General features: G+C 71.1%; 98 protein-coding genes, 1 rRNA gene and 4 pseudogenes. 46 read left to right on the forward strand and 57 right to left on the reverse strand.

All coding sequences use genetic code 11. The features are described 5' to 3' along the window. Nucleotides 1–257: 257 nt before the first annotated feature. A complete protein-coding gene (locus ACFY2B_RS13030) occupies nt 258–992 on the forward strand; it encodes an NDP-sugar synthase (RefSeq protein WP_390763192.1) in 735 nt (244 codons plus the stop codon). Between the two features lie 382 nt (nt 993–1,374). Here ACFY2B_RS13030 and ACFY2B_RS13035 read toward each other — a convergent pair whose 3' ends face one another. From ACFY2B_RS13035 to ACFY2B_RS13065, 7 genes are all read right to left on the reverse strand, one after another. Further along, the gene (locus ACFY2B_RS13035) at nt 1,375–3,102 is read right to left on the reverse strand and encodes a DoxX family membrane protein (protein WP_390763193.1); all 1,728 of its coding nucleotides are present in this window, start codon (nt 3,100–3,102) and stop codon (nt 1,375–1,377) included. A gap of 128 nt (nt 3,103–3,230) precedes the next feature. Continuing rightward, on the reverse strand, nt 3,231–4,172 hold the full coding sequence (gene rlmB, locus ACFY2B_RS13040; protein ID WP_390763194.1) for a 23S rRNA (guanosine(2251)-2'-O)-methyltransferase RlmB: 942 nt from the start codon (nt 4,170–4,172) through the stop codon (nt 3,231–3,233). Between the two features lie 148 nt (nt 4,173–4,320). Further along, nucleotides 4,321–5,724 (reverse strand): cysteine--tRNA ligase, encoded by a 1,404-nt coding sequence (gene cysS, locus ACFY2B_RS13045; RefSeq protein WP_390763195.1) that lies wholly within the window; start codon nt 5,722–5,724, stop codon nt 4,321–4,323. Nucleotides 5,725–5,938: 214 nt separating this feature from the next. Beyond that, the gene (locus ACFY2B_RS13050; RefSeq protein ID WP_390763196.1) at nt 5,939–6,340 is read right to left on the reverse strand and encodes a PPOX class F420-dependent oxidoreductase; all 402 of its coding nucleotides are present in this window, start codon (nt 6,338–6,340) and stop codon (nt 5,939–5,941) included. A 52-nt stretch (nt 6,341–6,392) separates the two neighbouring features. Then, on the reverse strand, nt 6,393–6,911 hold the full coding sequence (gene ispF / locus ACFY2B_RS13055; protein ID WP_390763197.1) for a 2-C-methyl-D-erythritol 2,4-cyclodiphosphate synthase: 519 nt from the start codon (nt 6,909–6,911) through the stop codon (nt 6,393–6,395). After that, entirely contained in the window at nt 6,901–7,680 is a 780-nt protein-coding gene (ispD, locus tag ACFY2B_RS13060; protein WP_390763198.1) for a 2-C-methyl-D-erythritol 4-phosphate cytidylyltransferase, read from the reverse strand. The genes ispF and ispD overlap by 11 nt, the downstream gene beginning before the upstream one ends. A 370-nt stretch (nt 7,681–8,050) precedes the next feature. Then, on the reverse strand, nt 8,051–8,533 hold the full coding sequence (locus ACFY2B_RS13065) for a CarD family transcriptional regulator (RefSeq protein WP_010472787.1): 483 nt from the start codon (nt 8,531–8,533) through the stop codon (nt 8,051–8,053). Between the two features lie 597 nt (nt 8,534–9,130). Here ACFY2B_RS13065 and ACFY2B_RS13070 point away from each other — a divergent pair. Then, entirely contained in the window at nt 9,131–9,817 is a 687-nt protein-coding gene (locus tag ACFY2B_RS13070; RefSeq protein ID WP_390763199.1) for a DUF461 domain-containing protein, read from the forward strand. A 178-nt stretch (nt 9,818–9,995) separates the two neighbouring features. On the opposite strand, the gene ACFY2B_RS13075 is transcribed toward ACFY2B_RS13070, so the two are convergent. Then, nucleotides 9,996–10,676, reverse strand: a complete 681-nt coding sequence (locus ACFY2B_RS13075) for a response regulator transcription factor (RefSeq protein ID WP_010358452.1) — start codon at nt 10,674–10,676, stop codon at nt 9,996–9,998. Continuing rightward, nucleotides 10,673–11,932, reverse strand: coding sequence for a sensor histidine kinase (locus tag ACFY2B_RS13080; RefSeq protein ID WP_390763200.1), 1,260 nt, complete (start codon nt 11,930–11,932; stop codon nt 10,673–10,675). The genes ACFY2B_RS13075 and ACFY2B_RS13080 overlap by 4 nt, the downstream gene beginning before the upstream one ends. Before the next feature lie 257 nt (nt 11,933–12,189). On the opposite strand from ACFY2B_RS13080, the gene phoU reads away from it, so the two are divergent. The 3 genes from phoU (at nt 12,190) to ACFY2B_RS13095 (ending at nt 14,280) form a co-directional block, all read left to right on the forward strand. Next, nucleotides 12,190–12,879: a phosphate signaling complex protein PhoU gene (gene phoU, locus ACFY2B_RS13085; protein ID WP_390763201.1), complete on the forward strand. Its 690-nt coding sequence runs from the start codon at nt 12,190–12,192 to the stop codon at nt 12,877–12,879. Nucleotides 12,880–13,031: 152 nt separating this feature from the next. Beyond that, entirely contained in the window at nt 13,032–13,187 is a 156-nt protein-coding gene (locus ACFY2B_RS13090) for a hypothetical protein (RefSeq protein WP_376533562.1), read from the forward strand. A gap of 481 nt (nt 13,188–13,668) precedes the next feature. Then, complete coding sequence (locus tag ACFY2B_RS13095) at nt 13,669–14,280, forward strand: hypothetical protein (RefSeq protein WP_390763202.1); 612 nt, start codon at nt 13,669–13,671, stop codon at nt 14,278–14,280. 184 nt (nt 14,281–14,464) lie between these two features. On the opposite strand, the gene ACFY2B_RS13100 is transcribed toward ACFY2B_RS13095, so the two are convergent. Continuing rightward, nucleotides 14,465–15,142, reverse strand: coding sequence for a TetR/AcrR family transcriptional regulator (locus tag ACFY2B_RS13100; RefSeq protein WP_390763203.1), 678 nt, complete (start codon nt 15,140–15,142; stop codon nt 14,465–14,467). Between the two features lie 134 nt (nt 15,143–15,276). Between ACFY2B_RS13100 and ACFY2B_RS13105 the strand changes: the two genes are divergently transcribed. Continuing rightward, entirely contained in the window at nt 15,277–15,795 is a 519-nt protein-coding gene (locus ACFY2B_RS13105; RefSeq protein ID WP_390763204.1) for a hypothetical protein, read from the forward strand. A gap of 296 nt (nt 15,796–16,091) precedes the next feature. Here the strand turns inward: ACFY2B_RS13105 and ACFY2B_RS13110 are convergent, their stop codons facing one another. Further along, entirely contained in the window at nt 16,092–16,853 is a 762-nt protein-coding gene (locus ACFY2B_RS13110; protein ID WP_376533560.1) for a phosphoglyceromutase, read from the reverse strand. A 164-nt stretch (nt 16,854–17,017) separates the two neighbouring features. Between ACFY2B_RS13110 and ACFY2B_RS13115 the strand changes: the two genes are divergently transcribed. Beyond that, nucleotides 17,018–18,292, forward strand: a complete 1,275-nt coding sequence (locus ACFY2B_RS13115) for an MDR family MFS transporter (RefSeq protein WP_390763205.1) — start codon at nt 17,018–17,020, stop codon at nt 18,290–18,292. A 32-nt stretch (nt 18,293–18,324) separates the two neighbouring features. On the opposite strand, the gene ACFY2B_RS13120 is transcribed toward ACFY2B_RS13115, so the two are convergent. Next, nucleotides 18,325–18,831, reverse strand: coding sequence for a DUF2000 family protein (locus ACFY2B_RS13120; RefSeq protein WP_390763206.1), 507 nt, complete (start codon nt 18,829–18,831; stop codon nt 18,325–18,327). Between the two features lie 49 nt (nt 18,832–18,880). On the opposite strand from ACFY2B_RS13120, the gene ACFY2B_RS13125 reads away from it, so the two are divergent. Further along, the gene (locus ACFY2B_RS13125; protein WP_390763207.1) at nt 18,881–19,687 is read left to right on the forward strand and encodes an AraC family transcriptional regulator; all 807 of its coding nucleotides are present in this window, start codon (nt 18,881–18,883) and stop codon (nt 19,685–19,687) included. Nucleotides 19,688–19,779: 92 nt separating this feature from the next. Here ACFY2B_RS13125 and ACFY2B_RS13130 read toward each other — a convergent pair whose 3' ends face one another. Next, nucleotides 19,780–20,292: a YbjN domain-containing protein gene (locus ACFY2B_RS13130; protein ID WP_390763208.1), complete on the reverse strand. Its 513-nt coding sequence runs from the start codon at nt 20,290–20,292 to the stop codon at nt 19,780–19,782. Continuing rightward, nucleotides 20,285–21,622: a D-inositol-3-phosphate glycosyltransferase gene (gene mshA / locus ACFY2B_RS13135; RefSeq protein WP_390763209.1), complete on the reverse strand. Its 1,338-nt coding sequence runs from the start codon at nt 21,620–21,622 to the stop codon at nt 20,285–20,287. The genes ACFY2B_RS13130 and mshA overlap by 8 nt, the downstream gene beginning before the upstream one ends. 356 nt (nt 21,623–21,978) lie before the next feature. Between mshA and ACFY2B_RS13140 the strand changes: the two genes are divergently transcribed. The 3 genes from ACFY2B_RS13140 to ACFY2B_RS13150 all read left to right on the forward strand — a co-directional run bounded on the left by ACFY2B_RS13140 (nt 21,979) and on the right by ACFY2B_RS13150 (nt 25,952). Then, nucleotides 21,979–22,827 carry a class I SAM-dependent methyltransferase gene (locus tag ACFY2B_RS13140; RefSeq protein ID WP_390763210.1) on the forward strand — a complete coding sequence of 283 codons (849 nt, stop codon included), beginning with the start codon at nt 21,979–21,981 and terminating at the stop codon, nt 22,825–22,827. A 199-nt stretch (nt 22,828–23,026) separates the two neighbouring features. Next, on the forward strand, nt 23,027–24,112 hold the full coding sequence (locus tag ACFY2B_RS13145; protein WP_390763211.1) for an NlpC/P60 family protein: 1,086 nt from the start codon (nt 23,027–23,029) through the stop codon (nt 24,110–24,112). A 514-nt stretch (nt 24,113–24,626) separates the two neighbouring features. Continuing rightward, nucleotides 24,627–25,952: a PP2C family protein-serine/threonine phosphatase gene (locus tag ACFY2B_RS13150; RefSeq protein WP_390763212.1), complete on the forward strand. Its 1,326-nt coding sequence runs from the start codon at nt 24,627–24,629 to the stop codon at nt 25,950–25,952. 424 nt (nt 25,953–26,376) lie between these two features. Here ACFY2B_RS13150 and ACFY2B_RS13155 read toward each other — a convergent pair whose 3' ends face one another. The 4 genes from ACFY2B_RS13155 to ACFY2B_RS13170 all read right to left on the reverse strand — a co-directional run bounded on the left by ACFY2B_RS13155 (nt 26,377) and on the right by ACFY2B_RS13170 (nt 29,241). Then, nucleotides 26,377–26,727, reverse strand: a complete 351-nt coding sequence (locus tag ACFY2B_RS13155; RefSeq protein ID WP_390763213.1) for a DUF2516 family protein — start codon at nt 26,725–26,727, stop codon at nt 26,377–26,379. 99 nt (nt 26,728–26,826) lie between these two features. Further along, a complete protein-coding gene (locus ACFY2B_RS13160) occupies nt 26,827–27,690 on the reverse strand; it encodes a hypothetical protein (RefSeq protein WP_390763214.1) in 864 nt (287 codons plus the stop codon). Between the two features lie 78 nt (nt 27,691–27,768). Further along, complete coding sequence (locus ACFY2B_RS13165; RefSeq protein ID WP_390763215.1) at nt 27,769–28,287, reverse strand: helix-turn-helix domain-containing protein; 519 nt, start codon at nt 28,285–28,287, stop codon at nt 27,769–27,771. Between the two features lie 84 nt (nt 28,288–28,371). Next, nucleotides 28,372–29,241, reverse strand: a complete 870-nt coding sequence (locus tag ACFY2B_RS13170; RefSeq protein ID WP_390763216.1) for a putative RNA methyltransferase — start codon at nt 29,239–29,241, stop codon at nt 28,372–28,374. Nucleotides 29,242–29,661: 420 nt separating this feature from the next. Here ACFY2B_RS13170 and ACFY2B_RS13175 point away from each other — a divergent pair, with 420 nt between their 5' ends. Beyond that, nucleotides 29,662–30,183 carry an ATP-binding protein gene (locus ACFY2B_RS13175; protein WP_390763217.1) on the forward strand — a complete coding sequence of 174 codons (522 nt, stop codon included), beginning with the start codon at nt 29,662–29,664 and terminating at the stop codon, nt 30,181–30,183. 160 nt (nt 30,184–30,343) lie between these two features. Here the strand turns inward: ACFY2B_RS13175 and ACFY2B_RS13180 are convergent, their stop codons facing one another. Both ACFY2B_RS13180 and ACFY2B_RS13185 read right to left on the reverse strand, forming a co-directional pair. Beyond that, nucleotides 30,344–31,378, reverse strand: coding sequence for a class I SAM-dependent methyltransferase (locus ACFY2B_RS13180; RefSeq protein WP_390763218.1), 1,035 nt, complete (start codon nt 31,376–31,378; stop codon nt 30,344–30,346). 504 nt (nt 31,379–31,882) lie between these two features. After that, nucleotides 31,883–32,413, reverse strand: coding sequence for a hypothetical protein (locus ACFY2B_RS13185; RefSeq protein WP_390763219.1), 531 nt, complete (start codon nt 32,411–32,413; stop codon nt 31,883–31,885). Nucleotides 32,414–32,781: 368 nt separating this feature from the next. On the opposite strand from ACFY2B_RS13185, the gene ACFY2B_RS13190 reads away from it, so the two are divergent. Continuing rightward, a complete protein-coding gene (locus ACFY2B_RS13190; protein ID WP_390763220.1) occupies nt 32,782–33,651 on the forward strand; it encodes a nitroreductase/quinone reductase family protein in 870 nt (289 codons plus the stop codon). Between the two features lie 48 nt (nt 33,652–33,699). Here ACFY2B_RS13190 and ACFY2B_RS13195 read toward each other — a convergent pair whose 3' ends face one another. The 4 genes and pseudogenes from ACFY2B_RS13195 to ACFY2B_RS13210 all read right to left on the reverse strand — a co-directional run bounded on the left by ACFY2B_RS13195 (nt 33,700) and on the right by ACFY2B_RS13210 (nt 36,711). Continuing rightward, nucleotides 33,700–33,918, reverse strand: a complete 219-nt coding sequence (locus ACFY2B_RS13195; RefSeq protein WP_390763221.1) for a hypothetical protein — start codon at nt 33,916–33,918, stop codon at nt 33,700–33,702. A 91-nt stretch (nt 33,919–34,009) separates the two neighbouring features. Then, nucleotides 34,010–34,822 (reverse strand): annotated as a pseudogene (locus ACFY2B_RS13200) (phosphotransferase family protein); the annotation flags it as partial. Between the two features lie 237 nt (nt 34,823–35,059). After that, complete coding sequence (locus ACFY2B_RS13205; protein ID WP_390763222.1) at nt 35,060–35,884, reverse strand: HAD family hydrolase; 825 nt, start codon at nt 35,882–35,884, stop codon at nt 35,060–35,062. Next, nucleotides 35,833–36,711: a GntR family transcriptional regulator gene (locus ACFY2B_RS13210; RefSeq protein ID WP_390763223.1), complete on the reverse strand. Its 879-nt coding sequence runs from the start codon at nt 36,709–36,711 to the stop codon at nt 35,833–35,835. Before ACFY2B_RS13210 ends, ACFY2B_RS13205 begins: the two co-directional genes overlap by 52 nt. Nucleotides 36,712–36,859: 148 nt before the next feature. Here ACFY2B_RS13210 and ACFY2B_RS13215 point away from each other — a divergent pair, with 148 nt between their 5' ends. Further along, complete coding sequence (locus ACFY2B_RS13215; RefSeq protein WP_390763224.1) at nt 36,860–37,048, forward strand: hypothetical protein; 189 nt, start codon at nt 36,860–36,862, stop codon at nt 37,046–37,048. On the opposite strand, the gene ACFY2B_RS13220 is transcribed toward ACFY2B_RS13215, so the two are convergent. The 3 genes from ACFY2B_RS13220 to ACFY2B_RS13230 all read right to left on the reverse strand — a co-directional run bounded on the left by ACFY2B_RS13220 (nt 37,043) and on the right by ACFY2B_RS13230 (nt 40,349). Beyond that, entirely contained in the window at nt 37,043–37,951 is a 909-nt protein-coding gene (locus ACFY2B_RS13220) for a winged helix-turn-helix domain-containing protein (RefSeq protein ID WP_390763225.1), read from the reverse strand. The two genes, ACFY2B_RS13215 and ACFY2B_RS13220, sit on opposite strands and share 6 nt — an antisense overlap. Before the next feature lie 416 nt (nt 37,952–38,367). Next, nucleotides 38,368–39,603 carry a GNAT family N-acetyltransferase gene (locus ACFY2B_RS13225; RefSeq protein ID WP_390763226.1) on the reverse strand — a complete coding sequence of 412 codons (1,236 nt, stop codon included), beginning with the start codon at nt 39,601–39,603 and terminating at the stop codon, nt 38,368–38,370. 128 nt (nt 39,604–39,731) lie between these two features. Then, the gene (locus tag ACFY2B_RS13230; RefSeq protein WP_390763227.1) at nt 39,732–40,349 is read right to left on the reverse strand and encodes an aerial mycelium formation protein; all 618 of its coding nucleotides are present in this window, start codon (nt 40,347–40,349) and stop codon (nt 39,732–39,734) included. A 181-nt stretch (nt 40,350–40,530) separates the two neighbouring features. On the opposite strand from ACFY2B_RS13230, the gene dtd reads away from it, so the two are divergent. Beyond that, nucleotides 40,531–40,956, forward strand: a complete 426-nt coding sequence (dtd, locus tag ACFY2B_RS13235) for a D-aminoacyl-tRNA deacylase (RefSeq protein ID WP_390763228.1) — start codon at nt 40,531–40,533, stop codon at nt 40,954–40,956. A 191-nt stretch (nt 40,957–41,147) separates the two neighbouring features. On the opposite strand, the gene ACFY2B_RS13240 is transcribed toward dtd, so the two are convergent. Both ACFY2B_RS13240 and ACFY2B_RS13245 read right to left on the reverse strand, forming a co-directional pair. Next, nucleotides 41,148–42,113, reverse strand: a complete 966-nt coding sequence (locus ACFY2B_RS13240) for a YgfZ/GcvT domain-containing protein (RefSeq protein WP_390763229.1) — start codon at nt 42,111–42,113, stop codon at nt 41,148–41,150. Nucleotides 42,114–42,123: 10 nt separating this feature from the next. Further along, nucleotides 42,124–42,561: a Fur family transcriptional regulator gene (locus ACFY2B_RS13245; RefSeq protein ID WP_376533535.1), complete on the reverse strand. Its 438-nt coding sequence runs from the start codon at nt 42,559–42,561 to the stop codon at nt 42,124–42,126. Between the two features lie 155 nt (nt 42,562–42,716). Here ACFY2B_RS13245 and ACFY2B_RS13250 point away from each other — a divergent pair, with 155 nt between their 5' ends. Next, entirely contained in the window at nt 42,717–43,067 is a 351-nt protein-coding gene (locus ACFY2B_RS13250) for a DUF6247 family protein (RefSeq protein WP_390763230.1), read from the forward strand. A 43-nt stretch (nt 43,068–43,110) separates the two neighbouring features. On the opposite strand, the gene ACFY2B_RS13255 is transcribed toward ACFY2B_RS13250, so the two are convergent. The 6 genes and pseudogenes from ACFY2B_RS13255 to ACFY2B_RS13280 all read right to left on the reverse strand — a co-directional run bounded on the left by ACFY2B_RS13255 (nt 43,111) and on the right by ACFY2B_RS13280 (nt 47,800). Further along, nucleotides 43,111–43,686 (reverse strand): FABP family protein, encoded by a 576-nt coding sequence (locus tag ACFY2B_RS13255; RefSeq protein WP_376533533.1) that lies wholly within the window; start codon nt 43,684–43,686, stop codon nt 43,111–43,113. Between the two features lie 184 nt (nt 43,687–43,870). After that, the gene (locus tag ACFY2B_RS13260) at nt 43,871–44,065 is read right to left on the reverse strand and encodes a DUF397 domain-containing protein (protein ID WP_390763231.1); all 195 of its coding nucleotides are present in this window, start codon (nt 44,063–44,065) and stop codon (nt 43,871–43,873) included. Then, nucleotides 44,047–44,888 (reverse strand): annotated as a pseudogene (locus ACFY2B_RS13265) (helix-turn-helix domain-containing protein). The gene ACFY2B_RS13260 and the pseudogene ACFY2B_RS13265 overlap by 19 nt, the downstream one beginning before the upstream one ends. A 94-nt stretch (nt 44,889–44,982) precedes the next feature. Further along, nucleotides 44,983–45,957, reverse strand: a complete 975-nt coding sequence (locus tag ACFY2B_RS13270) for a hypothetical protein (protein WP_390763232.1) — start codon at nt 45,955–45,957, stop codon at nt 44,983–44,985. Further along, nucleotides 45,954–46,904, reverse strand: a complete 951-nt coding sequence (locus ACFY2B_RS13275) for a hypothetical protein (RefSeq protein ID WP_390763233.1) — start codon at nt 46,902–46,904, stop codon at nt 45,954–45,956. The genes ACFY2B_RS13270 and ACFY2B_RS13275 overlap by 4 nt, the downstream gene beginning before the upstream one ends. Continuing rightward, complete coding sequence (locus tag ACFY2B_RS13280) at nt 46,901–47,800, reverse strand: hypothetical protein (RefSeq protein WP_390763234.1); 900 nt, start codon at nt 47,798–47,800, stop codon at nt 46,901–46,903. The genes ACFY2B_RS13275 and ACFY2B_RS13280 overlap by 4 nt, the downstream gene beginning before the upstream one ends. A 100-nt stretch (nt 47,801–47,900) precedes the next feature. On the opposite strand from ACFY2B_RS13280, the gene ACFY2B_RS13285 reads away from it, so the two are divergent. Then, entirely contained in the window at nt 47,901–48,263 is a 363-nt protein-coding gene (locus tag ACFY2B_RS13285; RefSeq protein ID WP_390763235.1) for a DsrE family protein, read from the forward strand. Between the two features lie 47 nt (nt 48,264–48,310). On the opposite strand, the gene ACFY2B_RS13290 is transcribed toward ACFY2B_RS13285, so the two are convergent. The 8 genes from ACFY2B_RS13290 to ACFY2B_RS13325 all read right to left on the reverse strand — a co-directional run bounded on the left by ACFY2B_RS13290 (nt 48,311) and on the right by ACFY2B_RS13325 (nt 53,672). Next, nucleotides 48,311–48,568, reverse strand: coding sequence for a DUF3099 domain-containing protein (locus tag ACFY2B_RS13290; protein ID WP_390763236.1), 258 nt, complete (start codon nt 48,566–48,568; stop codon nt 48,311–48,313). Nucleotides 48,569–48,690: 122 nt separating this feature from the next. Next, nucleotides 48,691–48,978 (reverse strand): DUF1416 domain-containing protein, encoded by a 288-nt coding sequence (locus ACFY2B_RS13295; RefSeq protein WP_010351646.1) that lies wholly within the window; start codon nt 48,976–48,978, stop codon nt 48,691–48,693. A gap of 45 nt (nt 48,979–49,023) precedes the next feature. Beyond that, nucleotides 49,024–49,869 (reverse strand): sulfurtransferase, encoded by an 846-nt coding sequence (locus ACFY2B_RS13300; protein ID WP_376533524.1) that lies wholly within the window; start codon nt 49,867–49,869, stop codon nt 49,024–49,026. A gap of 122 nt (nt 49,870–49,991) precedes the next feature. Further along, nucleotides 49,992–50,099 carry a putative leader peptide gene (locus ACFY2B_RS13305; RefSeq protein WP_376533523.1) on the reverse strand — a complete coding sequence of 36 codons (108 nt, stop codon included), beginning with the start codon at nt 50,097–50,099 and terminating at the stop codon, nt 49,992–49,994. 226 nt (nt 50,100–50,325) lie between these two features. After that, nucleotides 50,326–51,063, reverse strand: a complete 738-nt coding sequence (locus ACFY2B_RS13310) for a DUF2993 domain-containing protein (protein ID WP_390763237.1) — start codon at nt 51,061–51,063, stop codon at nt 50,326–50,328. A 111-nt stretch (nt 51,064–51,174) separates the two neighbouring features. Then, nucleotides 51,175–52,506 carry a hypothetical protein gene (locus ACFY2B_RS13315; RefSeq protein WP_390763238.1) on the reverse strand — a complete coding sequence of 444 codons (1,332 nt, stop codon included), beginning with the start codon at nt 52,504–52,506 and terminating at the stop codon, nt 51,175–51,177. A 3-nt stretch (nt 52,507–52,509) separates the two neighbouring features. After that, nucleotides 52,510–52,764 (reverse strand): MoaD/ThiS family protein, encoded by a 255-nt coding sequence (locus ACFY2B_RS13320; RefSeq protein WP_390763239.1) that lies wholly within the window; start codon nt 52,762–52,764, stop codon nt 52,510–52,512. A 71-nt stretch (nt 52,765–52,835) separates the two neighbouring features. Continuing rightward, nucleotides 52,836–53,672 carry an alpha/beta hydrolase gene (locus tag ACFY2B_RS13325; RefSeq protein ID WP_390763240.1) on the reverse strand — a complete coding sequence of 279 codons (837 nt, stop codon included), beginning with the start codon at nt 53,670–53,672 and terminating at the stop codon, nt 52,836–52,838. Nucleotides 53,673–53,841: 169 nt separating this feature from the next. Between ACFY2B_RS13325 and ACFY2B_RS13330 the strand changes: the two genes are divergently transcribed. From ACFY2B_RS13330 to ACFY2B_RS13355, 6 genes are all read left to right on the forward strand, one after another. Beyond that, nucleotides 53,842–54,621: a winged-helix domain-containing protein gene (locus ACFY2B_RS13330; RefSeq protein WP_390763241.1), complete on the forward strand. Its 780-nt coding sequence runs from the start codon at nt 53,842–53,844 to the stop codon at nt 54,619–54,621. A gap of 85 nt (nt 54,622–54,706) precedes the next feature. Next, a complete protein-coding gene (locus ACFY2B_RS13335; protein ID WP_390763242.1) occupies nt 54,707–55,729 on the forward strand; it encodes a LacI family DNA-binding transcriptional regulator in 1,023 nt (340 codons plus the stop codon). Between the two features lie 142 nt (nt 55,730–55,871). Then, a complete protein-coding gene (locus ACFY2B_RS13340; protein WP_390763243.1) occupies nt 55,872–57,092 on the forward strand; it encodes a S1C family serine protease in 1,221 nt (406 codons plus the stop codon). Nucleotides 57,093–57,237: 145 nt separating this feature from the next. Beyond that, entirely contained in the window at nt 57,238–57,456 is a 219-nt protein-coding gene (locus tag ACFY2B_RS13345; protein WP_376533515.1) for a hypothetical protein, read from the forward strand. Nucleotides 57,457–57,557: 101 nt separating this feature from the next. Then, the gene (locus ACFY2B_RS13350; RefSeq protein ID WP_390763244.1) at nt 57,558–58,292 is read left to right on the forward strand and encodes a response regulator transcription factor; all 735 of its coding nucleotides are present in this window, start codon (nt 57,558–57,560) and stop codon (nt 58,290–58,292) included. Then, on the forward strand, nt 58,289–59,737 hold the full coding sequence (locus ACFY2B_RS13355) for a sensor histidine kinase (protein WP_390763245.1): 1,449 nt from the start codon (nt 58,289–58,291) through the stop codon (nt 59,735–59,737). Before ACFY2B_RS13350 ends, ACFY2B_RS13355 begins: the two co-directional genes overlap by 4 nt. A gap of 97 nt (nt 59,738–59,834) precedes the next feature. On the opposite strand, the gene ACFY2B_RS13360 is transcribed toward ACFY2B_RS13355, so the two are convergent. After that, the gene (locus tag ACFY2B_RS13360; RefSeq protein ID WP_390763246.1) at nt 59,835–61,637 is read right to left on the reverse strand and encodes an ABC transporter ATP-binding protein; all 1,803 of its coding nucleotides are present in this window, start codon (nt 61,635–61,637) and stop codon (nt 59,835–59,837) included. 760 nt (nt 61,638–62,397) lie between these two features. Continuing rightward, nucleotides 62,398–64,209 (reverse strand): bifunctional metallophosphatase/5'-nucleotidase, encoded by a 1,812-nt coding sequence (locus ACFY2B_RS13365; RefSeq protein WP_390763247.1) that lies wholly within the window; start codon nt 64,207–64,209, stop codon nt 62,398–62,400. 190 nt (nt 64,210–64,399) lie between these two features. On the opposite strand from ACFY2B_RS13365, the gene mshD reads away from it, so the two are divergent. Both mshD and ACFY2B_RS13375 read left to right on the forward strand, forming a co-directional pair. Then, nucleotides 64,400–65,326 (forward strand): mycothiol synthase, encoded by a 927-nt coding sequence (gene mshD, locus ACFY2B_RS13370; RefSeq protein WP_390763248.1) that lies wholly within the window; start codon nt 64,400–64,402, stop codon nt 65,324–65,326. A gap of 1,256 nt (nt 65,327–66,582) precedes the next feature. Next, nucleotides 66,583–66,794, forward strand: a pseudogene (locus ACFY2B_RS13375) (IS5/IS1182 family transposase); the annotation flags it as partial. A 7-nt stretch (nt 66,795–66,801) separates the two neighbouring features. Here the strand turns inward: ACFY2B_RS13375 and ACFY2B_RS13380 are convergent. Continuing rightward, nucleotides 66,802–67,611, reverse strand: a complete 810-nt coding sequence (locus ACFY2B_RS13380; protein WP_390763249.1) for a TetR/AcrR family transcriptional regulator — start codon at nt 67,609–67,611, stop codon at nt 66,802–66,804. A 104-nt stretch (nt 67,612–67,715) separates the two neighbouring features. On the opposite strand from ACFY2B_RS13380, the gene ACFY2B_RS13385 reads away from it, so the two are divergent. The 10 genes and pseudogenes from ACFY2B_RS13385 (at nt 67,716) to ACFY2B_RS13430 (ending at nt 77,707) form a co-directional block, all read left to right on the forward strand. Continuing rightward, complete coding sequence (locus ACFY2B_RS13385; RefSeq protein ID WP_390763250.1) at nt 67,716–68,579, forward strand: NmrA family NAD(P)-binding protein; 864 nt, start codon at nt 67,716–67,718, stop codon at nt 68,577–68,579. Nucleotides 68,580–68,776: 197 nt separating this feature from the next. Continuing rightward, nucleotides 68,777–69,145, forward strand: a pseudogene (locus ACFY2B_RS13390) (GntR family transcriptional regulator); the annotation flags it as partial. 206 nt (nt 69,146–69,351) lie between these two features. Continuing rightward, complete coding sequence (locus tag ACFY2B_RS13395; protein ID WP_390763251.1) at nt 69,352–70,275, forward strand: ABC transporter ATP-binding protein; 924 nt, start codon at nt 69,352–69,354, stop codon at nt 70,273–70,275. Further along, the gene (locus ACFY2B_RS13400; RefSeq protein ID WP_390763252.1) at nt 70,272–71,297 is read left to right on the forward strand and encodes an ABC transporter permease; all 1,026 of its coding nucleotides are present in this window, start codon (nt 70,272–70,274) and stop codon (nt 71,295–71,297) included. The genes ACFY2B_RS13395 and ACFY2B_RS13400 overlap by 4 nt, the downstream gene beginning before the upstream one ends. Then, nucleotides 71,294–72,232, forward strand: coding sequence for a hypothetical protein (locus ACFY2B_RS13405; RefSeq protein WP_390763253.1), 939 nt, complete (start codon nt 71,294–71,296; stop codon nt 72,230–72,232). Before ACFY2B_RS13400 ends, ACFY2B_RS13405 begins: the two co-directional genes overlap by 4 nt. Before the next feature lie 432 nt (nt 72,233–72,664). Continuing rightward, on the forward strand, nt 72,665–74,896 hold the full coding sequence (locus tag ACFY2B_RS13410) for an RNA degradosome polyphosphate kinase (RefSeq protein ID WP_390763254.1): 2,232 nt from the start codon (nt 72,665–72,667) through the stop codon (nt 74,894–74,896). Beyond that, on the forward strand, nt 74,877–75,938 hold the full coding sequence (locus ACFY2B_RS13415; protein WP_390763255.1) for a CHAD domain-containing protein: 1,062 nt from the start codon (nt 74,877–74,879) through the stop codon (nt 75,936–75,938). The genes ACFY2B_RS13410 and ACFY2B_RS13415 overlap by 20 nt, the downstream gene beginning before the upstream one ends. Before the next feature lie 69 nt (nt 75,939–76,007). Beyond that, nucleotides 76,008–76,442, forward strand: a complete 435-nt coding sequence (locus ACFY2B_RS13420; protein WP_390763256.1) for an NUDIX hydrolase — start codon at nt 76,008–76,010, stop codon at nt 76,440–76,442. Between the two features lie 130 nt (nt 76,443–76,572). Then, nucleotides 76,573–77,439 carry a hypothetical protein gene (locus ACFY2B_RS13425; protein WP_390763257.1) on the forward strand — a complete coding sequence of 289 codons (867 nt, stop codon included), beginning with the start codon at nt 76,573–76,575 and terminating at the stop codon, nt 77,437–77,439. A 91-nt stretch (nt 77,440–77,530) separates the two neighbouring features. Beyond that, nucleotides 77,531–77,707 (forward strand): hypothetical protein, encoded by a 177-nt coding sequence (locus ACFY2B_RS13430; RefSeq protein WP_390763258.1) that lies wholly within the window; start codon nt 77,531–77,533, stop codon nt 77,705–77,707. A 38-nt stretch (nt 77,708–77,745) separates the two neighbouring features. Here the strand turns inward: ACFY2B_RS13430 and ACFY2B_RS13435 are convergent, their stop codons facing one another. Then, nucleotides 77,746–78,099, reverse strand: a complete 354-nt coding sequence (locus ACFY2B_RS13435) for a metal-sensitive transcriptional regulator (RefSeq protein ID WP_390763259.1) — start codon at nt 78,097–78,099, stop codon at nt 77,746–77,748. A gap of 185 nt (nt 78,100–78,284) precedes the next feature. On the opposite strand from ACFY2B_RS13435, the gene ACFY2B_RS13440 reads away from it, so the two are divergent. Beyond that, a complete protein-coding gene (locus tag ACFY2B_RS13440; protein WP_390763260.1) occupies nt 78,285–78,905 on the forward strand; it encodes a DUF47 domain-containing protein in 621 nt (206 codons plus the stop codon). Between the two features lie 7 nt (nt 78,906–78,912). Then, on the forward strand, nt 78,913–79,911 hold the full coding sequence (locus ACFY2B_RS13445) for an anion permease (protein ID WP_390763261.1): 999 nt from the start codon (nt 78,913–78,915) through the stop codon (nt 79,909–79,911). A gap of 237 nt (nt 79,912–80,148) precedes the next feature. Here the strand turns inward: ACFY2B_RS13445 and pstB are convergent, their stop codons facing one another. From pstB to pstS, 4 genes are all read right to left on the reverse strand, one after another. Next, the gene (gene pstB, locus ACFY2B_RS13450; RefSeq protein WP_390763262.1) at nt 80,149–80,925 is read right to left on the reverse strand and encodes a phosphate ABC transporter ATP-binding protein PstB; all 777 of its coding nucleotides are present in this window, start codon (nt 80,923–80,925) and stop codon (nt 80,149–80,151) included. Between the two features lie 73 nt (nt 80,926–80,998). After that, nucleotides 80,999–82,063, reverse strand: coding sequence for a phosphate ABC transporter permease PstA (gene pstA, locus ACFY2B_RS13455; protein ID WP_390763263.1), 1,065 nt, complete (start codon nt 82,061–82,063; stop codon nt 80,999–81,001). Next, a complete protein-coding gene (pstC, locus tag ACFY2B_RS13460) occupies nt 82,060–83,070 on the reverse strand; it encodes a phosphate ABC transporter permease subunit PstC (protein WP_390763264.1) in 1,011 nt (336 codons plus the stop codon). Before pstC ends, pstA begins: the two co-directional genes overlap by 4 nt. A gap of 137 nt (nt 83,071–83,207) precedes the next feature. After that, on the reverse strand, nt 83,208–84,344 hold the full coding sequence (pstS, locus tag ACFY2B_RS13465) for a phosphate ABC transporter substrate-binding protein PstS (RefSeq protein WP_390763265.1): 1,137 nt from the start codon (nt 84,342–84,344) through the stop codon (nt 83,208–83,210). Between the two features lie 353 nt (nt 84,345–84,697). On the opposite strand from pstS, the gene ACFY2B_RS13470 reads away from it, so the two are divergent. Then, on the forward strand, nt 84,698–86,278 hold the full coding sequence (locus ACFY2B_RS13470) for an FAD-binding oxidoreductase (protein ID WP_390763266.1): 1,581 nt from the start codon (nt 84,698–84,700) through the stop codon (nt 86,276–86,278). 152 nt (nt 86,279–86,430) lie between these two features. Here the strand turns inward: ACFY2B_RS13470 and ACFY2B_RS13475 are convergent, their stop codons facing one another. The 4 genes from ACFY2B_RS13475 to ACFY2B_RS13490 all read right to left on the reverse strand — a co-directional run bounded on the left by ACFY2B_RS13475 (nt 86,431) and on the right by ACFY2B_RS13490 (nt 90,795). Continuing rightward, a complete protein-coding gene (locus ACFY2B_RS13475) occupies nt 86,431–87,141 on the reverse strand; it encodes a phosphatase PAP2 family protein (protein WP_390763267.1) in 711 nt (236 codons plus the stop codon). A 219-nt stretch (nt 87,142–87,360) separates the two neighbouring features. Further along, a complete protein-coding gene (locus ACFY2B_RS13480) occupies nt 87,361–88,305 on the reverse strand; it encodes an NlpC/P60 family protein (RefSeq protein ID WP_390763288.1) in 945 nt (314 codons plus the stop codon). A 357-nt stretch (nt 88,306–88,662) separates the two neighbouring features. Then, nucleotides 88,663–89,556 carry a trypsin-like serine peptidase gene (locus ACFY2B_RS13485; protein ID WP_390763268.1) on the reverse strand — a complete coding sequence of 298 codons (894 nt, stop codon included), beginning with the start codon at nt 89,554–89,556 and terminating at the stop codon, nt 88,663–88,665. 318 nt (nt 89,557–89,874) lie between these two features. Beyond that, nucleotides 89,875–90,795: an oxidoreductase gene (locus ACFY2B_RS13490; RefSeq protein ID WP_390763269.1), complete on the reverse strand. Its 921-nt coding sequence runs from the start codon at nt 90,793–90,795 to the stop codon at nt 89,875–89,877. Between the two features lie 89 nt (nt 90,796–90,884). On the opposite strand from ACFY2B_RS13490, the gene ACFY2B_RS13495 reads away from it, so the two are divergent. The 8 genes from ACFY2B_RS13495 to ACFY2B_RS13530 all read left to right on the forward strand — a co-directional run bounded on the left by ACFY2B_RS13495 (nt 90,885) and on the right by ACFY2B_RS13530 (nt 100,644). Continuing rightward, nucleotides 90,885–91,487 (forward strand): TetR/AcrR family transcriptional regulator, encoded by a 603-nt coding sequence (locus ACFY2B_RS13495; protein ID WP_390763270.1) that lies wholly within the window; start codon nt 90,885–90,887, stop codon nt 91,485–91,487. 275 nt (nt 91,488–91,762) lie between these two features. Next, nucleotides 91,763–93,085 (forward strand): peptidase S8, encoded by a 1,323-nt coding sequence (locus ACFY2B_RS13500; RefSeq protein WP_390763271.1) that lies wholly within the window; start codon nt 91,763–91,765, stop codon nt 93,083–93,085. Nucleotides 93,086–93,458: 373 nt separating this feature from the next. Next, nucleotides 93,459–93,767 carry a hypothetical protein gene (locus ACFY2B_RS13505; RefSeq protein WP_376533573.1) on the forward strand — a complete coding sequence of 103 codons (309 nt, stop codon included), beginning with the start codon at nt 93,459–93,461 and terminating at the stop codon, nt 93,765–93,767. Between the two features lie 211 nt (nt 93,768–93,978). Further along, nucleotides 93,979–94,806 (forward strand): hypothetical protein, encoded by an 828-nt coding sequence (locus ACFY2B_RS13510; protein WP_390763272.1) that lies wholly within the window; start codon nt 93,979–93,981, stop codon nt 94,804–94,806. Continuing rightward, complete coding sequence (locus ACFY2B_RS13515; protein WP_390763273.1) at nt 94,796–96,136, forward strand: hypothetical protein; 1,341 nt, start codon at nt 94,796–94,798, stop codon at nt 96,134–96,136. The genes ACFY2B_RS13510 and ACFY2B_RS13515 overlap by 11 nt, the downstream gene beginning before the upstream one ends. After that, on the forward strand, nt 96,133–97,692 hold the full coding sequence (locus tag ACFY2B_RS13520) for an SCO6880 family protein (RefSeq protein WP_390763274.1): 1,560 nt from the start codon (nt 96,133–96,135) through the stop codon (nt 97,690–97,692). The genes ACFY2B_RS13515 and ACFY2B_RS13520 overlap by 4 nt, the downstream gene beginning before the upstream one ends. Nucleotides 97,693–97,706: 14 nt before the next feature. Then, nucleotides 97,707–99,134: an ATP-binding protein gene (locus ACFY2B_RS13525; RefSeq protein ID WP_390763275.1), complete on the forward strand. Its 1,428-nt coding sequence runs from the start codon at nt 97,707–97,709 to the stop codon at nt 99,132–99,134. A gap of 13 nt (nt 99,135–99,147) precedes the next feature. Beyond that, nucleotides 99,148–100,644 carry a type IV secretory system conjugative DNA transfer family protein gene (locus ACFY2B_RS13530; protein WP_390763276.1) on the forward strand — a complete coding sequence of 499 codons (1,497 nt, stop codon included), beginning with the start codon at nt 99,148–99,150 and terminating at the stop codon, nt 100,642–100,644. Nucleotides 100,645–100,654: 10 nt separating this feature from the next. Here ACFY2B_RS13530 and ACFY2B_RS13535 read toward each other — a convergent pair whose 3' ends face one another. Together ACFY2B_RS13535 and rrf are read right to left on the reverse strand one after the other, a co-directional pair. Then, nucleotides 100,655–101,233, reverse strand: coding sequence for a GNAT family N-acetyltransferase (locus ACFY2B_RS13535; RefSeq protein WP_390763277.1), 579 nt, complete (start codon nt 101,231–101,233; stop codon nt 100,655–100,657). 128 nt (nt 101,234–101,361) lie between these two features. After that, a 5S ribosomal RNA gene (rrf, locus tag ACFY2B_RS13540) occupies nt 101,362–101,453 on the reverse strand; the annotation flags it as partial.

Genomic DNA, 101,453 nt, shown 5'->3' on the forward strand with positions numbered 1-101,453 from the left:
CGCGCCGCCGTCCGCCCCCCCCGCCGCCCACCCCCCCCCCCCCGGGGGGGGGGCCCCCCCCCCCGCCGCCCCCGCGCCCCGGGCGGGCGGGGGGGCCCCCCCCGCCCCCCCACGGCCATGGCCGGATGGCCGTGGCAGGTCGCTCAGGACCGGCCGGCCGCCACCGGGCAAGCGGTCGTTGGGAAGTCGGTAACGGCCGTTCAAGAAGCCCGTTGCGACCGGCCGTCCCGGCGGGGCGTGCGACGTACAGTTCGGGCATGACCGATCCGAACGCCGCGTCGCGCCCCACTCAAGCCGTCATCCTCGCCGGTGGCCAGGGCTCCCGGCTGCGCCCGTACACCGATGACCGGCCCAAGCCCATGGTCGAGATCCCCGGCACGGGCACCCCGATCATCGGCCACCAGCTCTCCTGGCTCGCCGAGGAGGGCGTCACCGACGTGGTGGTCTCCTGCGGCCACCTCGCCGAGGTCCTGGAGAAGTGGCTGGACACGGCCGACCTGCCGGTGCGGGTCAACACCGTCGTGGAGCCCGAACCACTCGGTCGCGGCGGCGGCCTGAAGTACGCGGCGGCCCGTCTCCCCCACCCGGACCGGCCCTGGTACGCCACCAACGGCGACATCTGGACCCGTTTCTCGCTGCGCGAGATGGCGGACTTCCACACCGAGCGCGATGCCGTCGCCACCTTGGCCCTGGCCCGGCCACGCATCCCCTGGGGCGCCGTCCAGACGGACGGCTTCGGCCATGTCACCGACTTCATCGAGGCCCCGCCGTCGACCTTCGAGATCAACGCGGGTGTCTACGTCTTCTCGGCGGAGTTCGCCGGACTGCTGCCCGAGCGCGGCGACCACGAGCGCACCACGTTCCCGCATCTGGCCCGCGAGCGCCGCCTGGCCGGCTTCCCGATCCCGCACGGCGCGTACTGGCGCGCCATCGACACCGCGAAGGATCTGACGGAGGCGGCGAAAGAACTGGCGGCGCTGGGCCGCCGCTGACGGGGCGCGCGGCCCATCCACCGGACGCCCCGCCCACACCAGGCGGCACCCGACGGCCACTGACGGCCGCCCACGGCCGAGACGGGATCTCCACCGGGATCTCCCCCGGACGGTCCCGGATGAACATCCCGGCGACGGTTCGACGAGCGGACCCGGCCGGGTCGCCGTCCGTCATTCATCGCCCATCGGTCGCCGTCCGCCGGTCGTCCGGCGGGTCGTCCTGCCGCCGGAGCCCGCACGGTACGCCGAAGGGGTCCAGCACCGCTGAAGGCGCCGGACCCCTGTCGTACGTTCCTGTCGTACGTTCCTGTCGTACGTTCCTCTCGTACGCCCCTGTCCCGCGCCCGTGGCGGGCGCGGTGGGCGGTGGGCGGTGGGCGGTGTCAGCCGAGCAGGCCGCCGACCAGATGTCCGCCGCCGCCGGACTGGCCCGAGCCGGACGAGCCGGAGCCGCCGCCGTCCGAGCTGCCCGAGCCGGCCGTGCTGCCCGCACCGCCACCCGAGCCACCGGTCGAACCGCCCGAGCCACCGGTCTGCGTGCCGCCGGCGGTGGGGCCCGCGGTGGTGGTGGGGGCCTGGTCGACCGGGGAGTTCCGCTGTGCCGGTGGCCGGCCCACGGTGCCCTGGGTCTGGCTCGGCGCACCGCCCACGGCGGCGCCGGAGGAGGGGGCCGCGCCCGGGGTCGTCGCCGCGCCGGACGGTCCGGCACCGGCCGTGGCGCCGCCGCTCGGCGCACTGGACGCCGACGGGCTGGTCGACTGCCGCAGGCCGGGCTCGTCGTCGGGCAGTGGCGCACCGGGCACGTTGTTGCGCGGCGCCTCGCCGGGGCCTGGCACGACCACCCGGCTGGAGTCGCGCACGGCACCGCCCAGCACGGAGCCGACGAGCAGGGTGAGCCCCACGGTGACGACGGTGACGAGGGCGCCCCGGCGCAGCACGTAGCGGCGCAGCTCCCAGATGTCGGAGCGGGGCCCCAGGGTGCGCCAGGCCCGGCCGGCCAGCCTTCCGTCCACCGAGTAGACGGGCGCACCGGCGATGACCAGCGGCGACCAGGCGGCCAGATAGATGATGTCGGGCGCGTCGTAGGCGGGTACGGTCTTCCAGCTGACGGTGACGATGAGCGCGGCCGAGAGCCCGGCGCCGACCAATGCGGCGACCCGCTGCCAGCAGCCCAGGACCGTGAGGACGCCCACGACGACCTGGAGGAAGGCGATGACGAGACCGGAGCCGACCGGGTGCTGGAGGGCGAACTGGCGCAGCGGCTCGGCCACGTCCCAGGGGTGCAGGGTGTTGAGCCACTTCACCATCGAGCCGCGCTTGCCGCCGTCGAAGTAGACGGGGTCGCAGAGCTTGCCCATGCCGGCGTAGACGGAGATGAAGCCGAGGAAGACGCGCAGCGGGAGCAGCACGACGCCGAGGTTCATCCGGCGGCCCGGGTAGTAGGCGTGCCTCGCCGGGTCGTCGCCGTAGCGCTTGCCCGCGGCCTCGCCGTCGGCGCCGGCCGACTCGTCGAAGTCCTCGAACTCGTCGAACTCCGCGTCGGCGTAGCCGGGTTCGTCGTACGCGCTGCCGACCGTCCGCATGTGCGGCAGGAGTCTGGTCTCGCCGGTGCCGGGCGGCGTGCGCTGGGGGCCGACGACGGGCGTCTCGGCGGTCCGCGTCCGGTCGAAGCCCGCGTAGCCGTCGTAGCCGTCGTAGCCGTCGTATCCGGTGTGGTCGGGGTAGCCGGTGTCGATGCGCGGGATGACCTGGGTGGCCGCTCCGGCGTCGAAGGACGGCTCGTCGGCGTGCCGGACGCCGCCCCGCACCGCCTGGAGCAGCCGGTGGCCGCCGGTGTCGTCGGGGGCCAGCCGGCCGCTCCAGACGACAGGGCGGCGCCGCGGCGCGGCCGGGCCGCGGGCGGGATCCTGGGCGGCGCCCAACTGCCCCGCCACACGCGGGGATTGGCTACGCCGTGTCGATGCGCCCAGCTGCACGCGGAAGCTCGCGTGATTGACGATGACCTGCGCCGGATCGCTCGGCACCTTCACCATGCTCAGCGCGGGAGCGTCGTCGTATCCCGACGAACGGTCCCCCGTGGGTGTGCGGGGTGTTCTGGTGTCCACACTCATCTAACCGAGTGACATGGGGTTTGGACACTGTCCTGCCCCGTCGGATCTGTCCGGACCGCGTCAAGCTTGTCCAGGACGACGGAATGCCACCGGAATTAACCCGTGTGAGTGGACTGACGCACGTGCGTTCAGGCCCGGCGGCGTGCCGTCTCGTACAGCACGATGCCGGCCGCCACACCCGCGTTCAGCGACTCGGCGCCGCCCGGCATCGGGATCCGGACCCGGAAGTCACAGGTCTCGCCGACCAGCCGGGACAGGCCCTTGCCCTCGCTGCCGACGACGATCACGACCGGGCTCTCCAGGGCCGCCAGGTCGCCCAGCTCGACGTCCCCGTCGGCGGCGAGGCCGACGATGACCATCCCGGCCTTCTTGTACGCCTCCAGGGCGCGCGTCAGGTTGGTGGCGCGGGCGACGGGCGTACGGGCGGCCGCACCGGCGGACGTCTTCCAGGCGCCCGCGGTCATGCCGGCCGCGCGGCGCTCGGGGACCACGACACCGTGCCCGCCGAAGGCGGAGACGGACCGGACGACGGCGCCGAGGTTGCGCGGGTCGGTCACCCCGTCGAGGGCGACGATCAGCGGGTCCTCGCCCGCGTCGTACGCGGCCTCGGCCAGGTCCTCCGGGTGGGCGTACTCGTACGGCGGGACCTGGAGCACCAGCCCCTGGTGGTTGAGGCCGTTCGTCATCCGGTCCAGCTCGGGCCGCGGGGCCTCCATGAGGTTGATGCCACCGCGCTCGGCGGCGAGTTGCAGCGCCTCGCGGACCCGCTCGTCGTTGTCGATGAACTGCTGGACGTAGAGGGTGGAGGCGGGCACGCCCTCGCGCAGCGCCTCGACGACCGGGTTGCGGCCGACGACCAGTTCCGACGTGGACCTGCCGCCGCCGCGGCGCTGCTGCGGACGGCCCTGCGCGCGGCGGGACTTCGCCGTGGCGGCGCGCTGCTTGGCGTGCCCCTTGCGCATCTCGGCGGGCGGGGTCGGCCCCTTGCCCTCCAGGCCCCGGCGCCGCTGGCCGCCACTGCCGACCTGCGCGCCCTTCTTGCCGGACATGCGGCGGTTGTTCGCGGCCATGACCCTCTACCCGTCTGTTGAAGCGTCGTACGTGTGAAGCGTCGCACGAATGTGTGTATGTCTGTCTGGTGCAGTGTGCCCGCCCGCGGACGGGCGGGCACCGGTCGGCCCCCGGGACGGCTTCACCGGTCCCGGGCGCCGGGCGGACTCAGCGCGGAGCGAGGCTCCAGCGCGGGCCCTGCGGGCTGTCCTCGATGACCAGGCCGGTCTGGTTCAGCTGGTCGCGGATGGCGTCCGCGGTGCCCCAGTCCTTGCGGGCGCGGGCGGACTCGCGCTGGTCGAGGACGAGTCGTACGAGGCTGTCGACCACGCCGTGCAGATCCTCGCCGCGGTCGCCGGCCTCGCCGACCCAGTGCGCGTCCAGCGGGTCGAGGCCGAGGACGCCGAGCATGGCCCGCACCTCGGCGAGCCGGGCCACGGCGGCCTCCTTGTCGTCGGCGGCGAGGGCGGAGTTGCCCTGCCGGACGGTGGTGTGCACGACCGCGAGTGCCTGCGGGACGCCGAAGTCGTCGTCCATCGCCTCGGCGAAGGCGGGCGGCACCTCGGCCGCGGGTTCGACGACTCCCCCGGCCTTCTCCACCACCCGCTGCACGAAGCCCTCGATCCGCGCGAACGCCGACTCGGCCTCGCGCAGCGACTCCTCGCTGTACTCGATCATCGAGCGGTAGTGCGGGGTGCCGAGGTAGTAGCGCAGCACGATCGGCCGCCACTGCCTGACCATCTCGGAGACGAGCACCGAGTTGCCGAGTGACTTGGCCATCTTCTCGCCGGCCATGGTCACCCAGGCGTTGTGCACCCAGTACTGCGCGAAGTCGTCGCCGTACGCCTTGGCCTGGGCGATCTCGTTCTCGTGGTGCGGGAAGATCAGGTCGAGCCCGCCGCCGTGGATGTCGAAGGCGCTGCCCAGGTACTTGTGCGCCATGGCGGAGCACTCCAGGTGCCAGCCCGGACGCCCGCGTCCCCACGGCGTCGGCCAGGTCGGCTCGCCGGGCTTGGCGGCCTTCCACATGGCGAAGTCCCGCGCGTCCCGCTTGCCGGTCTCGCCCGCGCCGGCCGGCTGCTGGAGGTTGTCCAGCTCCTGCCGGGACAGCTCCAGGTACTGCGGGAAGGACCGTACGTCGAAGTAGACGTTGCCGTCCGCCGCGTAGGCGTGCCCGCGCTCGATGAGGCGCTGCATCATCTCGGCCATCTCGGGCACGTGGCCGGTGGCGCGCGGTTCGTAGGTCGGCGGGAGGCACCCGAGGGCGTCGTAGCCGTCGTTGAAGGCGCGTTCGTTCTCGTACCCGATCGCCCACCAGGGCCGGCCCTGCTCGTGCGCCTTGGCGATGATCTTGTCGTCGATGTCGGTGACGTTCCTGATGAACGTCACCTGGTAGCCGCGGTACCGGAACCAGCGGCGCATGATGTCGAAGTTGAGGTACGAGCGGATGTGCCCGATGTGGGGTGCGGCCTGCACGGTGGCGCCGCACAGGTAGATCGAGACACAACCCGGCTTGAGCGGGGTGAAGTCACGGATCTGCCGAGCGCTGGTGTCGTACAGGCGAATGGTCACCACTCCAGGGTAGTGGGCGCGGGCGAGTGCCTCGCGCCCGTTCCGCCCAAAGGGCATGCATTCGTGACCTCGTCCCGGGCCGGGCGGCGGGGAGCGGACGAGCGCCGTCGCACCGCCCGCGCGGAGCCGGCCGCGCGGCCCTGAGCCCGCCGGTGCGGGGCCGCCTGCCGGGGTGCGGTCACCTGCCGGCGGGCGGACGCCCACGGGTGCGCGGTCACATGCCGACGACCCGGCGCGGGGTGACCCGCACCACCACCCGCTCGGCGTCCCGCACCGAGTCCGGGGCGAACTCGGCGTACTTCTTGCCCGTGTACTTCAGGCTGAGTTCGTCGATGAGTTCCTGGCCGCCCTCGGTGGTCAGCTCCGCGCTGCCGCGGATCTCGGCGTACTCGTAGGGCGAGTCGGGGTCCTGCACGACGATGCTCACCCGGGGGTCCCGGTCGAGGTTCAGCTTCTTGCGGCGGTCGACCGTGGTGGAGACCAGGATCTGGTCGCCCTCCCGCTTCACCCACACCGGGGACAGCTGCGGGCTGCCGTCGGGCTGGACGGTGCCGAGCACGATGAAGACGGGGCTGTCCAGCAGGGCCTTGAGCTGGTCGGGCAGGGCGACGGACATGACGGGGGTACCTCCTGGTCGGCGACGACTCTGCCCGTACCCTCGCACGCCCTCAGTCCACGCGCGCGACCAGGGCCGTGGCGATGGCCATCAGCCCCTCGTCCCGGCCCGGGAAGCCCAGGCCGTCGGTGGTCGCGCCGGAGACCGTGACCGGGGCCCCGGCGGCGTCCGAGAGGATCTTCTGGGCCTCGTCGCGGCGCTTGCCGATCTTGGGGCGGGCCCCGACGACCTGCACCGCGACATTGCCGATACGGAAACCGGCGGCGCGCACGATACGGGCCGCCTCGGTCAGCAGGGTGACCCCGGAGGCGCCGGACCATTCGGGGCGCCCGGTGCCGAAGTGCTGCCCCAGGTCACCGAGGCCGGCGGCGGAGAACAGCGCGTTGCACGCGGCGTGCGCGACGACGTCCGCGTCGGAGTGGCCGGCCAGCCCCGGGCCCTCGCCCTCCCACTTCAGGCCCGCGCACCACAGCTCGCGGCCCTCCTCGAAGGCGTGGATGTCGGTGCCGATGCCGACCTGGGGCAGCGGCACCGCCGGCCCGGAAACCGTCGGGTGCTGGTCAGAAGCCATCGTTGAGCCTCCTGCGGGCCAGGACCGCCTCCGCGAGGACCAGGTCCAACGGGCGGGTGACCTTGAACGCCTCCTCGTGGCCGGGGACCACCACGACCTGCTCGCCGAGCTGCTCCACCATGCTCGCGTCGTCGGTCACGTCGCCGGTGACGGTCTCGTGGGCCCGCACCAGCGTCCGTCGGTCGAAACCCTGGGGCGTCTGCACCGCCCGCAGCCGGGCCCGCGCGGGCGTGGCCACCACCGGCTCCGCAGCGCCCGGCTCGGCGGCGGGCTCGACCTCCTTGACGGTGTCGGCGAGGGGCAGCGCGGGCACGACGGCGCGGGCTCCGTCCCGTACCGCCTCGATCACCGCGTCCACGGTGTCCACCGGCACCAGCGGGCGGGCCGCGTCGTGCACGAGGACCACGCCGTACTCGGGCGGCAGGGCGTCGAGCCCGAGCCGTACGGACTCCTGGCGGGAGTCCCCGCCGGGGACGACCAGGAAGTCCGTCCTGCCGCCGCTGCCGCTGGGGATGCCGCCCCCGGGCAGGCCGTGCGCGTCGAGGAGCGACTTGACCTCGGCGGCGCCGTCCGGCGGGGCCACCACGACCACGAGGGAGACGGCGCGGGACGCGGCGAGCGCGCGGGCCGCGTGGATGAGCATGGGGGTGCCGTTCAGCGCGCGGAGCGCCTTGGGCGCGCCCGGACCGAGGCGTACGCCTTTGCCGGCGGCCGGAATCACGGCGGCGACCAGGGGCGGCGCGGGGGAAGGACGCGAAACGTCAGACATCGGTTCCTGTCAGGTTTGTGTGCTCGGCCTACGTGGGTATGGCCTGGACGAGTGCCGGGCGCGACGCCTTGACCGGACCCTTCCGTGACACCGGTCGAGCCAGCTGCCCGGGCCCGGCACATCAAGTATCCGGGGTTCCCGGTGGTGTGTGTCGGGGCTTTTCCCGAGGTGGTCGAGGGGATTTCCGATCGGGGGGTTCCGAGTCGTACGACGGGTCCGCGACAGCCAGGCACATTCCGGGACGTACGGTCCGCGCCGGGGGAATTCCGCGCCCGGGGATGGACATGCCGCAGCGCCCGGCGACGGGGAACCGTCATCGGGCACCGCGGCATTCACTGTGCTGAGCTGAGCGGGCGTCGCCTGCCTGGGGTCAGGACGCGAGGACCTCGTCGAGCAGGGTTTCGGCCTTGTCCTCGTTGGTGTTCTCCGCGAGGGCGAGTTCGCTCACCAGGATCTGGCGGGCCTTGGCGAGCATGCGCTTCTCACCGGCGGACAGTCCGCGCTCGCGCTCGCGACGCCACAGGTCGCGCACGACTTCCGCAACCTTGATGACATCGCCGGAGGCGAGCTTCTCCAGATTTGCCTTGTATCGACGCGACCAGTTCGTGGGCTCCTCGGCATACGGCGCGCGCAGCACCTCGAAGACCCGGTCCAGCCCGTCCTGACCGACCACATCACGCACGCCCACGAACTCAGCATTGTCCGCTGGCACACGCACCGTCAGGTCACCCTGGGCGACCTTCAGCACCAAGTAGGTCTTGTCCACGCCTTTGATCTGACGAGTTTCGATAGCCTCGATCAGCGCGGCCCCGTGATGGGGATAGACCACGGTGTCGCCAACCTTGAACGTCATGTGACAGGTACCCCTTCCGTGGCTATCCAGGGTAACACGGATACGGCGTCTTCTGAATGGCGTTTTCGCAGGTCAGGGCATATCTCGGGGCTTGACAACTGCGACAGGGACGTGCTTCACAAGGCCGGCGGAAGCAGGTATTCGCAGGTCGGAGCACCTCTGCGGGCAATGCGAAACGCGTACGTCACACACCTCAGGAGGCCCCTCCGAGTGGATGAACATCCCCATTTGTCCGGTTCCAGGCGTGCGACTTCCGCTACTCCGTTCGGCCCCTCCAGCCCGGTACGAGACGAATCCAGAATTGATCACAGGCGCCCCGAGGAGCGGTGCGTGATCTATATCCGGAGGGCCCCTGCATTCCTTCACGGAAATTTTGCGCACCCTGTTATGTGAATGCCGGACGAGTACCGAGTGAAAGTGACTCACGGGTCACTTGTGCGGCGCTGGGACACCCCCTGCGGGAGGGACGCGGGACCGCTTGGGGAGGGTCGGGTGCGGGCGTGACGGAACGGCTCGGTAACCTAAGCGCGCTGACAGATACTTAGGGCGGCTTTATCAGGGAGTCGCCCTCCCTGCGTTCAAGGAGTTGCCGCCGCCGTGAGCAGCAGCCTTCGACGCGGCGCCCTCGCCGCCTCCGCCATCGTGTTCCCGATCGCCCTGCTCGCCGCCTGCGGCGCCGGCAACAACTCGCAGACCCTGGAGATCAAGCCGGACAACGCGGGGGTGAAGGTCGGCGACATCAAGGTGCAGAACGCGATCGTCGTGACCCAGCCCGACCTCCAGTCCACGGGCCCGGCGGTGGTCGCCGCGACCATCTTCAACAACGGCAGCACCGACCAGACCCTCCAGTCGATCACCGTCGCCGGCCTCAACAAGAGCGCCCAGCTCACCCCGGCCAAGGGCCGGTCGCTGACCATTCCGGCCCACGGCTCGCTGATCCTCGGCGGGAAGAACAACGCCTCCGCCGTGCTGCCCAGCAGCCGCGAGGCGATCCAGGACGGCAACGCCCAGAAGGTCACCTTCACCCTCAGCGAGACCGGTGACGTGAGCCTGCGCGCCTTCGTGGTGCCCGCCGAGCGCTACTTCGCCTCGTGGGGCCCGAGCACGATCCCGTCGCCCTCGGCCACGATGTCGCCCGCCGCGGGTGCCACCGCGAGCGGCAGCGGCAAGCCGTCGAACGACAAGCCCTCCACCGACCCGTCGGCGACGACCGGGGAGACCGCGCCCGGCCACACCACCCCGACGAACTCGGCCTCCGAGTCGGTCACGCCGCCCGGCAACTGAGCGGACGCGGCGCGGCGAAATGCCGCACGGCGAAGGGCGGCGCCACTCGGGGCGCCGCCCTTCGCCGCGTGTGCGTCAGGTGCAACAGGAACAGCGTCAGGTGCGACAGATACGGCTCACGGCTCGGCGCGGTTCACCACGCACGGTCCGACGCGGCTCGCGCTCCACGCCTCGCGGTCTACGGCTCGAACTTGTAGCCCAGGCCGCGGACCGTCACCAGGTAGCGCGGCGCGCCCGGGTCGGGCTCGATCTTGGCGCGCAGCCGCTTGACGTGGACGTCCAGGGTCTTGGTGTCGCCCACGTAATCGGCGCCCCAGACCCGGTCGATGAGCTGCATCCGGGTCAGCACCCGCCCGGCGTTGCGCAGCAGCATCTCCAGCAGGTCGAACTCCTTGAGCGGCAGGTCGACCTTGGAGCCCGAGACGGTGACCACATGGCGGTCGACGTCCATCCGGACCGGGCCGGCCTCCAGGGCCGCCGGAGTGACCTCCTCCGGCTCACCGCGGCGGCGCAGCACGGCCCGGATCCGGGCGACCAGCTCGCGCGAGGAGAACGGCTTGGTGACGTAGTCATCGGCTCCTATTTCCAGGCCGACCACCTTGTCGATCTCGCTGTCCTTGGCGGTGACCATGATCACCGGGACGTTGGAGCGGCCGCGCAGCTGGCGGCATACCTCCGTACCGGGCAGGCCCGGCAGCATCAGGTCGAGGAGGACGAGGTCGGCGCCGTTGCGCTCGAACTCGTCGAGTCCGTCGGGGCCGGTGGCCGCGACGGCGACCTCGAAGCCCTCCTTGCGGAGCATGTACGACAGGGCGTCGGAGAAGGACTCCTCGTCCTCGACGACGAGCACTCGGGTCACGGAAGGACCTCCGGGGCGGAAAGCGTTTCGTACGCGGTCGGGTCGGGGGTTGGTGACTGCCCGTCCTCTTCTTCGAGGTCGGGGTGGAGCTGAGCACGGTCGCGGGCCACGCCCGCCTCCGGCAGCCGCAGGGTGAACGTGGAGCCCTGGCCTTCGGCGCTCCACACCGTGACCTCCCCGCCGTGCGAGGCGACCACGTGCTTGACGATCGCGAGACCCAGGCCGGTGCCACCGGTGGCCCGGGAACGGGCCGGGTCGACGCGGTAGAAGCGCTCGAAGATGCGCTCCTTGTCCTTGTCGGAGATGCCGATGCCCTGGTCGGTCACGGCGAGTTCGATCATGTCGCCGCCCGATCCGCTGATCCGGCGGGCGGCTATGCCCACGCGGGTGCGGGCCGGGGAGTAGTTCACGGCGTTCTCGACGAGGTTGCCGAGGGCGGCGGCGAGCTGCCCGCGGTTTCCCCAGACGTGCAGATCCGCGGTGCCTCCCGCGGCCATGGTGATCTGCTTGGTACCGGCCTGGTGGCGGCAGCGGTCGATGGCCTCGGCGACCAGTTCGTCGACCCGGACCGGTTCGGCGTCCTCCAGCGGGTCGTCGTTCTGCACCCGGGACAGGTCGATCAGCTCCTGGACCAGGTTGGTCAGCCGCGTCGCCTCGATCTGCATGCGGCCGGCGAAGCGCTGCACGGCCTCCGGGTCGTCCGAGGCGTCCATGACGGCCTCCGACAGCAGGGAGAGCGCGCCGACCGGGGTCTTCAGCTCATGGCTGACGTTGGCGACGAAATCGCGGCGTACCGCTTCGATACGGCGGGCCTCGGTGAGGTCCTCGACGAGCAGCAGCACCAGCCGGGACCCGAGCGGCGCCACCCGCGCGGAGACGGCCAGGGCCTCGCCCCGCCCGCTGCCGCGCCGCGGAAGATCCAGTTCGACCTGGCGTATCTCCCCGTCGCGCCGGGTGTCCCGGGCCATCTGGAGCATGGGTTCGATGGCCAGCTTGCCGCCGCGCACCAGGCCCAGGGCGTACGCGGCCGAGCTGGCCTTGACGACGGCGTCCGCCTCGTCGAGGACGACGGCGGAGGAGCGGAGCACGGACAGGACGGTGTCCACGCCCGGCGGCAGCACCGGGTCCGTGTGCAGCGAGGTCCGTGTCGGGCGCTTCTGCTCCCGCTCGCTCCAGCGGAACGCCAGCATGGCGATCACGCCGGTGAGCACCCCGGCGATCGCTGCCGCTGCGGCGACCGCCGCGTTCACGTCCATGCACCCAGGTTAGGCATGGGGTACGACATGCCCACAGCCGTCGGAGTGCGACCTCCGACACTCGTCGCTCAGAGTTCACCTTGGAGCCAGTATTGGTTCATTTGGGGTGGAAGAAAGCGACGGGTACGAGCCGGAACGTGGGAGCGTGGGGTTCGGCACCGCTGGTTTCGTGACCGGTTTCCTGACCGGTTCCGTGACCGGATTCACGACGGGCCCCGGCCCGGACCCCGAAGGACACGTAGGAGAGGGAGCCCCTGATGCGGGACGCGTACCACGAGGAACTTGACTCGATCGTAGACGGACTGGTCGAGATGGCCCGGCTCGTCGGGTCGGCGATCGGGCGCGCCACGACGGCGATCCTCGACTCCGACCTGAAGCTGGCCGAGAACGTGATCGAGGCCGACCAGAAGGTCGACGAGCTCCAGCACGACCTCGAAGCCCGGGCGATAGCGCTGCTGGCGCGGCAGCAGCCGGTGGCCACCGACCTCCGGGTCGTCGTCACCTCGCTGCGCATGTCGGCCGACCTGGAGCGCTCCGGCGACCTGGCCCAGCACGTGGCCAAGCTCACCCGGCTGCGCTTCCCGGCGCGCGCGATCCCGGTGGACCTGCACGCCACGATCCTGGAGATGGGCCAGCTCGCGCAGCGGCTGATGGCGAAGGCGGCCGAGGTCATCGTCACCAAGGACATCGACCTGGCGCTCCAGCTGGAGCAGGACGACGACGAGATGGACCTCCTGCACCGCACCCTCTTCCAGCACCTGATGGACGACCGCTGGAAGCACGGCATAGAGACCGCCGTGGACGTCACCCTGCTGGGCCGCTACTACGAGCGGTACGCCGACCACGCGGTGGCCGTCGCCAAGCGCGTGGTGTTCCTCGTGACGGGCGAGCACGCGGACGAACTGCAGGCGGAGATCCAGCCGGTGACGGGGGTCGAGGGCCCCTGACCCCCGGGGCCGGGCCCGTGCCCGGCGGGGCGCTCGAACGTTTCTGCCCAGGGCACGTGGGCGCCTCCGTGCGCCGTTGATGCGCCCGAGGAAACGGGCATGGAATGGGCAAAGGCACCACGCTCCAGCCGCCAGGCCCCCAGGAGGTACCCATGGCCGAATCGCCCAGCACCACGCCCGACCCCACTCAGGAGCGCGAGACCGACCAGCCCGCCGAGATCCGGAACCTCCCGCTTTTCGGCGCGTGCGGGTGCGGCTCGGGCTGCGGCTGCGGCTGCCAGTCGGGCAGCCCCTGCCAGTGCGGCTGACGACTCCCGCCGCCGCGCCCGGCCGGCCGTACTGGCCGCGCTCCGGTCGTCGTCGGCACGAAGGGCCCCGGTGAGACACCTCACCGGGGCCCTTCCGCGACACTTCCCCGGGCCCTTCCGCACGGCGGAACCCGCCCGCCGCCGCCCGCTTCCCGCTTCCCGCTCTGCCTTCCGCACGGCGAGGTCCCGCACGGCGAGGTCCCGCCCGGCGAGGTCCCGCCCGGCGGGCTTCCGCCCGGCGGGCTTCCTGTTCGCAGCGGTGCCGATTCCCCGCTTCGCAGTGGTGCCGATCCTCCGCGACCTCCGCTGACCCGGTGACGTGCGCGATGTCCGCACCGCGCGACATGATCCGTCGGTGCTGTAACAGGTGTAACGGGAGTGTCTTAACGCTCCTCGCTTCCAAACTCGCCCGACCATCGCGGCATCAGAACGGTCAGCAAGCCCGGTACCCGGGAGCAGGAAGCCTTCAGAGGAGATAACCATGCGTGGTCGGAAGATCTCGGTGCTCGCCCTTGCCGCCGTCGCCGCCAGCCTGTCGCTCACGGCATGCAACGGCAGCGGTGTCAACGCCTCGTCGTCCACCACCGGTTCGTCCGTCTCCACGAGCACCGCGCAGCCCGGTACGTCCGGCGACAAGACCGGGCAGGGCTCCACCACCAAGTCGTCGGGCGCTTCCGACGAGTCCGGGAAGAAGTGCACGGACCAGATCAACTACGCGGGCGACTCCCGGTCCAACGCCGAAATCAACTCCCTCGGCGAGCAGACCGGCACCTGCCCGGCACCGGAGACCGACAGCACGCCGTCGACGGACAGCACGCCGGAAACGAACGGCGCACCGGAGGGCGAGCCCGCGAAGTGCACCAACCAGCTCGACTACGCCGATGACCCCAGGTCCAACGCCGAGATCAACTCCATCGGCTACGACACCGGCACCTGCCCGGCACCGGAATCGGCGGACGGCACGCCGACCGGCAGCCCCCAGCCCCAGAAGTGCACCAACCAGATCGACTACGCGGGAGACCCCCGGTCCAACGCCGAGATCAACTCCATCGGCTACGACACCGGCACCTGCCCGCCGGTTCAGAAGGGCTGAACGGACCGTTCCCGGTTCGCTCCCGGCCCGGTACGAACGACGGGCCCAGCACGACCTGAAGCCCCCTTCCGGCGGAGCATCCGCATCCGCAGGCGGGGGGCTTGGTCGTGCTCGGGGCCACTTCTACGGTGTCGCCCCGCTCCCCCAGCCGGCGCCCGCCTCTGGCGGTGGGCCGGCTGCGCCGTCACCGGGTACCGCTGCCCGGCTCCAGACCGTCGAGCAGGGCCCGGAGGCCGAACTCGAAGGTCTTGTCGGGGGCGGCGGCGTATTCGGTCGCCGCCCGGGTTTCCAGCCGGGCGCGCAGGCGCGGGTACCGCACGGCGATCTCCCGCGCCTTGGTCATGGCCTCTTGGACCTGCTCATCGGCGGTGGCGCGGTCCTCGGTGTGTTTCCGGGTGAGTGAGGCGGTCGCGGCGATGCCGGCCGCGTTGCCCAGGACGTAAGTGAAGACGGAGGCCGCAGCCTGGTCGGCCTGGGCGCCGGTGAAACCGGCGGCCTCGTAGACGGCCAGGCTGTGGTCGTCGTGGCGGGCCTTGCCGTCGCCGTAGACGACGTGCGCGGCGAAGACCTGTACCAGCCAGGGGTGCCGGACGAACATCCCGTACAGGTCCGTGGCCATGGCGGCGGCCGCGGTGCGCCAGTCGACCGCGTCCAGATCGGGCAGCTTCAGCTCGCCCCACACCTGGTCGGTGGCGAGCAGCACGAGATTGTCCTTGTTCTTCACATGCCAGTACACGGCCGTGGCGGCGGAGTCGAGCCGTTTGCCCAGGGCGCGCATGTTCAGCCCTTCGAGGCCGTCGGCGTCCAGAAGCTCGACGGCGGTATGGACGATCTGGTCACGGGTGAGCGTGTCGCGCGGCATGACCTCACGGTACGCAGCGCCTTGCACAAAGTTCAAGCAAGGACTTGAACGACGTTCAAGTAACGGCGTACGGTCTTCCTCGACAGTCGATTGAACTTAGTGCAAGTCGGAAGCACAAGTCGGAGGAGAGCCCCATGAACACCCTCGCCGCCCTCATGCAGTTGCTCGTCGCCGCCGCCTTCGTCAGCATCCCGGTGGTCCGCCACCGCTTCGGTCCCGCCGCGAAGGCCGCCGCCGTGACCGAACTCCGCCGCCAGAACGTCCGCCCGGAGGTGCTCGATGAGAACGGGCTCCGGTTCGACGCCGGCGGCCACGAGACCGCGGCTCCGGCGACCGTCGCCGCGGTGATGACCGCCACCGCCGCCCTGAACCTCGCCGACACCGACCTGGCACAGCCGCTGACCTGGATCTTCTCCTCATTGGTCCTGGTGATGAACGCGGCGATCGTGTACAGCAACCGCACCGCGGTGAAGTCCGTGGAGACCGCCTTCCGCCGCAAGGGCGACCCGGAACTCGCCCGCGTCGAGGTCGCGCCCTTCCTCCAGGCCGCCGAGGCCGCCTTCCCCCGCTGGGTGCGCACCCAGACCTACCTGCGCAATACGGTCGTCTTCGCCGGCTCCACCGTCGCCCTGATCGCCGTCTCCCTCGTCTGAGCAACGCAGCTGTCAGAGCCTTCTGACCGGCGGCTCTCATGAGAACCAGCCGTCGGTTGCCGTACCAGGCGTGGCGCGGTCCTGTGAGGGCTTACCGGGCGGCGCTGAAGGTGGACGCGCTCCTGATGCCGAGCAGCAGTCATGACCGGGCCCGGAAGCTCTCGGGCGAGCCCTCCGCCCCAGGACCCCACGGACTGAGGTTCCGAAGAGGTCGAAGAGGTTCCGGAGAGCGTGCAGTGCATGAAAATGCCTCCCATCCGCGCCGTATGCGCAGGTGGGAGGCATGCTCAGGAAACTTACTTCTTCTTCCCCTGGTTCTTGACCGCCTCGATGGCCGCTGCCGCCGCGTCCGGGTCGAGGTACGTGCCGCCCGGGGTCAGGGGCTTGAAGTCGGCGTCGAGTTCGTAGGCCAGGGGGATGCCCGTGGGGATGTTCAGGCCCGCGATGTCGGCGTCCGAGATGCCGTCGAGGTGCTTGACCAGGGCGCGCAGGCTGTTGCCGTGGGCGGCGACCAGGACCGTGCGGCCGGCCAGCAGGTCGGGGACGATGCCGTCGTACCAGTAGGGGAGCATGCGGACGACGACGTCCTTCAGGCACTCCGTGCGCGGGCGCAGCTCCGGCGGGATGGAGGCGTAGCGGGGGTCGTCCGACTGGGAGAACTCGGTGCCGTCCGCCAGCGGGGGCGGCGGGGTGTCGTACGAGCGGCGCCACAGCATGAACTGCTCCTCGCCGAACTCGGCGAGGGTGGCGGCCTTGTCCTTGCCCTGGAGGGCGCCGTAGTGGCGCTCGTTCAGGCGCCAGGAGCGGTGGACCGGGATCCAGTGGCGGTCGGCGGCCTCCAGCGCGAGCTGCGCGGTGCGGATCGCGCGCTTCTGGAGGGAGGTGTGGACCACGTCGGGCAGGAGGTCGGCGTCCTTCAGCAGTTCACCACCGCGGACCGCCTCCTTCTCGCCCTTCTCGTTCAGGTTGACGTCCACCCAGCCGGTGAACAGGTTCTTCGCGTTCCACTCGCTCTCGCCGTGACGGAGCAGGATCAGCTTGTACGGTGCGTCGGCCATGCCCCAGAGCGTAATCGACGCGTTCGAACGGCCGCTGAAGCGCCCGGAGGCCGGACGGTTGACGGCATCTGTTAATCGAGTGGCCGTCGCCGGATGCCACCTCGTAAGTTGTGCGCAGCACTTGGGGTACTTACATGAGGTACCGGCATCCGGGGGGTCCGTCCATGTCCGTCGCTTCCTTCAGACGTGCCGCCCGGGAGTCCGTCTCCGGGCTGCCCCCCGCCTTCTGGTGGCTGTGGACCAGCACCCTCGTCAACCGGCTCGGCAGCTTCGTCGCCACGTACATGGCGCTCTACCTGACCGTGAACCAGGGGTACAGCGCGGCCTACGCGGGACTCGTCGCCTCGCTGCACGGGCTGGGCGGGGTCGTCTCCGCGCTCGGCGGGGGCGTGCTGGCCGACCGGCTGGGGCGGCGGCCGACGCTGCTGATCGCCCAGTCGGCCACCGCCGCCTCGGTGGCGCTGCTCGGGTTCATGCACCATCCCGTCGCCATCGCCGCCGTCGCGTTCCTCGTCGGCATGGCCGCCACCGCCTCGCGGCCCGCGGTGCAGGCGATGATGGCCGACATCGTCCGGCCCGAGGACCGGGTGCGCGCGTTCTCGCTGAACTACTGGGCGATCAACCTCGGCTTCGCCGTCTCCTCCATGGCGGCGGGCTTCATCGCCGAGGTCAGCTATCTGGCCGGCTTCCTGATCGAGGCCGGGATGACGGCGGTCTGCGCGGTCGTCATCTTCGTCAAGCTGCCCGAGTCGCGGCCGGAGCGGGCCGCGGTCGGCAAGGACGCCGCGCCGGCCGCCGGGGACGGCGCGAGTCTGCGGAGCGTGCTGCGCGACGGGCGGTTCATGGCCGTGGTCGGGCTGTCCTTCCTCGTCGCGGTCGTCTTCCAGCAGGGCTCGGTCGGGCTGCCGGTGGCGATGGGCTCCGCCGGGTTCTCGCCCGTCGACTACGGCATGGCGATCGCCGTCAACGGTGTGCTGATCGTCGCCCTGCAGATCCCCGTGACCCGGTTCATCGAGCACCGGGACCCGCGCCGGCTCCTCCTGGTCTCCTCGCTGGTGGCCGGGTACGGCTTCGGGCTCACCGCGTTCGCCGGTTCGGTCGGCGTGTTCGCGCTCACCGTGTGCGTGTGGACGCTCGCCGAGATCGTGAACGCGCCCACCCAGACGGGGCTGGTGGTGCGGCTCTCGCCGGTGCACGGGCGCGGGCGCTACCAGGGCATGTACACCCTGTCCTGGTCCGTCGCCGCACTGGTCGCCCCCTTGATGTCCGGTCTGGTCATCGACCGCTTCGGCGCCCGGTGGCTGTGGGCGATGTGCGCCGTCGTGGGCACGGTGGCGGCGCTCGGGTACTGGCTGCTGATGCGGCGGCTGCCCGCCGAGCGGTCCGCGCCGCCCGCGCCCGCGCCCGCCGGCCAGGAGCCCGGGGTCCGCGCGGCCTGACCGAGGCGGCGACCGGACCGGCACGGCACGGCTCACGGGTGCATGTGCGCGCCCTTGAGGGTCTTGTCCACGGCGGCCCGCGGGCCGTACACGGCGAGGCCCACGAGGTCCAGTTCCGCCGTGGGCACCGCCCGGACGGCCGCCCGGTTGTCGCGGTCGTTGCCCGTGGTGAACAGGTCGGAAGTGAACACGGACCGGGGCAGCGCCCTGGTCAGGGCCCGGGTGTGGGCGGTGGTCAGGGTCTCCTTGGTGGCCTCGAAGACCAGGACCGGCTGGCGGAACATCGGCAGATAGGGGACGCCGTCCGCGTCCGCGTAGGGCTCCCCGATCACCTCGGGCAGCTGCGTGCCCAGGCCGCTGACCAGGAACGCCGTGACGTTCAGCCGCTGCCAGGGCGCCAGGTCCGCGCGGAGCAGTACGGCGATCTTCGTGTCGAAGCGGACGGGTTCCCGGCTCGGTGCGACCGGTGCGATCGGTGAGTTCTGCGTGTTCTGCGTGTTCTGCGTGTTCTGCGTGCTCGGGGTGCTCGGCGTGCTCATGCACCGAGACTGCCGGGCGCCCCCTGACACCGTCTTGTACGTTCTTTGCATGGCCGCGCGCGAGGAGGTCCCGGACATCTCCGCCTGGCGCCCGCGGGTCCCGGGCGTCGTGGAGGTCTTCCACGCCCGTTTCACCGAGTACGCGTATCCGATGCACGTCCACCAGGCGTGGACGCTGCTGATCGTCGACGACGGGGCGGTCCGCTACGACCTGGACCGGCACGAGCACGGCACCCCGCACGACACGGTCTCGCTGCTGCCGCCGCACGTCCCGCACAACGGCTCCCCCGCCACCCCGCACGGCTTCCGCAAGCGCGTCCTCTACCTCGACGCCTCCCGGCTCGGCGACGATCTGATCGGCCCCGCGGTCGACGGCCCCGATCTGCGCGATCCGCTGCTGCGGCGGCGCGTCGGACAGGTGCACGGCGCGCTCGCGCACCCGGGCGACGAGTTGGAGGCGGAGAGCAGGCTGACGTTCGTCGAGGAACGGCTGCGGACGCATCTCAGGCCCCGGGCCGGGGCCGCGCCGGCCCGGCGCGATCCCGCGCTGGCCCGGTCCCTGCGGGAACTGCTCGACGAACGGATCGCGCACGGCATCGGCCTCGACGAAGCGGCACGGCTGCTGTACGCCCATCCCGCCCATCTGGTGCGGGCGTTCAGCGCCGCCTACGGCATCGCGCCGCACCAGTACCTGATGTCCCGCCGCGTCGAGCGCGCCCGCCGCCTGCTGCTGGACGGGCGGGCGGCGGGCGACGTGGCGGCGGCGACCGGCTTCTACGACCAGGCCCATCTCACCCGGCACTTCAAGCGGCTGGTCGGCGTGACCCCGGGGCGCTACCGGCTGAGCGCGCGCTGAGCGTCGTACGGAAGGGCTTCATGGAGGTGAATGACGTTCATGAAGGCGTTGACGGGGTGCTGGAGCCCCCGGGCGGGGCGAGGGCGGTGAGGTCAGTCCGTCGGGCGCTGGGTCAGATGGGTGAACGCGTCCAGGTTCCGGGTCGATTCGCCGCGCGACACCCGCCAGGCGTACTCCTTGCGGATCGCCGAGGCGAAACCGAGTTCCAGGAGGGTGTTGAAACCGCCGTCCGCGGCCTCCAGGACCTGGCCGAGCAGACGGTCCGTCTCCTCGGCGGTGACGGAGGGCAGCGGCAGCCGGGCGGTGACGTAGATGTCGCCGAGCGGGTCGACGGCGTAACTCACGCCGTACAGCTTGAGGTTGCGCTCCAGGAGCCAGCGGTGGACGGCCGCCTCGTTCTCGTCGGGGTGGCGGATCACGAACGCGTTGAGCGAGAGGGAGTGGCGGCCCACGATCAGGGAAACCGTCGTCGAGAGCTTGCGGGTCCCGGGCAACCGGACCACGTAACCGCCGGGCTCCGGGCTCTCCCACTCCAGGCCCGCGTCCTTGAGCGCACCCTCGATGACCTGCGCCGCGTGCTGCTGCCGCTGTGAAGCCTCACCCATGGGGGGAGCGTACGCGACGGCGGTGGGCCTGGGTCGCGGCCGTGTACACGTCGGCGGTGGCGGCGGCGGCCGTGTCCCAGCCGAAGGACTGCGCGTGCCGGGCCGCGGCCGCGCCCATCCGGGCCGACAGCTCCGGGTTCTCGGCGAAGCGGCGCAGCACGCGCGCGTAGTCGGCCGGGTCGTGGCCGGAGACCAGGAAGCCGGTCTCGCCGTCGCGCACCGCCACCGGGAGCCCGCCGACCGCGGCCGCGAGCACGGGCGTACCGGCCGCCTGCGCCTCTATCGCCACCAGGCCGAAGGACTCGCTGTAGGACGGCATGACCAGCACGGAGGCGGCCCGGAACCAGTCCGCCAGCCGGTCCTGACCCACCGGCGGGCGGAACCGTACGACATCGGCGACACCGAGCCGCGCGGCCAGCTTCTGCAACCCCTCGGGCTTGGCGAGGCCGCTGCCGCTGGGGCCGCCGACCACCGGTACGACGATCCGCGAGCGCAGCCGGGGACACTCGTCGAGCAGGACGGCCACCGCGCGCAGCAGCACGTCGGGCGCCTTCAGCGGCTGTATGCGGCCCGCGAACAGCGGGACCAGGGCGTCCTGCGGCAGGCCCAGCCGGGCGCGGGCGGCGGCCCGGCCGTCGGCCGGCAGGAAACGCTCCAGGTTCACGCCCGGATGGACCACCGCGACCTTCGCCGGATCGGCGGTGTAGTGCCGCACCAGTTCGCCCGCCTCCTCGGCGGTGTTGGCGATCAGCCGGTCGGCGGCGGCCACGATCTGGGTCTCGCCGATGACGCGGGCGGCGGGTTCGGGGGTGTCGCCCGCGGCCAGGCTGGCGTTCTTGACCTTGGCCATGGTGTGCATGGCGTGCACGAGGGGCACGCCCCAGCGCTGGGCGGCCAGCCAGCCGACCTGGCCGGAGAGCCAGTAGTGCGAGTGGACCAGGTCGTAGAACCCGGGCCGGTGGCCCGCCCACGCCTGCATCACCCCGTGCGTGAAGGCGCACAGCTGGGCCGGCAGGTCCTCCTTGGCCAGCCCCTCGTAGGGGCCCGCGTCGATGTGCCGGACGAGCACGCCCGGGGCGAACTGGACCGTCGGCGGCAGGCCGCCCGCGGTGGCCCGGGTGAATATCTCGACCTCGATGTTGATCGCGGCGAGGCGCTGGGCCAGCTCCACGATGTAGACGTTCATGCCGCCCGCGTCGCCGGTGCCCGGCTGGTGGAGCGGGGAGGTGTGCACGGAGAGCATGGCGACCCGACGGGGCCTGCGGTGCAGCCTCAGGAGCGGGGACGCGGCCGGTGAGCGCCGCCCGAGCCTGCCGACGTACTGGCTCACGTGGCGATCCTCCTCGTGGCGGGCATGCGCATCGGAGGGCCCGGTCCGCCCTCCAAGCGAGTCCAACAGCCGAGGGGGCGGCTCCATTTCCCGATCATGCCGCTTTACCGAATCATTACCGATGATCGCTCAACCGTTCGATAGCGGAGTGCGTGGGGCGCGGGGCGGCACGAAGGTGCACCGGGCCCGCCCGCATGAGGCGACACCGAGATGCACCGGGCCCGCCCGCATGAGGCGACACCGAGATGCACCGGGCCCGCCCGCATGAGGCGGCACGGAGATGCACCGGCCCCGCCCGCACGCGGGGCTCCACCAGCGTGCCGGGGGCCCGCGCCGGCGCGCATACCCTCGTACGCATGACGACCCGCGCAGCCACCCTCCCCCACTCTCGGCTTCGCCCGGGCGGGGGCACCCCCATCGTGGGAACGGTGACGCGCGGGACCACCAACCCCAACCGGCTGCGCCGCATGGACCGCTGGATCGCCGCCACGCACGGCGCCGAACTGCGGCGCGCGGCCGACCCGGTGGCCGTCGACCTCGGCTACGGGGCCGCGCCCTGGACCGCCGTCGAACTGCTCGGCCGGCTGCGCACCGTCGCGCCCGGCGCGCACGTGGTCGGCGTCGAGATCGAACCGGCCCGGGTCGCCGCGGCCAAGCCGTACGAGCGGGACGGGCTGCGGTTCCGGCACGGCGGCTTCGAGGTCCCCGTGCCCCGGCGCCCGCACCTCATCCGCGCCGCCAACGTGCTGCGCCAGTACGACGAGGCCGAGGTCGCCGAGGTCTGGACGCGGCTGTGCGCACGGCTCGCCCCGGCGGACGGCGGCTCCCGCGGCGGGCTGCTCGTCGAGGGCACCTGCGACGAGATCGGGCGCCGCCACGTGTGGGTGGCGCTCGGTCCCGAGGGCCCGCGGACGGTCACCTTCGCGACCCGGCTCGGCTCCCTGCACCGCCCGTCCGACCTCGCCGAACGCCTCCCGAAGGCGCTCATCCACCGCAATGTGCCCGGCGAACCGGTGCACGCCTTCCTGCGCGACTTCGACCGCGCCTGGGCCGCCGCCGCGCCCTACGCCTCCTACGGCGCCCGGCAGCGCTGGATCCGAGCGGTACGGGACCTGACGGCCGACTGGCCGGTGACGGACTCGGCGGCGCGCTGGCGGCAGGGGGAAGTGACGGTGGCGTGGCGGGCGTTGGCGCCGCGACGCTGAGCGTCGCTCCGTCCCGTCCGTCGGCCACGAGGAACGATCTACGCGAGTCGTTCGTCACAAAGATGGGGAGATCGTTGCGACCGGGTGGGAAAGAGGGGGAGGGCCCGCCAAGTACCACCTCTGTCGCTTTACGCCACACCATGGCACGATCCCCCGAGCGCACACGTTACTGACGGTGAATCAGTTTGGGGGACGGGGTATGAGAACAGGCAAGCGCGGCCTGGTCACAGCGGCAGTGACCGTCGTCTGCGCGGTGACCGTGCTGGCAGCGCCCGGGACGGCGTTCGCGAGCCCCGCGCCGACGCCACCCACCACGACACCCCCTCCGACATCCCCTGCCCCGCCGCCCGGCAAGGACCTGGAAGCCGTCCGCAAGGAACTCGACAAGCTCTACCACGACGCGGCCGTCGCCACCGACGCCTACAACGCGGCGGAGGAGAAGGCGAAGCAGCAGTCCGCCGAGATCGTCGAGTTGGCCCGGAAGATCGTCCAGGGGCAGCGCGAACTGGACGACTTGAAGAACCGCGCGGGCGCCGCGGCCCGCGAGCAGTACCGCACCGGAGGGCTGCCGCCCGCGGCCCAACTGATGCTGAGCGACGACCCGGGGCAGTTCCTGACCGGCGCGGGACAGGTGCTCCAGGGCCAGCGCGCGACCAAGAACCTGATGGGTGAAATGACCCGCACCCAGCAGGACTTGGAGCAGTACGCGCGCGACGCGTCCGCCCAGTGGCAGAAGTTGGAGGACGGCCGCAAGGCGAAGGCCGCCGCGCAGAAGAAGATCAAGCAGCGGATCGCGGCCGCCGAGAAGCTGGAGTCACAGCTGGCGAAGAAGGAGAAGGAGCGGCTGGCCAAGCTGGAGCAGGAGGCGGCGTACAAGGCGCAGACCGCCTGGCTCGACTCCGGGATCCTCAAGGAGACCGGCGGCAAGGCGTCCACCAAGGGCAAGGAGGCCGTCGCGTTCGCCACGGCCCAGATCGGCAAGCCGTACGTGTGGGGCGCGGAGGGCCCGGACACGTTCGACTGCTCGGGCCTGACCTCCCAGGCGTGGGCGACGGCCGGCCGGCCCATCCCGCGCACCTCGCAGGAGCAGTGGAAACAGCTCAAGCACGTGGACGCCGAGGACATGCGCCCCGGCGACCTGATCATCTACTTCGACGACGCAAGCCACGTCGGGATATACGCGGGCGACGGCGCGATCATCCACGCCCCCCGCCCCGGCCGAACGGTGACGATCGCGGGGGCGGGCTCGATGCCGATCCTCGGCGTGGTGCGGCCGGACGCGTGAGCGTGAGCGTGACCGCAAGCGTGAGTACGAGTGCGAACGTAAACACGAGCATGTGTGCAAGTGCGAGTGCGAGTGCGAACGTAAACACGAGCATGTGTGCGAGTGCGAGTGCGAGTGCGAGTGCGACGGGGAACGCGTGTGTGAGCACTGGGACATCCCGAATACCTGACTGCACCAATCGGGATATTACGCACCTCATTTCACAAGTCACTCCGAAGAACCATAGGAAGTGACACACGACATGAAACAGGTCATGGCACAGGTCACGTGATTCAGGGCACGCCCGGCTCGGCCAAACTCCGATGGGACGTGAGTTTCGTCATTCCGGCCGTTCCGGCCGTACCGCCGTTGATCCCAACTGCGGTACGGCAAGCGGCATATGACAGTGGCCTGAGGCGAAGCGACGTGGCTCACACCATTCCGTTGTGGCGGCCGGTACCGCTATGGTCCCCGTCGGGTGGGTCGAGGTCCCTCGCCCCGCGATGCCCTCGGGGGGAGGGAAGGAACCCACACGATGCCCGTACCCGTACCGCGGCAGCGAGCCATACCGGCCGTGGAGAGTGGTCAGGCGCAGGCCGCGCCGGCAGTCGGCGGCCACCTCACGGAAGAAGCCAAACAAACGGAAGCGGCCACTCCGAAGGAAACCGGCACCCAGGCCACGGCCGGCCCCTCTCTCACCCTGCTGCTGATCGAGGACGATCCGGTCGGCTCACCGATCGTGCCCGAACTGCTGGACCCGGCGGGCAAGCCGATCCGCGTCCGCACCGCCCGCAACCTCACCGAGGCCGGACGGCTGCTCACCGACGACGTCCAGTGCATCCTGCTGGACCTCGCGCTTCCGGCCCCCGGCCGGTCCAGCGACGGCGACGACGAGCTGGCCGTGCTCAAGCACGTCCTCGAACTGGCCCCCCGGCACGCCGTCCTCGCGCTGACCGCGTCCGGCGACGCCGAGCGCGGCGCCGAAGCGGTGCGCGTGGGCGCGCAGGACTACCTCTTCCGGGACGAACTGGACGGGCGTCTGCTGAGCCGGGCCATCCGGTACGCGGTGGAGCGCAAGCGCTCCGAGTCGGCCGAGCGGCGGCTGGCCGAGGGCCGCGTACGCGCCCAGGAGAACCGCCGTCTGGAGCGCGGCCTGCTGCCGACGCCCCTGCTGGAGGGTTCGTCGCTGCGTTTCGCCGCCCGTTACCGGCCCGGTCGCTCGCGCGCGCTGCTCGGCGGTGACTTCTACGACACCGTGCGCACGCCCGACGGCACCGTGCACGCCATGATCGGCGACGTCTGCGGGCACGGCCCCGACGAGGCCGCGCTCGGCGTGGAGCTGCGGATCGCGTGGCGGGCGCTGACGCTGGCGGGCCTGTGCGGCGACGAGCTGCTCGGCACGCTCCAGGAGGTGCTGGAGCACGAACGCGCGGACGAGGAGATCTTCGCGACCCTCTGCACGGTGGACATCTCCCCCGACGGCCACTGGGCGGGCCTGTGCCTGGCCGGTCACCCGGCCCCGCTGCTCGCCCGCCCGGACTGCCCGGCCCAGCTGCTCCCGTACGACGAGAACGGCCCGGCGCTCGGGCTGCTCCCCGGGGCCCGCTGGCCGCGGATGCAGGTGGAGCTGGGCACCGAGTGGAGCCTGATGCTCTACACCGACGGCCTGATCGAGGGCCGTGTCGGCCAGGGCGGGGAGCGTCTGGGCGAGGACGGGATGGTGAAGATGGTCCGCCGCCAGTTCGACGAGGGGCTGCGCGGCGAGGGACTGCTGCGGGCCGCGGTCCACGAGGTCCGCAAACTCAACGGAGGGGAACTGACGGACGACGTCGCGGTGGTCCTGCTGGACCGGGTTCCGTAAGCGCGATCTGCCTGGGCGTCGCCGGACGCCCACGGGATCAGCTTCCCGTCACCCGCGAAACCCTCGCGGTCCTCCGGCCCTCTGGCCGCCTGCCCTCGGCGCTCCACCAGCTACGGCAACCCCTCGCCGCCTCGGCCCTCAGTGCTCCGCACCCGCGCCCCCCCGGCGGCTCCCGGCCGCCTGCGGCTCTCCGTCGGCCGCGAGAAGCCCGCATCCCGCGCCGCCGTACCAAGCCCGGCCGCCGCGCCCCGCGCGCCCCAGCGGCACGGCAGAACCCACCGGCCCGGACACAGCCCAACGACGCCGCCCGACCCACCGGCCCTGTCCGGCTCACCGGCCTTGACCGGCCTGCCGACCTTGGCTGACCGGCCCAGCGACCTTGACCGGCCCAGCAGCCTGGTCCGGCCCAGCGGCCTCGTCCGGCTCAGCGGCCGCCGTTGTACGGCCCGTACGGCCCGTCGCTGCTGCTTCCGCCGCGGCGGCGGCCCCAGCCGCCGCCTCCGCCCGAGACCTGCTTGAGCGCGGGACGCACGTCCACGATGTAAACGATGCTCGCGACCACGCCCACGATCGGCAGGATCGAGAGGATCGAGAACAGATAACTCACCACCAGCGCGATGGCCAGGATGATCAGCCAGAACACCTTGTTCTGCTTGTCGGCCGCGCGGAAGGCGTCCTCGCGGCGGAACGCCGCATCGAACAGCCCGAACGCGGCGAGGGCCATCAGGACGATCTTCAGCAGTCCCAGCAACCCCGCGAAGCCCAGCATCAGCATGTCGCCACCGCCCGTCCTCTCCCGTCTGCTACGCGGCAACCGTACCCGTACAACGGGCCGGACACCCCAAGGGTGCCCGGCCCGAGCGGGGAACGCCCCTTACTTGGCCGGGGGCGTCGACTTCTTGACGGCAGTCTTACGGGCGGCCGGTGCCTTCTTCGGCGCCGCGGGCTTCTTGGCCGGGGCGGGCACGGTCCGGGCCTCGTTCGGCTTCGGCTCCGTCCTGACCAGCTTCGGCTCGGTCCCGACCGGCTTCGGCTCCGTCCCGACCGGCTTCGGCTCCGTCCCGACCGGCTTCGGCTCCGTCCTGACCGACTTCGGCTCGGTCCGCAGCGGCTTCGGCTCGGTGCGCACCGGCTTCGGCTCCGTCCTGACCGGCTTCGGCTGCGCCTTGACCACGACCGGCTGCGCCTTCGGCTCGACGGCGACGGCCAGGTCCTCGATCTCCTCGGCGGCCTCGCCGCGCCAGGTCCGCACGGCCTGCTCACCGTGCTCGGCGACCTTCTCGTAGGTCTCCCGGGCCTTGACGGCGTACTCGGCGGCGACACCGACACCGCGCAGGGCCAGGTCCTGGGCGGACTCACCGAGCTTCTTCAGGTCGGAGTCGATCGTGCTGCCGAGCTTCTTCAGGTCGCCGTCGAGGGCGTCGAAGAAGTCGTTGACCTTGGTCTGGAAGCTCTCCTGTGCCTCCTTGGCCTTGGTCTGGAAGCTCTCCTGTGCCTCCTTGGCCTTGGTCTGCAGGGTCTCCTGCGCCTCCTTGGCCCGCGCGGCGGCCCTCTCCTGCACGGCCTTCGGGTCGGTGTTGCGCACGGCGTCGAAACGGGCCGGAGCCTCCGCGCGCAGCTGGTCCACCAGACCGGGCACCTTCTTGGCCTGCTGAAGGGCCAGGTCAGCGGTTCCGGCGGCGAAGTAGAGCGGGGTCGGGTCACTGAGGGTCTTGCGCAGATCGTCGGTGATGGCCATGGTGAGGGTTCTCCCGGATTCACATTCGGCTGAGTGTTGTGTTGTCCCGCGGCGGGGCGGCCGGTGCCCTGGTCCGGCTCAACCGGCCGTCCGCCGCGGGTCGGCGTCACTGCCGTCGTCCGTACGGGGGTCACGCACGGCCTTGTCGTCCTGCTCGTGCCGTCCGTCGCGCCCGGCGGCGTCCGCCCGCGCGTCCACCGCACCCTGACCTGCGTCCTCGCCGTCATCGGCTCCGCCGCCGTCGCCCCGGAATCCGTTCTCCTTGCGGAAGGACTCGTAGATCTGCAGCAGCACCTGCTTCTGCCGTTCGTCGAGGGTGGGATCGGCGAGGATGACGGCCCGCGTCTCGACCTCGTCCCGGTCCCGTTCGGCGTCGAGGATTCCGGCGCGGACGTACAGCGTCTCCGCGGAGATCCGCAGGGCCTTGGCGACCTGCTGCAACACCTCCGCGCTCGGCTTGCGCAGCCCGCGCTCGATCTGACTCAGGTACGGATTGGACACGCCGGCGGCATCGGCGAGCTGCCTGAGCGAGAGCCGCGCGTTACGGCGCTGCTCGCGCAGGTACTCACCGAGATTGCCGACGTTGAGCGATGCCATGCCTCCACCTTGCCCCACCCCCGCTAACAATTGCAAGCACCCGCTTGCAAAAGTGTGTCAGCCGGCGTGTCCGCCCGCTCGTGGTCACCGAGGCCGGTAGGAGGTGGCCAGCACGGAGACGGTGACCTGGTCGGGCAGGGAGCCGTGACCGCTCAGGTCCGCCTGGGTCAGGTGGCGGGCGCTCGGTGTCATCCCCACCAGGTCGATGGCTTCTTGCCTGTTCAGGGGCGCGGTGTAGGCGACGCGCCGGGTACCGGCGGCCTCGAAGTAGGGGTCCAGCGCCTGGTGCAGGCGCTGTTCCTTGTCCGGGTCGACCGTGACCATCGCGGGAACCCGGCCCCGCAGCTCGGCCAGGTGCCGCTCGACGGGGCGCACCACGATCAACCGGCCGGTCGGACGGAGCACTCGGTGGAACTCGGCCGGGTTGCGCGGGGCGAACACGTCCAGCAGGACGTCGACTCCCCGGTCGACCAGGGGAAAGGAGCGGAAGACGTCCCAGCTCGCCGCGGCGGCTCGCGGATGGGCTCGGGCCGCCAGGCGCAGGGCGCGCGCCGACGTGTCCAGCCCCAGGCCGCGGGCGCCGGGCAGTTGATCGAGTACGCCGGCCAGGTAGTGGCCGGTGCCGCACCCGATGTCCACGACCGTCGTCCCTCGAACCCAACCTCGATCTCGACCAGGTATGGCATCGGCTGTCAGGCGGATCAGGGCCTGGCGGACGGGGGTGTACCTGCCGGTGGACAGGAAGCGGTTGCGGGCCTGCACCATGGCCGCGTCGTCGCCGCTGGTGGCGCGGATGCCCGTCAGAAGGCTGACGTAGCCCTGACGTGCGATGTCGAAGGTGTGGCCCGCCGGGCAGCGCAGTGAGCCACGGCCGGGTCGGAGACGGGCGCGGCACACCGGGCAGCACAGCAGGTCGAGAAACGGTGCGAGGGCAGGGGGAAGCAACACGGGCACGAGGCACTCCTGGCAACGGTGAGGGAAGAGACCGTGCCCGTACGCGCTCGCGGATGCCGCCGTCCCCAGAAGAAGCGGCCCGGCATCGCGCCGCCTCGGTGCGGGCGGCGCAAGGAAGACGGATCACGTAGCAGGCACACCGAGGAGGGCGACGCCCTACGGCATCGCCCTCAACGCCTCGTGATCACAGAGCCTGGATGTGCTGGGTCCACATGCCTCCACCTTACGAGCCTTGCCGAACGCCCCTCGCCTCGCCTCGGCGGTGGAGAGACACGGCCGAGCGACGGGGGATCACGCCGGACTGCGCGCCGTCGACGACCGGTGGGCACGTGGGATTCGAGTCCCGGCCGGACGCCGAAGCCGTACCGGATTTCCGCCGCGCCCGTCCCGACGGCCCGCACAGCGGTAGCGTCGGGTCCCATGATCGTATGGCTCAACGGCACGCACGGAGCGGGCAAGACCACGACCAGTCCGCTCGTGCAGCAGCTGATCCCGGACTCCCGGGTGTTCGACGCCGAGAAGGTCGGCGAGACGCTCATGGACATCAAGCCGGGGTTGCCCTGGACGGGCAACTTCCAGGACTGGCCGCCGTGGCGGCCACTCGTGGTCGAGACCGCCCGGCACATCCTCGACTACACCGGCGGCACTCTGGTGGTGCCCATGACCGTCCTGGTCGAGCAGTACTGGCGCGAGATCAGCGCGGGCCTGGCCGACCACGCCATCCCGGTCCGGCACTTCGTCCTCCACGCCGACCAGGACACCCTGCGCGGGCGCATCGACGGGGACACCGTTATCGGCCCCTCCGCGTTCCGTCACCAATACCTTGAGCCCTACGCCGAGGCGGCCCGCACATGGCTGCACGACGAGGCCGAGGTCGTCGACACCACGCACCTCACACCCGCCCAGGCCGCCCAGCAGATCGCGGAGGCCGTGAAGGGCTGACCGAGGTCCACCCGCGCACGCGAAGCGGGCGCGGGCCGCAGACCGCAGACCGCAGACCGCAGACCGCAGACCGCAGCGGAGAACGGCTGAGCGCGTGCGCGGGTGGCTTGGCGGCCCGGATGCCGCCCACGCGTTCCGCCGGGCGCCGGGGCGTCCGGGCCTAACGCCGGACGTCGTAGACGCGGTTGGTGAGGGTCTCGACGGCGAGCCTCCAGCTGTGCAGGCCGGCCTCGGCGGCGATCGCCGCGAGAGCGGCCTGACCAGGATGGTTACCGAGCGCGTGCGGGCCGTTCTGCGCCATGGCCGCCGGCAGGCAGAGCACGGCCGAGGTGGAGGCGAAGGAGCGGCCGATCGGGTTGATGTTCTCCCCGGGCTCGGCCGACGCGTTCGGCTCGACGACCAGGCAGCCTCCGTCATCCGCGAGGGCCTTCTCCGCGCGCCGGAGTGCCGCGCCGGGATCCCCGAGATCATGGAGGCAGTCGAAGAACGTGACGAGGTCGTAGCCGCCACCGGGAAAGTCGTGCGCGGCGGCGACCTCGAACGTCACACGATCACCGACACCCGCCTCCTCGGCCAGCTTCCGGGCCGCTTCGACGGAGGGCCCGTGGAAATCGAAGCCATGGAAGCGGGACTGCGGAAACGCCTTGGCCATGAGCACCGTCGAGTGGCCGAAGCCGCACCCCACGTCGGCGACCGAAGCGCCTCGCCGCAACTTGGTCTCGACGCCTTCCATGGCGGGCAGCCACTCCGGGACGAGAACTGCCTCATATCCGGGCTTGAAGAATGCGGCAACGCCCTCCGCCAGTTCCGGTCCGTAATCCTGCCAGCTCACTCCGGCACCGCTCCGGTAAGCGCCCGCCAGCGCCTCTTCGGCGCCGTAGAGGGCCCCCAGCATGGTGAAGCCGCCACCGACGTACGTCGGCAGAGAGGAATCGGCCAGTACGGCCGCGTGCTCGTCCGGCAGGAGGTACGTGTTCGTCTCGGGGTCGTGGAGTACGTAGGCACCCGCGACCTGCGCGGCCAGCCATTCCCGGACGTACCGCTCGACGAGTCCCGTCTTCTCGGCCAGTTCGTCCGAGGTGAGCGCCCCGGCCCCGGACATCGCCTCGTACAGGCCGAGACGGACGCCCAGAGACGTCGAAACTCCCGCGAAGGCAGCCGCATTGTCAGCGACCACTCGCTCAAGGAATTCCATCACGCGATTCTCATCCGACATGTGCTCAATCTTTCACCTATGAATTCTCCTGCCACGGATTGCCAGGAGACGAAATGACTGACAGACCAGCCCCTCAGTCCGTGGTCCACGATCGGTAGTCAGCGGCTCGTAGTCAGCGGCCCTTAGTCGGCGGGCCGTAGTCCACGTCCGTAGTCGATCGTCCGCAGAGTGACGCGCCCGGAATACGAAAGTCGGGATGCCTGGAATCGCGCTCCTGCCCTTTCCGCGGTCTCCGCCATGGAGCCTTCCGCGTGGGACACCGCGCAGCAGCCGACCTTGCTGAGGTCAGGTGGTGATGAGGCAGAACCTCTCATCTTTGCAACGAGTGGGAGTCCCCTCCAGGTTCACACGGCCCGCCAGGTCACGCCCACCGCACCCGACCACGAGCGCCACGGTGGGGACTTTCGGGGACTTCTCCCAGCGGCCGGACGCACCCGGCGGGAAGGAGCCGGTGACGGACGGAAACCAGGTGACTACGGGTGATCACGTCACGGCCCCAGGTCCCACCGTGCTCAGCCACTCCCGCAGGACGGCGAAGTCCGCGTCCGTGATCCCGTACCGGTGCTCCACACGGTGCAGGAGAGCCGGTACGGGGTGCCGGGTGGCGACCCAGGCCCGGTCGGCCTCGGTGATCTCGTCGTCGACCCAGACGAAGGGACGGCCGGCCGCCCAGTCGAACAGGGGCCGGGTCTTCCAGTGCAGCAGGGCGGACGGCTCGTCCTCGTCCGGCCACTCGACGACCGGCAGCGGGGGCAGCCCGAGCCACGGCGAGACGACGGTGTTCGCGTCGTCCATCCACGTGGTGGCCCACACCAGCGCACAGCCGAGGGACACCAGCCGGGGGCCAAGACCGGGATCGATACGGGTCAGGAGCGGGTGGCCGGCGGCGGGCCCCGGCGGGGCGGCGACCGCGGCGGCGGGCCCCGGGGCGGCGGGCGGCGGCACGTACTCGGGATACGGGTCGGCCGAACCGAAGGGGAGCAGTGTCCCGTCGATGTCGAGGAAGAGAAGCATCGCTTTCAGGATCGGCCATGGAGCCGGGTGCCGCCTCGGAGCCGGCGGTGCGCGACGGAGCCGACGGTGCGCCGCGGAGCCGGCGGCCCGTCCGGACTGGCAGTGCGTCCGGACGAACGGTGCGTCCGGACGGTCGGTGCGTCCGGACGGTCGGGAAAGGCGGTGGCATCGAACGGTACGGGCACGGTAGCGTCCCGGGCATGACTGCCGGGTCGGCCATGGGCCGTGAGCGAGTTGGGTGCCCGGCCTCTGAGTGAGGCCGCAGGTCCCTCTGGCCGACGGGGCTCGGGGGAGGGCGAGGGGCCCGCCCGCTTCTTTCTCTGCAACCACAGTGTTCGATCGCGGAGAAGGAAGAGAGAGAAAACGACGTGCCCCTGGACTTCAACCAACAGATCATCGATGAGTTCCGTGCCCGCCACGGTCGCCTGAGCGGCCCTTTCGAAGGCGCCCGGCTGCTCCTGCTGACCACCACGGGCGCCCGTACCGGCGCCCGCCACACCACTCCCGTCGGCTACCTCCCGGACGGCGACGGCCGGGTCCTGGTCATCGCCTCGGCGGGCGGCTCGCCACGCCATCCGGACTGGTACCGCAACCTCCTCGCGCACCCCCGGGTGACCGTCGAGAGCGGTGTGTTCACGTACGAGGCGGAGGCGGTCGTCCTCCGGGACGCGGAGCGCGACGAGGCGTTCGCGCGGGCGGTGGAGGCGGACCAGGGCTGGGCGGCGTACCAGGCGAAGACGGACCGGGTGATTCCGGTCGTCGCGCTGCACGAGATCGCCACGGCGGGCCCGCCCGAGGTGAACGCCGCCTCGCCCGGCGAGGCGATCCGGCTGATCCACGACGTCTTCCGGCGTGAACTCGCCCTGATCCGGGCGGAACTCGACGACGGGAACGGGTCCGCGCTGGGCGCGCAGCTGCGGATCAACTGTCTGACTCTCTGCCAGGGCCTGCACAACCACCACCAGGGCGAGGACAGCGCCCTGTTCCCGCACGTCGCCGCCCGGCATCCGGGATTCGCGGCGGCGTGGGAGCGGCTGGGCCGCGAGCACGAGCGGATCGCCGAGACGGTGGAGGCGTTGCGCCGGGCGCTCTCGACCTCGGACCCCGCCACCGCACGGACCGAGGTGATACGGCTGACGGAGGAACTGGAAGCCCACCTGTCCTACGAGGAGGAGCAGTTGCTCCCCCTCCTCGACGCCCCGGCCGACGGCACCTCACAACGCCACTCGGACTCATAACGCCGCTTCGGCCCACAACACCGCTCCGGTCCACCACACCGCTCCGGCTCAAAGCGACGCCTCCGGGGCCAGGGTCCCGTACCCCTGGCACCAGCGCATGAGCGCCGCCGCGATCCGCAGCGTTCCCGGGACCGAGACCAGGCCCAACGGCACGGCGGCGTCCGCCAGGATCCTGCGCAGGCGCAGTGCCGCAGGCACGAGGCGCCGCCAGTCGGCGTCCGGGCCGGTGTCCAGGGACAGCGCCGTACGGATCACGTCGGTGAACACGGACTGGGCCCTCTTGTAGTCGACGAGGAGGCCCAGGTCGTGCCGCCAGCCGTTCGAGCTGCCGGGCCGGGTAGCGCATCAGGTGCAGATGGGTGGCCAGGTCGTAGAGCGGATCCCCGACCATCGCCAGTTCCCAGTCGATCGTCCACAGCCGCTGTTCGGCGTCGACGATGAAATTCTCCCGATGCAGATCGGCATGGAGCAGACAGAAAGGGCGCGGGCGCAGCCCGGACACGTGCTTCCTGAGGTACTGGAACGATTCCGCTGTCACCCCCAGATCCCCGAAAAGACGCTCGAACCGCTCCAGATTGCGCCGGTACACGGACTGTTCGGTGAAGTGGACGAGCCGCTCCAGAAAGCCGTCGGTGTCTCCGTCCTCCGGCCGGTCGGCCGGTCTGCACCGGCGCTCGGCCGTGACGTTCTCCGGAGCCGTGCCGACCAACTGCCGGAACAGGGTGACGATCTGCCGGAAGAAGACATCGGGAACGCGGGTGCCGGAGGTGCAGACGGCCCCGAGGGTCCGTCCTTCGATGAACCGCTGGAGGCCCACACCGCTGACCTCGATGATGTCCGGAACACCGGTGATCCGGCCGTCCAGGGCCGTCAGCAGTTGTTCCTCCGAGACGAAGCAGCGCCGGTCGAACCAGAGAAGACCGGCACGCGGCTCCCGGCACTTCCACCGCCCCGACCGCTCGCTCCCCTGTGCACCGGGCAGCGGAAAAACATAGGTTTCGTGGTGATATCCGTGGAGCGGGCCCTCGACCACGCTCTCGTCACCGCTCGCCTCGGCCGCATGCAGCCGGGCAGGGGAAGCTGAATCGGGTGACATTGCCTGTTTCTCTCGCCCAGGACCCTTCCGCAGGGTACAGAAGTGGGAGCACGCTACTCCCCCGCCGGCAAGCATCGTGGCAGACGCCGTCCCGTCGTCGACTCGGATCCCACTGGACGGCTACGGAACGCACGCTTGTGCCACGGCGTCTCCACCCGCGCCCCATTCGGCCCCGCGGCCCGCGGCGCGGCCTGCCCGTTTCGGCCCCGCGGCCTGCGGTGCGGCCTGCCCGCTTCAGCCCCTCGGCCCGCGGCGCGGTCCGCCCGGGCCGGTCACCGTCGCGGTCGTCGTGGCCGTCGTACCGCCGACGGCTCAGGTCTGCGCGCGGACCAGGTCCAGGACCGTCGACAGCGAGTCCACGACGGCCGTGGCACCGGCGGCGCGCAGCAGCTTCTCCTTGCGGTAGTTACGCGCGTAACCCAGGAACGGGACTCCGGCGCGGTTCGCGGCGAACAGGTCCGTGGGGGTGTCGCCGATCATCAGGGACGACGACGGCGCCGCGCCCATCGCGTTCAGGGCGCGGTTGAGGCAGTGCGGGTCCGGCTTCAGGTGCTGGAGGTCCTGGGTACGGCCGTAGATGTGCGGGGTGAAGCAGGAGGCGAGGCCGCGGCCGTGCAGGTACTCGCGCACCACCCGGGGGGAGTTGTTGGTGGCGACGGCGAGCCGGGAGCCGACGGCCGTCCAGGTGCGGATCAGCGGGTCGGCGTACGCGGTGGGCATCGCCGTGGCCGTGGCCCGCAGTTCCTCCTGGGTCAGCCGCTCCTCCAGTTCGGCGACCAGGTCGCTGCCGGGGTGCCTGCGGTCCACGGCGCGCAGCACGACCTGCGGGTCCGGGGACTGCCGTTCGGGCTCCGTGAGCAGGCCGCGCAGTCCCCGCCCGGCCAGCCACTCCACGACGTCCACCGCCACGTGCTCCGCCGTGTGCCCCGCGAACAGACGGCAGATCGGTCCGTCGAAGTCCCAGAGCACGACGCGGGCGCGCGCGATCAGCGCCCGGAGCGTCTCGGTCTCGTCCCGGGTGTCGCCCGGGTGGTCGTTTTCGGTCTCGGCTGTCACCGGTTCAGTCTGCGCCGTATCAGAAGTCACTAAGAGAGTGTCAGGTCCGATGTGATGGTTTCCCAGAGTGCGTCGAACCACTTCTGCGATTGCTCCACGAACGCGGCGTCCCGCTGCCCGGCCCGCTTCTCGAAGGAGAAGAGGAGGGACTGGGAGCCCAGGGTGTCGTACATCTCCAGGGTGCCGCCGTCCGTGGACTCCTCGCGGCGGGTGACCATGTAGTAACCGATCAGCGCCTCCGCCCCGTTGAGCAGGTACAGCTTCACCGGCGGCGTGAACGGCAACGCCCGGAACGTGACGCGCACGTCGACGTCGTGCGTGGCGCGCAGCGCCTGGAGGTTGTACTTCAGCACCTGGCCCTGGGCGTTACGCATCGCCAGCCAGCGCTCGTGGACCGGGTCGTCCGCGCCGCGGCCCTCGACCGGGACCGGGAAGGCGAGGTTGATGTCCCGGGACGGCAGCAGGATGCGCACGTCGAGGGTCTCCGGGCGGATGCGGCCCTCGTGGATCTGGCGCAGCGGGTCGCTCATCGCCAGCATCAGGGTCTCGGCGGTGAGGCAGACCGCGTCCACGCGGACCCGGGGTGCCGAGAACGCCTCCGCCAGCCGGGGGCTCAGGCCGACCATGGTCGGCTGGGGCTCGTCGACCGCGGGCGCCGGTTCGGCGATGCGCGGCGGGCTGCCCTTACTGACGCCGGTGAGCAGGCCGTCCTCCTGGAGCACGCGCAGCGCCTGGCGCACGGTGCCGCGTTCCACGCCGAACTCCTCGGCCAGTTCGGCCTGCGTGGGCAGGCGGTCCCCCGCTCTGAGGTCTCCGGCACGGATCCGCTCCCGCAGGGCGTCGGCGATCTCCTGCGGTGTGAGCCTCTTGCTGCCGTTCACTGCCACGCTCTCCTGGGTCACGACCAAACGCTACAACTTCGATCCATCTAGGGGGAGTTACCGAGAAGTTGTTTATAGATAGTAGCCAAGTGGGGACAACATAAGCATAGTTGGTTGCCAACTTCTCCAAGTTGGCGGATGTTTTGCTTCCTGGCAGCCTGAAGGGGGAATCACCGTGCCTGCCCTCGCCCTCATATCCGCCGTCTTCGTCGTCGGCTTCGAACAGTTCGTGCAGTGGAAGTACGGGGTCGTCGGCCTGGTCGGCCTGCTGCTGCTCACCATAGGGGTCAAGGCCGACAACCCGGCGGTCAGCTCGGCCGGGGCGGTGCTGCTCGCTGTGCTGGTGGCCGGTCCGGCCCTATGACATCAGCTGCAACTCCGAACTGATCGTCTCCCACAGCGCGTTGAACCACAGGTGCGACTGCTCGACGAAGGTCGTGTCGCGCGCCCCGGCCCCCTGCCCGAAGCCGAACAGCACCGAGCGGGTGCCGTCGGAGTCGTACATCTGAAGGTGCTCGTGCTCGATCTCCCGCTCCCGCCGGGAGAGCGTGTAGTAGGCGAACAGCGCCTCGGCGCCGTTGAGCAGGTACAGCTTCACCGGCGGGGTGAACGGCACCGCCCGGAACGAGACATGCACGTCGATGCCGTGCGTGGCGCGCAGCGCCAGCAGGTTGTGCTGGAGCACCTGGCCCTGCGCATTGCGCTGGGCCAGCCAGCGGCGGTGCAGCAGGCCCGCGTCCGACGCCTCCACCGGGGCCGGGAAGGCCAGGTCGATGTCGCGGCTGGGCAGCAGGACCCGGACGTCGACCTTGGCCGGTTTCAGTCGGTCGGCATGGATCTGCCGCAACGGTTCGCCGATCGCCAGCGTGAGCGAAACCGAGGTGAGGCACAGAGCGTCTATCTCGACATGCGGAGCCGCGAAGGCGGCGGCCACCCGGGACGCGAGGGCCACCATGGTGGGCTGCGGAGGGGCCGCCGGACCGGCCGGGGCCGGAAAGAGGCCCGCGCCGGGGGCGACAGTGGCGGGCGAACCCTTGGAGACGTTGGTGAGCAGATGTTCCGATTGCAGGATGCGCAGCGCCTGGCGCACGGCACCGCGCTCCACGCCGAACTCCTCGGCGAGGCTGGCCTGCGTGGGCATGCGCTCACCGGGGCGGAGCACGCCGGACCTGATCCGGGCGCGCAGTTCGTCGGCCACTTCGTGATGTGACTTCTGTGGCCGCTGTGACCTCTTCCGCCCAGTGGCGGGGGCGTGTTCCGGGTCCACACAGAAACACTACAACTTCCCGCCATCTTTCGGCAGTTCATGGGAAGGTGGTTATTAGCCGCTCCCAAGCGGAGATAAGTACAGTGAAGTTGGTAGCCAACTTAATCAACATGGTCAAACTTCTTGGCGGTTGGCCGACCGGGTTCCCTTCCGGAGGGGAGCCGGGAGCCTGGCCGGTCCGGCTCGACCGTGTGTCGAACCGCCGCCGCCGGAGCACAGCCACAACTGAACATCGACAACCGAACAGCGACAACCGAACAGCGACAACCGAACAGCGACAACCGAACAGCACGGCCGCACAGCCACAACTGAACAAGCTCGCTACGGATGATCCACCAGTTCAGCAGTTCAGCAGTTCAGCAGTTCACGATCCGGCGATCCGGCGGTTCCACACGGCCGGCCGGGAGGAAGGAGCGTCAGAAGACGTCCGGGCACCACGGTCGCCTGGGCGTGTGCAGCAGGGCGTCGGCCACACGGGCGGCGCCCTCTCGTACGTCCTCGACCCGGCCCAGCGCCGCGAGCCGCGTGGCCGACTCGTCCCCGAGCCACAGGGTGGCCAGTTCGGCGATGTCCAGCACGAGTTCCGCGCTCTCGTCGGTCGGTGTGCAGCTCGCGCCCGCCGGCGAGGCGTCCAGCCGGAACCGGCCACCGGCCAGGCCCTGCCGGTCGACGACCTCCAGCACCAGCGTGCCGGTGGTGTCGTACGTCCGCGCCTCCAGCGCCCGTACGACGTCCAGGATCCGCACCCACAGCCAGTCCGCCTGGGTGGTGATCCGGGCGGCGCGGGGGTCCGGCAGCAGGAGCGGGAGCAGGTCGTCCGGCCCGCGCCAGTCGCTCTTGACCTTGACGATCCAGTCGATCGAGCACAGGTAGTGCCACAGCGCGCGCTCGGCCGCCGGGGTCGCGGCGAGCAGCCAGCTCACGTCGGCGGTGTTCTGCGGCTGCTTGGCCTCCCAGGTGTCGTCCGCCCGGTAGGAGACCAGGCCCTCCAGTTCCCCGGAGGCGGAGCGGTAGGCGGCGAAGAACGGCTCGGTCCACTCCTTCCCGAAGCGCACGGCACCGGTGCTCGACTGCCACCACAGGTCGGCGCGGCTGACCGCGCCGGGCTGGCCGCGACGCACCCGGTCGTGCAGTTCCGGGCCCGTCTTGCGGACCTCCGCCCCGTCCACCAGGTCGATCCGGCCGCCGTCCGCCGGGCCCGACCAGCGGGGGTCGAGACCGGCCCGGGGTACGTCGACGGTCCACTCGGTGGCCCAGGTGGCGGGGCCGAAGCCGTAGCGGCCGTAGATCGGGTACTCGGCGGCGATGAGCGTGGCGACGACATCCCCGCGGTCCTTCGCCGCCGCGAGGTCGTGGCTCATCATGCGGGTCAGCAGGCCGCGGCGGCGGTGCGTGGGGGAGACCGTCACGTTGGAGATGCCGTCCGCGGGCAGGACGGCCCCGCCCACCGCGGTGATCTCCTGGGCGAAGGAACGGTACGTCGCCACACAGCGGTCGCCGTCGAAGGCGCCGAGCAGGCGGCCGGGGACGAACTGGGGGCGGCGGACCTCCAGCTGTTCCGGTGTCGGGGTGGGCGGGCGGAGGAAGCCGGTGTTCAGGGCGCGGTGCCAGTCGGGCAGCTCGGACTCGGTGACAGGGCGGACGTCGGTCATGGGCTCACGGTAGGTGCGGAGCGTTGTCATGTCGCGGGAATTTGCCCGCCCGCCTCGCCCGTCCCCCACCTCGGCTGTCCGGCCCCGCCGGTCCGACCGGCGGGCGGCCGGGCCACCGGGACCGTCCGTCACAGCAGGAGGTCGTCCACCTGGGCCTCGCCCTCGCGGTAGCGGCGGGCGATCTCCGCGCTGCAATCGTCCGCCGTGTGCTGGAGGTGGTGGCGGCGGCGGCTGACCTGCCGCTCGCAGCGGACGAGGCGGCACAGCGCCGACTTGAGTTCCTGGTCCGTGCGGGCCTGAAGGTCGGACAGCTCGACCTCGGCGAGCATGTCGGCAGCCGCCCGCCGGTACTCCTCGCCGTGCGGCGTCCCCACCGTGACGTGGCGGGCCGACGAGCGGTGCCGCGCCGGGGCGTCGGTGAGGATCTCCGGCAGCCGGTCGACCACGGAGGCGTCCTCGGCGTCCACCACGGACGCCGTGCCGCGCCGGGCCAGCTCAGCACGGAGGATGTCGATCCGTCCCTGGAGCAGCCGCCGTACGTAACTGAGGTCCGCCTCGTCGCGCTGCGCGTCCCGGCGCAGGGTGCGCAGCTCCGGCAGGCTCTGCCGGATCAGGTCGTCTCCCGGTGGGCCGGCGGGCAGCGTCGGGCTGTCGCAGCGCTGCACGGGCGGCCGGTGCGTCTCCTGCCCGCCCGCGAGGGCGGCCGTGATCGCACCGGACGGCTGTCCGATACTCGATGTGTTCATGTGTCTCTACCCGTGTCCTCGACCGGCGTACGGGAGCATCGTGCCACCCCAAGTGGCAGCTATGCGGCCGAGTGCCCCCGAACAGCCCCAGATGGGGGGGTAAGGAGCAAAAATCGGCCCTCTCGCAGGCCCTTTCGGACCTGCTGCGAACCGGTTCCGGGCACCCGGCATCATGGTCGGCATGCGTGCAGTGGTGCAGAGGGTGGACGGCGCGAGCGTCGCCGTGGACGGGGAGACGGTCGGGGCGATCGACGGCGAGGGGCTGTGCGTCCTGGTCGGGGTCACCCACGAGGACACCAAGGAGAAGGCGGCCCAGCTCGCCCGCAAGCTCTGGACCCTGCGCATGCTCCAGGACGAGCGGTCGTGCAGTGACGTCGATGCCCCGCTGCTGGTCATCAGCCAGTTCACGCTGTACGGCGACGCGCGCAAGGGGCGCCGGCCCACCTGGAACGCCGCCGCGCCCGGCGATGTCGCCGAACCGCTGGTCGACGAGGTGGTCGCCCGGCTGCGCGCCCTGGGCGCGACGGTGGCGACGGGCCGGTTCGGCGCGCAGATGCGGGTGTCGCTGACGAACGACGGCCCGTTCACCGTCCTGCTGGAGGTGTGAACGAGTCGCTGGCGCTCCGCCGAAGTGCCGCCGGGAGTGCCGCGTTCGTCTGCGGCGCCGTCGTGGCTGGTCGCTCCCCCAAGTTCTCGGCTTCGCTCGAACAGGGGGGACCCCCAGTTCCCCGCGCCCCTTGAAAAAGGGGCGCGGCCTAACCGCTGCGGATTTCACATGGGCCTGGGACCGGGGTGGGGCTACGGCTCGACCACGGTCTCCTGGGCCGCCGCCGTGTCCCCGGCCATCAGCCGCGCGTCCGCCGGCACGTTCCGCTTGACCAGGGCGAGGGCGACCGGGCCCAGTTCGTGGTGGCGGGCCGACGTCGTGATGAAGCCGATCTTGCGGCCGTCGGGGTCCTCGTCCGCGAGGCGGATCTCGGTCCCGGGCGGCGGCAGGTGCACCTCGCTGCCGTCGAGGTGCAGGAAGACCAGGCGGCGCGGGGGCTTGCCCAGGTTCTGCACGCGGGCGACGGTTTCCTGGCCGCGGTAGCAGCCCTTCTGGAGGTGGACCGCGGAACCGATCCAGCCCAGTTCGTGCGGGATGGTGCGGTGGTCGGTCTCGAAGCCGAGGCGGGGACGGTGCCGCTCGACCCGCAGCGCCTCGTGGGCGAGGATCCCGGCGGGCGGCCCGGCCTTCTCGGCGTACGCCTCCAGGTCGGCGCGGGGCAGGAAGAGATCACGGCCGTACGCCGTCTCGCGCACGACGACGCCGTCGGGGACCTCGGTGATCGAGCCCGCGGGCAGGTGGACCACGGCGAAGTCGGCGGTCCGGTCGGCGACCTCGACCTGGTAGAAGAACTTCATCGACTCCAGGTACGCGATCAGCGCCTCCTGGGTGCCCGGTTCCACGTGGGCCCAGACGGTGCTGCCGTCGTCCACCAGGTACAGGGCGTGTTCGATGTGGCCGTGCGCGGACAGGACCAGCGCCTCGGTGGCCTCGCCCACCGGCAGCTCGCTGACGTGCTGGGTGAGCAGGAGGTGCAGCCAGCTCAGCCGGTCCGGACCGGAGACGGTCACCACACCGCGGTGCGAGAGGTCGACGAATCCGGTGCCGTCGGCGAGGGCGCGCTGTTCGCGGAACAGGTCGCCGTAGTGGGCGGCGACACCTTCGTCCGCACCCTCGGCGGGGACGGCGCCGGGCAGGGACAGCAAGGGACTCTTCATACGGACAAGCCTACGACTCGGTGGTCGAGCACTTGAGGGAGCAGTCGCGGCAACGGCCGTAGATCGCGAAGTGCTTCATGTCCGTGTCGAAGCCGAAGTTCGCGCGCAGCTTGGCGGTGAACTCGGCGGCGACCGACACGTCCGCCTCGATGACGTTCTGGCAGTCCCGGCACACCAGGTGTATGTGGTGGTGCCGGTCGGCGAGGTGGTAGGTGGGGGCGCCGTGGCCGAGGTGGGCGTGCGAGACGAGGCCCAGTTCCTCCAGCAGTTCCAGCGTGCGGTAGACGGTGGAGATGTTGACTCCGGACGCCGTCTTGCGTACTTCCACCAGGATGTCGTCGGGCGTCGCGTGTTCCAGGGTGTCCACGGCTTCGAGCACGAGTTGCCGCTGCGGCGTCAGCCGGTAGCCACGCTGCCTGAGGTCGCTCTTCCAGTCGGTGCTCACCACAGGTCCAGTCTAGGGCGGCCCGGACCGGTCATGCCCCGGACGACAGGACAACGTCCCCGCGGGGCGCCGGTGAGGACGCCGCGGTACCAGGACGCGCGAACATCCCGATCGGTACTGCCGACCCCAGCACCGGCCTTCGATGCGGAGGAAGTCCCATGACCGCTCAGTATCCGCAATCGCGCCTTGAGCCACTGATCCCGATGCCCGCCCTCACCCCCGAGGCGCTGCGCACCGCGGTGGAGAGGCTGACACCGAGCCGCGTGCCCGCGTTCGTGCAGGACCTCGTCGAGGCGACGACCAACGCCCAGCAGGCCCAGTCCCTCGCCCCCCTGCGTACCTTCGTCCATACCTGGGGTGTCTTCGTCGCCGTCCAGCGCCACCCTTCCCGCGCAGCGCGATTGCGTCACCTGGAGGAGGTGATCAGCGCTGGCGCGGAGGACCCGACGGAAGCCATCGCGGAGATCCGGTCCATCCAGGCCGCGGCGGAGGCGGAGGCAGGTCTGTGACCGCCTGGAAGTGGGACTACAACCCGAGTGAGGAGGACCTGACCTACTTGAAGAAGGCGATGCCGTCGTCCGGCATGTCGTCGGGCAGGGCCTTCGCCCAGCGTTCGACCTCCTCCGGGGTGACGACCTTCTTCAGGTGGGCGGACATGTAGGGGCGCAGCTCGACCTCCGGGGTCTGCTTCTCGCCGACCCACATGAGGTCGCTGTTCACATAGCCGTACAGGCGCTTGCCGCCGGTGTACGGGCGGGCGCCGGCGGACTGGAGGACCGCGTCGGTGGCCAGGTCGATCTGCGGCTTGCGGTCGGCCAGCTCGCCGTACCAGACCTCGACGACGCCGTCGTCGCGGACCAGCGTGACCTTGACCCTGCGGTCGGGGTCGATCCGCCAGAAGCCGGACTCCGACTCCAGCGGGCGGACCTTGTTGCCGTCCTTGTCCAGCACCCAGGTGTGGGAGTGGTACTCCAGGAAGTCCCGGCCGTCGTGGCCGAAGGTGACCTCCTGGCCGAAGTTGCACTTCTCCGAGCCGGGGAAGTCGTGAACGCCCGCCCCGGCCCAGCTGCCGAGCAGGAAGGCCAGGGGGACGAGGTCCTTGTGCAGGTCCGACGGAATCTCGATCATGAGCAGTGGTTCCTGGATCGGTTCTGGTACGAGCTCAGCGCTGGCCCTGGTACAGCTTCTTCACGGCCAGCCCGGCGAAGGCGAGAACGCCGACACAGACCAGGACCAGCAAGGTTTCGAAGAAGATCTCCACGGGTGCTCCTCGAGCGGAAGTGGACGTACAGAGCCGGGGCCCCAGCTTACGTCAGCCCTTCTTGACACCTTCCACGAAGGCCGCCCATACGGCTGTCGCGAAGACGAGGGTTCCCCGGGAGGGGTCCTTGCTGTCCCGGACGGGGACCAGGGGGAGGTGGTCGGCGACCTCTACGCAGTTGCCGCCGTCCGAGTTGCTGTGACTGCTCTTGCGCCACCGAGCGCCGCTCAGGTTGATGGCTCGCACGGAACTTCCTCCAACATTCGCAAGATGAACGTCCGCGACTCAGCAGAGTTCAGCGCCAGGTCACGTACAGCATCATAGGTACGGTGCAGACGCTCAACCCTGCTTGTTTCTTCGACTAGTTCACCTCGAACGTCGTTCTCCGCGTAGGCCACCGTCCGCCCGTCGAGCAGGCGCAGGAACATCACGTCGGTACTGTCCAGGCCATGGAGTCCGGCGCCGAAGGGCAGCACGTGCAGGGTGATACGCGGGCGAGCCGCTGCCTCTGCCAGAAACTCCAATTGTTCCCGCCACTCCTGGGCATCGCGCAATGAGTTGCGCAGCACGGCTTCCGAAAGCAGGATCCGGAACGGCGGAGCGTCGTCTCCTTCCAGCACCCGTCGCCGTCCGATACGTGCAGCGACCTGCTGATCAAGTTCCTCGCCGGTGAGACCGCCCACCGCAAGTGCTTCGCGCGCATACCCCGCGGTCTGGAGTAGTCCCGGTGGCCTGCTCACCGAGTACTGCCACAGGCTGATGGCCTCGGCCTCCAGCCCCATGTACCGCCGATACTGCTCCTTGAACTGCGTAGGATCCCCCACCGCCAGTTCCCACAGTGCCAGCAGCAGCCCCGGTGGCCGTAGTGCTGATCCAGCGCCTCCGCCACCTCGGGGCTGCCCAGGGTCGCTCCGCTCTCCAGTTTTCCGAACAGGGACGGATCCCAGCCGACCACCTTGCCCAGGTCCCGCAGGCTCTCCCCGCTGGCCGTGCGGAGCGACCGCACCTCCTCCGCGAACCGCTTCCTCGGTTCCTGGCTGCGCCCCGTGATCACTCGCCTCGTTGGCATCGCGTCCCCCGGATGTCGTCCGGATACGGAGAGTAGTCCAACGGTCGCACGCTGCGCAGAAGTTCACCGAAAGGGGCCGCCGGGGCGGAATGCCTCAGCCCAGGAGCTGGCTCTGGAGCGCCACCGTCTGCTGGAAGGGAACGGCCGCGGCGCGGCCCGGACGGGACTGCACCACCACACCGACGACGTCACCCGCGCCCAGGTACGCCTGCCTGACCTGCGCCGCGCCGTACGGCTTCACCTCGTCGTAGGCGAGGCGCGTGACCCCGGTGACGTCGGCGTCGGACGGAAACCCCTCGTCGTACAGGGTCTCGGCGGCGCCCCGGGCGGCGTACACGGGAGAGTCGAACTCGGTGATGTCCCCGAGCACTTCCTCGGCCGCCGTCCCCGTGTCGAACTGGAGCAGGTAGATGCCGGTGCGGGTGCCGTCCTCGGTGGTCCAGCCGCGGGCCGCGATGTGCCGCAGCCCGTAGTCGGTGAGCAGTTGCCCGACCTTGGTCCGGTCCCCGTGTGTCCCGTAGAGCGCCAGGAAGTCCCTCGTCGCCAGCCAGCCGTCCGTACCGCGCAGCGCCTTGTCGGCCTCCGCTCCCCCGGGCGCGGGCAGCACCAGCTTGCGCAGGTCCGCGTAGTGGCTGCCGGTCATGTTGGTGGGGGCGAGCGGCCCCGGCTTGCCGGGCGGCAGCGGGGCCGCGCTGATCTCCGGGTACGGCCAGCGCCCGTCCTGCTCGGTGGCGAGGCCGGGTACGTCCGTGCGCTCCATCCGGGTGATCCCGTACGCCGTTCCCGCCCCCACCGCCGCGAAGACCACGACGGCGGCGGTCCAGCGCAGGACGGCACGCAGGACGCGGCGGTCCTTGGGCGGAGCAGCAGGAGCGTCCGGTATGGAGGCGGCCTGACCGGGGGCGGTGCCGACGGCTTCGTCCGGTACGGGGGCGGCCTGCGCGGGGGCGGTGCCGACCGGGAGATCCTGTGCGGGGACGGTCCCGGCGGGGTCGGGCCGGTCCGCCGGGGGCTGGTCGAGGGCGAGGGGTGTCTGTGCGGCGTCCGTCGGCTGCGGCTGCTCGGTCATACGGCCATTCCCGGATCGTCGATGCGGTCGAGTTGCTCGGTGAAGAACTGCGTGGGGAGGCCCGCGTCGATCGGTTCCGGTCCGTCCGCGGTCACGGTGACCAGCACGTCTCCCACGTACCCGGCACAGAACGCCGTGCCCAGCTCGTCGCTCTTGCCCTTGGGCGTCAGATAGCAGCGGGTGCCCTTGTGCCCCTTGATCTCCGGGCCCTTGCGGAGGAGGTCCGCGCTGTCGATGAACGTGTTGAGGCTCGTCGACATCCGCCGTACGGCGGAACTGTTCTTCAGCCGCAGCAGCGTGACGGAGAGCGTGACGGAGTTGTCGTTGGAGAAGGTCCCCGCGGGGATGAGGTAGCTGCGCATCGCCATGCCCTGGATGTGCTGCTCGTCGACCAGCTTCTCCATCTCCCGGCGCGAGGAGCTGGGCAGCCCCTTCAGGGACTGCTTGCGCAGGTCGGTGGCCTGCGCGCCGTTGAACTCGGCGTCCACGCCGAATTTCCCGAGGTCCGGGCCCTCGGTGTAGCCGTAGGAGCTGAACGGCACGAACATGCCGCTCAGCCCGGACGCGGACTTCTTGGCCTCGCGGTCCTTCTGCTGGTCCCCCTTCGCGTCATCGCCCGTCGGCGGGAACGTCCACGTGGGCTTGCCGGCGTCGCGGTCCGCGTCCTGCACGGTCACGGCGGTGTAGCCGACACCGCCGAGCACGGCGCAGACCAGCAGCGCGGATGCGGCGATGGCGGCGATACGGCGGGGACGGATCCGGCGGGCGGGCTTCTCGGGGGTCGCGAGGGTCTCGGTGGCCGCCGGGGTCTCGGGGGTCGCGGCGGCACCCTTGGCACCCTCGCTGACCTCGCTGACCTCAGGGACCTCAGGGGCCTCGCGGGCCTCACGGGCCTCAGAGCCCTCGGAGACCTCGGAGACCTCAGAAGTCTCGGGCTTCTCGCTCACAGCTTCCCCATCTGCCGCTCGGCCAGGTCCAGGATCTTCTCCTTGGGGACCGGCTTGGTGTCGTGGATGAAGATCTCCACGGAGATGTCGCCGCGCCAGGCGTGCGCCTCGGCCGAGTACACCGGGACGTAGCCCGACTCCCGGTAGGGCTTGTCGTGCACGTACGCCTGCCCGGAGCCGGTTCCGGGCACGGGCCAGCTCCGGGTGCCGTCCTGGCTCTCGGCCCAGTAGCGGTCGCCCCCGGTCGCCTCGGACGCCGCCAGGTCCAGTTCCTGGCGGTACTGCGCGAGGACGACCTCGACCTCGTACGTGTCCCCCACCCGCCACGACGTGCCGACCGCGCGGCGGAACTGCTTGTCGGTGAGATTTTCGAACTGGTCGGCCGGGTGCTCGTACCAGTTCGAGTACGCGGCCTGGTCCAGCCAGCCGTCGTCGACCCCCTCCAGGAACCCGTCGCGGGTCCCCGCAGGCCGCGCGAGCAGCAGTTTGCGCAGGTCGCCGTCGGTCTTGACGCGGCGGTCCTGCGCCGCCGACAGCGGCTCGACCTCGCCCTTGGCCTGCTTGACCACGGGCTGGGAGAGCGAGGGCAGCTCGGTGGGCTCGCGGTCCGCCTGGATGAGATAGCCGGTGCAGGTGCCGGCGACGACGCCGAGCACGGCGGCGACCGCGACCAACGCGGCCGTACGGCCGCGCCGCCGCGGGCGGGCCGGGCCGGACGAACCGGCGGGACCGACCGGACCGACGGGACCGACGGGACCGACGGGACCGACGGGGCTGACAGGACCGACAGGGTCGGCCGGGTCGGGCAGCCCGGGTGCCCCGGGCAGGCTGGGTGCGGTCGGCTCGACCGCTTCGGCGGCCGGTGCCGCCTCGTCCGGTCTTTCCGGACCTTCCATGACATCCCCCAACAGAATTGGAACGCGTCTTCCACATCGCGCGCACAGATGACCCACCGGAAACACGCATCGTTGTAGGGAAGTTGATTACGATTCGGCCATGGCGAAGAAGCTCGTGATCAAGGTGACGGCAGGGGCCGATGCCCCCGAGCGCTGCTCACAGGCGTTCACGGTCGCGGCGGTGGCCGTGGCCAGCGGGGTCGAGGTCTCCCTGTGGCTGACGGGCGAGTCCTCGTGGTTCGCGCTGCCGGGCCGGGCAGCGGAGTTCGAGCTGCCGCACGCGGCCCCGCTGCCGGATCTGCTGGAGTCGGTGCTGGCGGCCGGCCGGGTGACCCTGTGCACCCAGTGCGCCGCCCGGCGCGAGATCTCGGAGAAGGACGTCATCGAGGGCGTACGGATCGCGGGCGCGCAGGTCTTCGTCCAGGAGGCGCTGGGCGACGAGACCCAGGCTCTCGTCTACTGAGGTACCGAGGAGACCCGGCCGGCGGAGCCGGTGCCCCTGCCGGGGCACTAGTGCCGCTTCTTGCCGTCCAGCTCGTCCCACCACTCGTCGGACTGCGCGTCGCCCGAGGGATCGTCCCACCAGCGGTCCCCGGGACCCCGCCGGTTGGCGACCATCGCCGCGACCGGCGGGATGACCATGGCCACCAGGCACATGGCGACGGCCGCGGGCACCGACCAGATGCGCACGACCGCCCAGGCCAGAACGAAAAGCGCGATGCAGACGCCCATCATGGCGAAGTACAGGTGACGCCGCCGTGCGTACATAAGACCAGAGTAGGTCCGCAACGGCCTCAGGGCCCGCGTCCGGTCCGCACCGGCCAAAGGGCCGCGCCCCAGGCGTCCGACCGTGGGGCGCGGCCCTCCGGCCGCCGAGTGGTGCTGCTCGCTCAGACCGCGATCGCGACCTCCGCGAGACCGCCCTGCTGGGCGACCACCGTGCGGTCGGCGGTGGCTCCGGGCACGAGGGCGCGGACGGTCCAGGTGCCCTCGGCCGCGTAGAAGCGGAACTGCCCGGTGGCGGAGGTCGGGACCTCCGCGGTGAACTCGCCGGTCGAGTCCAGGAGGCGGACGTAGCCCGTGACCGGCTCGCCGTCGCGGGTCACCTGGCCCTGGATCGTGGTCTCACCGGGCTTGATCGTCGAGGCGTCCGGGCCGCCGGCCTTCGCTCCACACATGCTGCTTCTCCAGAGGTCAGAGGTTTCTGAGGGCGGTCGGGTCGCTCACTTGCCGGAGCCGAGCTCGATCGGCACGCCGACCAGGGAGCCGTACTCGGTCCAGGAACCGTCGTAGTTCTTGACGTTCTGCACGCCCAGCAGCTCGTGCAGCACGAACCAGGTCAGCGCGGAGCGCTCACCGATACGGCAGTAGGCGATGGTGTCCTTGGCCAGGTCCACGTCCTCCTCGGCGTACAGCTCCTTCAGCTCGTCGTCCGACTTGAAGGTGCCGTCGTCGTTGGCGTTCTTCGACCACGGGATGTTCTTGGCGGACGGCACGTGGCCGGGACGCTGCGACTGCTCCTGCGGCAGGTGCGCCGGGGCGAGCAGCTTGCCGGAGAACTCGTCGGGGGAACGGACGTCGACCAGGTTGTACGAGCCGATGGCCGCCACCACGTCGTCGCGGAACGCGCGGATGGACGTGTCCTGGGCCTTGGCCCGGTAGTCGGTCGCGGCGCGCTCGGGCACCTCGGAGCCGTCGACCAGCTCGCGGGCGTCCAGCTCCCACTTCTTGCGGCCACCGTCGAGGAGCTTGACGCTGTCGTGGCCGTAGAGCTTGAAGTACCAGTAGGCGTACGACGCGAACCAGTTGTTGTTGCCGCCGTAGAGGATCACCAGCGTGTCGTTGGCGATGCCCTTCTTCGACAGCAGCTTCTCGAAACCGGTCTGGTCGATGAAGTCACGCCGGACCGGGTCCTGGAGGTCCTTCGTCCAGTCGATCCGGACCGCGTTCCTGATGTGGTTCTTCTCGTACGCGGTCGTGTCCTCGTCCACCTCGACGACGACGATGTCCGCGTCGTCCAGGTGCTCCTGCAACCAGTCGGCATCGACCAGGACGTCGCTGCGGCTCATGCTGTCTCTCCTCCGGGGCAGTTACGGCGGGCGTGCGGGTGCGTGCGGCGCGGGCTCCTCGGGGGAGCGCGCACGGGTGCCCTGAGCAGGGCGGCTGGAGAACACGGAAGCCGGGCTTCCGATCAGAAAGGGCGACAGAGCATGGCGGCCACGCGGCACAGGTCCACTGCCCGCCGCTTCGTGAGGTCCGCCCGTCCCCGGGACTGGGGGACGCTTGTCTGGCACCGCATGGCCTCGATCGTAGGGACGGACAGCCGGGCATGTCACCGGCATGTCGCATGCTGAGATGCGATCGTCCGCCATTCGGGATCACGAGACCACCCGGACGGCCGCGTGCCGCGCACGGGACCGTGCGCGGCACGCGGGCATCTGAGGTTCGGACGCACTCGTCTCGCCTGTCGGACGGTCTCCGGCCGAATCCGCCGGTGCCCGCCGTCCCGCGGCGCGTGTCCCGTCCTACCCGGCCAGCTTGACGTTCGAACCCCGCACCGTGATCTCGACGCCGTCGGGCGCCGCCTGCACCTTGTCCAGCTTGATCCCGGCGGGCAGCTGGTCGACGGCCTGCTGGAAGTCGGTGATCTGCCGGACGCTGTCGTCGGCGATGTCGACACTGCCGAACTTGGGCACCGAGTCGGCGTGCACCTGCACCGAGTCGTTCTTGACGGTGACCGTACTGAGCACCGTCAACGGTTCGGGCAGCTTCTTGCCGAGGACCGTGGCGTCCACCGCGACCTTGATCTTGCCGTTGCCGCCGTCCGAGAGGCCGACCACCTGGGCGGTGATGCCGGGCGCCACCTGCGCCGTGCCGGACCTGGCGGCCTTCAGCAGCTCGTCGTAGGAGATGGTCGCGGTGCCCTCGGCGGTCTTCGCGGTGGCGGAGCTGAAGGAGCTGGAGAACGCGACGTCCTTCATGTCCGCCTTCAGGTCGTCGATGCGGACCGTCTGGCCGTCGGTGCCGGTGGGCGCCTGGTAGTCCTTGATCCCGACCTCCACGTCGGTCAGCGAGCCGCCGGCCAGCTGGGTGAGGAAGGGGAAGCCGTTGATGGACACGTCCGGGGTGGCGGACAGGTTCTCCGTGGTCCGGAACTTGTCGGCCGCCTCGCTCTGAGCGAAGTGGACCGCGACGCGGTCGACGATCACGAACAGCACACCGAAGATCACAACGACGATCAGAAGTATTCGCAGCGCGCGCATGCGCTCCCCCACCTAGGCAGTCACCGACGCAGCCACCGTAACCCCAGGTGGGACGGGCCCCGGCTTTTTGTCGACCACCTGTGACGTAGGTGGTCGCCGGGGCCCCGCCGGTCAGCCCAGGGCCTGGCCCAGGAGCCACACCGCGGGTGCCGCGGCGGACAGCGGGAGCGCGACGCCCGCCGTGAAGTGCACGAAGCGGGACGGATAGTCGTAGCCGGCGACCCGGTGCCCGACCAGCGCGCAGACCGCCGCCGCGAGCCCGACCAGGGCGCCCTTCGCACCGAGCCCGGTCATCCCGCCGACCGCGATGCCGGCGCCCGTCGCGGCGAGCAGCGAGACGACCACGGAGGCCGGGGTGGCCAGCGGCAGCGCGCGGGCGAGGACCGCCACGGCGACCGCGGCGGCGCCGACCGAGACGGCGTGCGGGTCGGCGCCCAGGTAGCCGGTCGCGACGACCGAGAGGGCGGTGGCGGCGACCGTCGCCATCAGCCCGTACATCCGCTCGTCCGGATCGGCGTGCGAGCGCAGTTGCATCACCAGGGCGAGCAGCACCCACACGCCCAGCGGGCCGAGGATGGCCGCGGGCGCGTGCTCGCGGCCCGCCGCCAGCAGCGCCACGTCCGCGGTGAGCGCCCCGGCGAAGGCGAGGGCGATGCCCTGCCGGGCGGGCCACATGCCGTTCAGCCGGAACCAGCCCGCCGCGGTCACGGCCTGGAGCACGACCAGGGGGACGACCAGGGCGTACGAGCCGATCGCCGCCGCGCCCGCGAGCAGCAGGCCGAGCAGCGCGGTGAGCGCCGCGGGCTGCATGCCGGGCTCGATGATCGGGGAGCGGCCCTCCAGGCGGGCCCGCTGGGCGTCGGTGACGCGGGCGTTGCCGGCGAGGGTGGCGGGGCCGTACGTGGCACCGGCCGCGGCGTCCGGCGCCGCGTCCGGCATCGGGGCGGCGTCCGGCATCGGGGCCGCGGCCGGGGCCGGAGTGGGCGGCTGGGGTGCCGGGTGTGCTTGGGGCGCGGCGGGGGCGGGACCGACGGGGTAGCCGTGCGTCGGCAGGTACGCGGTCTCCTCGGCCGCCGCCGACGGGACCGGTGCGTGGACCTGCGTCTCCCAGGTCTGTCCCTGCCACTGCTGGGTCTGCTGCCCGTCGTACCCGGACCGGTCGTACCCCGACTGCTGGTACCCCGACTGGTCCGGATACGACTGGTCGTACCCGGGCTGTGCGTACCCGCCGGGGGCGTACCCGGCCTGGCCCTGACCACCCTGGTCGTACCCGGCCTGGCCGTGGCCCGGCTGGCCCGGCTGACCCGGCCATGCCTGCGGCGCCTGCTGCTGGTGAGGGGCCTGGGCCTGGTGGGGGGCGTGCTGCCCGCCCTGGGGCGGTTGCTGCTGTCCGTAGGGGTCGTATCCGTCGTAGGACCCGCCGTCGTACGGCTGATTGGTCATCGCTCACCCTCCTGCGAACGGCGGGAGCACCTCGACCGTGCCGCCCTCGGCCAGCCGTACCGTCTCATGCTCGCGGGTGCCCACGGGATCACCGTCGACGAGGAACGAGCATCGCCGCAGGACGCGCGTCAGTTCGCCGGGGTGTCGCTCGCGCACCGCGCCCAGCGCCTCAGCGAGGGTCGCCGCCTCGAAGGTCTCCTCGGCGACCCCGGCCGCGGCCTTCGCGGCGGCCCAATAGCGCACCGTGACCTTTGCCATCTCGTCCTCAAGTCCGTGCGTACGCCCGTATGCCGGTACGCCGATCATCCGTACGTAAAGTCGGGACCAGGCTAGCCCGCCCGGGAGGCCGCCCAGTCCCCGATCCGGGCCAGCAGGGTGTCGCCCGCCGCGTGCTCGGCGTGCCCCATGCCCGGCTCCAGCCACAGTTCGCCGTGGTCACCGGAGGCGGCGGCCAGCATCCGGGGGTGGTCGAGCGGGAAGTAGCCGTCCTGGTCGCCGTGCACGATCAGCAGCGGGGTCGGCGCGATCCGGGCCACCGCCCGCACCGGGGACAGCGGGACCGGGTCCCAGTCGCGGTGGTGGATACGGGTGCGGAAGCCGTAGCGGCCGACCAGGCGGCCCGCGGGACGGGTCACCAGCCAGTGCACGCGGCGCATGGGCGCGGTGCCGCGGTAGTACCAGCGGGCCGGGGCGCTCACCGAGACCACGGCGTCGGCGCCCGGGTGCAGCGCCGCGTGCCGCAGCACCACCGAGCCGCCCATGGAGAAACCGACCGTGACGACGCGCGCGTGCCCGAGGCCGCGGGCCCACTCCACCGCGGCGGCCAGGTCCAGCACCTCCCGGTCGCCGACCGTGGACCGGCCGCCGGACGCGCCGTGGCCGCGGAAGGAGAAGGTGACGACCGCGCCGTGGCGGGCCAGGGCCGCCGCCACCCGGCGCACGTGCGGCCGGTCCGCGTCGCCGGTGAAGCCGTGTGCGACGACGAACACCAGATCACGGGAGGGTGGCGGCGAGGCGTCGTATACGACCGTTCCCGGGTTGTATACGGAATCGATCGCAACGCCGTCAGCCGTGTGCAGAAACGTCCGTATAGGGGCGTGTCTGCTCGTCTCGGAGTGCGGACGGACGGTGGATCGTGCCACATGACCTGCCGGACCGTTGCTCATGTCGGCTATTCTGCTGACAGAGGACTCGGGCAGCGACGCCCCCGGGTCCTTTTGTGCTTTCGGAAGCGTTGTATACGAGGCGGGAAACCGCAGGTGTACGGGGCCCCGGGATCGCAGAGCAGTACCGTACTGCCCACGTCCTCGCAGGGACCGAGGAGGAACCAGACGTATGAGTTCTCTGCTGCTCCTGACCAACGCCCTCCAGCCGTCGGCGGAGGTGCTCCCCGCCCTCGGCCTGCTGCTGCACAACGTGCGCGTGGCCCCGGCGGAGGGACCCGCTCTCGTCGACACCCCCGGTGCCGACGTCATCCTGATCGACGGACGGCGCGACCTCCCCCAGGTCCGCAGCCTGTGCCAGCTGCTGCGCTCCACCGGGCCCGGCTGTCCGCTCGTCCTCGTCGTCACCGAGGGCGGCCTCGCCGCCGTCACCGCCGACTGGGGCATCGACGACGTCCTGCTGGACACGGCCGGGCCCGCCGAGGTCGAGGCCCGGCTCCGGCTGACCATGGGCCGCCAGCAGCTCGCGAGCGACGACTCCCCGATGGAGATCCGCAACGGCGACCTGTCGGTCGACGAGGCGACCTACTCCGCCAAGCTCAAGGGCCGGGTCCTGGACCTGACCTTCAAGGAGTTCGAGCTGCTGAAGTACCTCGCGCAGCACCCGGGCCGCGTCTTCACCCGGGCCCAGCTGCTCCAGGAGGTCTGGGGCTACGACTACTTCGGCGGCACCCGGACCGTGGACGTGCACGTACGGCGGCTGCGCGCCAAGCTCGGCCCTGAGCACGAGTCGCTGATCGGGACCGTCCGGAACGTCGGTTATCGATTCGTTACCCCCGAGAAGGGTGACCGTGCCCCGGACGAGGCCAAGGCCAAGGCGGCCCGGCCAAAGCCGGAGGATGCGGACGCATCGACCGTCCTCGACGGGATCGAGGTCCGGGCCGAGGCATAGCCGCGGCACCGGCGGGGCATTGCTTCCGCACAGGGAAGCCCGATAGTGCCTGCCCAGAGCGGATCTCTCCGCGTAGACTCCGCGCGTGGCCAAGGTGACTCGGGACGACGTGGCGCGGCTGGCGGGGACATCGACCGCCGTGGTCAGCTACGTCATCAACAACGGACCCCGGCCGGTCGCCCCGGCAACGCGCGAACGTGTCCTCGCGGCGATCAAGGAGCTGGGCTACCGCCCCGACCGGGTCGCCCAGGCCATGGCCTCGCGCCGCACCGACCTGATAGGTCTGATCGTGCCGGACGCGCGCCAGCCCTTCTTCGGGGAGATGGCCCACGCGGTCGAGCAGGCCGCCTCCGAGCGCGGAAAGATGGTCCTCGTCGGCAACTCCGACTACGTCGGCGAGCGCGAGGTCCACTACCTGCGGGCCTTCCTCGGGATGCGGGTCTCGGGGCTGATCCTCGTCTCCCACGCGCTCAACGACCTCGCCGCCGCCGAGATCGACGCCTGGGACGCCCGGGTGGTGCTGCTGCACGAGCGGCCCGAGGCGATCGACGACGTCGCCGTCGTCTGCGACGACCTGGGCGGCGCCCAGCTCGCGGTGCGCCACCTGCTGGAGCACGGCTACGAGTACGTCGCCTGCATGGGCGGCACCGCCGACACTCCCGCCGTCGGCGACCCGGTCTCCGACCACGTCGAAGGCTGGCGGCGCGCCCTGGACGAGGCCGGCATCCCGACCGAGGGCCGCCTCTTCGAGGCGCCGTACAACCGCTACGACGCCTACCGGATCGCGCTGGACCTCCTCTCCGGGCCGAACCGGCCGCCCGCGATCTTCTGCTCCACCGACGACCAGGCGATCGGCGTGCTGCGGGCCGCGCGCGAGCTGCGCCTGGACGTGCCGGGCGAGCTGGCGGTGGCCGGCTTCGACGACATCAAGGAAGCGGCGCTGGCCGACCCGCCGCTGACCACGGTCGCCTCGGACCGGTCGGCGATGGCGCGGGCCGCCGTGGACCTGGTCCTCGACGACAGCCTGCGGGTGGCGGGCTCGCGCCGGGAGCGGCTGAAGACCTTCCCGTCCCGGCTGGTGCTGCGCCGCTCCTGCGGCTGCGCATGAACTTTTTCAGGCGTCTCTGAGAGATTTCTGAGCAGGCGCCGCTGAGCTGCGAGAACCGTCTTTATATCGGGCAAACGAGGTTCTGCCGGGCTTCTCAGGGAGCACTCAGGAAGCTCTCATGGTCGCGGGACAAGCTCTAGACATGACCGAGAGCTTCCGCCGCAGCGGCGCGTACGAGAACCCCCAGGGTGACACCTATCAGGGCACGTACCCCCAGCAGCAGCCCGCCGCCTCCACACCCCCTTCCTCCGCGGTGAACCCGGAGTGGCCGCCCCCGCCGGCCTACCGGCCCGCCGAGCCGGTCTCCGTCGAGCCGGGCACCACCGTGTGGCCGGGCGGGCAGGCCACCGCGCCGACCGCCGCGTTCGACACCGACACCAGTCAGGGTGGTGACGGCGGGCACGGCGGCGGAACCGCTCTCCTCCCGGCCGCCTCGGACGGCGACGGGTCCGCCGCGCAGCCCCCGCACACCGCGCACAAGAAGCGCGCCCGCGGCCCCATCGGGCTGCTGGCCGCCGTGGCGATCGTCGCCGCGGCCGTGGGCGGCGGCACGGCCTACGCCTTCCAGGAGCTGACCGGCAAGAACACCGCCACGACCAGCAGCGCCACCACCAACGTGGTGCCGTCCAGCAAGCGGGGCGACGTCGCCGCCATCGCCGCCGCGGTCAGCCCGAGCGTGGTCGAGGTGAACGCGACGCTCCCGGGCGGCTCGTCCACCGGCTCCGGCGTGGTGATCACCTCGGGCGGCGAGATCGTCACCAACAACCACGTCATCGCCGGTGCCTCGTCGGTCAAGGTGCGGACCAGCGACGGCAAGGAGTACACGGCCGACGTCGTCGGCACCGACAGCTCCAAGGACCTCGCCCTGATCAGGCTCCAGGGCGCGTCCGGGCTGAAGCCCGCCTCCCTCGGCAACTCCTCCGCGGTCCAGGTCGGCGACACGGTGGTGGCGATCGGCTCCCCCGAGGGCCTGACCGGCACCGTCACCAGCGGCATCGTCTCCGCCCTGAACCGTGACGTCACCGTCTCCACGGACGAGAACCAGGGGCAGGGCCAAGGCCAGGGTCAGGGCCAGGGCCGGGGCGGGTGGCCCTTCCAGTTCGGCGGCCAGCAGTTCAACGGCGACACGGGCTCCTCGACCACCACGTACAAGGCCCTCCAGACCGACGCGTCCCTCAACCCGGGCAACTCCGGCGGCGCGCTGATCGACGCCGGCGGCAACGTCATCGGCATCAACTCCGCGATGTACTCGGCCACCGACTCCACGTCCACGGACGCGGGCAGCGTCGGCCTCGGCTTCGCGATCCCCATCGACACCGTCAAGTCCGACCTGTCCACCCTGCGGGCCGGCGGCACCAACTGAGGACGCCGGGACCGGCCGAGGACAAGCACGACGACGAAGGACGACGAAGACAAGCACGACGACAGGGCGCACCGCGCACGGCACACACAGCACACACAGCACACACAGCACAGGCAAGAGAGCACCAGGAGCTAGGGAGCACGCCATGATCAGGACGATCGAGCAGGTCTCGCACCCGACGACGGACTTCGGCCCGGCCCGCACCGCCCTGGCCCTTGAGGTCGCGTACGAACTCCACGCGCCCCGGCCGCCCGCCCGGCCCACCGAGGTCGCCACCCCCGAGCTGATGGGGCTGCGGCTGCCCGCCGCCCGACCGCACCGCCACAAGGTTCCGCTGAAGCGGCTCTCCGCGGTGCACGGCTGACCCCGCCCCGGCACGGTCCCCCGTGCTTACCCGCCGGCCTGGAAACGTGCGAGGCTGAAGGACAGCCAGCCACGCCCCACAGCACCCCGAGGAACCCGACGATGAGCTCCGCCGATGGCGACCGTGACCCGCAGCGCATCCTGATCGTCGACGACGAGCCCGCCGTACGAGAAGCGCTCCAGCGCAGCCTGGCCTTCGAGGGATACGACACCGAGGTCGCGGTCGACGGCGCGGACGCCCTGCAGAAGGCGACCGAGTACCGGCCCGACCTGGTCGTCCTGGACATCCAGATGCCCCGCATGGACGGCCTCACGGCCGCCCGCCGCATCCGCGGCGCCGGCGACACCACACCGATACTGATGCTGACCGCCCGCGACACCGTCGGCGACCGGGTCACCGGGCTCGACGCCGGCGCCGACGACTACCTGGTCAAGCCGTTCGAACTGGACGAGCTGTTCGCCCGGATCCGCGCGCTGCTGCGGCGCAGCTCGTACGCGGCGGCGGTGGTCGGCACCGGGGCGGACGACGAGGCCCTCACCTTCGGCGACCTGCGCATGGACCTGGCGACCCGCGAGGTCACGCGCGGCGCCCGGCAGGTGGAGCTGACCCGTACCGAGTTCACGCTGCTGGAGATGTTCATGGCCCATCCGCGCCAGGTCCTCACCAGGGAGCAGATCCTGAAGGCGGTGTGGGGCTTCGACTTCGAGCCGTCGTCGAACTCGCTGGACGTGTACGTCATGTACCTGCGCCGCAAGACCGAGGCGGGCGGCGAACCGCGGCTCGTGCACACCGTCCGCGGCGTGGGATACGTGCTGCGCCAGGGCGGGGCCGAGTGAAACGGCTGCTGAACCGGTTCCGGGCGCTGCCGATCCGCTCGCAGCTCTCGCTGCTGGTGGCGGCGGCGGTGGCGTTCGGGGTCGCGGCCGTCTCGGTGACCTGCTGGTTCATCGTGCAGGGGAAACTCTACGAGCAGACCGACAACGATCTGAAGCAGGCCGTGGCGGCGATGGTCCTGTCCCGTCCCCCGCATCCCAACGACATCCGGAACACGCTCAGCAACTGCGTGGGGACACCGCAGAGCACCGTCAGCGGCTTCCGCAACACCTACTCCCAGCTGGTCACCGCCGACGGAACCGTCTGCCTCTTCGAAAGTTCGAAGGGCCAGATCAAGGTCACCACGGCCGACGAGGACGTGATCAAGAACGCGTCCAGCGGCCGCGGCCTCTTCCACAACGGCACGGACGTGGACGGGAAGCGGGTGCGGGTGCTGACCATGCCCGTGACCATCACCCCGACCAACACCTACGCGGGCCTCATGGCGGCCGTCCCCCTGGACGGCACCGAGACCACCCTCAAGGACCTGGCGCTCGTCCTGCTGCTCGTCTCGGGGATAGGGGTCGTCGGGGCCGGCGCCGCGGGTCTCGCGGTGGCCCGCGCCGGACTGCGCCCCGTCGACAAGCTCACCGAGGTGGTGGAACACGTCGCCAGGACCGAGGACCTGAGCATCCGGATCCCGGTGGCGAAGGACAGCACCGACGAGATCGCGCGGCTGTCCCGGTCGTTCAACTCGATGACGTCCGCGCTGGCCAGCTCCCGCGAGTTGCAGCAGCAGCTGATCGCGGACGCGGGGCACGAACTCAGGACGCCGCTCACCTCGCTGCGCACGAACGTGGAACTGCTCAGCCGCAGCGAGGAGACCGGCCGGCCGCTCCCGCCGGCGGACCGCAAGGCGCTGATGACGTCCGTGACGGCGCAGATGTCCGAACTGGCGTCGCTGATCGGCGACCTCCAGGAGCTGTCCCGCTCGGAGGGCCAGCGCGGCGAACGCGTGCAGGTGATCGCGTTCCACGACACCGTGGACACGGCGCTGCGCCGCGCCCGGCTGCGCGGTCCCGAGCTGACGATCACGGCCGACCTGGCGCCGTGGTACGTACGCGCCGAGCCGTCCGCGCTGGAGCGGGCGATCGTCAACGTCCTCGACAACGCGGTGAAGTTCAGTCCTGACGGCGGCGCGATCGACGTGGCGCTGGACCGGGGTGTGCTCACCGTCCGGGACCACGGTCCGGGCATCCCCGCCGAGGAACTGCCGCACGTCTTCGACCGTTTCTGGCGTTCGCCGAGCGCGCGGGCCCTGCCGGGTTCCGGCCTCGGCCTGTCGATCGTGGCCCGCACGGTCCAGCAGGCGGGCGGCGCGGTGTCCCTCACCCCGGCGCAGGGCGGCGGCACGGTGGCCACCCTCCGCCTGCCCGGCGCCCCGACGCCACCGCCGGACGGCACGTGAGCCGCGGGCTGCGACCGGCAACGGCGCCCCTGCGCGCTCCCGGCCCCGGCGTGCGACCGGGGTGCGACCGCCGTGCGTCTGACGTCGGGTTGAAGGGTTACGGACGCTTCAGTGTCTCCGGGCGGTTCAGTGGCTCCGGGCGGTCCGGAATCTCCCGGCGGTCCAGGGTTTCCGGCAGCGGCGCGGCCAGCCTGGCGTAGGCGCCGCCGCGGGCGATCAGTTCGGTGTGGGTGCCCTCCTCCACCAGCCGGCCGTGGTCCATGACCAGGATGCGGTCGGCGTCCGGGGCCAGGGTCAGGTCGTGGGTGATCATGATCGTGGTCCGTCCGGACATCAGGCGGCGCAACGGCTGGACCACCTGCCGGGCCGCCACCGCGTCCAGCCCCGCCGTCGGCTCGTCGAGGACGAGGACCGGGGCGGCGCGCAGCATCGCGCGGGCGATGGCCAGGCGCCGCACCTGACCGCCGGAGAGGGCGGTGGTGCCGGGCGCGATGCGGGTGTCGTAGCCGTCGGGGAGCGCGCTGACGAACGCGTGCGCCGCCGCGTCCCGGGCCGCCCGCTCGATCTCCGCGTCGCTCGCGCCGGGCCGGCCGCACGCGATGTTCTCCCGGACGGTGCCGCGCAGGACCAGCGTCCGCTGCGGCAGCAGGGCGATGTTCTCGCGCAGGAAGTCGAGGGGTACGTCGGTGAGCGGGACGCCGTCCAGACGGATCACGCCTGCCGTGGGGTCGTAGAAGCGGGTGAGCAGTGCGGTGAGGGTCGACTTGCCGGCGCCGCTCGCACCGGTGATCACCACGAGCCGGCCGGGGCCCGCCTCGAACGTCACGTCGCGCAGCGCGGCCCTGGACGCCTCCGGGTAGCGGAAGGTGACGTCGTGGAAGCCGACCCGGCCGCGCACCGGCCAGGCGGGGACCGGCCGGGCCGGGTCGGTGACGGCGGGCTCGGCGTCCAGGATCTCCCCGATGCGTTCGGCGCCCGCGGTGGCCGCGGTGACCGTGAGGCCGAGCCCGCCGAGGCTGCGCACCGGCGGGTAGAGGTAGCCGAGGAAGGCGGCGAAGGCCAGCAGTTGGCCCAGCGTCATGCGGCCGGCGGAGATCTCCCACACGCCGAGGCCGATCACGGTGAGCACGCACAGCGTCTCGACGACCTCGACGAACTGTTCGTACAGCTCGCTCAGCCGCGCCCCGCGCACACTGGCCCGCAGCCAGGCGCGGGCCTCGGTGTCGAGCCGTTCCTCCTCGTCGCGGCGGCGGTTGTACGCCTGGGTGAGGACGATGTTGGTCAGCGACTCGGTGACGACCGAGGTGATCGCGCCGTCGGCGACCCGCTCGTCCTGGGACGCCTTCTTGATGCGGCCGGCGAAGCGGCGCGCGGCGAGCAGGAAGAGGGGCGCGAGCACGAAGGTGACCAGGGCCAGGTCCCAGCGCAGCCAGAACGCGGCGGCGGCGTAGAAGACGGCGGAGAAGACCGCGGAGACGGCGCCGACCGCACCGGAGACGACGAGTTGTTCGATGGCCTCGACGTCGCCGGTGAGCCGTTCGACCAGGTCGCCCTGGCGGTGCCGCTGGAAGAAGTCCGGGGACAGCTGCTGGAGGTGCCGGAACGCGTGGGCGCGCAGCCGGCGTACGAACCGTTCGGCGGTCCAGGTGGCGAGGGAGTTGCCGAGGTAGCCGACGAGCGCGCCGAGCACGGCGACGCCCAGCCAGGCGGCGGCCGGGCCCCAGAAGGCGGCGAGCGAACCGGCTTGCAGGGCGTGGTCGGTGAGGTCGGCGAAGAGCAGGATCGAGGCGGTCTCGGCGAGCGTGGACACCACCACGCACGCCAGGATCACCGCCAGCCATCCGCGGTCGCCGCGGGTCAGCGGCCAGAACCGGCGGAAGGCCGCGCGGGCTTGTCTCATGGTCGGCTCCGAGGTGGTGCGGGACGCGGGTGCGGACACGGCCGAGGCGGGGCCGCCGGCGCGAGGGTGCTCGACCGGTGGCCCCGCCTCGTGGCGGGCCTCAGTCCCGGTGTCCGACCGGGCGGCGCCGGGGCTCGGGGCGCCTGCGCTCCGTCGTCCTGCGGGTGGGCTTGCAGTCTTTCTTGACGGGAGTGACCTTGTGGAAGCTCATTGCGCCGTTCCTCTTGTCTGTGCTCTTGTCCGTGACGTTGCCTGTACTGCCTGTCCTACCTGTGCCGCCTGTGGAATTCCCTGTGATTTACTCAGGTGAATTCTCGATCAGTGCTGGCCGCCGACCGGTCGGCGCTTCGGAGTCGCCTTCTTCGTCACCTTCTTCTTCGCCGCCGGAACGGACTTGTGCGCCTTCTTGACCGGGGTGATCTTACGGATACTCATGTTCTCTCCTCGTTCGGACTGCCGTTCGCGCCATTCGCTTTCAACACGAAAAACACTACTGCGGTCCGATCCGGAAGAACGCAATCCTCGGTGAGACCTCAGTTAATTGAGCCTTGACAAATTTTCAGCCGCAACGAGGAATAACGCGATGCCTCACACAGGTCTTACAGACCTCACCCAGGTTTTATAGACGGGACTTATGGAAAAGCAGAGGCCCGGTACGTACCGGAGTACGCACCGGGCCCGGGGCCGGAAGCAGCCGACCGTCCATCCGGCCGACTGCTCACCGCCTACCGCTTACCGCCCAAGACTCAAGACTCAAGACTCACCGCACGATGGTGATCCGGTCCGCCGCGGGGGGCGTGATCGGGCTGCCGGCCGACGAGTTGGCCGTCAGATAGCCGGCCAGGGCGGTCAGGTCGTCGTCGCCCACCAGGTCGCCGGTCCCCTGGCCCAGCGTGGTGAAGCCGTCGCCGCCGCCCGCGAGGAAGCTGTTGGTCGCGACCCGGTAGGTGGCGGCCGGGTCGATCGCGGCGCCGTTCAGCCGGATCGAGTCGGTCACCACCCGGTCCGCGCCCGACTTCGTCAGATCGAGCGTGTACGTCAGTCCGGCCGACGGCTGGAGGATCTTCGGCGCCGCCTCGTTCGCGCCGCTCACCTGCTCCTTCAGCACCTGGATCAGCTGGGCGCCGGTGAAGTCCTGGAGGTTCACGGTGTTGGCGAACGGCTGGACGGTGAAGCCCTCGGCGTAGGTGACCACGCCGTCGCCCTCGGTGCCCGACGCCGCGTACGTCAGCCCGGCCCGCACGCCACCCGGGTTCATCAGCGCGAGCGAGGTCTTCGGGTCCAGCTCACGGCCGTAGGCGAGTTGCGCGTCGGCGATCAGGTCGCCCATCGGGGACTCGGTGCCGGTGGAGGCCACGTCGCCGGAGATGTAGCCGATCGCGCGGTTGCCGATGGGCGCGGCCAGCGTGTTCCACTCGGAGATCAGCCGCGTCATGTCCGGCGCCTTGGGCACCGTGCGAGTGACCACGCGGTTCGCCGACTTCACCGCCGTACGGGCGATGTCGCCGGTCCGGCGGTCGTAGGTCAGCGTGGTGTCCGTGAACAGGCGGCCGTAGGAGGCGGCCGAGGTGACCATCCGCGGATTGCCCGCCGGGTCGGGGATCGTGCAGACGTAGGCGTTGTGGGTGTGGCCGGTCACCAGCGCGTCGACCGCGGGGGTGACGTTCTTCGCGATGTCGACGATCGGACCGGAGACGCCGGCCCCGGCGCCCGGGGCGTCGCAGTCGTAGGTGTAGCTCGACGAGGCCGGGAAGCCACCCTCGTGGACCAGGGCCACGATCGACTGGACACCCTGGCGCTGGAGTTCCTTGGCGTACGTGTTGATCGTCTCGACCTCGTCCTTGAACGCGAGGCCCTTGACGCCCTCCGCGGAGACGATGCCCGGCGTGTTCTCCAGGGTGACCCCGATGAAGCCGATCTTGACGTCCTTCTTCTTCCAGACCCAGTACGGCTTGAGGATCGGCTTGCCCGTCTTCTCGTTCAGCACGTTGGCCGCGAGGTAGGGGAAGTCCGCGCCCTGGAACTTCTCGCCGCCGTAGCAGCCGTCCGTCGGGTGGCAGCCGCCGTTCTGGAGCCGGGCCAGTTCCGCGGGACCCTCGTCGAACTCGTGATTGCCCACCGAGGTGACGTCCAGGTCCAGGCCGTTGAGCGCCTCGATGGTCGGCTCGTCGTGGAACAGGCCGGAGATCAGCGGGGAGGCGCCGACCATGTCGCCGCCGGCCGCGGTGATGGAGTACGGGTGGTCCGCGCGGGCCTGGCGCAGATGGGTGGCCAGGTACTCGACGCCGCCCGCGTCGACCGACTTCGTGGTGCCGTCCGGCTGCTGCTCGGTGACCCGGCCGGAGGAACCGGACGGCGGCTCCAGGTTGCCGTGCAGGTCGTTGAAGGAGAGGAGTTGGACGTCCTGGTAGCGGCTCGGGCCGCCGTGACCGCCGGGGCGGCCGTGGTCGCCCTGCGCCTGGGCGGGCAGAGCGGCGGCCAGTGCCACGGCGGTGGCGAGACCGGCGGCGGTCGCGAGGACGGCCTGCGTACGGCGTCTGCCGCGGCGGTGCGGATGGGATGCGGTCGGCATGTGCCCCCCTGTGGTTCGACTGTGACGAGCGTGTCCGGTGCGCCGCAGCCTAGGGTCAACGCGCGTAGCGTGGTAGGGGGCTCATGGTTACATCCTGGTTTACCTTTGTCTTTCTCTTTACGTTCAGCCGTGTCACCGCTTTCCCGTGGCCGCCCGGTATTTCCGCCGGCCGCCCCTTACCCTCGTAGGCATGACCAGCGACGGTGCCACACCGGCCTTCCCCTCCCGCTCCATCGAGACCTATTCCGCGCTCTCCCCGGACCAGGCCGAGGCCGTCCTGGACCTGCTCGCGGCTGCCGCCCGGATCGACGGGCAGCAGGCGGTGTCCGAGCAGGGCCGGCTGCACCTGCGCGGCGGAGCGCGCACGGGCGTCTCCCATCTGCTGCTGACCCTCGACGGCGAACTCGTCGGCTACGCCCAGTTGGAGGACACCGACCCGGTGGAGGCGCCCGCCGCCGAACTGGTGGTGCACCCCTCGCACCGGGGCCACGGGCACGGCCGGGCGCTCGGCTCGGCGCTGCTCGCCGGGTCCGGGAAGCGGCTGCGGGTGTGGGCGCACGGCGGGCACGCCGCCGCCCGGCACCTCGCCCAGGTGCTGGGGCTCAGCCTGTTCCGTGAACTGCGCCAGATGCGACGGCCGCTGACCGGGCTTCACCTGCCCGAGGCTCCGCTGCCGGAGGGCGTGACGGTCCGTACGTTCGTACCGGGGCAGGACGACGCGGCCTGGCTCGCGGTGAACGCGGCGGCCTTCGCGCACCACCCGGAACAGGGTTCGCTGGCCCAGCGCGACCTCGACGCCCGCTTGGCCGAGCCCTGGTTCGACCCGGCCGGCTTCTTCCTCGCCGAGCGGGCCGGGAAACTGGCCGGCTTCCACTGGACGAAGGTGCACGCGGAGGAGCAACTGGGCGAGGTGTACGTCCTCGGGGTGGCGCCCGGCGCCCAGGGCGGCGGCCTCGGCAGGGCCCTGACGGCCATCGGCCTGCGCCACCTGGCCGCGCAGGGCCTGCCTACGGCGATGCTGTACGTCGACGCCGACAACACGGCCGCGGTGGCGGTCTACGAACGGCTCGGATTCACGACGTACGAGACCGACCTGATGTACCGCACGGAGACGTGAGCGTCCGCGACGGCCCGGACAGCCCGGGCCGTCGACCTCATAGCGGCTGCACGTCAGCCGCCGCTGCTGCCTCCTCTTGCACGTCGTCCCTGCGGCCTTGCCTGACCGGTGAGTCTCCTCGCGGAGCTCCGATGCAGCCCTGGTGCATCGGAGTCCCTCAATGGCGCAGACATGGCCGCATGCGGATCGAATTGCGCCAAGCTGTCGTTGGCGGGACCGGCAAAAGGATTGGTGGGCGGGCTTTGGGGCGGCTGGTACTGGCCCTGGCCCTGGTTCGGTGAGGGGGACCGGGCGCCCGGGTCTGCCTGAGGCTGGGCCACGTCGGGCTGGGTCGGCTGGAGCGGGAAGTCGACCGCCGAAAGTGCCTGGGCCCGCTCGTAGGCCACCCGTGTCAGGTCGTCCACCGGGGCCGGGTCTGCCGAGTACGGCTGAGGCTGGGCCACCTGCTGGGCGAAATATGCGGCCTGTTGCGGACTGAATGTCAGGCCCCCCGTATACCCCTGGGACTGAGGCTGTTGGTGGCCCCCCGGGTATCCCTGTGAGTAACTCCCCGTATAGCCCTGGGACTGAGGCTGTTGGTAGCCCCCCGTATACCCCTGGGCCTGATAACCCTGATAGCTCTGCGGGTACGCCGAAGACTGAGCCGGGGCCGACGGTTGTTGCCATGTCCCTCCAGCCACAGCCGCTGCCTGGGCCGCATCCATGGTCTCGAAGTCCCACCGGTTGGGGCCTTCCGCTTCAGGCGTCCCCCTGCCGTATTGCCGGTCCAACTCCTCCTGAGCAGCCTGGTCGACTGCAGCCGCCATGGCGTCCGAGGGCCGCTCCCAGGTAGCGGCGTGCTCGTGGTAGGCAGGCAGTGTCGGCTCCTGCCCTGCCGGCCGGGCCTGTTCCTGATCCGGCTGCCCCGTCCGCTCCCGATACCGTCTGGCCTCCTGGGCCATGAATTCTCTCGCGCGCGCTTCGTCGACCGGGCCCCTGCCCAGCGGAGTTCGTCCTGCTGGCGCCTCCCGATTCCATTGGCGCCGATACTCTTCCCCATAAGGATTGTTCGAGGGGAGATTCCGCCGATCCTCATCTGCCATGCGTGCCACCTTCCCGTAATCGATTTGGTCGCCACCCAGACCAGCAACGGTCACCGGGGCTGTCCTCCACCGGTCCGCTGTTGCCCGTGTACTCCCTCACCCGATCCGGTCAGGCCGGGCACTTCCCCAACGGACGGGGCCCGGACAGGGTTCACATTCGGACACTCGGGAAGCCTCTTCCGGCTGCGGCCGATGCACCCCGAAATCACCATGGCCTGGGCCGACTCCGGCTCTGCCGGAAAGCTCGTGAACTGGGCAAGGACACGCCTCGGACGGACGCTCAAGACCGTCAGCCGACCGCCGAACGCCCCGGCTTCGTCCTGCCTCGCGGCTGGGTCGTCGAGCGATCCCTGACCTGGATCACGCATGCCCGAACACACGCGCGTCCGGGCATCACCCCCCGCCCGTGAGGCGGTCCAGCCACTCGCCGAGCAGGTGCCGCTCCGCGCCGCTGAGCACCGTCTGTTCGGGGAGCGCGGCACGCAGCGCCCGTGCGGCGCCGGCCGGTCCCGCGTCCCGCACGGCCGGCTCCTGGTTGGTGACGGCCGCCACCATGGACTCCCGCAGCATGGTCAGCAGGTCCGGATCGCGCCGGTCCGCGGGGAACGACAGCCAGGTGAGCACCGCGCCGCGGGCCGTGGCGTGGATCAGCATGGCCGCCAGGTGCTCGTCGACCCGCAGCCAGCCACCGGCGGCCAGCCGGCGGACACGGCCCATGAGGATCTCCATACCGGCCTTGAAGGCGGCCGATGTGGCCCGATTGGGCTCGCTGTACATCAGCACGAACAGCGCGGGGTTGGCCAGACCGAACCCGACCGCCAGGTCCCAGCCCGCCCGAAGGTCCTCGATGGGGTCCTGCGGGTCGGGGTCGACGTGCTTGCTCGCGACGAACCGGGCGAAGCCGTACTCGGCCACCGCTTCGAGAAGCCCTTCCTTGTCGCCGAACAGCCGGTAGATGGCCGGGGGTTGCAGGCCCGCCGCGACCGCGACCGCGCGGGTGGTGACCGCGTCGCGGCCCTCGCGCTCCAGCAGGTCGGCGGCGGCCTCGATCACGCGCAGCCGGGTCTGCGCGCGGGCCGTGGACGCGGCGGAGTCAGACCCGGAGTCGGAGTCGGGCTCGGAGGGGAAGCCGGGCCCGGACCCGGACCCGGCTGCGGGTCCGGTGGCCGCGGAGTGGTCTCCGGCGCGTGATCGTGAGGGCATATATCAACGATACATGCCTGCTGGTTCCATTGTTATTATCAGTGTTACCGTCATGGCGATTCCATTGGAATCACGACACCCGAACCAGACCCCTGGAGCAGCACGTGATCATCGTGACCGGAGCCACCGGGCAGCTCGGACGCCAGATCGTCGAGAGCCTGCTGACCCGCGTACCCGCCGACCGGATCGGCGTCAGCGTTCGCGATCCGCTCAAGGCCCGGCCGCTGGCCGACCGGGGCGTGCGGGTGCGGCAGGGCAGCTTCACCGACCCGGCCGGCCTCGCCCACGCCTTCGAGGGCGCCACCCAGGTCCTCGTCGTGTCCGTCGACAAGATGGGCGACGAGTGCGTACGGCAGCACCGGGCGGCCATCGACGCGGCCGTCACCGCCGGCGCCCGCCGCATCCTCTACACCAGCCAGATGGGCGCGAGCGCCACCTCGCACTTCCAGGCTTGCCGCGACCACGCCGCCACCGAGGAGGCACTGCGCGCCTGCGGCGTCCCGTTCACCTCCCTGCGCAACGGCTTCTACGCGGGCAGCGCGCTGCACTTCCTCGCACCCGCCCTCACATCCGGGAAGATCGCGCTCCCCGCGGACGGACCGGTCAGCTGGACCGCGCACGCCGATCTCGCCGAGGCGGCAGCCGCCGTCCTGGCCGACGAGGGTCGCTTCGAGGGCCCCACGCCACCGCTCACCGGGGCTCAGGCCCTCGACTTCGACGACATCGCCCGCCTCGCCACCGAGGTCACGGGCCGCACCTTCACCAGGACCACCACATCCGACGACCGGTACCTGACGGAGCTGACGGGTCAGGGGGTGCCCGCCGAGACGGCCGAGCGGTTGCTGGGCATCTTCGCCGCCGCACGGGCCGGCGAGTTCGCCACCGTGGATCCGACCCTGGCCGGCCTGCTCGGCCGCGCACCGCGCTCCCTGGACGAGGCACTGCGCACCCGGCTCGCCACCGACTGACCCCTTTCCCCCTCACTCCGTCCACCCGACCCACCTCCCCGATCCGCCGATCCGCCTCCCCGGCGCTCGCGCGACCGGCTCGCCCGACCCGCTCGCCCGACCCGCTTGTCTGACCCGCTCGCTCGACCCGCTCGCTTGACTTCGGCGGCACGCACACACCACCCTTTCACTACTCAATTAGTGAAAGGGTGGTGGTCGTGGTCGACTACCGCATCGACCGGCACAGCGGCGTGGCCACCTATGTGCAGATCGTCCAGCAGACCAAGCAGGCCATCCGGCTGGGCGTGCTGCGACCCGGCGACCAGTTGCCCACGGCCCGTGAGGTCGTCGAGGCCACCGCCATCAACCCCAACACGGTCCTCAAGGCGTACCGCGAGCTGGAACGCGAAGGACTCGTCGAGGCGCGCCGCGGGCTCGGCACCTTCGTCCGGCGCACGCTGGGCTCCGCCCCGGCCGAGTCCCCCTTGCGCACCGAGCTGGAGGCGTGGGCGGCGCGGGCCCGGGAGGCCGGTCTCGACCGGGACGACATCGCCGCGCTCTTCACCGCCGTACTCGAAGACCACTTCGGGCAGCACGGCGCGGAAGACGGGCAGCGCACCGGAGACCGGGCCACCGGGCTGGCCGCCGAGCAGGACACCGCGGACCACACCGCACGGCACACCGGAGACCACACCGAGCGGCACACCGAAGACCCGGCCGGCGGGCCAGCCGCCCCGCACGGCGAAAGGCCCGGACGCACGGGCACCGAGCAGCACTTCCAGGGAGCACCGTCATGACGACCCACACCACAGCGGCCATAGAGGCGGTCGCGCTGGGCAAGCGCTTCGGCCGGCGAGGGGGATGGGCGCTGCGCGACTGCGCGTTCCGGCTGCCTCCCGGGCGGGTCTGCGCCGTCGTCGGACCCAACGGCGCGGGCAAGTCCACCCTGCTGTCCCTGACCGCCGGACTGCTCGCCCCGACCGAGGGCGCCCTCACCGTCCTCGGCACCGACCCGGCGCGCGCCCGGTCCCGGGTCGGCCACGTCGCCCAGAACAAGCCGCTGTACCCGCAGTTGACGATCGCCGAGACGCTGCGCATGGGCGCCGACCTCAATCCCGGCCGCTGGGACGCGGCGACCGCCGAGCGGATCGTGGCCGCGGGCGACCTCGACCCGGGCGCCCGGGTGCGGTCCCTGTCCGGCGGGCAGCACACCCGGGTCGCCCTCGCCCTGGCCCTCGGCAAACGGCCCGAACTGCTGCTCCTCGACGAGCCGATGGCCGACCTCGACCCGCTGGCCCGGCACGAGCTGATGGGCACGCTGATGGGGCACTCCGCACAGCACGGCACCACCATCGTGATGTCCTCGCACGTGATCGCCGAACTGGAGGACTCCTGCGACCACCTGCTGCTGGTCGGCGACGGCCGGATCCGGCTGGCCGGTGAGATCGACGAGTTGCTGGCCGCGCACACCCGGGTGAGCGCGCCCGAATCCGCCGACCTGGGCGCCCACACCGTCGTGGCGTCCCGGATCGCGGGCCGCCAGCTCACCGCGCTGATCCGCCCGGCCGGACCACTGCCCACCGACTGGCGCACCGGCGCTCCGGGGCTGGAGGAACTGCTCCTCGCCCATCTGCGCAACCCCGACGCCCCCGCCCTCACCACCGCGGCCCCGGCACAGGACCAGGAAGCCCAGGAGACCGAGGAGACCGCCGCGTGACCGCCCTCACCGCTCCGCCCGGCACCGCGCACGCCCCCGCCGCCCCCCGGCTGACCCGCTGGCTGCTGCGCCTGCACCGCCCCGCGCTCGTCGTCTGGACGGTGCTGGTACTCCTCTGCTCCGCCCTGCTGGTCTGGCTCGCCGGGCCGCTCACCGACGCGGCGGCGGAGGGCTGGCGGCAGTACAACGCCTGCGCGATGTCCGCGCGGTGCTCCTACGACCAGGACTCGATCCTCCATTACAAGGACGCCTACACCTACCTCACGGTGGTCGCGGGCGGGCTGCCGTTCCTGGTGGCCGCCTGGGCCGGGGGCGCGCTCACCGGGCGCGAGCTGGAGTCCGGCACCGCGCAGCTCGCCTGGGCCCAGAACGTCACCACCACCCGGTGGCTGGCCCTGCGCCTGGCCGTGCCGGCCGCCGTGGTCACCGTCGGCGCGGGCCTGTTGTTCCTGCTCCACCGCCGGGCGTGGACGGCGGGACACGGCCGCATCGACACCGCCAAGTCGTGGTACGACCTGTGGACGTTCGAGACCAACGGCTGCCTGACCGTGGCCCTGGCCCTGGCCGGACTCGCCGCCGGCGTCCTCGCGGGCGTGGTCGTGCGCCGCGCGCTGCCCGCGCTGACGCTCGGCCTCGGGCTGACCGCCGGGGTGTGGGTCCTGGCGCGGCTGCTGATGCCGCACCTGTGGCCGGCCGTCACCCAGGTGACCACCCTCGGACAGGGCTACGGACACCCCTACTCCGGGATCCAGGTCGGCCAGGGCCTGGTCACCGCGAGCGGCGGGCGCATCCCCCAGCCCGAGTGCTACGCGGCCCTGCCCGACGGCTGCGACAAGGCGTTCGAGAAGCTCGGCGCGGTCGGCTACTACGCCGAGTACCACCCGCTCTCGCACTACTGGCCGCTCCAGCTGACCACCAGCGCGCTCGTGCTGGCCGTGGCCGGTCTGTTCGCGGCCGCCGCGTTCTGGCTGCTGCGCCGCCGCACCGCGACCCCGCGGGCCGACGAACGGGTCACGGCATGAACAGCGTCAACGGCGTCAACAGCGTGAACGGCATGAGCGGGACGAGCGGCGTGAACGGTACGAGCGACATGCGCGGGACGAGCGGCATCGCCCTGGGCGGGCTGCCCCGCACCGTACTGCGCCTGCACCGCCGCGCCCTGCTCGTCTGGGCCGCCTTCGTCGTCGCGGTCACCGGCTCGCTGGTCTGGCTGACCGAGGTCACCGCGGACGCCACGCGCAAGGCCGACCTGGTCTGCCGCGCCACGGGCAGCTGCGGCGACTCCTTTCTCGCGCTCTCCTACGGTGACGCGAACCGGCTGATCGGCACGGCCCTCGGCCACGGCTTCCTGGCGGTCGCCGCGTTCGCGGGCGCCGCGCTGACCGGCCGCGAGCTGGAGTCGGGCACCGCGCAGCTCGCCTGGATGCAGGGCTTCTCCCCCCTCCGCTGGCTGACCGCCAAGCTCACCGTGCCCGCGCTCGCGCTCACCGCGGGCGGCACGGTCCTCGTCCTGGTGTACCGCTGGAGCTGGGCCGCCGACCGCGATCTGCTCGGCCACGACTGGACCTCCGCCGACGTGTTCACCGCCCGCGGCCCGCTCCTGGTGGCCTACGCGCTGTGCGCCCTCGCCGTCGGCGCGCCCGCCGGACTGCTGCTGCGCCGTTCGCTGGCCGCCCTCGGCACCGCCGTCGCGATGACGTGGCTGCTCAGCCTCGTGCTCTCCGGGGTCAGGTCGCAGCTGTGGCCGGCCGTCACGCGCCACGCGCAGGGCCGGGTCCACGGCCCGGCGCACTCCTGGTACCTGCGCTCGGGCCACGACGCCCACGGCTCCTTCGCCGTCTACCACCCCGAGTCGCACTTCTGGCCCCTGCACCTCGTGGAGACCGGCATCGTGCTGGCCGTGGCCGCGGTCGCGACCACGGCCGCCTACGCGGTACTGCGCCGCCGCACCGCCTGAGCGGCGCGGCCCACCGACGGGCCCGTACGCTCCGCCACGGCGAGCGGAGCGTACGGGCCCGTCACCTGCACGGCGCAGCACCCGACACCCGCACCCGCCGATACGCACCACCCGGCACCCGTACCCGGACCCGGACCCGCCAGGCGCTCACACCGCTCACACCCGCGCCCGTACCCGGGACACCGCCCCGCCCGCCCACGCCGTCGCGCGCTCCGCCGGACCGTCAGGACGCCGGGGGGCCGCCCCCCGCTATCCCGCACGTCATGTCTCCGTAACCAATGATTCAGACGGACTTGCGACCCTCAGTGAATGCCGACCGCCGTGCCAGAGCATTCACCGCCTCCCGAGGGGTCCGCGGGGAACGGGGCCGTGAGACTACCCCCCGCACGTTCCGACGCGCCCTTTTCCCTGGTCGCGCGGAACAATGGGGTCATGAGCCAGTCAGACACCCAGGCACCGGTCCAGCACCCGCAGCCTTCCGTGGGCTCCATAGCCGCGCACCGCTCGCCCGTCGCGGCGGCAGCGGTGTCCGACCTGGAACCCGATCTCGACGCCGACCTCGACGTCTACGAGGAGTCGCAGACCGACGGGCCCCAGCTGCCCCAGGGCCGATTCCTCGACCGGGAACGCAGCTGGCTCGCGTTCAACGAGCGGGTCCTCGAACTCGCCGAGGACCCGAACACGCCCCTGCTGGAGCGGGCGAACTTCCTGGCGATCTTCGCCAGCAACCTGGACGAGTTCTTCATGGTCCGGGTGGCCGGACTGAAGCGCCGTATCGCGGCGGGCGTCGCCACCCGCTCCGCCTCCGGCCTCCAGCCCCGTGAAGTGCTGGAGATGATCTGGGCCCGCTCCCGCGAGCTGATGGCCCGGCACGCCGCCTGCTACCACGAGGACGTCGCGCCCGCCCTCGCGGAGGAGGGCATCCACCTGGTCCGCTGGAGCGAGCTGACCGAGAAGGAGCAGGCCCGCCTCTTCACGCTGTTCCGGCACCAGATCTTCCCGGTCCTGACCCCCCTGGCGGTCGACCCGGCACACCCCTTCCCCTATATCTCCGGCCTGTCCCTGAACCTGGCCGTGGTGGTACGGAACCCGGTCAGCGGCCACCGGCACTTCGCCCGGGTGAAGGTGCCGCCGCTGCTCTCCCGCTTCCTGGAGGCCGCCCCCGGCCGGTACGTCCCGCTCGAAGACGTCATCGCCGCCCACCTCGAAGAGCTGTTCCCGGGCATGGAGGTGCTGGAGCACCACGCCTTCCGAGTGACCCGCAACGAGGACCTGGAGGTCGAGGAGGACGACGCCGAGAACCTGCTCCAGGCCCTGGAGAAGGAACTCATGCGGCGCCGCTTCGGGCCGCCGGTGCGGCTGGAGGTCGAGGAGTCCATCGACCGCGAGGTGCTCGACCTGCTGGTGCGCGAACTGAAGATCAGCGAAGCCGAGGTCTACCCGCTGCCCGGCCCCCTCGACCTCACCGGTCTCTTCCGCATCCACAGCCTCGACCGTCCCGAGCTGAAGTACCCGAAGTTCGTCGCCGGCACCCACCGCGACCTCGCCGAGGTCGAGTCGGCCTCCGAACCGGACATCTTCGCCGCGCTGCGCGGCCGGGACGTGCTGCTGCACCACCCGTACGACTCGTTCTCGACCTCGGTGCAGGCATTCCTCCAGCAGGCCGCCGAGGACCCCGCCGTCCTCGCCATCAAGCAGACCCTGTACCGGACCTCGGGCGACTCCCCGATAGTCGACGCGCTCATCGACGCCGCCGAGTCCGGCAAGCAGGTCCTCGTCCTGGTCGAGATCAAGGCCCGCTTCGACGAGCACGCCAACATCAAGTGGGCGCGCAAGCTGGAGGAGGCCGGCTGCCACGTCGTGTACGGCCTGGTCGGTCTGAAGACCCACTCCAAGCTGTCCCTGGTGGTGCGCCAGGAGGGCGAGACACTCCGCCGCTACGGCCACGTAGGCACCGGCAACTACCACCCCAAGACGGCCCGGCTCTACGAGGACCTGGGGCTGCTGACCGCGGACCCGCAGGTCGGCGCCGACCTGTCCGACCTGTTCAACCGTCTCTCCGGCTACTCGCGCCGGGAGACCTACCGCCGGCTGCTGGTCGCGCCCAAGTCCCTGCGGGACGGGCTGATCTCGCGGATCGACAAGGAGGTCCAGCACCACCGTGCGGGCCGTCCCGCCTTCATCCGCATCAAGGTCAACTCGATGGTGGACGAAGCCGTCATCGACTCCCTCTACCGCGCGTCCCAGGCGGGCGTGCCGGTGGACATCTGGGTGCGCGGCATCTGCGCGCTCCGGCCGGGTGTGGCGGGTCTCTCGGAGAACATCCGGGTCCACTCGATCCTCGGCCGCTTCCTCGAACACTCCCGGGTGTTCGTCTTCGGCAACGCCGGCGAGCCCGAAGTGTGGATCGGCAGCGCCGACATGATGCACCGCAACCTCGACCGCCGGATCGAGGCACTGGTCAGGGTCACCGACCCGGCCCACCGGGCGGCCCTCAACCGGCTGCTCGAAACCGGCATGTCCGACACCACTTCCTCCTGGCATCTGGGCCCCGACGGCGAGTGGACCCGGCACGCGACCGACGCGGACGGACAGCCCCTGCGCAACGTCCAGGAGATGCTCATAGACGCCCGGAGGCGCCGGCGTGGCACAGCAACACCTTGACCCGACGGAATCCACGGCCGGGGTGGTGACGGGAGACGCCCTCGCGGTGTACCTGCGCGCCCAGGCCACGGAGTTCCTCCGCGCACTGCGGATGCACCGGGAGACCGGTACGTCCGGCGGTGGCGCGGAGGAGTCCGTCGACGCGGCACGCGCGCTGCGCCGTTCGGCCCGCCGCATCAGCGGCAGCCTGCACACCTTCCGCCCGCTCCTCGACGCCGACTGGTCGGAGGAGATGCGCCCCGAACTGGCCTGGCTCTCCGGCACGCTGGGGCTTGAGCACGCGTACGAGGCACGGCTGGAGCGGCTGCTGCTCGCGCTGCACCGGCTGTCCGGCTCGTCGCCGTTCCCGGCCCAGCAGCTGAGCGCCGGTGCCTCCGCCCCCGGTCCGGGCCCGTCCGCGCAGGAGCGCGGCAACCTCACGGTGGGCGCGGCCAAGGCGGGCGCCCTGCTCGACCGCCAGCTCACCCTGGCCCGGACCCGGGCCCACTCCACGGCCCTCCAGGCGCTCGGCTCCTCCCGCTTCCACGCGGTGGCCGACAAGGTCGCCGTCCTGGCCAGCGAGGTGCCGCTCACCACGGCCGGCGTGAGCACCGACCTGCGGCCGGCGGCCGGTGCGGCCGAGGAGCGGCTGCTGGACGCCATCGCGGCGCTGCCGCTGATCACCGCCGGGCACCCGTACAACGCGGAGGCCCTGGTGCACGGGCTGTCCCCGGACCCCGCCCCGCACCCGCAGGACGGCCCCTGGCACCAGGTGCGGCTGCTGCTGCGGCTGCACCGCTACGCCCGTGAGGCGCTGTCCGGCGGCGGGCTCGGCGTGCCCTCGGCCGATCCGCGGATGCTCGCGGCCGGCCGGGCGCTGGACCGGCACCGGGACGCCGCGGAGGCGGCCGGCGCGGCGGCGCAGGCCGCACGCACCCCGCGGATCGCGCCCGCGACGGCGTACGCGCTCGGCGTGCTCCACGCCGACCAGCGGCACGAGGTGGAGGCCGCACGGTTCGAGTTCCAGCAGTCCTGGCAGAAGCAGACGGTCGGCGCGCCCTGACCCGCCGAACCGGCCGCCGCCGACGGTCCGGAAACCGAGGCAGCACACGGACCAGGAGGGCACACACCGGTGACCAGCACGAATGACACCACCGTTCAGGCGGCCGGCTGCGTCCTGTGGCGCCGGTCCCCGGTCGACGGCGAGGTGCAGGTCTGTCTCGTCCACCGGCCGAAATATGACGACTGGTCCCATCCGAAAGGCAAGCTGAAACACGGCGAGGAGGCACTGTCCGGCGCACTGCGCGAGGTGGCGGAGGAGACCGGCTACGCCGCCGCCCCCGGTGCGGAGCTGCCCACCCTGCACTATCTGGCGGGCGGCCGTCCGAAGCAGGTGCGCTACTGGGCGGCCGAGGCCGCGGCGGGCGGCTTCGTACCGAACCAGGAGGTGGACCGCATCCTGTGGCTGTCCCCCGCCGCGGCCCGCGCCCGCCTCACCCAGCCCCGCGACCGGGACCTCGTCGACACTCTCGTACGCCAGTTCGATCACCGGCGCCCGGCGGACTGACCCGCCCCGCCTGCCCGCCCCGGCCCGCGCCACGCCTCCCTACGCGCGGGTGCGCGTGACGGCACCCCCTACCCGTCGTTAACCGGAACGACAGGGGGCCCGTGACGGACGTACCGGGGGTAGGCAGGCGATGGATCGGCGACAGCGCAGGAAGGCGCGCGGCACGGTCGCCGCGATGGTCATGCTGGTGGCCCCGGGCGCGGGTGCCACGGGATGCGCCGTCGGCGGCGCCGCCGCCGAGGACGGGCACGGCGCGGCCGACCCGGTGGCCACCCTGCACCGCGCCGCCGACACCCTGCGCAGCGCGGGCAGCTCCCTGGCCGGCACCTCCATGGAGATGGCCGCCGGCGGCACCCGCGTCACCATCAGCGGCACCGGCGTCTACGACTACCGGCGGCAGCTCGGGCAGCTCACGGTCCTGCTGCCGCAGGACCCGACGGGGGCCACCGAGCACCGGCCGATCACCGAACTCCTGGCGCCGGGCGCGCTGTACATGAAGAACCGGGGCGCCGGGGTGCCGGCCGACAAGTGGGTCCGGGTCGACACGGCGACCCTCTCCGACGGCAACCTGGTGACGGGCGGCGCGACCGACCCGTACGCCGCCGCCGAACTGCTGCGCGGCACGCGCACGGCCCGGCTCGTGGGCCGGACCGAGGTGGACGGCACCGCGGTGCGGCACTACCGGGGCACCGCCGACCTCACCGCGGCAGCCCGGACGGCCTCGGCGGGCAACCGGGCCGCGCTGGCCGCCGCCGCGAAGGGCTTCGCCACCGCCGAGGTCCCCTTCGACGCCTACCTCGACGACCAGGGCCGCATCCGCAAGCTGCGGCAGCGGTTCAGCTTCGTCAACGGACAGCAGGGGACGGCCGTCGCGGTCACCTCGACGACGCTGCTGTCCGACTTCGGTACCGACACCGACGTACGGCTGCCGCGCCCGCAGGACATCTACGCGGGCCGGATCGCCGAGAACCAGCCAGGCAACCGGCCCGAGCGGTAGCCGCCCGGCCCGCGAACTAGCCCGTCCGTGCCATGCGCGACGTGTAGACCACTGCCTACCCTAGGAAGCCGGTGACGGCAGAGACGAGGTGATGCAGGTGGCTCCGGGCGGCGGTACGACGGTTCAGGACCACGTGGCCCTCGCCGAGATCGAGCTGTGCGGCGACCTGATCATCGCGGCGTCGGCCGCCGAGGACCGGCTCAGCCTGGAGAGCATCGACGAGGTGCTGCGGGTGGCCGAGGAGCGCGAGGCCCCGGGGCCCTTCTGAGGACCCCGGCCGGATCGCCCCGCGCCGCGGACGCCGGCTCAGGTGCGCAGCAGGCGCCCGATCGCCTTCGTCGCCTCCTCCACCTTCGCGTCAATCTCGTCACCGCCCTGGACGGCCGCCGTGGCGACGCAGTGCCGCAGGTGCTCCTCCAGCAACTGGAGCGCGAAGGATTGCAGGGCCTTGGTGGAGGCGGACACCTGCGTGAGTATGTCGATGCAGTAGACGTCCTCGTCGACCATGCGCTGCAACCCGCGGATCTGCCCCTCGATCCGGCGCAGCCGCTTGAGGTGCTCGTCCTTCTGTTTGTGGTAGCCGTGGTGCGTCACGTGCTCGCCGCTGTCCCCGAGCGGGCTCTCGGAGGGCACCGTCGCGTCGGCCTCGGTGGTCGTCATCGCGTCCTCCAGACACATACCCCTGACGGGTATATCGTAACGAACTTTGCTGGGTATAGGGCCCTTGGTACGCCCCCGTGCTGATCATCACGCCTGATGGGCGACACTGGGGAACGGCCTAGCCGTGGCCGGATGATGTGCTTAGCATCAGCCTGACCGCAACCATTGCATCCCGAGGAACCCACGTGCGTTTTCGTCTGACCCCCAGGGAGACGAGCTTCTACGACATGTTCGCCGCATCCGCGGACAACATCGTCACGGGCTCGAAACTCCTGATGGAACTGCTCGGGGCGGACGCATCCGCCCGAGTGGAGATCGCAGAGCGTATGCGGGCCGCGGAGCACGCCGGTGACGACGCCACGCACGCGATCTTCCACCAGCTGAACTCCTCGTTCATCACGCCCTTCGACCGCGAGGACATCTACTCCCTCGCGTCGTCCCTCGACGACATCATGGACTTCATGGAGGAAGCCGTCGACCTGGTGGTCCTCTACAACGTCGAGGAACTGCCGAAGGGCGTCGAGCAGCAGATCGAGGTGCTGGCCCGGGCGGCGGAGCTGACGGCCGAGGCGATGCCGAACCTGCGCACCATGGACAACCTCACCGAGTACTGGATCGAGGTGAACCGCCTGGAGAACCAGGCGGACCAGATCCACCGAAGACTTCTCGCGCACCTCTTCAACGGCAAGTACGACGCGATCGAGGTCCTGAAGCTCAAGCAGATCGTGGATGTGCTGGAAGAGGCGGCGGACGCCTTCGAGCACGTGGCCAACACGGTGGAGACCATCGCCGTCAAGGAGTCCTGAGGCGTCGATGGACACCTTCGCCCTGGTCGTGACCATCACGGTCGCGCTGTTCTTCACGTATACGAACGGATTCCACGACTCCGCGAACGCGATCGCCACCTCGGTCTCCACCCGGGCACTGACCCCGCGGGCGGCGCTGGTGATGGCGGCCGTGATGAACCTGGCCGGCGCGTTCCTGGGCAGCGGAGTCGCCAAGACCGTCAGCGAGGGCCTGATCCAGACGCCCCGGGGCTCGACGGGCATGGGCATCCTCTTCGCCGCGCTGCTCGGGGCCATCGTGTGGAACCTGGTCACCTGGTACCTGGGGCTGCCGTCCTCGTCCTCCCACGCCCTGTTCGGCGGTCTGGTGGGGGCGGCGCTGGCGGGCGGCACCACGGTGATCTGGGACGGCGTGGTCGACAAGGTCATCGTCCCGATGTTCGTGTCGCCGCTGGTCGGCCTGCTCGTCGGGTATCTGCTGATGACGGCCATCATGTGGCTCTTCCGCCGGACCAGTCCGCACAAGGCCAAGCGCGGTTTCCGGATAGCGCAGGCCGTGTCGGCGGCCGGCATGGCCCTCGGCCACGGCCTCCAGGACGCCCAGAAGACCATGGGCGTCGTGGTGATGGCCCTGGTGATTTCCGGCCACCAGACCTACGACGATCCGATTCCGGTCTGGGTCCAGCTCGCGTCCGCCGTGATGCTGTCGCTCGGCACCTACGCGGGCGGCTGGCGCATCATGCGCACCCTGGGCCGCAAGATCATAGAGCTGGAGCCGCCGCAGGGCTTCGCGGCCGAGACGACCGGCGCGTCGATCATGTTCACCACGGCCTTCCTGTTCAAGGCGCCGATCTCCACGACCCACGTGGTCACCGCGGCCGTCATGGGCGTCGGCGCGACCAAGCGCCTCAACGCGGTCCGGTGGGGCATCGCCAAGAACATCGTCCTCGGCTGGTTCATCACGATGCCGGCCGCCGCGCTCGTCGCGGCGGCGGCGTTCGGGATCGTGGACCTGGCCTTCCTGTAGACGGCCACCGAAAACATCGCAGAGAGCAGCTGACGGGGAACCCGATGGGAACCGAACACTTACGACGAGGCGGCACGGCCCACGCGGCCGGTGCGCCCACGCGCCAGGACCCGCCACCCGGGGGAGACCGCCCGGGAACAGCGAACGGGCCCGCCCCCGGAAGCCGGGGGCGGGCCCTTTTCGTCCTCGCGGTGGCACCGCCATGCAGCACCGCGAGGGGTTCGTGACCGGCGTCGATCAGCCGAAGCGGCCGGAGATGTAGTCCTCGGTCGCCTGCACCGACGGGTTGGAGAAGATCCGCTCCGTCTCGTCGATCTCGATCAGCTTGCCCGGCTGTCCGACCGCGGCGAGGTTGAAGAACGCCGTACGGTCGGAGACCCGCGCCGCCTGCTGCATGTTGTGCGTCACGATGACGATCGTGAAGCGGTCCTTCAGCTCACCGATCAGGTCCTCGATCGCGAGCGTCGAGATGGGGTCGAGGGCCGAGCACGGCTCGTCCATGAGCAGCACCTTCGGCTCCACCGCGATGGCGCGGGCGATGCACAGACGCTGCTGCTGACCACCGGAGAGACCCGAACCGGGCTTGTTCAGGCGGTCCTTCACCTCGTTCCAGAGGTTCGCGCCCTTGAGCGACTTCTCAACGACGTCGTTCAGCTCGCTCTTCTTGTAGCTGCCGTTGAGCTTCAGGCCCGCCGCGACGTTGTCGTACACGGACATCGTCGGGAACGGGTTCGGACGCTGGAAGACCATGCCGACCTCGCGCCGCACGGCCACCGGGTCGACCCCGGTGCCGTACAGGTTCTCGTCGTCGAGCATGACCTTGCCCTCGACCCGGCCGCCCGGCGTCACCTCGTGCATCCGGTTGAGGGTGCGCAGGAAGGTGGACTTGCCGCAGCCGGACGGGCCGATGAAGGCGGTGACGGTACGGGGCTCGATGGTCATCGAGATGTCCTCGATGGCGCGGAAGGAACCGTAATAGGCGCTGAGGCCGCTGACGTCAATTCGCTTGGCCATGAAGATCACTGCTTCTTTCGAGGGGGAATCTGGTCGCTGTATGGCCCCACTCGGCGGAGCCGGGGATGTCGCGTTAGCGACCGGACTTCGGGGCCTTCCAGCGGGCGATGCCGCGGGCCACGAGGTTGAGGACCATCACGAAGGCGATCAGCGTGAGCGAGGCCGCCCACGCCCGGTCGTAGGCCGCGTTCGCGCCGGCGCTCTGTGCGTACTGCTGGTAGATGTACAGCGGCAGCGACTGCTGCGCACCCTCGAACGGGTTGTTGTTGATGAACCGGTTGCCGAACACCAGCAGCAGCACGGGCGCGGTCTCACCCGCGATACGGGCGATGGCCAGCATGACACCGGTGGTGATGCCGCCGATGGAGGTCGGCAGGACCACCTTCAGGATGGTGCGCCACTTCGGGACGCCGAGCGCGAGGGACGCCTCGCGCAGCTCGTTCGGGACGAGCTTCAGCATCTCCTCGGTGGAGCGCACGACCACCGGCATCATCAGGATGGCCAGGGCCAGCGAACCGGCGAAGCCGAAGGGCTGCATCTCGAAGATCAGCATGATGCTGAGGATGAACAGACCCGCGACGATGGACGGGACACCGGTCATGACGTCGACGAAGAAGGTGACGGCCCGGGAGAGCCTGCCCCGGCCGCCGTACTCGACCAGGTAGATCGCCGTGAGGACGCCGATCGGCGCGGCGATCACCGTGGCGAGGCCGACCTGCTCCAGGCTGCCGATGATGGCGTGGTAGATGCCACCGCCCGGCTGGGAGTCGGCGACGATGCCCATCGAGTGGGTCAGGAAGTAGATGTCGAGGACCTTCACGCCGCGCGAGATGGTCGTCCACACCAGGGAGATCAGCGGCACGAGGGCGATCAGGAAGGCGACCCAGACCAGGCCGGTCGCGATGCGGTCCTTGGCCTGGCGACGGCCCTCGACGCGCATGGCGATGACGTAGGTGGCGATCAGGAAGATCAGACCGGAGAGCAGACCCCACTGGATCTTGCTCTCGAAGCCGGCACCCAGGCAGATGGCGATGGCCACGACGATGGAACCGGCGGCGATCGCCCACGGCGACCACTTCGGCAGGGTGGCACCGCGCAGCGAGCCTGCGCTCTTGTCGGCGATGGCGGCGTTGCTCATGCGTTGGCCCCCGAGTACTCCGCACGGCGCGCGATGATCATGCGGGCCGCGCCGTTGACCAGCAGGGTGATGACGAACAGGACCAGACCGGAGGCGATCAGCGCGTCACGGCCGAACTCGTCCGCCTCGCCGAACTTGCTGGCGATGTTCTGGGCGAAGGTGCCGCCGCCCGGGTTGAGCAGGCTGGCGTGGATGAGGAAGTCCGGAGAGAGCACGGTCGCGACGGCCATGGTCTCGCCGAGCGCACGGCCGAGGCCGAGCATCGAGGCGGAGATCACGCCGGAGCGGCCGAAGGGGATGACGGCCATCCGGATGACCTCCCAGCGCGTGGCGCCGAGGGCGAGGGCCGCCTCCTCGTGCATCTGCGGGACCTGCCGGAAGACCTCGCGGCTCACGTTGGTGATGATCGGCAGGATCATGATCGCGAGCAGGATGCCGACCGTGAGCATCGAGCGCGGCGCGCCCTCGTCCCAGGAGAAGAGGCCGGTCCAGCCGAAGTAGTCGTTCAGCCAGCCGAAGAGGCCGTTCAGGTGCGGTACGAGGATCAGCGCGCCCCACAGGCCGTAGACGATCGACGGCACGGCGGCGAGCAGGTCGATCACGTAGGCGATCGGGCCGCTCATCCTGCGCGGGGCGTAGTGGGTGAGGAACAGCGCGATGGCGACCGCGACCGGGACGGCGAGGAGCATGGCGATGATCGAGGAGATCACCGTGCCGTAGGCCAGGACGGCGATGCCGAAGGTCGGCGGCTGGAGCCCGGTGTTCCACTCGAAGGTGGTCAGGAAGTTGCCGTGGTCCTTGCCGATGGCGAGGGCCGCGCGGTAGGTGAGGAAGACCGCGATGGCGGCCATGACCACCAGCAGCAGGATGCCCGACCCACGGGAGAGGCCGAGGAAGATCCGGTCTCCGGGTCGGGTGGCGCCGCGGGCTCCGCGCTGCTGCGCGCCCGAGGTCGGCTGGGGGGTGGGGGGAGGGGCGTCTGTTGTGTTTTGTGTCGTTATGTCCATCGGATTCTCCGGTCTGCGGAACCGCACGCGGGATACGACTGGACGAAGCCGTACGCGCCATGCGGCTCATGGCGGCGGTGCACCGGACGGTGCGGCCCGGCCCGGGACGGAACCCGGGGCCGGACCGCACACTCAGATCAGCTGAGGCCCGAGATGGTGGTGCGGACCTTGGAGATGATCTCGGCGGGGATCGGGGCGTAGCCGAGACCCGCGAGCTTGCCCTGACCCTCCTCCGAGGCGATGTAGTTCAGGAACGCCTTGGTGGCGGGCAGGGTGTCCGCCTTGTTGCCCTTGTCACAGGCGATCTCGTAGGTGACCAGGGTGATCGGGTAGGCGCCATCGGCCTTGGTCTTGTAGTTCAGTTCGAGCGACAGGTCCTGGCCCGTGCCCACGACCTTGGCGTCGGCGATCGCCTTGGAGGCGGCGTCGCTGCTCGGGGCGACCGGCGCACTGGCACCCGTGTCGATGCTGACGGCCTTCATGCCGTCGGCGACGTAGGACAGCTCGAAGTAGCCGATGGAACCGGGGGTCTGCTTGACACCGGCGGCCACACCCGAGGACTGGGCGGCGGCCTGGCCACCCGGGGCCTGCCACGCCTTGCCACCGGAGTACTTCCAGTCCGCCGGGGCGGCGGCCTTCAGGTACTTGGTGAAGTTGTCCGTGGTGCCGGACTCGTCCGAGCGGTGGAACGCCTGGATCTTCGTGCTGGGCAGCTTCGCGCTGGGGTTCAGCTTCTTGATGGCCGCGTCGTCCCAGGTCTTGATCTTGCCGTCGAAGATCTTGGCGAGCGTCGGGGCGTCCAGGACCAGGTTGTCCACGCCGTCCAGGCTGTAGCCGACCGCGATCGGGCCGCCGACCATCGGCAGGTCGATGCCCTGGCCGCCGGAGCAGACCTTCTTGGAGGCCGTGACCTCTTCGGGCTTCAGCGCGGAGTCGGAGCCGGCGAAGGCGAGCTGGCCCTGGGTGAAGGAGGTGACACCGGCACCGGAGCCGCCCGCCTTGTAGTTGATCTGCACACCGCACGCCTGCGAGAACGCGGCCACCCAGGCGTCGATCGCGTTCTTCTGCGCCGAGGAGCCGTCCGACAGCAGCTGGCCCTTGGCGTCGTCACACTTGATGGAGCTGGCGTTGGCCGACGCCGAGGACGAGGACGAGTTGTCGCTGGAGCCGCCGCTGGTGTCGTCGGAGCCGCACGCCGTCAGGGCCAGGGCGCCGGAGACGGCGACAGCACCGAGGGAAAGGGCGCGCAGCCGGTTCTTGCGCTGAAGCTTCACTTTCGGGAGTTCCTTCCGAGGAGCCGCCACCGTCGGCGGCGTGCGAGGTCGTCGTGGTGCGCTTGTGCGCTCATGCCGCACTCCGCACCGGGTACGGCCGAAATTAGGCAGAACAGGTGAAGCCGCCGATGGCCATAAGTGAATGGAAGGTGAACCCCTGTCATCGGCCCGGTAAGGTCACGGAACGCTTACGGGGAGGCCACATCGAGGTCCCAACGCCATATCGGTACAAGGTGGCCCACGCAAGGACATGACCGGACGAGTACCGTGCATGCATACGTTTGCGACGGCCGTGGAACTGTTCGAGTCGGCACTCCGTCTCGTTCCACGAAAGCCGATGAAGGGCAAGGGGCATGGAACGGCGTACGTTCATTTCGCATAGCGCGGCCGCGGTGGCGACGGCCGTCGGGGTGGCAGGGTGCTCCGGCGCCGGGACCCCGGCAGCCGGTTCTACGACGAGCGCGTCACGCACGCCCCTCGGCACCACATCCTCCCTCACCTCGGTGAAGACCACCAGCGCAACACCGCCCGCCGACTGGAGCGCCCTCGCCCGCGATCTCGACGGACCCCTCATACGTCCCGGGGACGCGTCCTGGAACACGGCCCGCCTCCTCTACAACACCCGCTACGACGGGCTGAAGCCCGCCGCGGTGGCCTATGTCTCCCACGCGGACGACATCCGGACGTCGCTCGCCTACGCCAGGGCGCGCGGCCTGCGGGTGGCGATACGCAACGGCGGCCACTCCTACGCGGGCTGGTCGTCCGGCAACGGGCGCCTCGTCATCGACGTCTCCGAACTGAACCGGATACGGGTGAGCGGCGGACAGGCGGTCGTCGGCGCCGGCGCCAAACTGATCGACGTCTACCGCGGCCTGACCGCCAAGGGCGTGACGATACCGGCGGGTTCGTGCCCCACGGTCGGCGTCTCCGGCCTCACTCTCGGCGGCGGCCACGGAGTGGTCTCCCGCGCCTACGGCCTGACCTGCGACAGCCTGACCGCGGCCACCCTGATCACGGCCGACGGCAAGCAGCTCACCGCCGACGCCCGGACCAACAAGGACCTCTTCTGGGCGCTGCGCGGCGCCGGCAACGGCAACTTCGGCGTCGTCACCGAACTGCACTTCGCCACCCACCCCGCGCCCCAGGCCGTCTCCGGCTATCTGACCTGGCCGTGGTCCAAGGCCGCCGCCCTGTTCCGGGCCTGGCAGGAGTGGGGCCCCGACCAGCCCGACGAGATCTGGTCGGCCCTGCACCTCGACCGCTCCACGGCCGGGGCCCTCACCGTCTCCCTGTCCGCCTTCTCCCTGGGCACGTACGGCGAACTCCAGAACGCCGTGGACCGCCTCGCCGCCCAGGTGGGCGCCGACGCGTCGAGCGTGTCCCTGCGCCGCCGCGGCTACGAGGAGGCGATGGAGATCTACGCGGGCTGCTCGTCCTTCTCCAGCGCGGCCCAGTGCCATCTGCCCGGCTCCACCCCCGGCCGCTCCCCGCAGGGCGCCCTGGGCCGCGACACGTACGCCGCCCGCTCGGACTTCTTCGACCGGTCGCTCTCGTCGGCCGGCATCCAGACGCTCCTGAACCAGATCGCCGCCGCGCGCGGCGGCCCCGGCAGCATCGCCTTCACGGCGCTCGGCGGCGCGGTCAACCGGGTCGCCCCCACCGCGACGGCCTTCGTGCACCGCCGCTCGCGCATGCTGGCCCAGTACTACGCGTCCTGGCCGGCGGGCTCCTCGGGCACCACGATCCAGTCCTGGCTGACCCGGGCCCACGACGCGATGAAGCCGTACGCCTCCGGCGCGGCCTACCAGAACTACACGGACCCGACCCTGAAGGACTGGCGCAGGGCGTACTACGGCGATGCCGCGAGCCGGCTGGCCCAGGTGAAGAAGCAGTACGACCCGGACCGCTTCTTCACGTTCCCGCAGTCGCTGTGACCATCTGACCGCGGTCGCTGTGACCATCCGACCGCCGGCCGTTGTGACCGCCCGAAAACGATCTCTACGCTCGCCTGACCGCGGTCACCGTGATCGCCTGACCGCGGTCACCGTGGTCGTCGTCCGCCGAAGTCGCCGTACCGGGCCGTCCGTCAGGCGGCGAGGTCCCGCTCCTCGGACGGCGCCGGCTTGCGGGCGCCCGGGACCACCGCCTCGCCCCGGTCGGCCACCGGCCCGCGGCGCCGGATCAGCCACCCCGTCCACGACGACCGCGCGACCGCCTTCGTCACCGGCGTGAGCAGGGCCGTGGCCAGTGGGGACAGCAGCAGCACGACAGCCGTGCCGAGCGCGAAACCACCGACGACGTCCGTGGGGTAGTGCACACCCAGGTAGACCCTGCAGAAACCTTCGAGCAGAGCCAGCCCGATCCCGGCGATCCCGAACCTGCGGTTGGCCACGAACAGCCCGACCCCGAGCGCCATGGTGATCGTCGCGTGATCGCTCACGAACGAGTAGTCGGTCTTGCCGGAGACCAGGACGTCCAGCCCCCGGTGGTCGAGGAAGGGACGGGGCCGCTGCACGAACCCCCGGATCGGCACGTTCACCAGGACCGCGACACCGGCCGCGAGCGGCGCCCACACCAGCGCGGCGACCGACGAGGCGGCCTCGTCCTGGCTGCCGGAACTGCGGCGCACGGACCACCAGCACCACACCACCAGCAGCACCATGACGACCAACAGCCCGTACTCACCCACGAACTCGACGATCCGGTCGAACCACCCGGGCGCGTCCTTGGCGAGTCCGTTGATGTCGTAGAGCAGGTCGACGTCGGGGTTCGAGCCGGATTCGGCAAGTACAGCCATGGTGCGCTGGCCCCTTCGTCGTTCTCGCGGACGCACGTCCCGTGCGTCACCGCTGCCCACCCCCGTGGTGTGTAGATGTGCGCACGCGCGGTCCGCCCGACTACGTCATCAGGAACGCACGGCCCTCATTGATACGTTCCACACTCCACCGAATGATCACGCAGACGTTATCGAAGAGAGACTCATCGCCGCAGCTCAGGGGGTAGGTTCACACTCGGTTCATACGGTCGTCGGGAGCGCTTTCGCGCCATCCGCGGTGACCCGGGTGGCGCCGAAATAGTCCGTCCCGTCGATCGGGTCGAACCGGATCACGGCCCCCGTCCGCGGCGCGTCGATCATGTAACCGCCGCCCACGTAGATCCCCACGTGGTGGATGGCACGGGAATCGGTCGGATCCTTCGAGAAGAACACCAGGTCGCCCGGGAGCAGTTCGTCCCGCCCCGGGTGCGGACCGGCGTTGTACTGGTCGTTGGCGACCCGCGGCAGCTTGATCCCCACACTGTCGTACGCGGCCTGGGTCAGCCCCGAGCAGTCGAACCGTCCGCCCTGCTGCGCGGTGCCGGTGCCGCCCCACAGATAGGGAGTGCCGAGCTTCTCCTGCGCGTAGGCGATGGCGCCGGCCGCCTGCCGGGACGGGTCGACCCGGGTCACGGGCGCGGCGAAACTCTTCTCCAGGGTGCGGATCGTCTTGACGTAGTTCTGGGTCTCACGGATGGCCGGAACCCCACTGGCCGCTATCACCCGGTACGCACCCGCGTTGTACGCGGCGAGCATGTTGTCGCTGATGTTCCCGGGCACGTCCTTGACGTACTTCGCGAGTTCGCAGTCGTACGACGCGGCCGACGGGATCGCGTCGCTCGGATCCCAGATGTCGCGCTTGCCGTCGCCGTTGCCGTCGATGCCGTGCGTGGCCCAGGTGCTCGGGATGAACTGCGCGATACCGCGGGCGTCGGCCACGCTGACGACGTTCGGGTCCCAGCCGCTCTCCTGGTACAGCTGGGCGGCGAGCAGCGCGGGGTTGATGGCGGAGCACAGGTTGCCCCACCGCTGCACCAGTGCCGAGTAGGCGGCGGGCACGGCGCCCTTGGCCAGCCCGATGCTGCCCGCGCCGACACCGCCCGCCAGGTTCCCGGCCACCATGTACACCCCGACGACCAGCAGCATGACAAAGCTCAGCCCGAGCCCGACCGCCGCCCCGCCGACCACCCATACTTTCCGCACGGGTCAACACTCCCCCATACAGCGGCCGTTCATGACCATTTCCGCCAACCGTGCCGTCATGTCACAGCAAACCAGACACCGCCGACCGACACCCCGCCCCGGCCGTCACTGCCCCGAACCACCCTTACCAATACCCCCAGTTGGCCCACCCTCAAGCCCCACCACGACCGACGGTCTCGCGGCACGGCCGACCGGTCCCGCGGCACGGCCGACCGGTCCCGTCGTACGGCCGGACGACCGAAGCCGCCGTACCGCCGTCCTCGGCGGCCCCGGTCGGCGTCCGCGTCCCGCGGCCCCGCGTCACCCGCCGCGCACCGCGTCCTGGTACAGCTCCGCCACCTCCGCCCCCAGGGCCACGCTGTAGGAGACGTCCGGGGTGGAGCCCCCCTCCTCGTGCCCGCCCAGGACGCCGACGACCTCGTGGTCCCCGTCGACCCAGGGGCTGCCGCTCGTGCCGCCCGTGAAGCCGGGGCACGCTATGCGCTGCTGGGTACGGCTCTGCGCGGACGGCCGGTTGGAGCAACTTATCGGCACCTCGCCGGAGTCGGGATAGCCGGTGACGGTCACCGCGGTCGCCCCGATCGCCATCCCCGTCACCAGCCGGTTCGCCCCCACGACAGCCTCGACCCGCTCCCCCGCACCCGCCCCGTCCCCCTTCTCCCCGTCCGCCTTCTCCTTGCCCTTCTCCTTGCCCTTCTCCTTGCCCTTCCCCTCGCCCTTCCCCTCGCCGTCCGCCTGCTCCGCCACGACCGCGAAGGCCACGTCGCTGTCCTCGTCCTGCCCCTGGGACCACCGGTCCGGCAGGTACCGCCTGCCGACCTTCCACAGCCCGTACGGCGCCTTCCCGTCCCGGTAACCCGGCGCGAAGACGAGGTCGGACCTGTCCCCGCCCACACAGTGCGCCGCCGTCACGATGAGGTCCCCCTGCGGGCTGTGCACGACGGAGGCGGTGCAGTAATGCCCCTTGGCGAGAGGGGACACCCGGTCGGCCGGAAACAGCGCCCCGACCCGCGCGCTCTCCGCGTCCGCGGCAGCCGTCACGGTCACGCCGAAGGGCCCGGGCCCGGCGTCGACAGCGGCTGCGGAGGCCGACATGACGGCCAGCAGCACCATGGCTCCGAACAGAGCCACGGACGACGCGCCTGAGGTGCCCGAGATGCGTGAGATGTGCGAGATGCCAGGGGTGCGCTTCATCAGGCCCCACTTTGTCCGACGAAGGTGAGAATCGGTCCCCGTCTTGGCTCAGTTTTTCCTGTGAGCTTCGGCCCGCGCCCGATCGCCGCCCGGCCGCCGACCGGCCACCGGACCCGGCCCGACCTCAGGACCGCAGAGCCCGACCTCAGGACCGTACGGCAGTCCTCACGACCGTACGGCCCGCCCTCGGGACCGTACGGCTACGGAGCCCCCGTGCGCACCCCTACACACGGCGCTCCCCGGACCGGCCGGCGGCAAACTCCCGTACCGGTACCCACCCCCGCCCGACCCGGAGCCGGTCACTCCCCGGGCCCCGGATCACTCCCCCAGCACCCCGGCCCCCAACGGACATTCCACCCCCGTCAGTTCCTCCGACACCGTCCACAGGCGCCGTGCGGTGGCCGGATCGCTCGCCGCGCTCGAACGCCCCACCAGCGTCGGTGCGCCCCGCATCTCGGCGAGCCCGCCCGGACCCACGTAGCTCGCGCCGGGCAGGTCCTGGGTGGCGGCGTAGAGGGTGGGGAGGGCGCCGCCCCTGTCGTCCTGGGCGAAGAACCGGTTGCCGACCAGCAGGAACGTATGGACGAACCGGTTCCCGGTGTGGCTCTGAAGGTTGGTGGCCGCGTAACCGGGGTGGGCCGCGAGGGCGCGGACCCGGGAGCCCGCCAGGGCGAGGCGGCGCTGGAGTTCCAGGGTGAACAACAGGTTCGCCAGCTTGGACTGGGCGTAGGCGCCGCGCGGGGTGTAGCCGCGGGTGAAGTTCAGGTCGTCGAAGCGGATCCGCGCATGACCCCAGCGGTGGGCGCCGGAGGAGACGGTGACCACCCGGTCGGTGACGTACGGCAGGAGCAGGTTGGTCAGCGCGAAGTGCCCGAGGTGGTTCGTGCCGAACTGCATCTCGAAGCCGTCCCTGGTCCGCTGCGGGGGCAGCATCATCACGCCGGCGTTGTTGATCAGCAGATCGATCGGATCCCGCCAGTCCGCGCCGAACTCGCGCACGGAGGCGAGGTCGGCCAGGTCCAGGCGGCGCACCTCGGTGCGGCCGGACACCCGCGCGGCGGCGGCCCGGCCGCGCGCCACGTCCCGGACGGCGAACACCACGTGCGCGCCCGCCCGGGCCAGCGCGTCCGCCGCGGTGAACCCGATGCCGCTGTTGGCGCCGGTGACGAGGGCCAGCCGGCCGGTGAGGTCGGGAAGACGGGTCGTGTCCCATCCGGTCGTTTCAGTCGTCTCAGCCATGCCCCCAAAGTAGGCACCGCCAACAATGATGTCAACGACAACAATGGTGACGGCGCCACCAAAGATGGCATCGTCAACATCGAGTTAGGATGGCCGGCATGCCCCCGACCCGCCCGTATCACCACGGAGACCTGCGCGCCGCGCTCCTGACCAGCGCCGAGCGCACCCTGCGGGAGAGGGGGGCCGCCGCGCTGTCACTGCGCGAGCTGGCCCGCGAGACCGGCGTCAGCCACGCCGCACCGGGCCGGCACTTCAAGGACAAGCAAGCCCTGCTGGACGCCCTGGCGCTCACCGGGTACGAGCGGCTGACCCAGGCACTGGAGGCCGCCGACCGCTCCGGCCCCGCGCTCGAACCGCGGCTGGCCGAACTCGGCCGCGCCTACCTCGGGTTCGCCATCGACAACCCCGAGCTGCTGGAGCTGATGTTCACCCGCAAGCACGACCCCGACAGCTCGGCACTGCTCGCCGCCGCCGCCGAGCGGTCCTTCGGGTCCCTCATCCAGGTGTTCACCGAGGCCCAGGAGCGGGGGGAGATCGTCCCGGGCGATCCCGAGCGGCTCAGCCTGGTCGCCGCCGCGAACCTGCACGGCCTCGCCGCGCTGGTCGCCAACGGCACCCTGGACGCGGAGGCCACCCTGGCCGGCATCGCCGACTCCGTCCACCACCTCATGCACGGCCTGCGCCCCCGCTGACCCTCCCCCCTCCCTCCGTAACTCCCCCACTCATCCTGTGAGTTGCGCAAAGCCGCAACCACCCGCGCCCCATCCGGGCGCCATCGGGAAGTAACGCGCACCCCCGCTTCGGTATGGCGGAAGTCAGGATTCCGACCGCCAGGTGTTGTCGCGTACCCAACAAGGAAGGGTCGTACCGGACCGCCGTCCGTCGTCGGCGCCTCGCACCGACGGCACCGCACCCGCACGTACCGCTCCTGCTCCACCCCCACACCGAAGCACCAGGAGGCTGCACGATGCGCATGACCCACCCGCGCCCGACCCCCGGCAACAGAGCCGCAGCACAGGGCAGATGGCGCCGCACAGGCTCCGCGGTCGCCGCCACCGCCGCGCTCGTCCTCGCCGGTCTCGGCACCGCCGCCCACGCCGACGCCGCGAGCACCCCGCCGCAGGCGAAGGTCACCTGGACGAACGCCTGCGCCACCCCCGCGAAGGGCAAGATGGCCTGCAAGGCACTCCGGGTCACCGGCGGCGTCACCGCCTTCCAGCGGGCCGAGGCAGCGGCGGACGGCGTCACCCCCCCCCAGGCCGTCGACGCCGCCGCCCCGTCCGGCTACGGCCCCTCCGACCTCCAGTCGGCCTACGGCCTGACCTCCGCCGCCGCCTCCAACGGCGCGGGCGAGACCATCGCCATCGTCGACGCGTACGACGACCCGAACGCCGAGGCCGACCTCGCCAAGTACCGCTCGAACTACGGCCTGACCGCCTGCACCACCGCCAACGGCTGCTTCAAGAAGGTCAGCCAGACCGGCTCGACGACCTCCCTCCCGTCCGCCGACGCCGGCTGGGCCGAGGAGATCTCCCTCGACCTCGACATGGCCTCCGCCATCTGCCCGAACTGCAAGATCCTGCTCGTCGAGGCCACCACGCCGACCATGGCCAACCTCGGCACCGCCGTGAACCGCGCCGTCACCCTGGGCGCGAAGTACGTGTCGAACAGCTACGGCGGCGGCGAGTCCTCCGCCGACACGTCGTACGACTCCTCGTACTTCAACCACCCCGGCGTCGCCATCACCGTCAGCGCGGGCGACAGCGGCTACGGCGCCGAATACCCCGCCGCCTCCCGCTACGTGACATCCGTCGGCGGCACCGCCCTCGCGAAGTCCTCCACCAGCCGGGGCTGGACCGAGTCCGTCTGGAAGACCACCAGCACCGAGGGCACCGGCTCCGGCTGCTCCGCCTACGACGCCAAGCCGAGCTGGCAGACCGACACCGGCTGCACCAAGCGCACGATCTCGGACGTCTCCGCGGTGGCCGACCCCGCCACCGGCGTCTCGGTCTACGACTCCTACGGCATCACCGCCGGCTGGTACACGTTCGGCGGCACCAGCGCCTCGTCGCCGATCATCGCGGGCGTCTACGCCCTCGCCGGCACCCCCTCCAGCGGCAGCTCCCCCGCCTCCTTCCCGTACGCGAAGGCCGGCACCTCGGCCCTCAACGACGTGACGAGCGGCAACAACGGCTCCTGCAGCCCCAGCTACCTGTGCACCGCCCAGTCCGGCTACGACGGCCCGACCGGCGTGGGCACCCCGCAGGGCGTCTCGGCCTTCACCGGCTGAACCCGACCGCGCCCAGGGGCCCCGGCACCCGCCGGGGCCCCTCCGTCATGCCCGCCCGCACCCCGGCCGCCGCCCCGCCCATTTCCCCGCACGTGAGAACATCGTGACGACGTCTCACCCGACCGGCCGTCACCAACCGTGCCAGGTCGTAAAAGGGGTCAACGAGGGAACTACACGACAGGTTCCGCTCAGGCCTCATTGCCCGGCGTGACCTGCCGTGATACACAGAGTGACCGTACGTGGTATTCGTACGAAACCCGCCAACCAATGACGTCAAGTCGACATGCGACAGCGTCATCGTCGGCGACAATGAGGTCTGACCTCTGCACACCGCAGGGGATAGCGGAACTACCCACCAGGGGCGGTGACTTACATGCTCTTCGCGGCCGACAAAGGAGACATCAACACCATCATCGGCGGGATCGCTCCGGACTGGGGCCCCTTCGGCAGCCTGGGCAACGAGGCGAAGACGATGATCCAGGTGGTGATGGCCGTCGCCATTCTGATCTGCCTCGGCATCGCCGTCTGGGGCGCGGCCAAGCAGCGCATCGGCGCGACAGCCCTCCGGGACACCTTCAGCGCCGAACAAGGCAAGGGCCTCATCGTCGCCGGTCTGACCGGGGTCTTCATCATCGGCTCACTCGGCACCCTGTTCACCATCGTGTACGGCATGGCCGTCTGACCGGACGCCCCCCGTCCCACCTCCCTGTCCGCCCCGGGCGCGCCCGGTACCCCCTACCCCACCCGCCCGCAGTGCCCACCGGCTGAGGTTGCGTTTCCCTGATGTCGACTCACCACACCGCGCCCGCGCGGGAACCAGCACGGCTACCGTCGTACGTCCACGCGGTCCGGAACCAGGGTTTCCTGTACGACGTCGAGGGGGCGTACGCGGCATGAGTCTCGGCGACGAGAACGACCTCTCCGGCGGTTACGCCGACACCGGCCAGACCCGCACCCGGCTCCCCGAGAGCGACCCCTACGGCGGCGCCCGCCGAAGCGGCCGTTCCTCCTCCCGCGGCCTCGTCACGGTCGTCGGCGTCGTCATCCTGCTGATCGCCGCCATCGCCTTCGCGAACCGCGGCGACGGCAAGAACGGCTCCTCGACCGACAACTCCGCCGACAAACCGGCCACCTCCGCGACCGCAGCGACGGGCGACGCCCCGGTCCAGTCGAAGACGGCCGGCATCCCCGCGGGCTTCCCCCACACCGAACAGGGAGCACAGAGCGCGGCGGCCAACTACGCGGTGGCGCTGGGCTCGGCCGGCATGTTCAACAAGGACAACCGGCACAGAATCGTCGACACCCTCTACACGCCGGCCGCCGCCGAACGCCTCCAAGGGGCGATGGACAGCGCCTACTCGGCGGGCTTCCTCGACAAACTGGGCCTGGACACGAACGGCAATCCGCCCAAGGGCAGCACCTTCGTCTCACGCACCACCCCCGTGGGCACCAAGGTCGAGCAGTACGAAGACAGCGGGGCCAAGGTCTCGGTCTGGTACCTGGGCCTCATCGGCATGTCGGCACCGACCACGACCGACCCGGTGACATCCACCTGGAAGACCTGGACCTTCGATCTGGAGTGGGCCGAAGGTGACTGGAAGATCAGCACGGACACGCAGAAGGACGGCCCAGCGCCGGTACCCGGGGACGACAAAGCCTCCGGCTCCGACGAAATCAGCAAGGTCATCGAGGAGTACGGAGGGTTCACGTATGCCCGGTAACCCGCGTCGCGTCCTCAAGCTCGCCGGATTCGTGACAGCCGTACAGACGACCGCGGTGCTGCTGGCCACCAGAGCCGTCGCCGCCCCCACTCCCGACCCTTCGCAGTCACCGTCGCCGTCCCCCACGTCGAGCGACAGCGCGTGCGGACTGCTGATCGGCCCCGCCAAGGACTACTGCGAACAAGGCGACAAGTCCGGCGGATCCGGCTCAAGCAACCCCCTCACCTCCACCCTCGACCCCCTCTCCTCCCTCGCCAAGGGCTGCGCCGACGCCGCCTCCTGGACCATCAGCAAGCTGGGCGGCGCGGTGAAGGAGACGGCGAACGTCGACTTCACCAACCCCAAGTTCCTCCAGCAGTACGCGGTCGTCTTCGCCGCGTCCACCATCCTCACCCTCCTGCTGTGGCTCCTGGCCGTGGCCAAGCGCGCGGTCCGCGGCGTCCCGCTCACCAGCGCCCTGTCCGAAGCCGTCGGCTTCCTCTGGCTCACCGTGCTGGCCTCCGCCTTCACCCCCCTGATCCTCTACACCGTCGTCTCGGCCGCCGACGGCGTGACGGACGTCCTGGCGAAGACCACCGGCGACCAGACCGACACCTTCTTCGGCACCTTCGCCGGCGCCCTGGACAAGGGCACCGACATCGGCGGCGGCCCGATCATGCTGATCGTCGTCTCCCTGGTCTCCATCCTCGCCGCCGGCATCCTCTGGCTGGAACTGGTCATCCGCGCCGCCCTGCTCTACGTCGGCGCCCTCCTCGGCACCGTCGTCTACGCCGGCCTGGTCGACAAGAACCTGTGGGGCCACGTACGCCGCTGGGCCGGCGTCATGATCGCGGTCATCCTGGTCAAACCGGTCATCGTCATCGTGCTCGGCCTGGCCGGCGCCCTCTCCTCGGACGGCGGCCCGGACGCGTTCTCCGCCGTCGTCTCCGGACTGGCCATCATCCTGCTCGCCATCTTCGCCAGCGCGATGATCTACCGCTTCGTCCCCGGCTTCGGCGACGAGATCGCCGCCTCCCGCAACAACCGCATCATGCAGGGCGCCGAGGGCAAGGCCGCCGCCGTCATCAGCTCCCCCGCGAACCTGGTCGCCCAGGGCATCAGGACCCACAGCGCCCGCGCCGACAGCAACGGAGGCGGCGGCCAGTCCGGCTCCGCCGCCCGCCCCGCCAACCCGGTTTCCGGCGGAGTCGCCGCGCACAGCACGCGCACCCCGAACGGAGGCGGCGGATCTGTCCCCTCCGCCGCACCCGCGCCGCGCTCCCCCAGCCCGGCGAAGACCCCGCACGCCGGCAACAACCGCAACAACCGCTCGGGAGGTGAAGGGCGTTGACGACCGAGTCCCACCTGTCCCATCCGGTCACGCCCCGCCGTACGTATCTCATCGGCCGCGCCCGGCCGAACGCGGTCATCGGCCGCAACCGAGAGACCGGCGAGATCGCGCTCATCATCTTCGGCGCGTTCCTGGGCATGATGTGCGGACTGCTGGTCCCCGTCCTGTCCCTGCGGATCGTGCTGCTGATGGGCTTCCCCCTGCTCGCGCTCGGGGCCGTGTACGTGCCGTACAAGCGCCGCACCTTCTACAAGTGGTTCGAGATCAACCGCAGCTACAAGCGCACCCTGCGCCAGGGCACCGTCTACCGCTCCGCCGCCATGGAGGCGGGCACCCGCCTCGACGGCCGCGAGGTCGAGGTCGGCCCGCCCCCCGGCATCGGACGCATCAACTGGCTCGCCGCCCCCTTCGGACCCGACGAGATCGCCGTACTCCTGCACGCCGACCGCAAGACCGTCACCGCCGCCATCGAGATCGAGGGCCCGGGCGTCGGACTGCGCGACTCCGAGGACCAGGAAGCCCTGGTCGACCGCTTCGGCACGCTGCTCAAGCACGTGGCCAACGGCGACGGCTTCGTCACCCGGCTCCAGATGCTCGCCCGCACCCTGCCCGCCGACCCGGACGCCCACGCCAAGGACGTCGCCCAGCGCGGCGACGAGAAGGCACTCCCCTGGCTGGCCCGCTCCTACGAGCAGCTCCAGTCCATGGTCTCCACCAGCAGTGAGCAGCACCGCGCCTACCTCGTCGCCTGCATGCACTACTCCCGCGAACTGGCCGCCGAGGCCCACGCCATGGCCCGCGCCGCCCGCCCCCAGGCCGGCCGCCGCCTCGACCGGGACGCCGGACTCGCCGTCGTCATGGCCCGCGAGCTGACCGACATCTGCTCCCGGCTCCAGGAGGCCGACATCCGGGTGCGCCAGCCGCTCGGCCAGGGCCGGCTCGCCTCCCTCGTCCACTCCATGTACGACCCGGACCACCCGATCGACCACCTCCAGGCGATGACGAAACGCAACGCCTGGCCGGCCGAGCTGGACGCCATGGAGCCCACCCACCTCAAGGCCAAGACCCGCGAGTCGGCGACCCGCGAACCCTGGTGCCACGCCACCGCCTGGGTCAAGGAGTGGCCGATGACCCCGGTCGGCGTCAACTTCCTGGCACCGCTGCTCGTCCACACCCCGGACGTCATCCGCACCGTCGCGGTCACCATGGACCTCGAACCCACCGAGATCGCCATCGAGCGGATGCTGACCGAGAAGACCAACGACGAGGCCGAGGCCAGCCGCGCCGCCAAGATGAACCGCACCGTCGACCCGCGCGACATCGCCGCCCACAGCCGCCTCGACCAGCGCGGCGAGGACCTGGCCAGCGGCGCGGCCGGCGTCAATCTGGTCGGCTACATCACCGTCTCCGCCCGCACCCCCGAAGCCCTCGCCCGCGACAAGCGGACCATAAGGGCCTCGGCCGGCAAGTCGTACCTGAAGCTGGAGTGGTGCGACCGCGAGCACCACCGGGCCTTCGTGAACACCCTCCCGTTCGCCACCGGAATCCGAAGGTAGGGGCTGATGCACTGATGCGGGACCCGATGTCCGCCATCACGGACGCCTTCACGGCCTTCCTGTTCGGAAAGGTCGAGACGACCCGACTCCCGGTGCGCACGTCCACGGGCCAGGCCCAGGCGGTCTACCTCCCGACCGCCGCCCCCGGCCTCGGCGACTCCGGCGTCATCATCGGCCGCGAGGTGTACTCCGGCAAGGGCTACATCTACGACCCCTTCCAGCTCTACGGCCAGCAGCTCCCCGCCCCGCACTGGCTGGTCCTCGGCGAGTCCGGCAACGGCAAGTCCGCGCTGGAGAAGACGTACGTCCTGCGCCAGCTCCGGTTCCGCGACCGTCAGGTCGTCGTCCTGGACGCACAGGGCGAGGACGGCGTCGGCGAATGGAACCTCATCGCCCAGGAGCTGGGGATAACGCCGATCCGGCTGGACCCGACGGCCGCCCTGGACCACGGCATCCGGCTCAACCCGCTCGACCCGTCGATCACCACGACCGGACAGCTCGCCCTGCTCCGCACGATCATCGAGGTCGCGATGGGACACGGCCTGGACGAACGCTCCGGCTTCGCCCTCAAGGTCGCCCACGCCTACGTCAACGAGACGATCGTCGAACGCCAGCCGGTGCTGTCCGACATCGTGGAGCAGCTCCGCCACCCCGAACCGGAGTCGGCGGAGGCGATGAACGTCGATATAGACGACGTACGGGCCTGGGGCCTCGACGTGGCACTGGTCATCGACCGACTGGTCGACGGCGACCTGCGCGGCATGTTCGACGGCCCCACCACGGTCGGCATCGACCTGGACGCCCCGCTGATCGTCTTCGACCTGTCCCACATCGACCGCAACTCCATCGCCATGCCGATCCTCATGGCGATCGTCGGCGTATGGCTGGAGCACACCTGGATCCGCCCCGACCGGAAGAAACGCATCTTCCTGGTCGAGGAGGCCTGGCACATCATCAACAGCCCGTTCGTGGCGCAGCTCTTCCAACGGCTGCTCAAGTTCGGGCGACGCCTCGGCCTGTCCTTCGTCGCGGTCGTCCACCACCTCTCCGACGTCGTGGACGGCGCCGCCGCGAAGGAGGCCGCGGCAATCCTGAAGATGGCCTCGACCCGCACCATCTACGCCCAGAAGGCCGACGAGGCCCGCGCCACCGGCCGCGTCCTCGGCCTGCCCCGCTGGGCCGTGGAGATCATCCCGACCCTCACCCCGGGCATCGCGGTCTGGGACGTCAACGGCAACGTCCAGGTCGTCAAACACCTGGTCACGGAGACGGAACGCCCCCTGGTCTTCACCGACCGCGCGATGACCGAGTCGTCCAGCGACCTCACCGCCGACGACGAGGTGCTGCGCGCCGCCGAACTGGAGGCGGAACAGCGAGCGGCGGCCTTCGTGGAACAGCACCTCGGCGACCTGGACGGGTCGTCCGAATCGACGGTGGCATGAGGATGAGACTGAGATGAGACGCGACGAGCCGGACCGCCGCCGGGACGGCCAGGGAGGCATCTCCGACGGCCTGCTGGTGGGCCTACTCGCGTTCCTCCTCGGCATGACCGTGCTGGTCTGGTCGGCCACGGGCCTGGCGGGCCTGTTCGCCCGCGGCTCCTGGCCGTCCGACGTCACCGTCACCCGCACCCCGCTGGCGATGCGGCAGCTCATCGCCGCGCCGCGCGACCTCGCCGCCGCCTGGCCCCGCACACCACCCGAGCAGTTGTCCGGGTACGGGCTGTTCTGGGGGCTGTTCATCGGCCAGTTGATGGTGCTGTTCGTCCTCACCGTCTTCGTGATCGGCACCACGGCCCGCTGGCGGGCGGGCCGCGCCCGGCGCAGCCACGCCAAGAACACCCCTACCGCGCCGCCCACGCCCGCCACACCGGGACGGGCACCGGAACCGCTGCCCGTCCCGGCCCCCGACACCCGGCACGAAGTCCCCGTACCCCGCAGTGAACCGACACCCCAGGACGCCCCCGTGCCCCCGCCCGCGCCCACGGCCGCCGGCACGGAAACCCCCGAGTGGCAACAGCCCCGCACCGAAGGCGCGGTGCTCTACGCCGAACCCGCGATCCGCCAGGCCACCGCCGCCCAGACCGTACGCGACGCCGAAGGCCCGGTCCTCGTGGTCACGTCCAACCCGGCCGTCTGGTCGGAGACGAAGGACGCCCGCGCCAAACTCGGGCCCACCCACCTCTACGACCCAGCACACCGCTGCGACACACCGGCCCGCCTGCACTGGCCACCCACGACGGGCTGCGAGGACAAGCAGACGGCCGTGCAACGGGCCGCCGCCCTGCTCGCCCCGGTCAGGCCCACGGCCAAACTCGACCAGGCTCTGGCGGACACGGCCGAGACGCTCCTCCGCAGTTATCTGCACGCGGCGGCCATCGACGGCCGCACCATCCGGCACGTCCACCGCTGGACCCAGGGCACCCAAATCCAGGACGCCGTTCGCACCCTGCGCACCAACCCCAAGGCGGCCCCCGGCGCCGCCGGTGAACTCGAAGCGGCCCTCACCGCCCACGCCGAACGCCGTGACATGGCCCAGGAACTGACGAGCCGCGCACTCGCCGCCCTCTCCACGGTCAACATCCGCGAGTCGTGCACCCCGAACCGAAGTGATGCACTCGCCCTGGATTCCTTCGTCAACGAAGGGGGCACGCTCTATGTGGTCGGTGAATCCATCGAGGACCCCAGGACCGATCCGGGCGCGATGCCGCTGCTGACGGCGCTCGTCTCAAGCGTGGTCGAGCACGGCCGGCGCATGGCCGAACGGTCATCCTCCGGTCGGCTCGACCCACCACTGACCCTCGTCCTCGACGACGTCGCGGCCGTGGCGCCGCTGCCCCAGCTCCCGGACCTGCTCGCCACCGGAACGGCCCAGGGCCTGCCGACGCTGGCCCTCCTCCGCTCCCGCGAACAGGGCCGCACCCGCTGGCCCCACCACGAACTACCGGTCTGAGCCGAGCCGGTCAGGCTCCCCCGCGCCCTCCCGCACGCTCCACGACGAGTTCCAGCTCTCGTCCCTCGCCCTCGGCCATCTCCGTGGTCACCCCACTGGGTACGAACCCAGCCTTCCGGTAAGCACCCCGGGCCCGCCCGTTGTCCTCGTGCACGAACAGCCGCACCCGTTCGGCTCCCCGCTCCCACGCCCACTCGACACCGACCGCGAACAGCGCCTCGCTCAGCCCGCGTCCACGGTGCTGGGGCCGCACGAACACCCCGACGACATGCCCCTGCCGGCGATCCACGAGTTCTCCGGCCCAGTCCGTGGTGCCGGCCTCCTCCATCAACACCGTGAGCGTGCCGGCCCACGCCCCGTCCGCCGCCACGGCCACGAACTGCCGCGCCCCGCCCGCCTCCTCGGCGGACCGAGCCGCCCGCTCCTGCCAGAAGACGTCAGGCCGACCGACGGCCTGCTCATACGTCTCCAGAAAGGCAAGCCGGGCAACGGGATCCCGCAGCGCCTCAAGGCGCAGCCCCCGCACGGTCGCCCACTCATCAGGCCGTATGGCCCGGATCAGGTAATCATCGCCGACCTGGACACTCATGGAGGCCACGGTAGTACCGGACCCCCGGACCCCTCATCCCATATTCGGCACCCGTGCCCGGCACGCAAACGCAAGAGACCCCCAACTCCAGGTCTTACGACCAGAGTTGGGGGTCTCTCTCACATTTAGTTCGGCGGCGTCCTACTCTCCCACAGGGTCCCCCCTGCAGTACCATCGGCGCTGTAAGGCTTAGCTTCCGGGTTCGGAATGTAACCGGGCG

Source organism: Streptomyces sp. NPDC001270, assembly GCF_042896695.1.
Classification (GTDB): domain Bacteria; phylum Actinomycetota; class Actinomycetes; order Streptomycetales; family Streptomycetaceae; genus Streptomyces.

What these genes read in the sequence shown, in the direction of transcription:
- ACFY2B_RS13030 (WP_390763192.1), top strand. Translation starts at nt 258, where the DNA reads ATGACCGATCCGAACGCCGCGTCGCGCCCCACTCAAGCCGTCATCCTC.
- ACFY2B_RS13035 (WP_390763193.1), bottom strand. Translation starts at nt 3,102, where the DNA reads ATGAGTGTGGACACCAGAACACCCCGCACACCCACGGGGGACCGTTCG.
- rlmB (WP_390763194.1), bottom strand. Translation starts at nt 4,172, where the DNA reads ATGGCCGCGAACAACCGCCGCATGTCCGGCAAGAAGGGCGCGCAGGTC.
- ACFY2B_RS13050 (WP_390763196.1), bottom strand. Translation starts at nt 6,340, where the DNA reads ATGTCCGTCGCCCTGCCCGACCAGCTCAAGGCCCTGCTGGACAGCCCC.
- ispF (WP_390763197.1), bottom strand. Translation starts at nt 6,911, where the DNA reads ATGGCTTCTGACCAGCACCCGACGGTTTCCGGGCCGGCGGTGCCGCTG.
- ispD (WP_390763198.1), bottom strand. Translation starts at nt 7,680, where the DNA reads ATGTCTGACGTTTCGCGTCCTTCCCCCGCGCCGCCCCTGGTCGCCGCC.
- ACFY2B_RS13065 (WP_010472787.1), bottom strand. Translation starts at nt 8,533, where the DNA reads ATGACGTTCAAGGTTGGCGACACCGTGGTCTATCCCCATCACGGGGCC.
- ACFY2B_RS13080 (WP_390763200.1), bottom strand. Translation starts at nt 11,932, where the DNA reads ATGGACGTGAACGCGGCGGTCGCCGCAGCGGCAGCGATCGCCGGGGTG.
- phoU (WP_390763201.1), top strand. Translation starts at nt 12,190, where the DNA reads ATGCGGGACGCGTACCACGAGGAACTTGACTCGATCGTAGACGGACTG.
- ACFY2B_RS13090 (WP_376533562.1), top strand. Translation starts at nt 13,032, where the DNA reads ATGGCCGAATCGCCCAGCACCACGCCCGACCCCACTCAGGAGCGCGAG.
- ACFY2B_RS13095 (WP_390763202.1), top strand. Translation starts at nt 13,669, where the DNA reads ATGCGTGGTCGGAAGATCTCGGTGCTCGCCCTTGCCGCCGTCGCCGCC.
- ACFY2B_RS13100 (WP_390763203.1), bottom strand. Translation starts at nt 15,142, where the DNA reads ATGCCGCGCGACACGCTCACCCGTGACCAGATCGTCCATACCGCCGTC.
- ACFY2B_RS13105 (WP_390763204.1), top strand. Translation starts at nt 15,277, where the DNA reads ATGAACACCCTCGCCGCCCTCATGCAGTTGCTCGTCGCCGCCGCCTTC.
- ACFY2B_RS13110 (WP_376533560.1), bottom strand. Translation starts at nt 16,853, where the DNA reads ATGGCCGACGCACCGTACAAGCTGATCCTGCTCCGTCACGGCGAGAGC.
- ACFY2B_RS13115 (WP_390763205.1), top strand. Translation starts at nt 17,018, where the DNA reads ATGTCCGTCGCTTCCTTCAGACGTGCCGCCCGGGAGTCCGTCTCCGGG.
- ACFY2B_RS13120 (WP_390763206.1), bottom strand. Translation starts at nt 18,831, where the DNA reads ATGAGCACGCCGAGCACCCCGAGCACGCAGAACACGCAGAACACGCAG.
- ACFY2B_RS13125 (WP_390763207.1), top strand. Translation starts at nt 18,881, where the DNA reads ATGGCCGCGCGCGAGGAGGTCCCGGACATCTCCGCCTGGCGCCCGCGG.
- ACFY2B_RS13130 (WP_390763208.1), bottom strand. Translation starts at nt 20,292, where the DNA reads ATGGGTGAGGCTTCACAGCGGCAGCAGCACGCGGCGCAGGTCATCGAG.
- ACFY2B_RS13140 (WP_390763210.1), top strand. Translation starts at nt 21,979, where the DNA reads ATGACGACCCGCGCAGCCACCCTCCCCCACTCTCGGCTTCGCCCGGGC.
- ACFY2B_RS13145 (WP_390763211.1), top strand. Translation starts at nt 23,027, where the DNA reads ATGAGAACAGGCAAGCGCGGCCTGGTCACAGCGGCAGTGACCGTCGTC.
- ACFY2B_RS13150 (WP_390763212.1), top strand. Translation starts at nt 24,627, where the DNA reads ATGCCCGTACCCGTACCGCGGCAGCGAGCCATACCGGCCGTGGAGAGT.
- ACFY2B_RS13155 (WP_390763213.1), bottom strand. Translation starts at nt 26,727, where the DNA reads ATGCTGATGCTGGGCTTCGCGGGGTTGCTGGGACTGCTGAAGATCGTC.
- ACFY2B_RS13160 (WP_390763214.1), bottom strand. Translation starts at nt 27,690, where the DNA reads ATGGCCATCACCGACGATCTGCGCAAGACCCTCAGTGACCCGACCCCG.
- ACFY2B_RS13165 (WP_390763215.1), bottom strand. Translation starts at nt 28,287, where the DNA reads ATGGCATCGCTCAACGTCGGCAATCTCGGTGAGTACCTGCGCGAGCAG.
- ACFY2B_RS13175 (WP_390763217.1), top strand. Translation starts at nt 29,662, where the DNA reads ATGATCGTATGGCTCAACGGCACGCACGGAGCGGGCAAGACCACGACC.
- ACFY2B_RS13180 (WP_390763218.1), bottom strand. Translation starts at nt 31,378, where the DNA reads ATGGAATTCCTTGAGCGAGTGGTCGCTGACAATGCGGCTGCCTTCGCG.
- ACFY2B_RS13185 (WP_390763219.1), bottom strand. Translation starts at nt 32,413, where the DNA reads ATGCTTCTCTTCCTCGACATCGACGGGACACTGCTCCCCTTCGGTTCG.
- ACFY2B_RS13225 (WP_390763226.1), bottom strand. Translation starts at nt 39,603, where the DNA reads ATGACCGACGTCCGCCCTGTCACCGAGTCCGAGCTGCCCGACTGGCAC.
- ACFY2B_RS13230 (WP_390763227.1), bottom strand. Translation starts at nt 40,349, where the DNA reads ATGAACACATCGAGTATCGGACAGCCGTCCGGTGCGATCACGGCCGCC.
- dtd (WP_390763228.1), top strand. Translation starts at nt 40,531, where the DNA reads ATGCGTGCAGTGGTGCAGAGGGTGGACGGCGCGAGCGTCGCCGTGGAC.
- ACFY2B_RS13240 (WP_390763229.1), bottom strand. Translation starts at nt 42,113, where the DNA reads ATGAAGAGTCCCTTGCTGTCCCTGCCCGGCGCCGTCCCCGCCGAGGGT.
- ACFY2B_RS13250 (WP_390763230.1), top strand. Translation starts at nt 42,717, where the DNA reads ATGACCGCTCAGTATCCGCAATCGCGCCTTGAGCCACTGATCCCGATG.
- ACFY2B_RS13255 (WP_376533533.1), bottom strand. Translation starts at nt 43,686, where the DNA reads ATGATCGAGATTCCGTCGGACCTGCACAAGGACCTCGTCCCCCTGGCC.
- ACFY2B_RS13270 (WP_390763232.1), bottom strand. Translation starts at nt 45,957, where the DNA reads ATGACCGAGCAGCCGCAGCCGACGGACGCCGCACAGACACCCCTCGCC.
- ACFY2B_RS13280 (WP_390763234.1), bottom strand. Translation starts at nt 47,800, where the DNA reads ATGGAAGGTCCGGAAAGACCGGACGAGGCGGCACCGGCCGCCGAAGCG.
- ACFY2B_RS13285 (WP_390763235.1), top strand. Translation starts at nt 47,901, where the DNA reads ATGGCGAAGAAGCTCGTGATCAAGGTGACGGCAGGGGCCGATGCCCCC.
- ACFY2B_RS13290 (WP_390763236.1), bottom strand. Translation starts at nt 48,568, where the DNA reads ATGTACGCACGGCGGCGTCACCTGTACTTCGCCATGATGGGCGTCTGC.
- ACFY2B_RS13295 (WP_010351646.1), bottom strand. Translation starts at nt 48,978, where the DNA reads ATGTGTGGAGCGAAGGCCGGCGGCCCGGACGCCTCGACGATCAAGCCC.
- ACFY2B_RS13300 (WP_376533524.1), bottom strand. Translation starts at nt 49,869, where the DNA reads ATGAGCCGCAGCGACGTCCTGGTCGATGCCGACTGGTTGCAGGAGCAC.
- ACFY2B_RS13305 (WP_376533523.1), bottom strand. Translation starts at nt 50,099, where the DNA reads ATGCGGTGCCAGACAAGCGTCCCCCAGTCCCGGGGACGGGCGGACCTC.
- ACFY2B_RS13310 (WP_390763237.1), bottom strand. Translation starts at nt 51,063, where the DNA reads ATGCGCGCGCTGCGAATACTTCTGATCGTCGTTGTGATCTTCGGTGTG.
- ACFY2B_RS13315 (WP_390763238.1), bottom strand. Translation starts at nt 52,506, where the DNA reads ATGACCAATCAGCCGTACGACGGCGGGTCCTACGACGGATACGACCCC.
- ACFY2B_RS13320 (WP_390763239.1), bottom strand. Translation starts at nt 52,764, where the DNA reads ATGGCAAAGGTCACGGTGCGCTATTGGGCCGCCGCGAAGGCCGCGGCC.
- ACFY2B_RS13325 (WP_390763240.1), bottom strand. Translation starts at nt 53,672, where the DNA reads ATGAGCAACGGTCCGGCAGGTCATGTGGCACGATCCACCGTCCGTCCG.
- ACFY2B_RS13330 (WP_390763241.1), top strand. Translation starts at nt 53,842, where the DNA reads ATGAGTTCTCTGCTGCTCCTGACCAACGCCCTCCAGCCGTCGGCGGAG.
- ACFY2B_RS13340 (WP_390763243.1), top strand. Translation starts at nt 55,872, where the DNA reads ATGACCGAGAGCTTCCGCCGCAGCGGCGCGTACGAGAACCCCCAGGGT.
- ACFY2B_RS13345 (WP_376533515.1), top strand. Translation starts at nt 57,238, where the DNA reads ATGATCAGGACGATCGAGCAGGTCTCGCACCCGACGACGGACTTCGGC.
- ACFY2B_RS13350 (WP_390763244.1), top strand. Translation starts at nt 57,558, where the DNA reads ATGAGCTCCGCCGATGGCGACCGTGACCCGCAGCGCATCCTGATCGTC.
- ACFY2B_RS13360 (WP_390763246.1), bottom strand. Translation starts at nt 61,637, where the DNA reads ATGAGACAAGCCCGCGCGGCCTTCCGCCGGTTCTGGCCGCTGACCCGC.
- ACFY2B_RS13365 (WP_390763247.1), bottom strand. Translation starts at nt 64,209, where the DNA reads ATGCCGACCGCATCCCATCCGCACCGCCGCGGCAGACGCCGTACGCAG.
- mshD (WP_390763248.1), top strand. Translation starts at nt 64,400, where the DNA reads ATGACCAGCGACGGTGCCACACCGGCCTTCCCCTCCCGCTCCATCGAG.
- ACFY2B_RS13380 (WP_390763249.1), bottom strand. Translation starts at nt 67,611, where the DNA reads ATGCCCTCACGATCACGCGCCGGAGACCACTCCGCGGCCACCGGACCC.
- ACFY2B_RS13395 (WP_390763251.1), top strand. Translation starts at nt 69,352, where the DNA reads ATGACGACCCACACCACAGCGGCCATAGAGGCGGTCGCGCTGGGCAAG.
- ACFY2B_RS13405 (WP_390763253.1), top strand. Translation starts at nt 71,294, where the DNA reads ATGAACAGCGTCAACGGCGTCAACAGCGTGAACGGCATGAGCGGGACG.
- ACFY2B_RS13410 (WP_390763254.1), top strand. Translation starts at nt 72,665, where the DNA reads ATGAGCCAGTCAGACACCCAGGCACCGGTCCAGCACCCGCAGCCTTCC.
- ACFY2B_RS13425 (WP_390763257.1), top strand. Translation starts at nt 76,573, where the DNA reads ATGGATCGGCGACAGCGCAGGAAGGCGCGCGGCACGGTCGCCGCGATG.
- ACFY2B_RS13430 (WP_390763258.1), top strand. Translation starts at nt 77,531, where the DNA reads ATGCAGGTGGCTCCGGGCGGCGGTACGACGGTTCAGGACCACGTGGCC.
- ACFY2B_RS13435 (WP_390763259.1), bottom strand. Translation starts at nt 78,099, where the DNA reads ATGACGACCACCGAGGCCGACGCGACGGTGCCCTCCGAGAGCCCGCTC.
- ACFY2B_RS13445 (WP_390763261.1), top strand. Translation starts at nt 78,913, where the DNA reads ATGGACACCTTCGCCCTGGTCGTGACCATCACGGTCGCGCTGTTCTTC.
- pstB (WP_390763262.1), bottom strand. Translation starts at nt 80,925, where the DNA reads ATGGCCAAGCGAATTGACGTCAGCGGCCTCAGCGCCTATTACGGTTCC.
- pstA (WP_390763263.1), bottom strand. Translation starts at nt 82,063, where the DNA reads ATGAGCAACGCCGCCATCGCCGACAAGAGCGCAGGCTCGCTGCGCGGT.
- pstC (WP_390763264.1), bottom strand. Translation starts at nt 83,070, where the DNA reads ATGGACATAACGACACAAAACACAACAGACGCCCCTCCCCCCACCCCC.
- ACFY2B_RS13470 (WP_390763266.1), top strand. Translation starts at nt 84,698, where the DNA reads ATGGAACGGCGTACGTTCATTTCGCATAGCGCGGCCGCGGTGGCGACG.
- ACFY2B_RS13475 (WP_390763267.1), bottom strand. Translation starts at nt 87,141, where the DNA reads ATGGCTGTACTTGCCGAATCCGGCTCGAACCCCGACGTCGACCTGCTC.
- ACFY2B_RS13480 (WP_390763288.1), bottom strand. Translation starts at nt 88,305, where the DNA reads ATGCTGCTGGTCGTCGGGGTGTACATGGTGGCCGGGAACCTGGCGGGC.
- ACFY2B_RS13485 (WP_390763268.1), bottom strand. Translation starts at nt 89,556, where the DNA reads ATGAAGCGCACCCCTGGCATCTCGCACATCTCACGCATCTCGGGCACC.
- ACFY2B_RS13490 (WP_390763269.1), bottom strand. Translation starts at nt 90,795, where the DNA reads ATGGCTGAGACGACTGAAACGACCGGATGGGACACGACCCGTCTTCCC.
- ACFY2B_RS13495 (WP_390763270.1), top strand. Translation starts at nt 90,885, where the DNA reads ATGGCCGGCATGCCCCCGACCCGCCCGTATCACCACGGAGACCTGCGC.
- ACFY2B_RS13500 (WP_390763271.1), top strand. Translation starts at nt 91,763, where the DNA reads ATGCGCATGACCCACCCGCGCCCGACCCCCGGCAACAGAGCCGCAGCA.
- ACFY2B_RS13505 (WP_376533573.1), top strand. Translation starts at nt 93,459, where the DNA reads ATGCTCTTCGCGGCCGACAAAGGAGACATCAACACCATCATCGGCGGG.
- ACFY2B_RS13510 (WP_390763272.1), top strand. Translation starts at nt 93,979, where the DNA reads ATGAGTCTCGGCGACGAGAACGACCTCTCCGGCGGTTACGCCGACACC.
- ACFY2B_RS13515 (WP_390763273.1), top strand. Translation starts at nt 94,796, where the DNA reads ATGCCCGGTAACCCGCGTCGCGTCCTCAAGCTCGCCGGATTCGTGACA.
- ACFY2B_RS13525 (WP_390763275.1), top strand. Translation starts at nt 97,707, where the DNA reads ATGCGGGACCCGATGTCCGCCATCACGGACGCCTTCACGGCCTTCCTG.
- ACFY2B_RS13530 (WP_390763276.1), top strand. Translation starts at nt 99,148, where the DNA reads ATGAGACGCGACGAGCCGGACCGCCGCCGGGACGGCCAGGGAGGCATC.
- ACFY2B_RS13535 (WP_390763277.1), bottom strand. Translation starts at nt 101,233, where the DNA reads ATGAGTGTCCAGGTCGGCGATGATTACCTGATCCGGGCCATACGGCCT.